Raw genomic sequence first — 111,319 nt, forward strand, 5'->3', positions numbered from 1 at the left:
TGCATCGCAGCAAGGTCCAGCCCGTCGCTGTCGAGCACCACGGCCAGCGGATTGCCCGCCAGCCGGTTGGTGGTGAATACGTCGTAAAGTAAGTAATTCCGCGGCTGCATCTCAGTAAGTCCTCTGCCTCATTCCCAACATGGGCGAAATTTAATTTGAATTTCGAACCATAAGGCCTGATTTGTGCACTGATGGGAAATCACTGAACATAGGGGGCCGGCGTGGACCAGATTGTCAATCTGCCAAAGACGGAATCCGCTTCCGCCATCGAGACGGCGCTCGGGCTCGACCACCAGGGCCTGAAGACAAAACGCCGTCGCGGTTGGTTTTACGCGCTGCTTGCGCTACTCGCAGTGGCCGCGGGTGTCGTCGGCTACCCCTGGTATGCGGGCTCGCCCGCCAAGATCGAGTATACCACGACACTGGCCGCCATGACCGACCTTACCGTCGCGGTTTCGGCTACCGGCACGCTGCAGCCCCTCACCCAGGTCGATATTTCCAGCGAACTCTCCGGCGTCGTCCGCTCGGTTTCGGTCAACGAGAACCAGCTGGTGAAGAAGGGCGATGTGCTGGCTGCGCTCGACACCGCAAAGCTGGAGGTGCAGATCGAGCGCGCCCAGGCCTCCGCCAAGGCAGCGGCGGCGAGCGTCGAGGACGCCACTGTGACCCTGGCCGAAAACGAAAAGGCGCTGGTGCGCGCGGCACAACTGACCAAGCGCGGCATGGCGACGGACCAGTCGCTCGAAGCGGCAACCGCCACGCGCGACCGCTCGAAGGCGGCGCTCGATATTGCCAAAGCCAACCTCGCCATGGCCAGTGCCGATCTCAAGGCGCAGCAGACGGATCTTGCCAAGAGCACCATCTACGCTCCGATCGACGGCATCATACTGACGCGCTCGGTCGATCCCGGCCAGACGGTCGCCTCTTCGCTGCAGGCGCCAGTCCTGTTCGTCATCGCCGCCGATCTGAAGAACATGGAGTTGAAGGCGGCGGTCGACGAGGCCGATATCGGCGCCGTCAAACCCGGCCAGCATGCGCGCTTCACCGTCGATGCCTTCCCGGAACGGCCGTTCGACGCCGAAATCCGAGACATCTCCTATGCCTCGGTCACCACCGACGGCGTCGTCACTTACGATGCAAGGCTGGATGTCGACAACAGCGAACTTCTGTTGCGGCCCGGCATGACAGCCACCGTCTCGGTCGTCACCAAGCAGGCCAGGAACGTGCTCACCGTGCCGTCGATCGCCTTCCGCTACCGGCCGGCCCAGACGGCGGAGCGCGGCTGGAGCCTCACCGACCTGTTCACCGGCCGCATGGGACGCCCCGGCGGCAACCGCCGGCACCAGGCGGCGACGAAGCCCACCGACGGCTCGCGCACGCTCTACGTGCTGGAGAATGGGCGGCCGCATCCGGTCAACGTCAGGGTCGGCTCGACCGACGGCGAACTGACCGAGATCGTCTCCGGCCTGGAGGAAGGCGCACAAGTCATTACCGCCTCGCAGCAGCGGAGTTGATCGTGGCATCGGTCGCGACCACGCTCATAGGCTTCGACAAGGTCTGGAAAAGCTATGGCCAGGGCGAAGCCCGGGTGCATGCGCTGGCCGGCGTCGACCTCGCAATCAGACGCGGCGAATTCGTCGCCATCATGGGCCCATCCGGTTCCGGCAAATCGACGGCCATGAACATCATTGGCTGCCTCGACACGCCGACCGCTGGGACTTACAGCTTCGAAGGCATCGACGCCGGCCGTCTCGACCGCAACCGCCGTGCTCAGCTGCGCAATCTCTATGTGGCTTCGTCTTCCAGGGCTATAATCTCTTGCCGCGCACTACGGCGGCGGAGAATGTCGAACTGCCGCTGATCTACCGCGGCGTAGGTGCCCGCGAGCGCCGCGGCCTTGCCATGCAGGCACTTGCCGAGGTCGGCCTTGTCGGCCGCGAGCATCATACGCCAGCCGAGCTGTCCGGCGGCCAGCAGCAGCGCGTGGCGATCGCCCGCGCCATCGTCACCAGGCCGACGCTGCTCGTTGCCGACGAGCCGACCGGCAATCTCGACACCGCCCGCACGCACGAGATCATGGAGCTCCTGACGCAGCTGAACAGCGAGCTCGGCCTGACCATCGCCATGGTCACGCACGAAGCCGATGTTGCCGGCTATGCCCAGCGCACGATCCGTTTCCTCGATGGCCATGTCGCCTCGGATACCGCCAATCTCGAGATGGCCTAGCCATGATCTGGGAAACCGTCCGCCTCTCGCTCCGCTCCATCCGCCGCAACGTGCTGCGCTCGTTCTTGACGCTGCTCGGCATCGTCATCGGCGTTGCCGCCGTCATCGCCATGCTGACCATCGGCTCGGGCACCACCGAGAAGGTCAAGTCCGATATTTCCAAGCTTGGTAGCAACCTGCTCGTCATTCGTTCCGGCCGTCCGGCGGGGCCTGGCGGACCTGGAGGGCTCGATCAGGTCGTCCGACCGCTGAGCGACAGAGATCTTGCAGCGCTTGTCGCGCACCTGGACGGCGCGCGCGCCATCTCACCGGCGTCGCAAAAGCAGGTGCGCGTCATTTTCGGCACCGAAAGCCTGACCTCGGGCGTTACCGGCACCGACAGCGCCTATCTCGAGGCTCGCGACTGGAAGCTGGTTTCGGGCCGCCCGTTCAGCGATTCGGAAACCCGCTCGGGGACCGGCGTCTGCCTCATCGGCGAGACGGTGCGCCAGCAGTTCTTCGGCGCCGGTGACCCCGAAGGCGAGATCATCCGCGTCAACCGCACCTCCTGCAAGATCATCGGCTTGCTCGAACCGAAGGGCTATACCGGCTTCGGCCAGGACCAGGACAATGTCGTGCTGATGCCGCTCGCCGCCTATCAGCGTCGCATTGCCGGCAATCGCGACATCGAATCGGTCTATGTCGCCGCCGACGACCGTACGCCAACCACGGTGCTGCAGCAGCGCGTCGAGGACATCTTGCGCGACACACGCCGCATCACGCCCGACCGAGACGATGATTTCTCGATCCGCGACATGACCCAGATCGCCGATGCCATGGCCAGCGCCACCACCACCATGACTGGCATGCTCGGCGCCGTCGCCGGCGTCAGCCTGCTCGTCGGCGGCATCGGCATTATGAATATCATGCTGGTGTCGGTAACCGAGCGCACGCGCGAGATCGGCATCAGGCTCGCCATCGGCGCCCACGAAAAGCACATCCTCATCCAGTTCCTGGTCGAGGCGACGGTGCTGTCGCTGCTTGGCGGCATCATCGGCATCCTGATCGGCCTGGCATTGGCCGGCCTCGCCTCGCTGACGCTGACGATCCCGTTTGCGCCAAGCCCGGCGGTCATCCTGCTTGCGGTCGGCTTTTCCGCGCTGATCGGCATGGTGTTCGGCTTCTTCCCGGCGCTGCGCGGCGCACGGCTCAACCCCATCGACGCGCTGAGGCATGAATAGAGCGTTGCAGCAAATGTCGCCTCGCGACGCTGCCAATTTTATAAGCAACCTGCCCTTGTCGCAGCACAATCTGCAATGATAACAATGCTGTTGGGGACTAAGGGGGAACAATGGATGAGCAAGAGAGGGCGACTGGCTCTGGCGATGGTGATCGTCGAAGCCGCATTGGCAGGGCTTTGGTGGAATTTGATCCGTTATGGAATGGATAATCCCGATCGCGTCACAGCTGACTTCCAGCAGGTAATTGGGCAGACGATGGGAACGGCCATGGGGGCACTCCTGGGTCTCGGCGTGCTGCTGTATTTTGTCGCTGCCCGCAGCGACCGCAAGGCTATTGAAGGCAGGTCGCGACGTTAGAGTCGGAATCCTTGCGCGAAGTGCCATTCGATCAGCGGTCTCATATGCGGCATCAATCCGTCCGGCAGGTCGGCTGCATTGCGGATGATCACAGGACCTTCGATTTCAGGCTCTGACTCGGCCGCGACGAAAGCGCGGATCCGCTGTGCCAGGTCGTCGGCGGAGGCCGTCTCGCGGTAGCGGCGAAAGATCACCGTGCCGCTTGCCGTCGACAGGGCGTAGTGGCGCCTGCCGCGTGTCGCGCCTGATAGGTCGAGGCCGGTTTCCTCCCGTACCTCGCGGATCATGTTGAAGTCGACGTCGACAAGGCCGTCGCGGAAATCGGTGGGCTCGAACGAACCGGCGGCGAAGTAGATGCGGCCGGCATTGACCGTATGCGGCGCCATGCGGATCGCCACCAGCGCATTGTCGCCAGCGACCAGCATGGCGTGCGCGTAGGCATGTTCGGCGCCAGGCACCTGTCTATTGCTGCGCCAAAGCATGAAGGTCGAATACCGCACCGCATGGCAGCGGCCGACGAGGCGATTGTCGCGGTAGCTGAGTGCGGAAAGCAGCACCACGGTGCCGTCGAAAAGCGCCGGCTTCGATGCGGTCTCACGCCGCCAGTTCGCCGCGATCGCCTCGGCATTATCGCGCTCGAACGGATGCAGGCCAGGATCGAGCCTGACGTCGATGGCATCGACCGGCAGGATGATATTGCGCGGCAGGTCGAAACTCACGCCTGTCTCACGCCATGTCGAGGGCAATTGCTACCGGGCAATGGTCGGATGCCTTCGGCCGGTCCCACCCGGCGCGTGGGAAGCGCTCGACCTCCTGGCCTGCCGGAAATATGGTGCGCCAAGGCTGCCCGTTACGGATGATATCGGGAACGGCGGTGGCGTTCTGCCTGGCTAGCGCCCTCGACAAAAGGATGTAGTCGAGTTGGCAGAGATGCCGCTCTTCCGGTCCGCGCGTGTGATAGAAAGTCCAGCGGTCCATTTCCGGCCGCCGCTCGACCGCGTTTTCGCAAAAACCGCCGGCAGTGAGCACGTCGATGCAGGACCGGGTCTCGTCGATCACCTCGAAGCGATAGCCGTCGAAAACATCGCCAGTGATCTTCACGCGCTGCCGGTAGTCGTTCATGTCGCCGCAGATTGCCCAGCGCTTGTCGGCGGCATGGTCCTTGCCGAAGCGCTCCTCGATGATCCGGCGCACCGCCTGCGCCTCGGCGGTGCGCAGCGGCATTGTCGCCTCGCGGCCGTCGAGGCCGTTACGGGGCGAGCCCATCGACTTGAAATGCACGAGATAGAGCGTCAACGGCGCGCCAGCCACGGTCAGATCGATTTCCAGGCAGTCGCGCCGGAAGATGCGCTCATTGGCCTGATGTCCAAGTGCTGCCAATTCCGCCGTGTGCAGCCCGAATTGCTCGAACGTGACATAGGCGTAGCTGGTCATGCGCACGAATTCGATCGGCTGGCCCTGCGCGGTCTCGTTGCGCATCATCACGGCGACGTCGATGCCGCGCGAATCATTGCCGGCGGTGGTGTATTTCTGCCGGTAGCCTTGCCCCACCATCTTGAACAGATAGCCATATTCGAAGGCCCTCAGCGCCTCGATATTGTCGACCTCCTGCATGCAGATGATGTCGGCGCGGGTGGCCGCGATCGCCAGCGCCGTCAACTGCCGCGTGTCGTCGGACTGCGCGATGGCCCGCGCCTGCTCGAGCATCTTGTATTCGGCCTCGCTCTGAATGTCGAAAAGCGCCAGCGTGCGATCTTCGTTGAGCTGATTGCGGTATCCGGAATAATCAAACCTGTTCATCAGGTTTTCGACGTTGAAAGTGGCAAGGCGCAGCGACATGGCTTTGACCTTTGCCCGCAAGCGCGCCCGAAAACAAGGGCGCAGAAATCAGGCGGCTCTGCTTGATCGCGCGCTCGCTATGGCTGACGGAACCTTTTTGTTCATCTTCCGTTCAGATGGAAAGTTCCATCAATAGGCCCTTCCCCGGGGTATTCTGGGCGTGGGGCCTGAATCTTCGGAGAGTGCGATGAAACCGCTCTTTTTATCTTCTGTCAGATCCGGGCTGATGGCCCTCGGTCTGATCACCGGCCTCTCGTCCCCCTCGCTTGCCGGGCCAATACCCAAACCTCTGCTGCCGGTGGCGGGCAATGCTGCCGACATCGTGCAAATTCGTGAAGATTGGGCAGGCGGCAATGACAGGCAGATCTGGCGTTGGCGCAATCGCGGCTTTCGGCAATGGCACGGCGGCGACGATTGGAGATGGCGGTCCCACAATTTCCGCGGCCGTCATTTTTCGAGACACTGGGATAATGGCGGCTGGGACGACAGCTGGCGCTGGCGCCACCATCGCCGCCATTACCGCGGCGGCTACTATGATGATGGTGCGGGTGCCGCGATTCTTGGCTTGGGCCTGGGGCTCGGCCTTGGCAGCCTGTACAACAGCTACAACTACTACGACGCGCCGCCACCGCGCCGCTATTATCGCGCAGGGCGGCTTTCCAGTGCACATGTCCAATGGTGTTACAATCGCTACCGGTCGTACCGCGCCTGGGACAATACCTTCCAGCCCTATTACGGGCCGCGCCAGCAATGCTACTCGCCCTATAGGTAAGCAGGCCGACAACAAGCATCGTTCGGCGCCGTGCTTCGCGGCGCCTTTTTCTTCCAGCCAGGAACCGCGAACATCTCCCAGTCCCGACTGCTGATAACGCTATTTTTATCAGGCAGGTCTAATAATCCTCCCGATCAGAACGCCCGAGACGCGAAAAATGGCTGGATTGCGTGCGATGGCCGAGGACGAACAGAGGGACAAACGCCGGCAGCGCGTCTTGAAGGGCGCAACGATCCTGACCGGCATGACCAATTCCGAGGTCACATGCACGCTGCGCAACATGCATGCCGGCGGCGCCGAATTGAAGGTCTCGATCGACGCGCGCGTGCCCGATGAGTTCCTGCTCTATGTTCCGACCGACGGCATCGCCTACAAGGCCGTGGTCCGCTGGCGCCGCGAGGACCGCATCGGCGTGATGTTCACCGGCACCGAACCAAAGCCCAGTTGGCACTACGGCTGATATCTACCGGCGCTATCCGGGTGGCAGGACTTGCAGTGTCTGCTCGTCAAACAGCGGCTCATCCTGGCCGACGCGAACGAATAGAAGCTTTCGCAGTTCGGGTGATTGCACCTCGAAATACTGAATGCCGTCCGGGGCTTCGCCCCATTCGCCGCAAGGCGGTTCGCCGACCTCGTCAGGGTTGGCGACGGTCTTCAATTCCTCACGATAGGCGGCATCGGGACTGAAAACATACCGGAGGATGCGCGCGGGCGTCGCCGCGTCGGTGTAAGGCGTGAGCACGCAACGTGTGCTGATGGCTTTCTCGGTCTTCTGCGTAAAAATGCGCTGCAACGCAGCATCGGCGGCCTCGCCCGGCAGCATATCGAAGACTTCGACGACGGGATCGGCCGAACCGCCATCGCTGTATTTGATGGCAAGAGCATTGCCGCCAAGCTCGAAATGAATCCGGCGAAAACCGAAATCGCAGCGCTGTACCCAGGCAGCCAGCCCGACATCCCTGTCCGCCAAGCGTTCCCAGCTGCATTTATCGATAGGTGGACGCGACGGCTTGCTTTGGTCGGCACCAGCCCCCGTGGCCATGGCCACAAGGACCGACAGGGTGCAGATACAGGCCGGCAGACTCTTGTTATTCATCGCTGCAACCCGTCAACGTAAAGGCATCCCAAGCCACGCCGTCGGGATTGGCTTTGGCGAAATCGGGCCATTCGATAAAAATCGCGCCGAAGTCAGGCAACAGCAACCCTGCCGGTGCCGGCGAGGCTTCGCGGGAACTCAGCTGCTCGGCACCGCCTGCATTGAACGCATAGACCTGCCCATCCCACACTCTGCACAGTCCGGTGCCGTCCTCGAGACCCGCCTCGCGATCGTCGTCGGTGCAGGTGTGCCGGATCGTACCCACAGGAAATGAGTACTTGCCATTGGTCCAGGTGATGTCCGACGGCAGACGAAGGTCGGTGTTGGGTACGATCAGCGAAAAGACCTCGGTCGTCAGCGCAGCCGGCTCGTTGTCTGTGGGCCGGAACTGTATCGTCGCTCCCGAGCGCGGCTCGCGATAGGTCGCATGGCTGAGCGAACATTCTGTTGCGTTCGCTGCTTGCGACAGGCTCAGCATGCCCAGAAAAATAGCTGCTGCTTTGCGGATGATCATTTAAGTCCCTGGAGCAGCATCATTGTGAAGTCTAAGCATCGATGCTTTAGCATGGCCGATGTCATGGTCGAAAGAAAGAATCGATGATCCGAAATCTCTTGATGCTCATTTCGATCTCAACATTTTCGTGCGGGAGCGCCTTTGCCACGGAACCCTATGTCGGCACATGGTCCCGGGACAGATCGAACTGCACCGCCGTTGCGGATGTTCAACGCCAGACTGTCTACACATTGTACCGCGATGCGCTGTCGGTCCCTGCTCTCGGCTGTGAACACGCAATGTTTCTCAAGACACCCACGGGTTGGGTGGCGCGGGCCAGCCAATGCTACGGATCCGACCCGTCGGCGGAAGAGCCGTTCTCCCGTGTCATCCATATTGTGGTCGACGGGGCGACGGTGAGATTGACATGGCCTGGCTTCGACAGCGGAGTTCTTGTCAGGTGCTGAAGACAAGTGCCCTTCCTCTGGATCTACAGCGTCGAGGACGGCAGCTTCAGCCTTAGATCACCCCCACAAGCAGCGCGGCTCCACCTATGAAGCCAACTGCGCAGACCCACAGAAGCCAAAGCCCACTCACCCTGCATTCGAGAACCGCGGCAGCCGGATTGGCGGGATCGTAGTGGACTTCGACCTTGTCGCCCTCGAGGTAGCGCCGTGATTGGCCGCTGACGAGGCTCGGCAGCGAAGCCGTCACGTTTGCGCCGAAAGCGATGCGATCGGCGGCGTAGCGCTGGCCGGCGACGCTATAGCTGTAGACGATGCGGGATTTGAAGACTGTTCGCCAGGGCCGATAGCCGCCTCCGGACCTGTCGCGGGTCTCAAATTTCTGCAAGCCCGAAGCATCGATGTGTCCTGCCGTGATGGGCCATTTCGCCGCCTGTTCCGCTAGTGACTTCTGGGCGAAGCCCATGCGCAGGACAAACAATCCCATGAACAGCAGCAGGGCCGCGGCGCCGAGGTTCTGCGGCTTGGGCAAAAACGGCCGGATCGCTTCCAGGGCGCCGCCGACGGAGAAGACCAATACCAGCGCGCCAACCACCAGCCCAGCCGAAAGCTGGACCATGAATTTGAAGGAACCTTCGGGCATGGTGCGTTCGATCACGGCCTTGGCTGGATCGGCCGGATTGTAGAAGACGGTTACGCCAGAGCCGTTTGGAAATTTCGCAAGGGTTTCCGCCACGGCAAAGTTTCCAAGGTTCTCCTGCACGCTGTAGTGCGAACTGCGAAATGTCTTGCCGTTCACCTTGTATTCGAAGGTGATCGCCGGGAAGTTGCGCATTTCGGTCGACCCTCTGCTGTCCGAACCGGATCCCGAACTGGTCACCTCGCGAGCCTCGACCCGCGACGAGACGATCTTTCCCAGCGTCGGAGACCAGCGGCTGACCGCCCTCACCTCCCACCACTTCAGGAACGTGACGAGGGAGAGCATGCCGGCAACCGCGCAGGCAAACCCGACCAACAGAAATTTGAGTTCCAAGTCTCAGCCCCCTTTGGCACTTCTGTGCCATGCCCCGCACAGGCATACCACGGTGATGAGGATAATGCGCCTGTCCACAAGCGTGGGAACCACACAATCTTTATGCGAAAAGGCCGGCGGATCGCTCCGCCGGCCTTTCTTGATCGGCAATGAAATTGCGATAGTTCTTGGCCTTGTCGACCAGCTTGTTTTTGGAAATCCCCCGCGCGCCCGCAGCGCGAAGCCTGAGGACGCGCAACGAAACGAATGTGGATTCCTTCAGTTCTTGGCCTTGTCGACCAGCTTGTTTTGGAAATCCCCCGCGCGCCCGCAGCGCGAAGCCTGAGGACGCGCAACGAAACGAATGTGGATTTCCTTCAGTTCTTGGCCTTGTCGACCAGCTTGTTTTGGAAATCCCCCGCGCGCCCGCAGCGCGAAGCCTGAGGACGCGCAACGAAACGAATGTGAATTTCCTTCAGTTCTTGGCCTTGTCGACCAGCTTGTTCTTGGAAATCCACGGCATCATCGCGCGCAGCTTGGCGCCGACTTCCTCGATCTGGTGGCTGTCATTGTTGCGGCGGATGCCCTTGAAGCGCGACATGCCGGCGCGGTATTCCTGCATCCATTCCGAGGTGAACTTGCCGGTCTGGATATCCTTCAGAACGCGCTTCATCTCGGCCTTGGTCTCGGCGGTGATGATGCGCGGGCCCGAGACGTATTCGCCCCATTCGGCGGTGTTCGAGATCGAGTAGTTCATGTTGGCGATGCCGCCTTCGTAGATCAGGTCGACGATCAATTTGACCTCGTGCAGGCACTCGAAATAGGCCATTTCCGGCGCGTAGCCGGCTTCCACCAGTGTCTCGAAGCCGGCGCGGATCAATTCGACCAGACCGCCGCACAGCACGACCTGCTCGCCGAACAGGTCGGTCTCGCACTCCTCGCGGAAATTGGTCTCGATAATGCCCGAACGGCCGCCGCCAACGCCGCAGGCGTAGGAGAGCGCCAGATCGAGCGCATTGCCCGAAGCATCCTGGTTGACCGCGACCAGGCACGGCACGCCGCCGCCCTTCTGGTATTCGCCGCGCACCGTATGGCCGGGCCCCTTCGGCGCGATCATCACGACGTCGACCGAGGCTTTAGGCTCGATCAGGCCAAAATGAACGTTGAGGCCGTGGGCAAAGGCGATCGCTGCGCCATCGCGGATGTTCGGCGCGATCTCGGATTTGTAGATGTCGGCCTGCAGCTCGTCGGGCGTGGCCATCATCATCAGGTCGGCCCACTTGGCGGCATCGGCCACGCTCATCACCTTGAGCCCGTCGGCCTCGACCTTCTTGGCGGTCGCCGAGCCGGCCTTGAGGCCGATGGCGATGTCCTTGACGCCGGAATCCTTGAGGTTGAGCGCATGCGCCCTGCCCTGGCTGCCATAGCCGATGATGGCGACCTTCTTGCCCTTGATCAGGTTGAGATCGGCATCGCGATCGTAATAGACACGCATTTTTCTTCCTTCCCGTTTTGAATTCAGAGGCCTTGCGGCCCGGTTTTTGCCCTGTAAAGAGCGAGAAACTGCTGCGTCGCCCGGACGGCATCGCCGCCGATCGCCGCATCAGTCAATTCCAGCCGGTCGCCAAGCAGCAGGCGGATCTGCACGTCACGGGCGACCAGCCCGAAAAAGGTGCGGAACGCCGTCTCAGCATCGGAAAACTCGAGGAAACCAGCTTCCTTGCCTGCCTCGAGCACCGGCTTAAGGCGCCTGGCCAGTGCGAAGCGGCCGTTCTCCAGCACGATGGCGCCGAGATCCTCTTTCCCCGAACTAGCCTGGCCGACCGCCACCCGGTTCAGCGCGATCGAGGTGTCGCTCGAAATTACCTTGAGCCAGTCCGAAGCGAAGCGTTCGAGGCTCCCCGTCAGCGAAGCAAAGTCGAGCCCCTTGCGATCAACCGGCACTACCCGCACCTTGGACGCCTGCCATTGCACCGTTGCCGTCAACAGCCCGTCGCGATCGCCGAACCATTTGTAGAGCGTCTCCTTCGAGCAGCTCGCCCGCCGCGCCACGGCGGTCATGGTCAACTGATCGCCCTCTTCGACCAGCAGGCGAAGGGCAGCGTCGAGCACGGCTTTCTGCCGCTCCGTCAGCGTCTCGCTGGTGTCTATATCGGTCACAGCGTGCAACACGGTCTTTCCTCAGGAAGCGAACTCACCGCAGTTTAGGTACGAACTCGACGGCGTACCGTACGTTACGGTTCGGCTTTATGGCGTATTGCCCGACCCGGCGCAAGCCTTTATTTCTATAGCTTGCTCCATGCGGGGCATCACGGGAGACGGATCATGCTCGCCGGATTGCTTGCCTTGACCGTTACCGCAGTGTTCGCGGGCGCGGCTATCTACGTCAGCGTCGCCGAGCAGCCGGCGCGGCTTCGCCTCGATGACAAGGCATTGCTGCAGGAATGGCAGCCTTCCTACAAGCGCGGCGCGGCCATGCAGGCTTCGATCGCCGTCATCGCCTGTATTCTGGGCCTCGTCGCGTGGTGGCTGACCGGCAGTCTCGCTTACCTGGCCGGCGCCGTGCTGATCATCCTGCCCTGGCCATGGACGCTGCTGGTGATGATGCCGGCAAATAGGTTGCTGGAGGCGATGGACGCGAACACCATCAATCCTGAATCTCGGACATTGATCGTCAAATGGGGCAATCTGCATATGGTCCGCGTCGGGCTTGGCGTTCTGGCGACATTGGCATTCCTCTGGGGCAGTGCCTGACCTCGCCAATCGGCGCATCTTCGCCATGAAGGCGTGTCACTCCAGGGCGGGCGGAACTCGCAGGCGCCCAAGCAGAGCTGACAGCGCATCGAGCTCATCATTGGAAAGCCGGGAGCCGACCAACTCCGCGATCGAGCGGCCGTAGACAGCCCACATGCGGCGACGCGTCTCGCGCCCCTTGTCGGTGACACGAACGGTTTGCCCGCGGCCGTCATCGGCAACGGGAAGCTTCTCGACCAGCCCGTCGGCTTCCAGCCGCGCCAGCAGCCGGGAGATGTTGTACTGCGCAAACAGGGTGCGCTCGGTGAGTTGGAATGGCCGCAATCCACCCTCGCCCGCCTCGGCAAGCTCATGCAGGACGTCGTACCAGGCAAGCGGCGGCAGGCCACTGTCCTTCAGCGCGTCCTCGGCTCTTTCCAACAACTGGCGCGAAACCCGCATCAGGCGGGCCCAGGCTTTGATTGCTGGAGGTGTAGGAATCCCGGTCATGATTGCATCGTAGGGGATAGATGCAATTGCATCAAGCTTGACGATCGATGCAAATGCATCTATATAGATGCAGTCGCATCAATCACGAGAGGCAAATTCCGATGAAAGTATGAAATCTGCAGGATCGCCGACGTTCCGGAAACAGGCAGCCTGATCGCTCCGTTCTTCGGCCGCGAGGTCCATGTCTACCGCAGCGGCGAGCGTATCCGCGCTGCCGCCAACGTCTGCCTGCATTTCGGTGGTCCGCTCGACTGCAAGGACGGCAAGCTCGTCTGCCAGTGGCACGGCGCCTCGTTCGACATGGCGAACGGTGATCGCCTCGAAGGCCCGGCGTCGAAGGGCTCCCGCCTGATGTTCCTCTCCACCCGCATCGAGGACGGCGCCTTGAACTATGTCTGGGGAGAGTGAGATGACCGGTAAGCTCATCCTCGTCAGCCACCATCTTTGTCCCTATGTGCAGCGCGCGGCGATTTCACTTCGCGAAAAGGGCGTGCCGTTCGAACGCATCACGGTCGATCTCGCCAACAAGCCTGCCTGGTTCAAGGCGATATCACCGCTCGGCAAGGTGCCGCTGCTTCGCGTTGAGCATGACGGCCAGGAAACGGTGATCTTCGAATCGGCGGTCATCCTCGAATTCCTCGAGGAAACCCAGCCCAATCCACTGCATCCCACCGACCCCTATGCCCGTGCCCGGCATCGCGCCTGGATCGAGTTCGGCTCGGCAATCCTCAATGCCGTCGCCCGCTTCTATTCAGCGCCTACGGAAGCCGCGCTGCTCGCTGAAAGCGAGACGCTATCGGCAATGTTCGATCGCCTGGAAGTGGAACGGGCCAATGGCGCGGCTGGGCCAGGCTTCGACGGCGAGCGCTTTTCACTGGTCGACGCGGTCTACGGCCCGATTTTCCGCTATTTCGACGTCTTCGACCGGATCGGCGATTTCGGCATCCTGGACGGAAAGCCGCATGTCCAGGTATGGCGCGAGGCGTTGCGCATACGCCCATCCGTGAAGGGCGCGGTCGCTCCCGACTATCCGCAACGCCTCCATGCATTCTTGCAGGCTAAGGGTTCGCACCTTTCGGAAATCATCCGCCAAGGCGATCCGGCCATAGCGCTTCCGCAAGCCCTATCGGCTTGAATGGATTGATCACCGTTCCTGTAACCATGGAAGCAAGAAACTGCGGCGCCGGCGGGACTTTTGCCAGCGTCGCCACCAGCCTGTCGCGGACGAACGGCATCACAATCGAATCCGACTGATAAAACGGCGTCAGCACCAGCGACAGCGCCTGGAACACCCGCACATGCCATCGCCGCGTCCGGACATAGGCCTCCAGTGCAGTATCGACACGGTCCGTTCCCATGAGTGCGTAGTTGAGCGCGGCTGCATCGAGCAGCGCCATGTTCGCGCCCTGGCCGAGCTGCGGGCTGGTTGAATGGGCCGCATCGCCGATGACAGCCAATAGCCGTCCGGCTGGCGTCTTCATCGTGTGATGGCCATAGCGCGCCAGCGACAGCTGCTCGAAACTGTCGATCTGGTCGATGAAGGCCGCGCATTCAGGCCACAGCCCGACCAATCTCGCCTTCCATGCCTCGAGACCTGCCCCCCAGACGTACTCGGCATCCGCCGGCTTGAGGCTCCAGAAGAATGCCGCCATCTTCTGGGCATCCGGCTCGGGCCGGCCGATTGGCAGCACGCCGATCATCACGCTTGCGCTGTCGTAGCGCTGCAGCAGCGCGTGCTCGTCGAAACCCTCGCCGCGCCAGCCAAGCGATGCCCAGAAAGCGCCATAGGCGAGCGATCGCGGTTCGCCCGGATTGTTCACGCACCGCCGCAGTTTGGAGCGTGAACCGCTGGCGTCCACTACCAGGTCGAACGACCCCATCCGTCGTCCGTTGCGGCAGATCAATGTTGCCCATTCGCCGGCTTCCAGCGTCTCAAGCTCGATGCCTGTCTCAATGTGGATCGCTTGGCGCCGGGCGGCGCGGAAAAGCACGCCGAACAGAGCCGCGCGATGTACCGCCAGCCCGAAACGGCCGCCACGCCGGGCATCGTAGCGGACGTCGAGCACTGTGCGGCCGGTCTTGGCATCTGCAACATGCAGGCGGTCTATGCGGCAGCCCAGCGCCAGAATGTCTTCAAGCAGGCCGAGATCGGCAAGCACCGTCAGCCCGGTCGGCTGCAGGATCAGCCCGGACCCGACCGGTTTTGGCCGGTCGAAGCGCTCGAAGATCGTGACCCTATGTCCGGCGCGCTCGAGATAGAGCGCGGCGGCAAGTCCAGCCGGCCCGGCGCCGGCAATCGCGATGTCCAGAGAATTGGCCATCTGCCCGCCCCAACCCAGGCCGGACAATCCTTCAGCGCTGTCGCTAAATCTAGGCGCCGTCTCGGCCTGGAGGCTCAGCCTTCGGCAGCATCGAAAACCTTCCGCGCCTCGCGTACAGCGCCGTGATTGAGCTCGGCCCATTGGATCAGCTGATGCAAGGGTCCAAACATCGAGCGCCCGAGATCGGTGAGGCTATATTCGACGCTCGGCGGCTTGGTCGGGAAGACCTGGCGATGGACATAGCCGTCGCGCTGCAGATCGTGCAACGTCTGGGTGAGCATGCGCTGTGAAATATCGGGCACGAGGCGCCGCAACTCGCCGAAGCGGTACGGCTTCTCGGCCAAGGCCTCCATCAGCAGCGAACTCCATTTGTTGCTGATCCCCTGGATCACGTCGCGAACCGGGCAATCCGCAAGGTTTCCGCCCCCGCTGCCTGCCTTGTATATCTCGAGCTTCGATCTCAGATTAACGATCTTGCCGTCCATGGCTGGTTCCCTGGGTGTGCCTACCTCCCGCAAAACTGCCTTCTTTACGAGGATGGGTCAATTCCTATTTTAGTGCTGGTCTCTTTTTGAGACTAACATATGCACCCGCCGCTCCGGCGCAACGTCAGGACCCTTCATGACCGACACCCTTCTTGTCACCGGCGCCTCCGGCCAGCTTGGCCGCGGCGTCATCAATCATCTGCTTGACACGCTCATCTCCCCTCAGCGCATCATCGCCGCCACCCGCAATCCGGAAAATCTGGCCGATCTGGCAGCGCGCGGCGTCACTGTCAGGGCGGCCGACTTCGACGACACCGCATCGTTGGCCAGTGCATTTACCGGCGCCGACAGAGTTCTGATCATTTCGACAAACGAGCTTGCCCTTCCGGGCAAGCGCCTGAAGCAACATGAGACTGCGGTCGCCGCCGCAAAAAGCGCCGGCGTTTCGCATCTGCTCTACACATCGATGCCCAATCCGGAGCCAGGATCGCCGGTGCTGTTTGCGCCCGATCACCACGGCACCGAGCAGGCGATCAAGGCGAGCGGCATTTCCTACACCATCTTCCGCAACGGCTGGTACCAGGAGAACCTGTTCATGGCGCTGCCGCACGCCATCGCCTCGGGGCAGTGGTACACATCCGCCGGAGACGGCCGTATTGCCCATGGCGCGCGCGACGATATGGCCGCGGCGATCGCCGCCGGTCTCGCATCGGGGGCAACCGAAAGCACGACACACACGCTGACGGGTCCGCAGGCCTATACGGTCGCTGAAATCGCGGCCCTCGTCACCGAAGTTACCGGCAAGCCAATCGAGGTCGTCCAGCTTTCCGACGAAGCGCTGACCGGGGGATTGAAGGCAGCCGGCGTCCCCGAAGGTTTCGCCCCGGTCATCGTTTCCTTCGACACCAATACCCGCTCCGGCCGCATCAGCATGGTGACGGACGCGATCGAGACGCTGTCTGGCAGGAGGCCGCGGCCGCTGAAGCAATTTCTTGAAGTAAATAAGGCGGCTCTGGTGAGCTGAGCCTGACAAATGGCCGTGCCCTTCGAAGGGCACGGCCATTTGTTCAGATAGCCACCTGCGTCCCGATCTCGACCACCCGTCCGGTCGGGATCTGGAAATATTCCGTTGCATCGGCCGCCGAGCGCGCCAGCCCGATGAACAGCTTGTCCTGCCAGACCGGCATGCCGGAATTGGGCGAGGCCTTGAGCGAGCGCCGCGACAGGAAGAAGGAGGTCGTCATGATGTCGAACTTCCAGCCCTGCTTGCGGCAGATCGCCAGCGCACGCGGGATGTTGGGCTGCTCCATGTAGCCGAAGGTCAGCGTCACCCGCATGAACAGCTCGTTGACGGTCTCCATCTTCACCCGCTCGCTGTCGGGCACGACCGGCTGCGGCGCCGTCACAACCGAAAGGATGACGTTCTGCTCGTGCAGCACCTTGTAGTGCTTGAGGCTGTGCATCAGTGCCGTCGGCGCGCTCAGCGGATCGCTGGTCAGGAACACCGCGGTGCCCGACACCAGATGCGGCTTCTTCTTCAGCAGATTGCCGGCGAGGAAATCGAGCGGGATCTCGTTCCGGCGGGTCTTGTCGAACAAATAGCGGCTACCGCGGATCCAGGTCCACATAGTCATCACGATAACTGCGGCGATGGCAAGCGATGCCCAGCCACCTTCAAACACCTTGACTATGTTGGCAGCAAAGAAGCCGGTATCGACGAAGGCGAACACGGCCATCAAGGCGATCGCGACGCCAAGCGGCCATTTCCAGATGCGCGTCATCACAACAAAAAGCAGCACATTCGTCACCAGCATGTTGCCGGTCACCGAAATACCGTAGGCCGAGGCCAGGCGGCTGGATTCGCCGAAGCCGACCACCAGCAACATCACGACCAGCGCCAGCATCAGGTTGATGCGCGGCAGATAGATCTGGCCCGACTGTTTTTCCGACGTGTGCTGGATGACGAAACGCGGCAGCATGTTGAGCTGCACCGCCTGCCTGGTCAGCGAGAAAGCGCCGGAGATCACCGCCTGGCTGGCGATGACGGTCGCCGCCGTCGCCAGCACGACCATCGGAATAAGCGTCCAGCCCTGGTTCATCTCAAAGAAGGGATGGCCGACAACGCCGCCATTTGCCAGCACGAAGGCGCCTTGCCCGACATAGTTGAGCAATAGACAAGGGAACACGATTGCCAGCCAGGCGAGCACGATCGGCTTGCGGCCGAAATGGCCGAGATCGGCATAGAGCGCCTCGGCGCCGGTGACGGCGAGGAAGACCGCACCAACCGTGACGAAGGCCACGTCGGGCGAGTTGACCAGGAACGACACGATGTAATGCGGGCTGATCGCCAGCAGGATTTCCGGATCGGCGATGATGTGGTTAATGCCGGAAAGGCCGATGGCCAGGAACCATAGCGCCGTGACTGGCCCGAACACCAATCCTACGCCGCCGGTGCCGAACCGCTGTACCGCAAACAGGATCGCCAGGATGGCCAATGTCAGCGGCACCACATAGGGCTGAAATGTCGGCGTGACGACATTCATACCTTCGACCGCTGATAGCACCGAGATCGCCGGCGTAATGACCGCGTCGCCGAAAAAAAGCGCCGCGCCGACGATGCCGATGCCGAGGATCACCGCCGAGCGCGTCGGAAAACTGTTGCGCGCCAGCGCCATCAGCGACAGCACCCCGCCTTCGCCTCGATTGTCGGCACGGAGCACGAACATGATGTATTTGATGGTGACGGTGATCGTCAGCGACCAGATGATCAGCGAGAGTACGCCCAGGATGTCGCCACGGTTGGCGACATTGCCACCGGCTGATGCATGCAACGCCTCTCGGAATGCATAGATCGGGCTGGTCCCGATATCGCCGTAAACCACGCCGAGCGCGCCCAGCATCAGCACCTTGGTGCTGTGCTGCTCGACCTCAGAATGGCTGGATTGTTCGACAGGTTCTGCCTCGTTACCAGCATTGGTAAGGGCCATGGACGACACTCCAATAAGCGCGCGGTGCTCTACGCTTGCTGCGCTGCAATATCAAGTGCCGTCACGTAATGGCTCCGTCCCGATATTGCGAGTCCTCCACGACTTGGCAGACTCAGTCCCATCGGCAGACTACCTGGAATGTCGCAACGGAAACGTTTTTAAATAGCCACCTGCGTCCCGATCTCGACGACGCGTCCGGTCGGTATCTGGAAATATTCCGTTGCATCGGCCGCCGAGCGCGCCAGCCCGATGAACAGCTTGTCCTGCCAGACCGGCATGCCGGAATTGGGCGAGGCCTTGAGCGAGCGCCGCGATAGGAAGAAGGAGGTCGTCATGATGTCGAACTTCCAGCCTTGCTTGCGGCAGATCGCCAGCGCACGCGGGATGTTGGGCTGCTCCATGTAGCCGAAGGTCAGCGTCACCCGCATGAACAGCTCGTTGACCGTTTCCATCTTCACCCGCTCGCTGTCGGGCACGACCGGCTGCGGCGCCGTCACAACCGAAAGGATGACGTTCTGCTCATGCAGCACCTTGTAGTGCTTCAGGCTGTGCATCAGCGCCGTCGGTGCGCTCAACGGATCGCTGGTCAGGAACACCGCGGTGCCCGACACCAGATGTGGCTTCTTCTTCAGCAGATTGCCGGCAAGGAAATCCAGCGGGATCTCGTTCCGGCGGGTCTTGTCGAACAAATAGCGGGTGCCGCGGATCCATGTGGACATGATCAGCCCCATGCCGCAGGCGACCGTGATCGACACCCACCCGCCTTCGAGGATCTTGACGACGTTTGCGAGGAAAAATCCGGTATCGATCGTGCCGAACAGCAGTGTGAGCGCGGCCGCCAGTGCAAGCTGCCATTTCCACCGGAACCGCATCACCACGAACAGCAGGATGGTCGTCATAAGCATTTCGCCAGTCACCGAAATGCCATAGGCGGAAGCCAGCGAACTCGAACTGCCAAAGCCGACCACCAGCAACATCACGCCCAGCGCGACCACCAGATTGACCCGCGGCATGTAGATCTGGCCGGACTGCATCTCGGAAGTGTGCTGCACCTCGATACGTGGCAGCAGATTGAGCTGCACCGCCTGACGGGTCAGTGAGAAAGCGCCGGAGATCACCGCCTGACTGGCGATCACCGTCGCTGCCGTGGCCAGCCCAACCATGGGCATTAGCGCCCAATCCGGCAGCATCTGGAAGAATGGATTGGTGGGTTTGCCGCCGTTGGCAAGAACGAACGCGCCTTGTCCGAAATAGTTGAGGAGCAAACAAGGAAACACGACAGCAAACCATGCCAGCACGATCGGCCTGCGCCCGAAATGGCCGAGATCGACATAGAGGGCTTCGGCCCCGGTGACCGCCAGGAACACCGCCCCGACCGTGACGAAAGCGCCGGTGGGCGTATTGGCCAGATAAGCGACTGCGTAATAGGGATTGACCGCCAGCAGGACCGACGGATCGTCAAGCAGATGGTAGACCCCGGCGGCGCCGATGGCCAGGAACCACGCTGCCGTCACCGGCCCGAACACGGCCGCCACCCTGCCGGTGCCGAACCGTTGCACGGCAAAGAGCATTGCCAGGATGACAAGAGTGATCGGAACGACAAAGGTTTCGAGCGTCGGAGCCATCACTTCCAGGCCCTCGACAGCCGAAAGCACGGAGATGGCGGGCGTTATTATCGCGTCGCCGAAAAAAAGCGCCGCGCCGCAGAGTCCGATCCCCAGAATGAACGGGGCTCCCTTTGGATAAGCACTACGCGCAAGCGACATCAGCGACAGCGTGCCGCCCTCGCCCTTGTTGTCGGCTCTGAGGACGAAAGCGACGTACTTTATCGTGACGATGATCGTCAGCGCCCAGACGATAAGCGACAGTACGCCGAGGACGTCGTTGCGCGCGACCGGTCCCGACGACGCGTGCAGTGCTTCCCGAAATGCGTAAATTGGGCTGGTGCCGATATCGCCGTAAACCACGCCCAACGCGCCCAGCATCAGCACCTTGGTGCTGTGCTGCTCGACGGTGGAGTGGCTGGATTGCTCGATGGGTTCTGCCTCGCTACCAGCGTTGGCAAGGGCCATGGACGACACTCCCATAGACGTTCGGTGCTCTATGCCGCGGGGATGGAAAGGGCGCGCTGCCATGCCGGGGACGCAGGGCTATCGGCTCGCCTCTCTCTACCAGCCACAAGCCTTCAGAAACCGCCTGACCGTTCCAGCCATGCCATACTCCAACGCATCGGCTGTCAACCCATGCCCGATCGACACTTCGGCCAATGCCGGGATGCGCCTGGCCAGTGCCGGCAAATTGCTCACCACAAGGTCGTGCCCGGCATTGACCTGGAGCCCTGCGGCCAGTGCGGCATCCGCCGTCTTTCCCAATTTCTCCAATTCCTTCGCCGCTTTTGCCGAATCGGAATGATAGCTGCCGTACGGACCCGTATAGAGTTCGATCCGGTCGGCGCCGGTGTCGCGAGCGGCTTTCACGCCATCGGGGTCAGGATCGGAAAACAGCGACACGCGAAAGCCTCCCTTCTTCAGGCGCTTGACAACCGGTGTCAGGAACGCAGCCTCGGCGGCGAAGTTCCAGCCATGATCGGAAGTCGCTTGCGCCGGGTCGTCGGGCACCAGCGTCACCTGCTCGGGCTGATGCTTTTCCACAAGCGCCAGGAACTCCGCGGTCGGATAGCCCTCGATGTTGAATTCCGCATTCGGGAACTCGTCGTCGATCAGCGCCCTGATCTCAGGCAGGTCGGAATGCCTGGTGTGCCGCTCGTCGGGTCGCGGGTGCACCGTCAGCCCGTGCGCGCCGGCGGCAAGGGCAATGCGTCCAAGCCCGGTCACGCTTGGCCACGGCAGGTCCCGCCGGTTGCGCAGCATGGCGATGGCGTTGAGGTTGACGGAAAGCTTTGCAGGCATTTGCACGGTTCCAGGCTGATCTCGGCGCGCATCTATACCGCCTTTAAGCGGAACAGACAGAGGGTTTCAGGTGTTCCAAGGTGAACGAAGAAAATCGAGCGCAAGGAGTTCCCTGTTGAATTTTCTCGATGCCGTGCCGGCGATCCGCCGCATCGATACCGATCGCGAAGACCTCCTCGCCATCGATGTCGTCGGCCATGTCGCAGCGGCCGACGCCGAAAACCTGTTCGGATTGCTGGAAGCGGCCTACGCGCTGCACTCGAAAATCGACGTGCTGGTGCGCCTGATCGATCATGAGGGTGTCGACTGGACCGACGTATCGGACGAGACGATCGAACAGGGCATAGCTCATGCAGTGGAGCATATCGGCCGCTGCGCCGCGGTCGGTGAGCCGAACTGGATAGCCGAGGCAAGAGCCTTTCTGCCTGCCTCTGTGCCTATCGAACTCCGGCATTTCGAGGCCAAGGACGAGGCCGCCGCTTGGGAATGGCTTGGCGCCAACCCGATCACCCAGCGCTGATGCGGCCTATCGGACGATCGTCAGCCGTTCGGCCGCGCGCGTGATAGCGGTGTAGAGCCAACGCTGCCGGGTTTCCTTGAACGCCCAGCTTTCGTCGAAAAGCACGATCTCGTTCCACTGCGACCCTTGCGCCTTGTGCACGGTCAGCGCGTAGCCATAGTCGAAATCGTCGAAACGCTTCTTCTGCTGCCAGGGAATGTCGGCGTCCGGATCTTCGAACGCCGCCTTGAGCAGCTTGATCTTGGCGACGCCGCGATCCGGGTCGTCTTCCTCCGGCGAAACCAGCAGATTGATGCCGGGCTTGACCGTCTCGCGCGACGAGGTCATCACCTTCCACAGCGAGCCGTTGAGCAGTCCCTTGGCCGGATCGTTGCGCAGGCAGACCAGCTTGTCGCCGGCTTGCGGATAATCGGCGTTGAACCCCTTCAGCTCGCGCAGCCGCTGGTTATAGCGGCGGCGCGTGCGGTTGGTACCGACCAGCACCTGGTCCGACTTCAGCACCAGTTCCTGGGTGACGTCTTCCTTGCCGATCACTTGCGCCGCGCCATAGTCGCCGCGCATGAACTCGCGGCCCTCGCGCACGTCCAGCGCCAGCCTGATGATCGGGTTGTCGCGCGCCTGGCGGTGGATTTCGGTGAGCAAAATGTCCGGCTCGTGGTCGGTGAAGAAGCCGCCGCCGGAGATCGGCGGCAACTGGCCGGGATCGCCAAGCACCAGGATCGGCGTGCCGAAGCTCATCAGGTCACGGCCAAGCTGCTCGTCGACCATCGAGCATTCGTCGATGACGACGAGCTTGGCTCGCGAGATCGGGCTCTGCCGGTTGAGCGAAAAGGTCGGCGACATCGAGGTTTTGCCGGTCACCTCGTCCGCTACCGATTCCTCGCCTTTCGGCCGGTAGATCAGCGAATGGATGGTACGGGCATTGACCGCGCCCTTGGAACGCAGCACCTGCGCCGCCTTGCCGGTAAACGCGGCGAACTGCACCTGGCCGTCGACATGCTCGGCGAAATAGCGCGCCAGCGTCGTCTTGCCGGTGCCGGCATAGCCGAACAGCCGGAACAGCTGCGGCTTGCCGGCTTTCAGCCAGCCGGCCACTGCCTTCAGCGCCTCGTCCTGTTGAGGAGAGAATTCCATCAGCGCGACAGACCGGATTCGCGAGGGAAAGACAAGGTGAGTGCCATCACCATCAATTTCACCGCCGGCAACTGCGCCGCTGCGACAGGATTATCAGTGCCGAACAGGAACGTAAAGAGAACAAACCAGGCGACCGCAGCTTACCGAGCCCGCTGTGGATCGTTCTCCAGCAGGATCGGCTTGCCATGCGGCGTTGCGTGCGCGGCGCGTTCCCAGGCAGCGGCAATGGTGTCCACGTCTTTCTTGCCGGCAATGCCTTTGGCCGACAGCAGCTTTTCCAGCGCCGCCAGCCAGTGCTCGTAGTAATCGCGACCGTCGCGCGCGGCGCCCGGCCGCTTCACCTCTGCCGACAAAGCATCCGCCCATTCGCTCCACGAAAACAACCCGTTATCGTGCAGTGCTACCGTCATGGCAAAGGCCTCTGCCTGCCACGGCTCGGCAAACACAGGCGCCTCGACACCGGCTGGCGACATAGCGGCGATTGAGCTCGTCTCACGCCGACTCAAGGTAGTTCTCCCACGCATCGATCGAAACGACAAGTGTCGGGTCGGCGCCCTCGCCCCAGATTTCGCTGCCGGTGAAGGCCACCGTATAGACCCATTGCGGGTTTTCACCCTGGCCGTGCGCGTTTGTGTCGGGAAAAACAAAGCCGCCGCGCACAGCCTCGACGACACCTTGCTTGCCGCGTGCATAGCGCGGGAGCCTGGTGTGGCCCGTCGGATGGAAATTCTTCGTACGCACAGTGTCGCCCGCCTTGAACCGCGCCGGCGTAGCGACCGGCCGGTCGCAAGGCCCGCCCTTGGCCAGCACCGCCGGAACATCTTTAGCCTTCAGCACCCGTTTGGGTGTCGCTGCAGGGTCGACTGCGTCGCCCGTGGCCAGGTCGCGGTCGCCGACGAAACCATGGCGCTTGAGCAGCACCTCCAGCGCCTTGATCCATATCTGGTAGTAGCTGGAGGCATAATAATCCGCTGGATGCAGCGATTCCCGCGCGTGCCGGCTCTCGTCGATGTTCCAAGCGCCCATGGCGCCGGCGCACAACGTCACGCCCAGCGCCCGCCTTTCCCAATCGGTATGGAAATAGGGTTCGTCCGGTTCTGGCGCGACCGGCCCGAAACCCATCTGGCCGCCGAGATCCTGCGGCCCGTTCATGCCGGCTCCCGCGCCAACGCGGTGCCGATCATGGCATTGCGCGTCACAAGATCGGCGAGCCGTGCCTCATCCCAGCCCTCGGTGCCCCTTGGCTGCATAGGCACCACCAGATAGCGAAGCTCGGCGGTCGAATCCCACACCCGGATTGTTGTCGTCGCCGGCAAGATCAGCCCGAATTCCTCGAGCACGCCGCGCGGATCGATCACTGCGCGCGAACGGTAGGGCGGCGCCTTGTACCAGACCGGCGGCAGGCCGAGCACCGACCACGGATAGCAGGAGCATAGCGTGCAGACGACGAGGTTGTGCGTGTCGGCCGTGTTGAAGACCGCCTGCATGTGCTCGCCTTGCCGGCCGGTGTAGCCGAGCGATTCGATTGCTGCCGTCGCGTCACACTTCAGCCATGCGGCAAACGCGGGATCAACCCAGGCTTTCGCCACCACCTTTGCGCCGTTGCGCGGCCCGATCTTGGTCTCGTAGGTGTCGACAATGACATCGATCGCCGCCGGATCGATCAGGCCTTTGCGGGTGAGAATCGTCTCCAGCGCGCGCACGCGCGCCGCAAAAGGATCAAGCTCGTTGTCATGGTGGTGATTATGCGGCATGGCGTCAAATTACGATCGCGGACCCCCGGCCGCAAGCACCACGGCTTGGGCCAGCGCTATTCGGCTGCCGCCTTTTGCGGCACTGGTTCTTCCTCCTCGTCGAACAGTGACGGCTGGTCGACCGCTTCGACCGGCCTCGGCTCGCCCCGGCGCCGCGCCCACAGCCTGACCAGCCAGCCGGAAAAATGCTCCATGTAGACGTAGATGACGGGCGTGACGAACAGCGTCAGTGCCTGCGAGGCGACCAGACCGCCGACCACCGCCACGCCGAGAGGCTGGCGCAGTTCCGCACTGGCACCGGTGCCGAGCGCGATCGGGATGGTACCCATCAGCGCCGCAAGCGTGGTCATCATGATCGGTCGGAAGCGCATCAGGCAGGCCTTGTGGATGGATTCGACAGGCGACATCCCCTCGCGCCTAAGCTCGAGCGCCACGTCGATCATCATGATGCCGTTCTTCTTGACGATGCCGATCAGCATCAGGATGCCGATCACCGCGATCACCGACAAATCCATCCCCGCCAGCCGCAGTGCCACCAGCGCGCCAAGCACCGCCGACGGAAGCCCGGTCAGGATGGTAAGCGGATGAATGAAGCTCTCATAGAGCATGCCGAGAACGATATAGATGGTGAGGATCGCGCCACCGATCAGCAGTCCCTGGTTGGAAAGCGAATCCTGGAAGGTCTTCGCCGTGCCCGAGAAAGTGGTCGAGATCGTCGGCGGCATGCCGATCTTTTCCTTCAGGGCATTGATGTGGCTCACGCTGTCACCGAGGGCTACGCCTTGCGGCAGATTGTAGGAGATGGTCACAGCCGGAAGCTGGCCGAGTTGGTTGACGGTCAAAGCACCGGCGGTCCGATCGACGCGGGCGAACGCGCCGAGCGGCACCAGGCTGCCGCTCGCCGTTCTCACCTTGATGGCCAGCATCCGCTCGGGCGACCACTCGATCTTCGGATCGAGTTCCATGATCACGTCGTAGCTGTCGGCCGAGCCGAAGATGGTCGACACCTGCTGGGTGCCGAAACCGCCATAGAGACTGGAGCGCAACGTATCGGTATCGACGCCGAGCGTCGCCGCCTTGTCGCGGTCGATCACCAGCGTCGCCTGAAGCGCATTGTTCTGCAGGTCATTTGTGACGTCGGTGAAGGCGGCATGGTCGGCAGCCATCGCGTCCGTCAGCTTCTGCGCCCAGACGTTCGTCAGGCGGGTATCCAGGCCCTGCACGGCAAGCTGGTAGGCACTCGCCGAAGAACGCGCGCCGAGCCGCAGGTTCTGCACCGGCTGCATGTAGGTTTCGATGCCGGGCACGTTGGCAAGTTGGCGCCGCAGATCCGAAAGCACCTTGTCGATGTTCGGTCGCTGGTCCTTGTCTTTCAGCTGCACAAACAGCTGGCCCTGGTTGAGCGCATTGCTTCCACTGCCCGCCGACCAGCCGACATGCGCGACGTAGGGCGAATGGGTGAAGACATCCGCCACTTGCCCCTGCAGCTTCACCATGGCGTCAAACGAAATATCCTGGCGCGCAATGGTCGTCACTGAGACCTGGCCGATATCCTCCTGCGGGAAAAAGCCCTTCGGCGAGATCTGGATCAGCCACACCGACAGCCCGGCGGTCACGAGGAAGACAAGGAAGACAAGGAAATTGTGGTGCAGGCAGAATGTCAGCAGCCTGTCATAGCCCCGTATGAAGACGTTTTGTCTGTGGTCCCCGCCATGCGCTGGTTTCTGCTCGGCTTTCGATAATGACAGCAGCCGCGAGCACAGCATCGGTGTCAGCGTCAGCGAGACGAACATCGACGCCAGGATGGCGACCGTCACCACCACCGCGAATTCGTTGAAGATGCGCCCGATCACGCCGCCCATCAAAAGCACTGGAATGAACACGGCGACCAGCGAGATCGAGATCGAGATGATGGTGAAGCCGATCTCGCGCGCCCCCTTGAGCGACGCCTCGAGGGCCGAGAGCCCGTCCTCCTCCATATGGCGGAAAATATTTTCCAGCATGACGATGGCATCGTCGACGACAAGGCCGACCGCCAGCGTCAGCCCCATCAATGAGACGTTGTCGATGGAAAAGCCGAACAGGTACATCACACCCAGCGTGGCAATGAGCGAAATTGGCACCGCCACGGCGGGGATGACCGTCGCCGTCACCCGGCGCAGGAACAGGAAGATCACCATCACTACCAGCGCGATGGTGAGCAGCAGCGTGAACTGCACGTCATCCACCGCCTCGCGGATCGACGTCGAGCGGTCGTTGAGCAACTGGATGCTCGCCGCCGCCGGCATCTGACCCTCGAAGGAAGGCAGCATCGCCTTGACGCGGTCGACGACATCGACGGTATTGGCGTCCGGCTGACGCTGCACCGCCATGATGATGGCGCGGGTGCCGTCGTACCAGCTTGCCGTCGTCGTGGTCTCGACCGAATCGATGACGCGGGTCACCTCGCCGAGCCGCACCGGATGGCCGTTCTTTGTTGCGATGATGATGTTGGAGAATCCCGCCGCGTTGGTCAGCTGCGTGTTCGCGGTGATCGTCAGCTGCTGTTTGTTGTTCTTGAGCACGCCGAGCGGCGTGTTGCTGTTGGCCGAGGCAATGGCCGCCTGCAGCTGGTCGATCGAGATGCCGCGAGCGGCGAGCGCCGTCGGATCGATCTGGACGCGTACGGCATATTTTTGCTGGCCGTAAATCGAAACCTGCGCAACGCCATCGATCGTCGACAGCGATGGCGAAATCACATTCTCGGCAAAGGCATCGAGATCGGTCAGCGGAATGGTGTCGCTGACCAGCGACATCAGCAGGATCGGCGCGTCGGCTGGATTGACCTTGCGATAGCTCGGCGGGCTGGTCATCTCCGGCGGCAATTGTCGCTGCGTGCGTGCGATCGCCGCCTGCACGTCGGCGGCGGCGTCGTCTATGTCGCGGTTGAGCACGAACTGAATGGCGATCGAGGTCGAGCCGAGCGAGTTGGTCGTCGAAATCGAATCGATGCCGGCGATGGTGGCAAACTGCTTGATCAGCGGCGTTGCCACCGAGGTCGCCATGGTTTCCGGCGAGGCCCCGGGCAGCGAGGCCGAGACGTTGACCACCGGAAATTCCGCGCTTGGCAGTGCCGCTACCGGCAGGAATTTGTAAGCAAATAGCCCGCCCAGAACCAGAGCGAACGACATGAGCAGCGTTGCGACCGGCCTGCGGATGCAGAATTCGGAAATCATGGCTGTGTTCCGCCCGTCCGGTCAGCCTCGGCGACCTTCGGAGCCGCCTGGTCGCCGGTGCCGGTCGAAGCCTTGCCTTCGCGCACCGCCGCACCGTTCTTCAGCTTGGTCTGGCCTTCGACGACGACACGCTCGCCGCTTTTCAATCCTTGGCTGATCGCAGTGTTGGCGCCTTCTGTCAGCGCGACCTGCACCGGCCGCATTTCAACGGTGTTGTCCGGCTTGATCACATAGACGAACGGCCCCTTCTGGCTAGGCTGGACGGCAACCGTCGGAACCGACGTCATTTGCGGCATAATGCCGGCATCGAGCACGACGTTGACATATTGGCCCGGCCACAGCGAAAGATCGGCGTTGGGCACGCTGGCCCGCGTTGCGATCGTGCCGGACGCGGTATCGACGGAGGAATCGACGAAATCCAGGGTTCCCCTGCCGATCGGCTTCGGGTCGCCATCCTTGGTCAGCGTCACCGCGCCTTGCTGCGGCGCCGCCAGCGCTTTGTGCAGTAACCCAAGATCGCTTTCGGGGAGATTGAAATTCACCTGCAACGGGTCGACCTGCGTGATCGTCACCAGCGGGGTCGACGTGCTGCTGCTGTTGCTGGTGGTGACGAGATCGCCGACGGCGACGCTGACCGCGCCAAGCCTGCCGGAGATCGGCGCCCTGATCGTGGCGAAGCCAAGCTGGATTTGGTCGGCATCGATCGTTGCCTTGTCGGCGTCGACGGTGGCCGCTGCGGATTTCTGCGCCGCGACAGCCTGATCGTAGGTCTGCTGTGTGCCGGCTTGCCTGGCGACAAGATTTTTGGCCCGCAGAAGATCGGCCGTGGCGCTGGCAAGCAGCGCCTGATCTTTTGCGAGCGTCGCCTGATCGCGTGCCAATTGCGCCTTCAACGAGCGATCGTCCAGCGAGAACAGAAGATCGCCTGCCTTCACCATCTGTCCGTCCTTGACCGCGATTGCGACGATCTGGCTCGAGACCCTTGCGTTGATGCTGACCACGGCAGGAGAGGACACGAAGCCGATGGCATAGCGCCGGACCGGAAAATCGGCCGTCGAGGCGGTGGCGGCAACCACCGAAGTCGAACGCGCGGCACTTGCCGCTGCAGCGGGTTTGTCCGCCGCCGTCTGCTTCGCCGACAGGAGATGCTGAAGATCGCTCATTGCGCTGGGCGAAAGATACAGCCACGCCGCGGCAACGCAGGCTGCAGCGATCACCGCAAATACGATCTTTCCGCGCATCGACAAAAGGCCTCTCGATCCGACACGCCGCTATCCGGTGGCCGTAGTCTAGCTCAACTCGCAGCCGATTGCCGCGCTTTTGCCAGATAATAGAGGATGCCGAAGGCGAAAAAGGGCCAAAACCCGTCATTACGAAGATTTAATGTGCAGTGCACAATAAAACGGCAGCTAACGCAGCATCGGCCACAGCGTCGCCGCCAGCATCACGCCCATGGCGATGTTGAACCATTTGAGCCGCACCGCATCTGCCAGAAAACCGCGCAGCGCCATGCCGAAACCGGCCCAGGTCGAAATGCTCGGCAGCATGACGACGGCGAACGCAGCCGCGATCAGTACCACGGACACAAACGGGCGTTCCGGGTTGGTATAGACGGCCATGGCGGTAATCGCCATCACCCAGGCCTTGGGATTGACCCACTGGAAAGCCGCAGCCTCGATGAAGCGCATTGGCTGGCCCTTCGCCTCGCCTTCGCCGCCGAGCGACCGCGACATGGCGATCTTCCAGGCGAGATAAAGCAGGTAAAGGCCGCCGGCGATCTTCAACCCGGTATGCAGCACCGGAAAGGCCGTCAACACGGCGCCAAGCCCGAAGCCTACGGCAAGCAACAGCACGAGGAAGCCGATGCCGATGCCGAGCATGTGTGGCACGGTCTTGACCAAGCCGAAATTCACACCCGAGGCCAGAAGCATGAAATTGTTAGGACCCGGCGTGACCGAGGTCACGAAGGCATAAACCAGCAAGGCGAAAAATGCGTCGAATGTCATGCCGTTTCCCTAATCAATGCGATCGATGGCAAAGCGACGAGATAGAGCCAAGCTGGATGACTACATCCCTTGCGGGCCGCGGTTCATCGCCGCCACCCCGGTGCGGCAGATCTCGACGAGCCCGAGCGGTTTCATGATGGCGATGAACTGATCGAGCTTGGACCCCTTGCCGGTGATCTCGAAGATGAAATGCTCGGTGTTGGCATCGATGACGCTGGCGCGGAATGCATCGGCGAGCCGGAGCGCCTCGACGCGGGCTTCGCCGGTGCCGGCGACCTTGACCAGCGCGAGTTCCCGCTCCAGTGGCCGCTCCTGTCCGAATTCCTGCGACCGCACGGTGAGATCGACGACGCGGTGCACCGGCACGATGCGCTCGAGCTGGTGCTTGATCTGCTCCAGCACGTGCGGCGTGCCGCACGTCACGATGGTGATGCGCGACAGGTGCTTTTCGTGCTCGGTTTCCGAGACCGTCAGGCTCTCGATGTTGTAGCCACGTCCGGAAAACAGGCCGATGACCCGGGCAAGCACGCCCGGCTCATTGTCAACCAGGACCGAAAGCGTGTGGTTCTCTGGTTTTTCCGTCTCCTTGGCGATGAAATAGGCGGAGCCGGTCGGTTGAAGCTGTGCGTTCATGACATGAATCTCGATTTCAAACTTTTGCGCTAATCTGCTGTTTCCGCACAGCTTCCTCGAATCAGGCTACACCAGTTCCCTGCCTTTGGCGTCGATCGCGTTGGCCACAGCTTCGTCGGTCGCCTCGTCAGGCAACAGCATCTCGTTATGCGCCTTGCCGGACGGAATCATCGGGAAGCAGTTGGCGAGCGTCGCCACGCGACAGTCGAAGAGGACGGGCTTCTTAACCGCGATCATCTCCTTGATGGCGTCATCGAGCTCGTCCGGCTTGTCGCAGCGAATGCCGTGGCCGCCATAGGCTTCGGCGAGCTTGACGAAATCCGGCATCGCCTCGGTGTAGGAGTGCGACAGCCGGTTGCCGTGCAGCAGCTGCTGCCATTGCCGCACCATGCCCATATACTGGTTGTTGAGGATGAAGATCTTGATGGGCGCCTCGTGCTGCACCGCCGCGCTCATCTCCTGCATCGTCATCTGCACCGAGGCGTCGCCGGCGATATCAATGACCAGCGCATCCGGATGCGCGATCTGCACACCGAGCGCCGCCGGCAGGCCGTAGCCCATGGTGCCCAATCCGCCGGAGGTCATCCAGCGGTTCGGTTTCTCGAAATGATAGTGCTGCGCCGCCCACATCTGGTGCTGGCCGACCTCGGTGGTGATGTAGGTGTCGAGGTCCTTGGTCAGCGCATAGAGCCGCTGGACGGCATATTGCGGCATGATCACCTCGTGGTTCATCTTGTAGGCGAGCGAATCGCGGGCGCGCCATTTGGCAATCTGCTCCCACCACGGGTGAAGCGCTTTCTTGTCGGCCTTGGCGGTTGCCCGCCACAGCCGCACCAGATCCTCCAGCACACGCCCGACATCGCCGATGATCGGCACGTCGGTGTGGACGTTCTTGTTGATCGACGACGGGTCGATGTCGATGTGGATCTTCTTCGAATTCGGCGAAAACGCCGTCAGCCGCCCGGTGATGCGGTCGTCGAAGCGCGCGCCGATGCAGAGCATGACGTCGCAATCGTGCATCGCCATGTTCGCCTCATACGTGCCGTGCATGCCGAGCATGCCCATCCAGTTCTTGCCCGACGCCGGATAGGCGCCGAGGCCCATCAGCGTCGAGGTGATGGGAAAGCCGGTCAGGTCGACCAGCTCGCGCAGCAGATGGCTCGCCTCCGGGCCGGAATTGATGACGCCGCCGCCCGAATAGATGATCGGCTTCCTGGCGCCGGCCATCAGCTCGACCGCCGCCTTGATCTTTTCCAGGTCGCCCTGGACCTTCGGCTGGTAGCTGGTGCGCGGCGCCGTCTGCGGCGGGACATAGATACCCTTGGCGAACTGAACGTCCTTCGGAATGTCGACGACGACCGGACCGGGGCGCCCTGTCGTTGCCACATGGAAGGCCTCGTGGATCGTTGCCGCGAGCTCGTTGACGTCCTTCACCAGCCAGTTGTGCTTGGTGCAGGGCCGCGTGATGCCGACCGTGTCGCACTCCTGGAACGCATCCGAGCCGATCAGCGAAGTCGGCACCTGGCCGGTCAGGCAGACCAGCGGGATCGAGTCCATCAGCGCGTCCTGCAATGGCGTCACCGCGTTGGTGGCGCCCGGCCCTGAGGTCACCAGCATGACGCCGGCCTTGCCGGTCGAGCGCGCATAGCCTTCCGCCGCATGGCCCGCGCCCTGCTCGTGGCGGACAAGGATGTGCTCGACCTCGTCCTGCTGGAAGATTTCATCGTAGATTGGCAGAACCGCGCCGCCCGGATAGCCGAAAACATGCTTGACGCCATTGTCCTTCAGCGCCTGCACCACCATTTCGGCGCCAGTCATTTCAGTTCTTGGCATTTCAGTTCTTGGCATGTCGCGCCGCTCATTCTGTCCACTGCTCATCGGTCTGGTCCCGTACTGTTCGCCATCAGGCGATTGCTCGTCGTTTAGTCGTGTTTCGGGCAATAAAAAAGGCCCCCGAGGGAGCCTGTGTCTTGCGCATGGGAGGTCATCGCCCGGCGGTTACACCGCCTCGCCCACGCGCTTTCCTACGAGAATGAGTGCCTTTTTCATGGTGGCGGACAATAGAATTGGTTTGACGCCGCTGTCAACGGCGAATGTGCACGGGCCGGATCAGGCTGAACCAATGCGTTTCCAGTAGATGAGGGTGGCTGTGAGCCCGCCATGCGGCTTCAGCGCATAATCCGGTATTTCGCCGGCCAGCGTGAAGCCGAGCTTTTCATAGAGGCCGGAAGCCCCCTCCTCTTTTGCCGTGTCGAGGACCAACAGCGTGCGGCCTTTCTCCACGGCAACGACTTCCGCCGCCTCCATAAGGCGGGTTGCTATGCCCTTGCCGCGGCAATCGAGGCGGGTCATCAGCTTGGCGATCTCGGCCCGGTGCGGCTGGTTGGGAGGGCAGTCGAGCAGCAAGGTGACTGTACCGACCAGAGCCTCGCCGTTCCAAGCCCCAAGCACCGCCCTTTCGCCTTTGGCGGCCGCCTGAAGCGACTTGCTCCAGAAGGCCGCGGCCATCTCCGGCGCTAGCGGATGCATGAAGCTGACCGAGCCGCCGGCAGCGACTGTCCCGATCAGCAGATCCGCCAGCATTTTTTGCGTTCCGTCAGTATTGCTGAGTGGCCTGATTTCGATCGAACTCATGTGGTTTCCCCTTCGCCGCCCGTCAGTCGAAATGACTGGTCCGCTTCCGCTTCCTGGCCCGGCGGATTTCCGCGATGCGATCGGCGTCTTCCTCTTGCAGATGTCGCCCGCGTTCCAGCAGTTCGAGCGTGTATTCCTCATAGGTCAGGCCCAGCCGCTCGGCCTTGTCCAGCCGCATCAGCATGATCTCGCGGCTCGGCGCTTTCCATGCCTGGGCATGGGCGGTCCGCCAGGCAAGAAAGACATAGGGATCGCCCTTGCCCCAGGGCGGACCGTCATAGTCGTCGAGCGGCGGCCCACCATTGTCGGAGCGTTTCGGACGGCGTGCCTTCACCTCAGCGCCTGGCCAACGCAACCAGATAGTCGGCGGCGTCCGGCCCCGGAGCGTGGAAGACGCAATCTGATGGCGCGCCGAGCGCCAGGCAGTCGCCGGTTTCGAGCTTGTGAACGATGTCGCCCTCGGTGAATTCGAGGCGCCCGGAGATCAGCCATATCTGTTGCCTGATGAAGGCATAGGACGCCGCCGGGAAACTTACCTTGGCGCCGGCCGGCAACTGGACCCGGATCAGTTCGAGCGGCATGTCGGAGACCGGCGAAAGATGCCGCCGCACATAACCCGTAGCCGGATCGCGCCAGACCGGCTGGTCACCTTCGCGAAGCAGGCCACCGCCCTGCAATTCCGCCCTTGCGATCAATGTGGACAGCGTCATGCCGAAGGCGGCCGCAATGCGCACGAGGAGTGCCGCCGTCGGGCTGGTCATGCCGCGCTCGATCGTGCTCAGCATGGCTTTCGAGACATCGGACCGCTCCGCCAATTCAGCCAGGGACCAGCTGCGAGCCACCCTTTCGGTGTGTATCCTTCTGCCGATAGTCGAGGATATATCGTTCGCTATATCATCCATTAATCCAATATATCGAAATTTTTTTGCGAGGCAACGACCGTTTCGTCCAGTTTTCGCAAACTCCTTAATGTCCGCTAAACCATCCGGCCTCATCCCACCTTAACCCCGTTCGCCTAGGCTCATCGCTTGGGAAAAAGGGACCGGCCTGTCCATGCTCGTTGAACGCGAAGCCTCCATTGGGGAACCGACTTTGCTGGAGCGGCGCAGGGCGGAGCAGAACGACAAGCGCATTCTGGGCAATGTCGTGCAATGCGACGGCGCGCGCGCCACCATCAGCGCCTATGCCGACGACATCGAAGGCACGGTCACCGGCCTGTGGAGCGTCGGCAAGATGATCTCGATCAATCTCGGCACATCACGAACCGTCGGCCTTGTCTATGAAATCGGCAAGTCGGATCGTGCCTGGAGCAGCGAGGGCCAGAATCCGATCGAGGTCAGCATCGAATTGATCGGCGAGGTGCGCGACGGTGCCGAACCCGGCGCGAAGCCGATCTTCGACCGTGGTATCACAACCTACCCGCATATCGGCGCCATTGCCCATCGTATCCGCAGCCGCGACCTGCAGGCCGTCTACGATCTCGCCGGTCGTCATTCGATCACCATCGGCACGCTGTCGCAGGACGAGGCCATCGACGCCAATATCGCCATCGACGATACGCTGGCGCGCCATTTCGCCATTGTCGGCACCACCGGGGTCGGCAAATCGACCGCCGTGTCGCTGCTCTTGCGCAAGTCGATCGCCGCCCGGCCCGATCTACGCGTGCTCATCCTCGATCCACACAACGAGTTCGCCGCGTCGTTGCCCGAACATTGCGTCAGGGTCGATTCGACGACGCTCGACCTGCCCTTCTGGATGTTCAAGCTCGAGGAATTTGCCGAGGTGCTGTTTCGCGGCCGCGAGACGGTCCCGGAAGAGGTCGACGCCTTGCGCGATCTCATCCCCGCGGCCAAGAACCTCTACCGCAATCCGAACTCCGGCAACTATCTACGGCGCAGCACCGACGCGCTGACCGCCGACGCGCCGGTGCCCTATCGCATTGCCGACCTCATCAAGCTGGTCGATGAGCGCATGGGATTGCTGGAAAGCAAGAACGATCGCCCGACCCTCAAGTCACTGAAGGCACGTATCGAATCGGCGGCATCCGATCCGCGCTACCGTTTCATGTTTAACTCGCGCCTGATCGAGGACACCATCCACGAGACGATCGGCAACATTTTCCGCGTGCCGCATCACGGCCGCCCGGTAACCTGCTTCGAAATGGCCGGCATGCCGTCCGAGGTGGTCAATTCCGTTTGCTCGGTGCTGGCGCGGCTGGCCTTCGACCTGGCATTGTGGAGCGAAGGCCGCTTGCGGCTGCTCTTCCTGTGCGAGGAAGCGCATCGCTATATGCCGGCCGATCCGCGCCTCGGTTTCGCGCCTACGCGGCACGCGCTGTCGCGCATCGCCAAGGAAGGCCGCAAATATGGCTGTTATCTCGGCGTCGTCACCCAGCGCCCGGGCGAACTCGACCCGACCATCCTGTCGCAGTGCTCGACGTTCTTTGCCATGCGGCTCGCCAACGAGCAGGACCAGGCGATCATCCGCTCGGCGATCGCCGATTCCTCGGCCTCGACGCTGGCGTTCCTGTCTTCCATGGGCCAGCGCGAGGCCATCGCCTTCGGAGAAGGCGTGGCAACGACGATGCGGATGAAGTTCGAAAAACTCTCCGAGGATTTGATCCCAGGCACCGCCAAACGCGAGAATGCCTTGCCGTCCGAAACCGGCGACGAGGTCGACCTAGTGGCGATCGTCGAACGGCTGCGCAACATGCCGAAATCACAGCAGGCAATGCCTTTCGCGGAAGTCGTCGATCCGGGCCGGCAGGCCGGCGATTCGGACTATCGCAAGCCGTCGGCCGCACGCACCCAGCGGAACGACGATTTCGACTTGCGATACGGCCTCAAGCCGGCGACCTTCGGGCTGCGTCCGCCAGAATGATCGAGCCGAGCGACTTTTAGGCAGCGCTCGCAGATATCACAGCTGAGCTTCGATGGCTGTCTTGTCTATAATTGACCACACCTGGCCAATTTTCCCTCTGTGAAACTCATAGAATACGTTCTCGGCAAACGAAATTCTTTTCTCGCTCACATCGAGCCCAAGGAACGTTCCCCTTGGCGCGCAGTCGAAGCTTAGCCGGCTCGCTACATAAGGCGGATCGGCAACCAATAGCTGAATGTCGAAGTAAAGGTCCGGAATTTGGTCGAAGTCTCTCACCAACATTTCGAGATAGCCGGACAATCCGAGCTTGCGACCGTTGTGGGTCACTTCATCATGGACAAACCGCCCCAAGTTTGGCCAATCCTGCTTGTTTAGACATGCAATATAGCCCCGATAACGATCTGAGAGGTAGGATTTAGTCACGGCAACACCTCTATTTCCGGCAAGCCCCACAAAGGCAGCATCTCAGCTTGACTGGGTGACATCGGTCTGCGTGCACCGGAAACGCAGAAAATGATACAGACGGCCAGCATCACGAATTTGACGACGGAATTTCAGGCGCAGACGCGGTTGCGCCCTTGCCTCTTCGCCTCATAGAGCTGGCGATCGGCGCGGCGATAGAACTCCTCGGCGGTTTCCTTGCGATCCCAGACAGCAAGCCCGACGCTGGTGGTGATTTTCAGTCGGACATTGCCTGTCAGCACCGACATGTTGGCGATCGCCTTGCGGATGCGCTCGGCGAATTTGGATAGCAGCTCGGCATCCATATTGGGCGTGACCACCGCGAACTCCTCGCCGCCGAGGCGCGCCACCACGTCGTGATAGCGTGTCATGTCCTTGAGACAGTTTGCGACCGCCCGCAACACCTCGTCGCCGACATCGTGGCCGTGGCTGTCGTTGACCTGCTTGAAATGGTCGAGGTCGAGGATCATCAGCCCGACTGGTTTCTCGATGCGGCGGAACTCTTCGAGATATTCCTTCAGCGCATCATCGAAGTAGCGCCGGTTCTGCATGCCGGTGAGGCTGTCGGTGAGCGCCGCGTGCTCCAGCGTCTCTGAACGCGCGCTGAGCGAAACGGTCATGGCACGCAGCTTGCCTTCTTCCGTCGCCTGCTTTCGGATCAGTGGGTAGATGAAGAAAATGCCGAAGAACAGCGCAGTCGCCAGCAGCACGCCGGTCGCAAACAGCAGCTTGTTGAGATAGATGATTTCATCGAGTTCCGAAGGCGTATTGCTAATGTCGGCGGCCAGGGTTTGCAGGAGCCCATAGGCGTAAAGCGTCACCAGGCCGGCGGCCAGGATCACAAAAATAAACACAAAAAAGGCTGATTCCGCCTTGTGGAAACGCATCTGCTCCCCGTTGGAAAGTTCCTATCGATCTTATGGCATGCGGGAACTTACGGACAGTTAACCTGGACAACTTCAACGCGAAATGGCCCCTCGGTGTCGACTTTTCAGGTTGCGCTCGAAGGAGGGGGTGAGGGCATCGAGTCCATCCCCTCACCCGGACGCAATCTCTGCCATTCCGGGCCCAATTGGTGCCTGAACCAGGTCGTCTGCCGTTTGGCATATTGCCGCGTCGCGATCTTCGCGCGCTCGATGGCCTCGGGAAAACTGATGGCGCCGGCCAGCGCGGCCTGGAGCTCGCGAACACCGATCGCCTTCATCGCCGGCAGGTCGGGATCGAGGCCGGGCGCCGAAAGCTGCTTCACCTCGTCCAGTGCCCCCTTGTCCAGCATGCGGTCGAAGCGGGCATCGATCCGCTCCACCAGCGCCGCTCGCTCCGGCTCGATGACGAAAAAGCGCGCGCTGCTCCTGTCGATCAACGGCCGGCCACGCGCGGCCTGCCATTCCAGGATGGAACGGCCCGATGCGTCGAGCACCTCCAGCGCCCGCACGATGCGCTGGCCATCCGTCGGCTTCAGCATCATGCCGGCCGCAGAATCCTCCCGCAACAGGATGCGGTGCAATCTCACTGCGCCCTGTTCCTGGAGCTCGTAGCGCCAGCGATCGCGGATCGACTTCGGAATGTCGGGCATCTCCGAGATACCTTCCGTGAGCGCCCGGAAATAAAGCCCGGTACCTCCGACGAAAATCACTGGCCGCTCGGAGAGCGTGCCGTCGTCGATCAGCTTCGTGACATCACGCAACCAGGCGCCGGTGGAATAGGCGGTGGACGGATCGACGTGTCCATAAAGAAAGTGGGGGACGCGGGCGAGTTCGGCAGGACCAGGCCGCGCCGTCAGCACGTCGAGCACCGAATAGCCTTGCATGGAATCGGTGTTGACGATGACACCGCCATTGCGCTCGGCGAGGTCGAGTGCAAGCGCCGACTTGCCGCTGGCGGTCGGCCCGGCTATCAGGATCGCGTTCTTCACGCGGCCTTCGCCCGCCTGTCCGCTGGAATTTTCGATGCCGCTGATCGCCACGCTTCTATCCCATCCCGCCGGCCGCGCATTGACGCCGACGCTAGCGAATATGGCCTCGCGGTCGGTCGGCGCAAGCGCTGTTCGCTGGCTGGCCGAAGACATCGCCTGCGAGCTCGACTTGCCGGAGACCGCCGACGCTTCCGAAATAACGGCACGCCTGCATGCCGCGCTTGCTTCCGAACCGATCGACGTGGCCGTCCAGCCGGCTGAGAACAGGCGCAAGAAGATCCTGATCGCCGACATGGATTCGACGATGATCGACCAGGAATGCATCGACGAGCTTGCCGACGAGATCGGCGTCAAGGATCGTGTCGCCGCCATCACCGCGCGATCGATGAACGGCGAGATCGCATTCGAGCCGGCCTTGCGCGAGCGCGTGGCGCTGCTCAAGGGTCTCGATGCCGCAATCATCGACCGCATCATCGACAATCGCCTGACGCTTGCCTCCGGCGGCCGCACGCTCGTCCAGACGATGGCGGCCAGCGGCGCCTGGACGGCGCTGATCTCCGGTGGTTTCGACATCTTCACCACCCGCATCGCAGGATTGCTCGGCTTTCACGAAAATCGCGCCAACCGCCTGATCGAGCAGGATCGCCGCTTCACCGGCTTGGTCGCCGAACCGATCCTCGGCCGCGCCGCCAAGGCCGAAGCCCTTATCGAGATTTCCGCCCGCCTCGGCCTGACACCTGCCGATGCCATTGCCGTCGGCGATGGCGCCAACGATCTCGACATGATCCGTCTTGCCGGCATCGGCGTCGCCTTGCATGCCAAGCCGGCCGTGGCATCCGAGGCAAAGATCCGCATCGACCACGGCGACCTCACCGCCTTGCTTTATCTGCAGGGTTATCGCCGGGAGGAATTTGTCGAATGACGCCGATCCGCACCGAGCGCCTAATCCTGCGCAACTGGGAAGATGGTGACCGCGAGCTCTTCCATCGCATCAATTCCGACGAGTTGGTCATGGAATTCTTTCCGTTTCGCCGCGACCGCGCCCAGGCTGACGCCAAGATGGAGGAATTGCGCGCGGCTATCGATCGCGACGGCTTCGGCTTCGCGGCCGCTGAGATCGCAGCCACAGGTGAATGCATCGGCTTTGTCGGCATAACCCGAACCGATCATTTGCCCTTCCTGCCGCCCGGCACGATCGAGATCGGCTGGCGGCTGGCACCCGAATTCTGGGGCCGCTTCTATGTCACCGAAGCAGCCGAAGCCTGGCTCACCTACGGCTTTGAAAGACTTGGCCTCGACGAAATCGTGTCCTTCGCAGTCAAGGATAACAGCCGGTCCACTGCCGTCATGGGGCGCCTGGGCATGATCGCCGACCCCGCCTCCGACTTCAACTATCCAGGTGTTCCGGACAACCACACCGCACTCAGGCGACATGTCTTCTACAGGCTGTCACGCACAGACTGGCAGGCAAGAAAAAGAGCGGCCCGCTAGCCGCCCTTTTCCTTTCAACATCAGAGTGTTGCAGGCTCTTCCGGACTCAATCCATCCGGATTGTCACAAACCTCAGCTCGCCGGTCTTCGACGCCAGCATCAAAAGCGCGTTCTTGCGCCCCTGCTCCTTCAGCGCGCCGATCCGGTCCATGACGTCCTTGGGCGTTGCGACCGATTCCTGCGCGATCTCGGTGATCACCTCGCCCGGCTGGATGCCGCGTTCGGCCGCCGCCGAATCCTTTGAGACGTCGGTCACGACGACGCCGGAGATGTCGGCGGCGATGCCGAATTTCGTGCGCGTCTCGTCGTTGAGCTCGCCGATCGTCATGCCGAGCACGGAAGCCGTCGAAACCGCAGGCGCCTTGTCGGCGTCGTCCTGGTCGGTGTTGCCGTTTTCACCGCCGCTGGCGAGCTTTTCGCCGTCTTCGAGCCGGCCGAGCGTCACCTTGACCATCTGCTCGACCCCTTTGCGCACGATGATTACGTCGACCGCCTTGCCGACTGGGCTCTCCGCCACGACGCGAGGCAGGTCGCGCATTTCATGGATGTCCTTGCCGTCGAACTTGATGATGACGTCGCCGGCCTGGATGGTGCCGTTGTCGACCGGCCCGCCCTTGATGACGCCGGCGACCAGCGCGCCCTTGGCGGTCGCCATGCCCAGGCTCTCGGCAATGTCGTCGGTCACCGGCTGGATGCGCACGCCAAGCCAGCCGCGCCGCGTCTCGCCGAACTGGCGAAGCTGGTCGACGACGCCCGAGGCAAGCTGCGACGGGATCGAGAAGCCGATGCCGATCGAGCCGCCCGACGGCGAGATGATTGCCGTGTTGATGCCGATGACCTCGCCGCTGCTGTTGAACAGCGGTCCACCTGAATTGCCGCGGTTGATCGCGGCATCGGTCTGGATGAAGTCGTCATACGGGCCCGAATTGATGTCGCGATTGCGCGCCGAGACGATGCCGACCGTCACCGTGCCGCCGAGACCGAACGGATTGCCGATCGCCATTACCCAGTCGCCGACACGCATCTTGTTGGAATCGCCAAACTTCACAGCCGTCAGCTTGTGCCCTTTCGGATCGACCTTCAGCACCGCGACGTCGGTCTTGGTGTCGGTGCCGACCAGCGTCGCCTTGAGCGTCACCCCATCGGAGAAATTCACCTCGATGTCGTCGGCATCGGCAATGACGTGGTTGTTGGTCACCACGATGCCCTGCTCGGCGTCGACCACGAAGCCGGAGCCCAGCGACTGCACCTTTTGCCCGCCGCCGCCCTTCTCGCCGCCACGGTTCTTGAAGAAATCGTCGAAGAAGTCCTGGAAGGGCGAGCCTTCCGGCAGCTGCGGCATCGGCACTGCGCCCGGCCCCTCAGTGCCTTTAACAGTCTGCGACGTCGAGATGTTGACCACGGCGCCAAGCAGGCCGGCGGCGAGATCGGCAACCGAGGGCGGCCCGTCGGCTGCCATCGTCGGCGCCACGAACGAGGGAACGGCAACGGCGCCGACCAGAAGCGCGGCGGCCCCGGCGATGAACGTCCGCCTCGCTGCACGCAGAAGGGTGGTGGATGTCATCGAAAGGCCTCCGGGCGTTCTGAAAAAACCGCTTCGGCAAAAATGCCGGTCCGCGTCATGTTGGCAAGAAATAAGGCACGTTTGCGGCTATGGCTACGGCCAGAGGATAAATCCTCCGTTACGCCGCCGCCCCTGCACCGGCCCTACTGGCCGGTGCTTGGCTGTGCCGCCGGTGCGGCGGGAGCGGCAGGCGGTGGTGCCGCCGGTGCCGCAGGCGTTTCCTTGCTGTTCGGGTCGCGGAAAAAGCGGAAGAACTCGGAATTCGGCGACAGCACCATCGTCGTTCCGGTACTGTTCAGCGCCGTGCCATAGGCATTCATCGACCGATAGAAATCGAAGAAGGCCGGATCGCGCTGATAGGCACCGGCAAACGTGGCACTGCGCTGGGCTTCACCTTCACCACGCAGGATTTCAGACTCTTTTTGCGCTTCGGCGACGATTTCCACCACTTCGCGGTCGGCGCGAGCCCTGATCCGCTGCGCTGCCTCGTTGCCGCGCGCTCTCAGCCGCTCGGCTTCAGCGAGACGTTCGGCCTTCATGCGGTCGAAGGTCTGCTGCGAAACTTCGGCCGTGAGATCGGTGCGGCGGATGCGGACATCCTCGATCTGCAGGCCAAGCGAGGTGGCATCGGGCCTCAGCTGATCGCGCACCTCGCGCATCATCACGGCGCGCTCTTCCGAGAGCGCCGCCTCGAAGTCTCGCAGGCCATAGACGCGGCGCAAGGCGGCGTCGAGACGCGTCCTCAGCCGGGCCTCGGCCAGTTCGATCTGGCCGGAGACCGCGGCGCGGAACACACGCGGGTCCGAGATACGATAGGCGATAAAGGCATCGACCTCATAGAACTTGCCGCCCGAAACCTGGACACGGATGTTGTCGAGGTCGAAGCGCAGCACCCTGTTTTCGATCAGCTGCACGGTGTCGGCATCGAAGAAGGAGAATGGCGCCTTGAAATAGATGCCCGGCTGGTTCTTGACGTCGACGATTTCGCCGAACCTGAGCACCAGCGCCTGCTGGCGCGCATTGACGACGAAGACCGACGAATAGAGCAGGAACAGGATGACCGCGGCGATGACCGCAATGACGGGAAGACGGTTGGCCATCACTGGTTTCCTCCGGTGGCCGGTGCCGGCGCCTTCTGCTGCAATGCCGGCAGCGGCAGGTAGGGAACCACCCCTTGCCCATTGCCCTGCTCGACGATGACCTTGCTCGAATCCTTCAGCACCCTCTCCATCGTCTCCAGGTAGAGCCGCTTGCGCGTCACTTCCGGCGCCTTTGCATATTCGTCATAGACCGAGATGAAGCGCTGCGCCTCGCCTTCGGCCTCCTGCACGACCCGGTTCTTGTAGGCGGCCGCGTCTTCCCGGATCTGCGCGGCCGCACCGCGCGCCTGCCCGAGCTTCTGATTGGAATACTGATTGGCCTGCTCGACGAACTTGTCCTCGTCCTGTTCGGCCCGCTGCACCTCGTCGAACGCGTCTGCCACCTCGCGCGGCGGCGCGGCGTCCTCGATCGAAATTGCGTTGACGTTGAGGCCGGCCTTGTAGCCGTCCAGCGTCGTCTGGATGATCTCACGCACCGACGCCGCAATGCCTTGCCGGTCGTCGCGGAAAATGTCCTGCGCCGGGCGCCGGCCGACCGCTTCGCGCATCGCGCTTTCGGCGACCTGCTGCAGCATGCCGTCCGGGTCGGACACGTCGAACAGATAGGCCTTAGGGTCGGAGACCTGATAGGCCACAGAGAACTGCACATTGACGATGTTCTGGTCGCCGGAAAGCATCAGGCCATTGCCGCTGGAACTGCCGCCGCCGATGCTGACAAGCTGCTCGGCGATGTTGGCGGTCTCGACCGTTTCAATGGGCCACCAATGGAAATGCAGGCCAGGCTGCGAGAGCTCCGCCTTCGGCTTGCCGAACCTGAGCTCGACCGCAACTTCGTCGGGCTGCACGGTGTAGACCGCCTTGAACGCCCATAGCACCACCAGCGCCGCGGCAATCAGCCCGAACACGGCCGGGCTCGCGCCACCGCCGCCCGGCAGCGCGCGCCGCAACCTGTCCTGCCCGCGCCGAATGATATCCTCGAGATCGGGAGGCGAGCCCTGCGGGCCGCTGGGTCCCTTGGGTCCCTGACCCCAAGGCCCCTGATTGTTGCCGCCGCCCCACGGGCCGCCGCCGCCGCTCTTGTCGTTCCAGGGCATGAATGTCCTTTCGCTTGGAATTCCCTCAAGCGCCGGCTCACCGGCGCAAAATCCAATATTATTCTTCTATAGGGATGCGACGGCACGCTTTCAACGCGATCGGCTGCCGCCACTGTCCGCCTTTTGGGTCCATTTAAACCTGTCGCGACGCTTTGTCGTCTTCAATGCACGTCGCGGCGCCGCCCGTAAACCGAATAGCGTGTCGCATGGCTGTCCTTTTCGCCAGCCGCCACGTCTTGCGAGCGGACGATCCGCCACAGCGCCGGATCGATCGGCGGGAAATGGGCATCGCCGTCGACCGCGGCTAGAACATGGGTCACGTGCAGCCGATCAGCCAACGGCAGCGCCTGAGCGTAGATCTCCCCGCCGCCGATGACGCAGATCTCGTCGGCGCCGGCCATGCAGCGCCCGCGCACCGTCGCCAGCGCGATCGCGTCCTCGATCGAATGCGCGACTTCGACGCCCTCGGCGCGCCATGCCCTGTCTCGTGTCACCACGATGTTGAGCCTGCCCGGCAATGGCCGGCCGATGCCTTCATAGGTCTTGCGACCCATGATGATGGGCTTGCCCATCGTATCGGCCTTGAACCGCTTGAGATCGGTGGAAAGCCGCCACGGCAACCCACCCTCGCGCCCGATCACGCCGTTCTCGGCGATGGCGACATAAATCGCGAGATCCATCAGCCGCCGTTCCCGCCATCGGATGGCTCCAGCAGCAATATGTCGATGTCGTGCTCGGGGTAGAAGTTCTGCGCCTTCATCTCGAACGTCGTCGGTCCGATCTTCCTGACGTTTTCGCCGCAAAACGAGACCAGGTTCTTCGGATCGCCCTTGTCGACGGTCAGCTTGAACGTACCGATGTTTCCCGAGGCCCAGTTGCCGCCCGTGGTCAGGATATAGGCGATGCGGTTCTCGAAATATTTGGGATAGCCGTCGGGATCGTCCTTGGCTGCCTTGCGCACGGCATTCTCGAAGGCATCGTCCATGCAGTAGCGTGTCTTGTAGGCGGCATACTGGCCCTGGAACTGGCCGTCATAGAAGAAGCTGACCGAGGAGGTGCCGCCGACGCTCGGCTTGTAGCGATGCGAGACATGGACCGCCCTGTTGGCCGGAAAGGTCGAGCGCCACCAATAGGTCGAGCGCAATTGCCAGAACGGCGTATAGACGGTCTTCATGCCCGAACCGTCGTCGGCGGTGTCCTCGATGATGATGCCGCGATTGACCCAGTCGTCGGTGACCGCTTGCGGCAGCTTTGCCAGCGCTGCCTTGGCCGCATCGCCGAACGGATAGAACGGCACGCCCTGCGCCTTCAGGTCAGCGCCGATGTCGATGCCGAGCGCGAACACCTTCTGCTCGAGCTGCGGCTTTGCCGGCACCCCGTCGATCGTCACTTCGAAGCCGAGGAAATTGTCGCTCTGCGCCTCCGGAATTGCCGGTATTTCTTCGGGGTCGCCTTCGATGTCGGGCATCGGAAAGGCGACGATCGCATTGACATCCTTGTCGGTGTTGTTGCGGAAGACGTAGTCGACCGTCACCTTTTCCGGCGAGATGTAGAGATCCTCGCTTTCCATCGCCACCGCATCGCTGCGCGAAAGGATCAGCCCACCAGTGCCGAGTTCGGCGACCGAATCATTGGCGAGCGCAGGCGTAGCCGAGAGCGCCAAGGCTGCGGTCAAGACGTAACGGAACATGGAAACTCCCCCGGCGAGAATGCCAACAGGACTCTAGCTGTTCAATGTGGCGTTTCAAAGCCTTTCGGCAAATGCGCCGGCGCCTGCCGGCATGTCGTGTCGGTCTAGACACGCCGGTTCCGATCGGGCAGGAGTTCGCCCATGCGCAAGCTTCTCGTCATCGGCATCGGCGCCGGCAATCCGGAGCACATGACGGTCCAGGCCATCAACGGCCTCAATCGGGCCGACGTGCTGTTCATTCCCGACAAGGGCGCCAAGAAGAGCGACCTCGCCGAATTGCGCCACCAGATCTGCGACCGCTTCGTCACTAATCCGAACTCCCGCCGTGTCGAATTCGAGTTGCCGGTGCGCGCCGAACCGGCGCCTTCCTACCGCTCGACCGTCGACGACTGGCACGAAGCGATCGCCGTGATCTACGAAGGCCTGATCCGCGACGAACTCCCCGAAGATGGCTGCGGCGCCTTCCTGATCTGGGGCGATCCATCGCTCTACGACAGCGCGCTGCGCATCCTGGATCGCGTGCGCCTCAGAGGCAATATCGCGTTCGAGCTGGAGGTCATCCCTGGCATCACCGCCATCCAGGCACTCGCCGCCAGTCACAAAATGGCATTGAACCGAATCGGCGACGCCATTTTGATCACCACCGGCCGCCGGCTCACCGAGGAAGGTCTGCCCGAAAACGCCGGCAGCACCATCGTCATGCTGGACGGCAAATGCGCCTTCAACACGCTGGACGACAAGGACGTCACCGTCCACTGGGGCGCCTACCTCGGCACCCCCGACGAGATCGTCATCTCGGGCCGGATTGGCGACGTCGGCGACAAGATCGTGAGCACCTGTGAGGAGGCCCGCCGGAAAAAAGGCTGGATCATGGACACCTATCTGCTGCGCAAGCCGGGCGAGCCGGAGGAGTAGCAGGGATCGAGCGCGGCATGAATTCCGCCGAGTTCACGCTGCGTCGATCTCGGCCTGCAGCGCCTCCATATGCGCCGCCGCTGCTGAAGACGCAGCCCGCTCGATGGCGCGGAAGCGGCTGACCACAGCAAGCCCGACCGACGTCAACTGGGCGCCACCGCCTTTTTTGCCGCCCGTCTGTGCCGCAACCAGCGGCTTACCGAACACCCGGTTCATGTCTTCGACCAGATCCCATGCGTGCTTGTAGGACATCTCCATGCCGCGCGCCGCGGCGGAAATCGAGCCGAAGGCGGCGATCTGTTCCAGAAGCTCGATCTTGCCCGGCCCGATGCGGCCATCCGGATCGAGATTTATCCGCAAACTCAGCGACGGCATTTGCTCCTCCGCGGTCACGCTATTCTACAAGTTCTGCGGCGATACCGCTATTCCCAAACGATATAGCGAATCATCGGCCGTTCACCCATCCGCCTCGGCCGGCAAGCCGGCGCCGGTATTCGCCCGGTCGAAGCTCACCGTCTTGACCACGGCGAAGACCTGTCGACCAAGCCGAAGCCCCAGCGTCTGCCGCGACTGTTCGGTGATGCGGGCAAGCACAGTTGCGCCATTGCAGTCGAGGCCAATCTCGACCGTAGGCCCTTCGCCCGGCTCTATCGCCACGATCGTGCCCGGCAGTATGTTGAGCGCGCTGAGGCCAACCGGCTGCTCGGTGGCGATCATCACGTCGCGGGCTCGGATGCGGACGCGCACCGGCGCACCGACTGGCGTTGCCAGAAGCGGCACCCGGATCTCGCCCGCCAATGAGCCTAGCACCGTCATGCCAAAGGCTTCGTCGTGGCGCAGAACCGCGGTATCCAGCACGGCACCGCCCTCGCCGCGCTCTTCGGCCGGCAATAGATCCAGACGCTGCATGATCGCTCCGGTCGGACCGGAAGCAGCGACCTTGCCTTGCATCAGCACCACGACGTCACTCGCCAACCGCGCCACTTCGGCGATCGAGTGGCTGACATAGACGATCGGAATTTTCGTCTCGTCGCGTAGCCGCTCGATATAAGGCAAGATCTCGGCCTTGCGCGCCTCGTCGAGCGACGCCAGCGGCTCGTCCATCAGCAGCAATTTCGGACTGGCAAGCAGCGCCCGGCCGATTGCCACGCGCTGCTTCTCGCCACCGGAGAGTTTTGCCGGCCGCCGGTCGAGCAGATGACCGATGCCGAGCAGTTCGACCACGCCATCGATATCCGCGTAGCGCTCGGCAGCCGGCGTGAACCAACGGCCATAGCGCAGATTGCTCCCCACGCTCATATGCGGAAACAGCCGCGCATCCTGGAACACCATGCCGATCCGCCGTTTGTGTTTCGGCACGAACACGCCGGCGTCGCTATCGACCAGCACGCGACCCTCGGCCGCGACACGGCCTTTGTCGGGGCGGATCAGCCCGGCAATCAAATTGATGAGCGTCGTCTTTCCGGAACCGGAAGGCCCGAACAGCGCAGTCAGCCGCCCGGCGCTCTCGAAGCGGGCATTGACGGCGAAATCGCCAAGCCGGTGGCTGATGTCGACCTGAACCGTCATTCGATGTCCATCCGCCGGCCGACACGCCGCGCCAGCACTTCCGAGGCCACGAGTGCCGCCATCGATATGACGATCGAGATCAGTGTCAGCCTGAGCGCGCCGGCGTCGCCGCCGGGAACCTGCGTGAAAGTGTAGATCGCCGACGGCAGCGTCTGCGTCTCGTTCGGGATGTTGGAGACGAAGGTGATCGTCGCGCCGAATTCGCCCATCGCCTTGGCGAAGGAGAGAATCGCACCGGCGATCAGGCCGGGCAGGATAAGCGGCAGGGTGATCGTGCCGAATACCCATAGCGGATTAGCGCCGAGCGTGCCGGCGGCCGCCTCGATTTTGCGGTCGACGGCCTCGATCGACAGCCGGATCGCCCTCACCATCAGCGGAAAACCCATCACGCCGCAGGCGAGCGCGGCGCCCGTCCAGCGAAAGGAAAAAACGATGCCGAAATGCTCGGCCAGGAAAGCCCCGGCCGGACCGCTCTTGCCGAAAGTCAAAAGCAGCAAATAGCCGGTCACCACCGGCGGCAGGATCAGCGGCAGATGCACCAGACCATTGAGCAGCGTCTTGCCCCAGAACTGGCCGCGGGCGAGCACAAGGGCGATTGCTACGCCCGGCGGCAGGCTGGCGATCATCGCCACGGTCGCCACCTTGATCGACAGCCGGACCGCGTTCCATTCGTCGGGAGTAAGATCCAGCAGCCAGTTCATGCGTCAGCGCGTTGCCCTAATTGCTCGGCGCGAGCACGGTAAAACCTTGCGCCTTAAAGAGTTCGCCAGCCTTGGCGGATTGCAGGCATTTTAGGAATGCCGGGGCATCCTTGCCCTTCGAATCCGCAAGCTGGGCGACTGGATAGATGATCGGCGGATGGGTACCCGCGGGGAACGTGCCGACCACCTTCACGCCAGGCTCCGCATGCGCATCCGTGGCGTAGACGATGCCGAGTGCTGCCTCGCCGGTCGACACCAGTTTTAGAGCGGCGCGGACATTCTCGGCCTGCGCCACCTTGCCTTTGACGGAAGACCAGACACCGAGCGATTCGAGGGCTGCCTTGCCGTATTTGCCGGCAGGCACCGCCTTGACATCGCCCATGGCAAGTTTGCCGTCACCGACGAGCCCGGCAAGAGCGAACCCCTTTTCAATCCTGGTCTCGACCTTGGAATCCCGCGGCGCGACCAGCACAATCTGGTTACCGAGCAGTTTCACTTCGGTTTCGGGCTTGGTCAGCTTCCTGTCGGAAAGATATTTCATCCAGTCGAGATCGGCCGAGATGAACACGTCTGCCGGCGCGCCGCTTTCGATCTGCCTGGCCAGCGCCGAGCTCGCCGCGTAGGAAATGGTTGCCACCTCGCCGACGTCGGCCTCGCAGGCCTTGTTGACGGCGTCGAGCCCTTCCTTGAGGCTCGCCGCGGCAAACACGACCACCTTGTCATCGGCATAGGCCGCCGGCACCACGACCATCAGCATGGCGGCGAGACCGACTTTGGCAATCGTCGTCGAACCCTTGCGCGTCAGCATGAAACTCTCCTCGTCCCGGATCGCCCGAAGCCGTCTATCGATATATCCATGTGAACATAACAAGGAAAGGTTCTTTACCGGCCGCGGTCTTCTGGGCTGAGGTTTTCCTGGCCTGCGATAATCTTCGTCGGATACAGCGGTATCGAGGCCGAAGGAAATATTGCATAAAACAGCGACCAGGGATTGCGTCAGGTCGACGTCGGCGAGCAAGTCGAATGCTGACAACGCCCAAGGGCGTAGCCGCAGTAGGCAATTTCGATATGGACGGTCAGCTATAGTGCTAGACCGCGATCGGCGCCTTGATCGTCGCGTCGGCGAAATAGTTGTCGAGCCGGAAATCCTCGAAGCGGAAAGCAAAGAGATCCTTCACCTCGGGGTTTATCCATAGCGTCGGCAACGCCTTGGGCGTGCGCCGCAATTGCTCGCGCGCCTGCTCGAAATGGTTCGAGTAAAGATGCGCATCGCCGAGCGTGTGGATGAAATCGCCGGGTTTCAATCCGGTCACCTGCGCCACCATCAGCGTCAGCAACGCATAGGAAGCGATGTTGAACGGCACACCGAGAAAAATATCGCCCGAACGCTGGTAGAGCTGGCAGGAAAGCTTGCCTTCCGAAACATAGAACTGGAACAGGCAGTGGCAGGGCGGCAACGCCATGGCCTCCACCTCGGCCGGGTTCCACGCCGAAACGATCAGCCGCCGCGAATTAGGATTTTTGCGTATCTCCTTCAGAAGATTCGCAATCTGGTCGATGGCGCCGCCATGGCCGTCCGGCCACGACCGCCACTGTTTGCCATAGACCGGGCCAAGATCGCCGTTCTCGTCGGCCCACTCATCCCAGATCGAGACGCCGTGATCGTTGAGATATTTGATGTTGGTGTCGCCGGCCAGGAACCACAAAAGCTCGTGGATAATCGACTTCAGGTGCAGCTTCTTGGTGGTGGTGACCGGAAAGCCGCGGGCCAGGTCGAAGCGCATCTGGTAGCCGAATACCGAGCGCGTTCCGGTGCCGGTACGGTCGCCGCGATCAGCGCCGTTTTCCAGCACATGCTTCAGAAGATCGAGATACTGGCGCATCGGCTCCGGTCCGATTCGGGTTGTCAGCCACCATAGCCGAATGACCGTCGGCCGAACACAGCAAAGCGAGACGATTCCAGCAGAAGCCTCACCAGCATCAGCGGCGAGGTTGCTCAGAGCGAGCCGAGCATGCCCAGATCCCTGGCGACAAGGTAATAGAACGTCACCCGGCTCTTGCTGTTGTCGGCCGCCATCGCCTTGCAGGCCTTTTCGATAGCCGCATCTGCCTTGGCGCCGTCGGTGACGCCGAGCTTGCCGGCGACCCAGCTGTTCCTGACGCGCTTCAGTTCCTCCGGGTCGGTGCAGGACACCAGCGAGGAATCGCGGTTCCTGAGCGCGATGCCCAGATGTTTGACGATCTTGGCGACCGCGTCGGCATCCGCCGCCGCATCATATTTCTTTACGTCTGCAAGATAATCGGCCATCGAATTTCCCCTCGTCGGCGCCACGGGATCCGGTTGATGAGGATTGTGGCGCGCTGCCGCAAGTATGCGCTAGGTCTCCTCACCGCCACAAAGCTTCGGTTGAGACCGGCTGCAAGTCAACCCTTCATGATCCACTTTGGCACCGACGAAAGTGGCATTCCGGCCTTTCATTTTCCACCGCCAGTCCCTATATTCGCTTCGTCGGCTCGACCGACTATGGCGATAAACAGGCGATGAAATAAGCCGTTCGGACCCGGGGGCGGTACCCGGCGCCTCCACCAAAAACCGCTGCTCAGGAGCGGCTTTTGCTGGGGGCGAAATAGGATCGACGAAGGTGTAAAGATCGTACTTTTGCCCGGCATTGTACCACCGTTATCGGGCTAAACTTATAGTTGCCAACGACAACTATGCGGAAGCACGTCTCGCCGCGTAAGCGGTGCGATAGCTTCAATTCAAGCCCTAGTGGTTCGCACTTCTAGGCGGGGTTCGGAGGTACCTGGCAACAGAAACCTCCATTTCTCCCTTTTTTGATATGCGCAGCTGCAGGTTGGCCGGCGGCTTTTTTATGCGCCCTGACAGACCCAAGGCGCCGCGGCGTTTATACCAATCCCTGGCTGACCGCATCGATCGCACCGGCGAATGTTTCATCAACGTCTCAGGCTGAGGCGTCTCAGGCTGAGGCGAAAGCCCAAGGGCTTGCCATTATCGGAATCTCCGATGGCAGCATTCGTATCTTCCCGTTTCCCTTCTCTCATGCCTTTGCGGGACAAGGCCTCAGGTTCTCGCCGCGTGTGGTCATGCCCGGCGAGCTACCTGATGGAGACAAGATGAACCAGGAAACCACACCAAAACACGAACGCATCCTGATCGTTGGCGGCAGTTCCGGCATGGGGCTTTCGCTGGCCGAACAGCGGCTTGCCGCCGGCGCTGAGGTTACGATCGTCGGCCGCTCCCAGGACCGGTTGTCGGCCGCACGGCAGCGCTTGCCTCACCCGGAAAGGCTGAGGACGATCGCAGCCGACGTCACAAGCGAGGACGAGGTCCGACGCCTGTTCCAGGATGTCGGTACGCTCGACCACATCGTCTCGACCGCCGCCGACGTCACCGGCGTCTATGTATTGCTTCCCGAGATGGACATCTCGTTGGCGCGGAAAGTGATGGATTCCAAGGTCGTCGGACCGCTTCTTCTTGCCAAACATGGCGCGCCTCGTCTGACGCCCAGGGGATCGATCACGCTGACCTCGGGCATCGCAGCCTATCGTCCGGCGGCGAAAGGTTCGGTGGTGGCAGCCGTTAATGGGGCCCTTGGCTCACTCGCCTACGCGCTTGCCGTCGAACTGGCGCCGATCCGCGTCAACGTCGTCTCGCCGGGCTGGGTCGACACGCCGATTTGGGATGCCGTCGCCGGCAGCGGAAAGACGGCTGCGCTGGACGGCATGGCAAAGCGCCTGCTCGTCGGCCGGATCGGGCAGGCAGCCGACATTGCCCACGCCATCACGTCCCTGATGCATAACGGCTTCATCACCGCAACGGTGCTTCATGTCGATGGTGGCCAGCGGCTGGTCTAGCAATGGCCAAATTTCGCGAACCATTGCGAGGAACAGCCGCAACACCGGCGCTTGAATGCGCCGGTGGCGCCATACCATGGTGACCGGCGTCACCGGGCTGCTTCCGACCCAAGGCAACACGACGATATTGGCATCGGCCGCGGAAGCCACGAGACGAGGAACCAGCGCGCATCCAAGGCCGGCTGCAACAAGGCCCCGTATCGCACCCATGCTGGCGAACTCGCCGACGAGTTTTGGACGGTCAGGCAATGTTGCCGCAAACGTTTCGTCGAACACCCGCCTATAGACGCAACCGGGCTGGGTGACGAGGAAGGCTTCGTCAGCCAGGTCGTCGGACCTTATGGCAGTATATCCGGCCAACCGGTGATTTGCCGGCATTATGACGACGAGCTCTTCCTCGGCTATCTGCTCGCTTCGCAGCTCCGGCGCCGCCGCCGGGACGGCTCCGAAATGGAACGATACGTTCAGCGCCCCGCTTGTCACGCCGGCACGCAACCCACTGCTATCGTTCGCCCTGAGGTCCAGTTCCACATCGGGATGGCGCCGATGGAATTCCCCCAGCAAAGCCGGCAAGCGTGTCGAGCAAAGCGTCTCCAGGCCGCCGACCGTCAGGCGACCGGCAACCGTACCGCTCGCGTCGGCGACAGCGGAACGGGCTTCGTCCGCAAGGTCGAGGAGATCGTTTGCGTAGTCCAGCAGGCGCTGTCCTGCCGTCGTCAGCTTCAAGCCACGCCGTGACCTGTCGAACAGCGACGTGCCCAGATCGGCTTCCAGCGCCTGGATCTGTTCGGTCACGCTCGATTGGGCAAGATGAACCCGCTCGGAGGCGCGCGTGATGTTCAAGGTGGTGGCGACCGCCACGAAGGTCTTGAGATGTCTAAGCTGCATGTCTTGAACCCGTCGTATAGGCATAGGCTGCTTTGAACCGGGACCGCAAACGTGAGGAAGGCCGGGAACATCGCCCGGCCTTTTTGTCTCGATAGGTGAAGCTTACTCCGCCGGCGCTTCCGCAACGTCCCGGCTGCGGCCGAGTGTTATCTTGGCCAGTGTGAAGGAGATCGCCGCGCACAGCGTGATGCCCGCCACCATCGGCAGCGGCGTGCCGTCGAAAAACACGCCGGCGACGCCCATTGCGACCGCGCCGATGGCGAAGTGCAGCGTGCCCATCAGCGCCGAAGCGGTGCCGGCGATCTCGCCATGCTCTTCCATGGCCAGCACCGACGTTGTCGGGATGACCAGGCCGAGAAAGCCGTAGCCGATGAACAGCAGCGCCGCCATTACGTCGAGCCCGGTCGACACCCGATGCCATCACCGCGAACAGCACCACCATCGTTGTCGCATAGCCGGTCACCGCGACGCGCACCACGCGCTGCAGCCCGAACCGCTCCGATAGCAACCCGGTCAGCTGCGACATGCCGATGAAGGCAACCGCATTGATCGAGAAGAACACGCTGTAAACCGAAGGCGACAGGCCATAATGGTCGATCAGGATGAAGGACGAGCTCGACAGATAGACGAAGAAGCTCGCAATGCCGAAGCCGGCGATGGCCGTCAGGCCAAGGAAGTTGCGGTCGCCCATCAGGAAGCGGTAGCCGGAAAGTGCCGTCCCGAAGGACGAACCGGCGCGCTCTTCGACCGGCCGCGTCTCCTTGAGAGAGGTCGCCAGCAGGATGGTGGCGAGCACGGCCGCGCCCGTCACCGTCCAGAACACGGCGCGCCAGCCGAAGTTCTCGATGATCTGGCTACCGGTCAGCGGCGCCAGGATCGGCGACACCGAAAACACCAGCATCAGCAGCGACATCAACTTGGCGGCCTCGGTGCCGGTATGCAGGTCGCGCACGATCGCGCGCGGCACGGCCATGCCGGCGCTGGCCCCGAGCCCTTGCAGGAAGCGGAAGGCGATCAGCCATTCGATCGAGGGAGCCAGCGCCGAGCCGACGCCGCCGACCATGAACAGCGCCAGGCCGCCGTAGAGCGGCAGCTTGCGGCCGACCATGTCGGAGATCGGTCCGACGACGATCTGGCCGAAGCCCATGGAAAGAAAGAAGATCAGCAGGCTCATCTGCACCGCGGCAGTGCCGGCATGCAGATCCTCGCCTATTGACGGCAGGGCCGGAAGATACATGTCGATGGCAAACGGACCGATCGCGGACAATAGGCCGAGCACGACCGCAATGCGGAGGAATTTGGCGTTCATGATAGCAGGCTCTTTCGAATTCTGGTTGCCGCCGAGGACCGGCGCGTAACCCTAGGACGTTCCATCCCGTGGAGTTCCGACTCTTCTGCGGAACGAAACTCCCTTCGTGCAGTCCACAAATTTAGACAGGCTTGTCTAATTCGTCAACCACCTCTATATAGTTTTGCATGAAGGCCAACGTTTCTCCTGACATTTTCCCGCCGCGGGGCCATGAGGCCAAGCGGATGTCGATTGTCGATGCCGCCACCTCGGTCTTCTGCCGCGAAAGCTTCGCCGGTGCCAATATCGACATGATTGCCGCCGAGGCCGGCGTCTCCCGCCAGACCATCTACAATCATCACGGCGACAAGGAAAAACTCTTCGTTGCCATCGTCCGCGACCTCACCGAACGTTGCAACGCCGGCATCTTTGCCACGGTTTCCACTTTTCCCGATCAGCCGAAGGATCTCGAGGCCGACCTCATCGCCTTTGCTGTGCGCATGAATCACAACTGCATCTGCAATCGCGACGGCAAATTCCTGCGCAAGCTGATCCAGACCGAGGGCGGGCGCTATCCCGAGTTGTTCGCCGAATGGCGCGAAGAAGGACCGGGCAGGACATGGCCGGCGATCGCCGCCCGCTTCGCCCGCCTCGCTCATGCCGGCTTCCTTGATATCGACGATCCCGACGTCGCAGCGCGCCAGTTCATGGCGCTTGCCAATGCCGAGTTGCAGACGACGTTCATGCTCGGCGGCACACCGACCGAGGACGAGGTGGTGCAGTCGGCGACAAATGGCGTGCGCACCTTCCTGCGCGCCTTCCGCAAGCGGCAGCCTGTGGCTCGTAAACAGGGCGCGCTCGCCAGCGCTTGACGATCAAAGCCGTTTGACGATCAAATCGTCGCCGATGGGCTTCGCTTCCGCACGCAGGCGATCTATATCCGGTTTACGCCGCGCTCAAGCTTGATTACAGCTATCAGGACGATTCAACGGAACCCGACAGCCACATGGCCGACGACCACATCCGCTACGACATTCTGGCCCAGGAGGCGTTGCGCGGCGTCATGCGCAAAGTCCTGGCCGAGGTCGCGCGCACCGGTCTCCCGGGCAACCATCACTTCTTCATCACCTTTCTCACCGGCGCGCCGGGCGTGCGCGTGTCGTCGCGGCTGCGCGAGCGCTATCCCGAACAGATGACCATCGTCATCCAGTTCCAGTATTGGGACCTGAAGGTGAGCGACACGGGCTTCGAAGTCGGGTTGTCGTTTTCCGACGTGCCGGAGAAACTGGAAATCCCGTTCTCGGCAGTGCGCGGCTTTTACGATCCATCCGTCAACTTCGAGCTCGAATTCGACGTCAAGACCGATACCCCGGCGGAACAGGAGACAAAGGCCAAGCCTGCTCCCGAGCCGCTGGCCATCGTCGCCGAGAAAAAGCCTGAGACGAAGAAGAAAAACGCTGAGGTGGAAAAGAAGCCTGCCGCGGCCGACGCCGGTGCCAAGGGCGCCGACGTGGTGTCGCTCGACGCCTTCCGCAAGAAATGACCCGACGGGCGGCGTGACATGGCCGAGATCGTCAATCTCCGTCAGGCACGCAAGCAGAAGGCGCGAACCGAGAAGGAGCGCCTGGCCGAGCAGAACCGGGCGCTGCATGGCCGTTCCAAAACCAGCCGGGATCGCGACCGCCTGATCGCCGACAAGGCCGATAAGTTCGTCGCCGGCCATCGCCGCGAAAAATCGGGCGATTCGGACAAATCCGATGCTTGAATGTGAATAGGATCGTCGCGTGAGCCCGGTCGAAAAGCGCTCGGTCACGATTCGCGGCCACCGCACCAGCTATTCGCTCGAAAAGCCTTTTTACGACGACCTGATCGCTATTGCGGCCGTGCGAAAACTGACGCTCGCCGCGCTTGTCGCCGAAATCGACGAGAGCCGCCCGCGCGATGCGAACCTCTCCTCGGCGCTCAGGCTCTATGTGCTGGATTGGGCCAAGCGCGGCAAGTTTTAGCCTTCAGGCAACGCTATCCTGTTTCCTGCGCCGGATACGGAAGCCCAGCAAAGCCGAGCGGTCGCGTTCTTCGGCCTGTTTCTTCGATCTGACGCGCATCAGGTCCTTCCAGCCGACATAGCCCACCAGCCGGGCATTTTCTCGTGTGACGACCGGCAAATGGGACACGTTCGCCATCAGCAGCTTGTCGGAGAGACCCTCGAGATACTCATCCGGATAGGCCAGCGTGACCTTGCTGCCGGCCAGCAGTTCGCCAAGCGTCGTCGTGCGGTGCTTGCCGGTGCGTCTCCAGCGCAGGATCGCCGGCGGGTCGATGACGCCAAGCACGTGGCGCTCTTCATCGACGACCGGAAAGCTCGGATGTCGTGTCTCCGGCGCCGTCAGGAACGCTGCCGCGCCGTGCAGCGTCATTGTCGCCGGCACACTCTCGACGTCGCTGGTCATCACCTCGCGCACCCTGGTCAGGGCGAACGGATCGACACGGTATTCGCGAACCATGTGATGCCCTCGCCGTGCGATTTTTTCGGTGAGGATCGAACGCTTCATCAACAGCACGGTCACCGCGTGCGCAGTGGCAGTTGCCGCGATCAGCGGCACCAGGACATGGGTGTTGCCGGTCAGTTCGACCGCAAAGAAGGTGGCGGTCAGCGGCGCACGCATGGTGCCGCCCATCGTCGCCGCCATCGCCAGCAGCGCCCAGAAGCCCGGATCGGCGGCCGGTAGGAAGCCGGCGAGGACCGCGCCCATCGCCCCGCCCATGATCAGCAGCGGCGCCAGCACACCTCCCGACGTTCCCGAGCCGAGTGCGACCGACCAGATGATCGCCTTCACCACCAACAGGGTGAGCGCAGCGGTCGCTATGGTGCGGCCATCCAGCATGTCGGCGATATTGTCATAGCCGACGCCGAGCGCCTGCGGCTCGATCAGCCCGCCAATGCCGACCACCAGGCCGCCGAGCATCGGCCACCACATCCAGTGGATGGGCAGCTTCTGGAAACCGTCCTCGCAGGCATAGACCATCTGGGTCAGCAACCCCGATAGCAGCCCGGCTGCCATGCCGACCAGCACCCAGCCGGCAAGGGCTGGAAATGAAACCTCCATGCCGCCCTGAAACGGGAAGATCGGCCCCGGCAGGTGCAGCATGGTGCGCTCGACCTCGGCAATAACCGCGGCGACCGCTACGGGAATGAAGCTGCGCGGCGTCCATTCGAAGAGCAGCAATTCCACCGCAAGCATGATGGCAGCGATCGGTGTTCCGAACACGGTGGTCATGCCGGCCGCCGCACCCGCCACCAGCAGCGTCTTGCGTTCATTGTCGCCGACCGGCAGCATCTGCGCGATTAGCGAGCCGATGGCGCCGCCGGTCATGATGATAGGCCCTTCCGCGCCGAATGGCCCACCGGTGCCGATCGAGACTGCCGACGACAACGGCTTCAGGATTGCCACCTTGGCGTCGAGCCGCGAGCGTCCGAGCAGGATCGCCTCGATGGCTTCGGGAATGCCATGGCCGCGAATCTTGTCGCTTCCGAAGCGAGCCATCACACCGATGATCAATGCCCCGATGACCGGAACAAATACCGAGGCATAGCCAAACGGCGTATCCTGCAGTTTCAGGTCGGCGAGCGTGAACTGGCCAAAATAGGCGATGTTCGTGGCAAGCCGGATCAGCTTCAAAAGGGCAATGCCGGCAAACAGCCCCACCGTCGCCACCACCACCGCTATGCCGGCAATGAGCAGCACCCGGGCATCGGTGGTAAAATCCCGCAGATGGCCCGGGTTGGCGTGATCGGACTTCATTTGCAAACCTTGCTTTCTGACGGCGTGCCGACTTGCGGATGGGTCGCCGGCCGTGCCACCGATGATGGCGGGCACGAGCCATGTTGGTGCGTTCTGTATCGTAACACGATATAAATGTTCAAGGCCCGTTTGCGGCTTTGTCGGAAAGGATTCGATGGCAGACACTTCGAAGCCACAAAAGCGCGGCGCAACGATCGGGCCGGCCGATTACCAGAGGCTGTCCGAATTTCGTTACCTGATCCGCCGCTTTCTCGAATTCAGCCAAATCCAGGCGCAGGAAGCCGGCCTGACACCACGCCAGCATCAGGCCCTGCTTGCGATCAAAGGGTTTCCCGGCGGAGGGCCGGTGACCATTGGCGACCTCGCGGAGCGCCTGCGCATCCGCCATCACAGCGCAGTGGAATTGGTCAACCGTCTTTGCGAAGCCGGGCTCGTCGCGAGGGAGCACGACGAGGAGGACCACCGCCGCGTGCTGCTGCGGCTGACCGAGCGCGCCGACGACAGTCTCGCCGATCTGTCAGCCGCTCATCTCGACGAACTCGGGCGGATCGAGCCGATGCTGAAGCGCTTGCTTGCTGGACCCGATATATAAAGGATACGCCGTCACCCGCCATTCAGCGATTTTAGCAGATCGTCGATCGACGAGGGATCGAACTTGAGCTTTGGCGGGGGCTGCACTGGCGGTGGCACGTTATTTGCGGCCGGTGGCGCCCGTTCCGCTCGCTCCGCCGCGGCCTTGCGTTCGGCGTCGAGCCTTGCCTTCTCTTCCGAGGCGATCCGCAACGCCTCTTCCGCCCTTTGGCGTTGCTGTTCTTCGGCCTGCGCGGCTTCCTCGGCAGCCTGTTGCGCCGCCTTGGCTTTGGCTTCAGCATCCGCTTTGGCCTTTGCAGCCGCCTCGGCTTTCGCCCTCGCCTCGGCTTCGGCCTTCGCTGCTGCATCCGCCTTCGCCTTGGCTTCGGCCTGCGCCCTGGCCTCCGCTTCGGCTTGGGCCTGCGCCTCGGCTTCGGCCTTTGCCCTGGCGTCCGCTTCAGCCTTCGCCTTGGCTTCAGCCTGCGCCCTCGCCTCCGCTTCGGCTTGGGCCTGAGCCTCGGCTTCGGCCTTTGCCCTGGCGTCGGCCTCAGCCTTCAGCCGCGCCGCTTCCTCCTCCTGCTTGCGCCGTTCCGCCGCCGCTCTTTCACGCTCGGTTTGCAAGGCAGCGTAGTAGCGCACCTCACGCCGCAGCCTTTGTTTCTCGAGCAGTGCGGCTTGCATGGCTTCGACTCGCTGCTGCTCCTTTTCCAGCGCACGCTGGGTCAGGAACTGGGCCAGCGGCTCGCTGTCGAACTGCCGTTTGGTGGCGCCGAACGGACCGTCGACGCTGAAATTCAAAATCGGTTCGGAGCCGACCAGCGCCTCATCGCCGGGTCGATAGGCGATCTCGCCCTTGGCATCGACGGTGCTGGTGTTCAGATCGGCGGTGATGTCGGCGGACAGCGTCGCGCCCGGGCTTTCCAATTTGACCGGCGGTGCTCTCAGCGTGCCGCCGGCGATGGTGAAGGCAATATCGGTGTCCTGCGCCGGAAAACTGCCCGCCGCGGCGATCTGCGGCACAAAACCGGCAGTCTTCGATGCGTCGATATCGCGCCCGATCGGGTCGGCCTTGGCAATAAGTGCGCCAAAGGCATCGGGATTAAAGCCGGCAATGGTCATACCCTTCAGCGTCGCCGTGCCGGAACCGGACAGCGCCGCGACCATCGCGTCGACCGATTTGCCGCTGGTCGAAAGCGCCGTCGAGAAATCGCCGCTTCCGCTGATGCCGGCCTCCGGCAGCACAGCTGTCAAATCGGAGCCGGCGAGTTTCATCTGACCGGAGAAAAGCCCGGTGCCGTCATTGTTCTTGAGCTCGAACAGGCCACTCAACTCGCCCCCGAGGAATTTTGCCTTGAGGTCGGAAACACGGATGCCCTCCTGGTCGAGCTGCAGCGAAAGCGCAGCGTCATAGGCGGTGGCAAGCGGGCCGGCGGCAAGCGACGCCGCCGTCAGATCGAGATCGGCGGTAAATGGCAGACTGGATTTCTGGCTGAACGGTGCCGTCGGCCAGGTCCTGTCATTGACAAGGAAAGCCTGGTCGCCGAACAGCATCACCGCCATCGGATCGAGGTCCAGTTCGTCCAGCGACAGCGCGCCGGCAAGATGCGGCAGCCCCTCTTTGATGTCGATATTTACGTCACCGGAAACCGCCGCTTCGTTGACGGCGCCGCTGAGTCCGCTCAGCACCAGGAGACCATTGCCGTAGTCGGCATCGGCAGCAAGCGACGTCGACATGCCGGTCTCCATGCCGGGCAGGCCGACGCCGGTCGTCATCAGCCATGGCGAGATGTCGGCCGTTTCAAGGCTGACCTTGCCCTTGGCGGCCGCGCCCTGAGGCGTGTCGGCAATTGTCCCGTCGAAACCAGCTTTGAAGTCATTGCCGGCCAGGCTGAATCGTGTCGCCAGGCCGCCGCCAAGCGTGCCTTTGGCCGAGACGTCGGTGGTCGCCTCGCCGAGCATGCCGAGCGGCAGTGCCGGCAGACCGTAAAGCGCCAGAAGCGCGGTGGCGTCGGCGTTCCTTGCGTTGAAGGTCAGCGTCACCGGCGCTTCGAGAGGCCGGTCGAGCGCCCCTTTGCCGGACAACGACGCCGAAAAGGCCGAGCCACCGGCCTTGCCCTGTGCGCTCATGGCCAGTCCGGTCGTACCATCGCCATTGTCTGCGGCACTCGTGACCGCGTCGATACGCGCATCCTGGAACAGCTCGGGATAGGCAGCAGCGCGCTCCGCCAGCCACTTCAGCACCGCATTGTCTGGATAATGCTGGACGGCGACGTCGATCAGCGGCTTGAGGTCGACGGCGACCACCGAGGCGTCGAGCTTGCCGGTCGGGCTCGCCGGGAAATCCTTGATCCGGCCGGTGGCGCTGATCGAGGCGCCGGCAAGTCCGCCGACCGACAGGCGGTCGATCTCAAGCAGCCCCTCACGCAATCTAAGTGAAGTATCGACGCTATCGGCGGTCAAGCCGCCGGCGCTGACCGGCCCGGCCTTGATTTGGAAATCGAGGTCGCGATCGGAAAAGCGGTTGGCGCCCTTGTCGCTGACGAAGATCGAGGCGAAGGCAGCGAGCCCATCGACGTCGAGTTCGCCACCTTCGAGTTGCATCAGCACCGATGGACGGGTTTCGTCGGGCTGGTTGGAATCGATGCGGCCGGAGAACTTCGCCTTGCCGAGGATGAGTTCGAGATCGCTGAAGGCCTGGTGTTTTTCGCTCAAATCCACCTTGGCCTTGAAGCCGGCGGCCGGCAAACGGCGGATCGCCTCGTCGACGTCCTTCGACAGCCAGGCGGCAAAGCCGGAGGGCTGCGCCACCGCCAGAAGCAGCGATCCGGTGAAACCGAAATGGTCCTCGACGCTGACCATGCCATTGGCTTCCAGCTTGGCGCGACCGGGCAGCGTGGCGGCCAGCGATTTTACCGCCCAGCCGCCTTCGGCCGGCTCGGCGGACAGATGCACGTCGCGAACCGTGGTGTCGCCTGCGACCACCGCCGGCAGTTTCACCTCGACCGTGCCCGGTATGGTCGGCTTCGGCAGATCGAGCAGCGCCTCCTCGAGCGCCGCCACCCGTTCGGACAGCGTCAATCCGGCCCCGGCCGCCGCCCCGACGGCCTCGTCGAACTGCACCTGCGCGCCATTGGCCTCGATAGAGAAATGCGGCTTCAGCCCAAGGTCGACCGCAGCCTTGCCGTCGGCGGTGTAGGGATTGTCGAGCGGCCCGGTCTCGAAGCGGAATTCGTCGACGCCGAGCTTCTGGTGGTCGAGCGAAAACTTGCCGTTCAGCCTGAAGCCCGGGTCCGGTTTGCCGGCGCTGACCTTCAGCGCCTCGCCGCCGGTGCCGCGCGGCCGCGCCGCGGTTCGGTCTGCGCCCGATATCTTGAACTGGCCCGAATAGACGGCGGCGCCCTCAACGAGGCCCACATTGCCGTCGGTCTCGATGACCAGCGGATAGGCATCCGGATCGGCCTTGAGCCTGAGCCGCATTTGCCCGTCCGGTTCGGCCTTGCCGGTGGAAGCGGCGATCGTGGTCCGCAACCCGTCCAGCAACAGTGAGCCGTCCAGCCTCCAGGGGCCGGCCAGCGACTTGGCCGAGATCGTTGAGTTGATCTCGGAAATAAGATGGCTGCGCCCGCCGGCGGCGTGGCTGAGCGCGATCTGTCCTTCCGTCACCGTCAGCTTCTCGATGGAAATCTGACCGGGATCGAAGGGCGAGGATGGCCGTATAGTCCAGTCGACCGTGCCGTCGGCGGCGATGTCGATCGTCGCCTTCGGCCGCACCAGCCGCATGTCGAAGATTAGCACTTCACCGCGCAGGAATGGCGCGAGTTCTGCATCCATCGAAAAGGTTTCGACGGTCATCGCCGGCTGGCCGTTGGGGCCACCGGCAACGGCGACATTCGAGAACGTCACCGAGGGGAACGGCAGCAGCCTCGCCGTCGCATCGCCTTGCACGGTCACCTTGCGACCGAGGACGGCACTGGCCTCGCGCTCGAAATCGGCACGGTAACCCGTCCAGTCGACAAAGTACGGCACCACCAGCGCCGCACACAGCACCAGCACAAGAAGCCCACCGAAGATCACGAACAGGCGTGCGAGCATCAGCTCCTGGATAGTTTTGGTTGAAAGTCAGTGGCACTCTACCCGCATCAGCGTGTCGATAAAGAGGCAAATGGGGGCACGGCAGCGGCCTGAAGGTCAGTCCTTTCCAGGCAATATCTTGCCGGGGTTCATTATATTCAGCGGGTCGAGCGCCTTCTTGATCGTGCGCATGATGTCGACGCCATGGCCAAGCTCGTGCCGCAGGAAGCCGATCTTGCCTTGCCCTATGCCATGCTCGCCGGTGCAGGTGCCGTCCATGGCGATGGCGCGCATGTTGAGCCGCGCCACGAATTTTTCCGCCAGCGCGATCTCCTTCGGATCGTTCACGTCCATCAGCACCAGCACATGGAAATTGCCGTCGCCGGCATGGCCGACGATCGGCGCGATCAGGCCCATCTCGGCGATATCCACCTCGGTCTCGGTGACACATTCGGCAAAGCGCGAGATCGGCACGCAGACATCGGTCGACAGGCCCTTGGCACCCGGCCGCAGCGTCAGCGACGACCAGTAGGCATCGTGCCTGGCCTTCCACAATTTCGTCCGCTCTTCGGCGACGCTGGTCCACAGGAACGGACCGCCGCCATTTTCCTCGGCGATCACGCCGAAGGTTTCGGCCTGCTCGGCGACGCCGGCATCGCTGCCGTGGAACTCGACGAACAGGCACGGGCTCTCCGGATAATCAAGCTTCGAATAGGTCTTCATCGCCCGCATCTGCAGCGCGTTGACCAATTCGATGCGCGCCACCGGAATGCCCATCTGGATGGTCGCGATCACCGCATTGCACGCCGCCTCGACACTGGCGAACGGGCAGACGCCGCCCGAAATCGCCTGCGGAATGCCCTGCAGCTTCAACGTCAGCTGGGTGATGATGCCGAGCGTGCCTTCCGAGCCGATCAGCAGCCGTGTCAGATCGTAGCCGGCCGAGCTTTTCTTGGCGCGCTTGCCGGTCGTCACTGCTTCACCGTCGGCCATCACCGCGGTCAGCGACAGGACGTTTTCGCGCATCGTGCCGTAGCGCACGGCGTTGGTGCCCGAGGCCCGCGTCGCCGCCATGCCGCCGAGCGAGGCGTTGGCGCCCGGATCGATCGGAAAGAACAGGCCGGTGTCGCGCAGGTGCCGGTTGAGGTCCTCGCGCGTCACGCCGGGCTCGACGGTGCAATCGAGGTCCTGGGGATTGACTGCAATGATGCGGCTCATGCGTGACGTATCGAGCGAGATGCCGCCGCCCGGCGCGTTGGTGTGACCTTCCAGCGAAGAGCCGACGCCGAAGGCGATCACCGGCACGCGATGCGCCGCGCATGCGCGCACGATCTCCTGCACCTCCTGCGTGGTCTCGGCAAAGGCGACGCCGTCCGGCGCCTGCGTCGGAATATAGGTCGTGGTGTGCGCGTGCTGGGCGCGGATCGCCTGGCCGGTCTGGAATCGCTCGCCGAGCCGCTGCTTGAGGATGCCGAGCACGGCGGCAATGCCTTCTTCGTTGCGCTCGACCGGATTGAGGTCGCTTAGAGCCATCGATTCCTCCGCGAATGGACCAGCGTCCACCCTTGTTCTGCTTCTACGGATGCGTAGTCTCACCAAGCACGCTCTGTCCAGTCCACGCTCACCCCGGCATGACGAGAAGGAAGTTTCCGATGCCCATCCCCGCCCCTTTCGTCTCTCGCGCCATGGACATCGAGGAGGCCTGGATCGACTACAACGGCCATCTCAACATGGCCTATTACAACGTGCTGTTCGATCGTTGCTCCGACGAAGCATTCGAGATGATGGGGATGGGGCCGGATTATGTGAAAGAACGACGGCTGACCATCTACACCGCGGAAGTGCATGTCTGCTACGTCCAGGAGTTGCATCTCGACCACAAGGTCACGGTCTCGTTCCAACTCCTCGACCATGACGAGAAGCGGCTGAGGGCCTATCAGGAAATCCGGCATCGCGACGGCTGGCTTGCCGCCACATCCGAAACGCTGTCGCTGCATGTCGACATGGCTGGCCCGAAGGTAGCGCCCTTCCCCGCCGACGTCCTGGCCAGGGTGGAAGCGATGCGCGCCGCCCATGCCGCCCTGCCGATGCCGGAGCGCGCCGGCCGCTCGATCGGTATTCGTCGTAAGCCGGCTTGAACCAAGAGAGCGCTTGAACCACTGGCCAACCGCCGTTAACCTTACCGAGGTTTTAACGTGAACAAGCCGAATTGAGACGTTGAACGACTCAGCGCGGCGTTGGAAAACCATCCGCATCGAATTGCGATACGGGCGGCGGAGCAGCAGCGGTTCGGGGAACGTGCATGAAAACCGATATCAAGGTCGAAGCGGACAGGCTGGCGGCTGACCCACGCATCACCGACTATGATTTCTGGCGCTCGCTGAAGAACCTCAACAACGAGATCTTCCACATCGCCAACAACAACGAGCCGATCCCCTTCGCCATGATCCGCTGGCGCGCCATCCTGAAGCAGGCGCGGATGAAACGCGGCCACGCCTGAACGGTGCGGGAAGAAACAGACCGGTCGTCCGGTTTGCATTTCTGATGATGTGCTGACGAACGATCCCAAGCGTCAAGGCTGGCGCTTCACGCCCCCAGCGGCGATCGCGGCACCACCGGCGACGACTGGATGATCGCCGTGTTGGTCATCGCAAATGGGATGATGCGGTCGATCACCCGTTCGAGCTCGGCCACCGAGCCGACATGCGCCAAAGCGATGAAACAGTCCTCGCCGGTCACCCTGTCGCATTGGGCGATTTCCGGCAGCTCGCGGATGATCTCGGCCACGACGGCCAATTGGCCCGGCACCGGCCTGATGCGCAGCCATGCCGACAGCTTCATGCCGAGCGCGGCCGGATTGATACGCACCGTATAGGCCTCGATCACACCGCTTTCCTGCAGCCGCTTGATGCGCTCGGCAACGCTCGGCGCCGACAGGCCGACCGACCGCGCCAGTTCGGCGGTGCTGGTGCGCGCGTCCTTTTCCAGCAGGCGCAGGATTTTCAGGTCCGCCGGATCCAGATCGCTATTTTCATTTCGAAGGCGTTTCAGCGGAATACTCCTTGATTTCGGAAAGCAAATAGCCGCAATGACCGGCCATCATCCATATCAATGGCAAAAATCGCCTGCGATACTGATCCCATGCAAGATCGGACGCAAGCCCCAGCAGCAAGTCCGGCACTCGCCGGCCCCGCCTTTACCTTGGCAAACGCGGTCCCGCCGCATCTCTGGTTCGGCGTCAGCGCCGTGTTCCACTATCTCGGACCGGCCTTCGCGGTGCTGCTGTTCCCGCATGTCGGCGTGCTCGGCATGGCTTGGCTGCGCATCGCCACCGCGGCACTCGTCTTTGCCCCGTTGACCCGGCCATGGGCGGTCTTCGCCCGCGCCGATCGCTCGACGCGGTTGTTGCTTCTGGCCTTCGGCGTCTGCCTTGGGGTGATGAATTGCTCGTTTTACCTGGCGCTCGACCGGCTGCCGATCTCGCTGGTGGCGGCGATCGAATTCGTCGGCACCATCGCCGTTGCGCTTGTTGGCCTCAGAAGCCCGCGCAATCTCGCCGCCCTCGCGATCGCTGTCGCCGGCACCCTGTTGCTGATAGACGTCAAATGGTCGAGCGATCCCGTCGGCCTGTTCTGGGCCTTCCTCAACGGCATGCTGTTCGTTGGCTACATCGTGCTCGGCCACCGCGTCGCGCGCGGCGGCGCCGGCGATGGCATCGTCGGGCTGGGTGCCGCCATGGCGGTCGCCCTTCTCGTCGTTCTGCCGATCGGTTTCGCCGATGCTCTGCCGGCTTTCTCGGCGCCGCCGCTGCTGCTTGCGGCGGTCGGCGTCGGCATCTGCTCGTCGGTCATTCCCTATATATGCGACCAGCTTGCCATGTCGCGGCTGCCGCGCTCCAGCTTCGCGCTGATGCTGTCTTTGCTGCCGGTCACCGCGACGTTGATCGGCGTCATCGTGCTGCGGCAGGTGCCGAGCCTCACCGACTGCGTTGGCATCGCGCTGGTGGTGGCCGGCGTCGCCCTTCACAAACCGGCGCCGGCGCCCACCTGATCAGTTCAGCTTCTCCTTGAGGAAAGCGATCGTCCGGCCCCAGGCGAGGTCAGCCGCCTTCTTGTCGTAGCGGGCCGCCGACGTATCGTTGTTGAAGGCATGGTTGGCGCCTTCATAGACATAGACCGAGTATTCGACATGAGCCGCGTCGAGTGCCTTCTTGAAGGCATCGATGCCGGCATTGGTGCGGGTGTCGAGGCCGGCATAATGCAGCATGAGCGCGGCCTTGATCTTCGGCACGTCCTCGGCCTTTGGCTGCATGCCGTAATAGGCGACGGCGGCGGCGAGGTCCGGCGCGTTGACGGCCAGCATGTTCACCGTGCCGCCGCCCCAGCAGAAGCCGACGGCGCCGACCTTGCCGTTGCCGTCCTTGTAGCCTTTGAGGTAGGCGACCGTTGCCACGGCATTGGCGGCGACCTGTGCTGGATCGAGCTGGGAAAACAGGTCACGTGCCCTGTTTTCATCGTCCGGCGTGCCGCCGAGCGGTGTCATGAAGTCCGGCGCGAGCGCCACGAACCCTTCCAGCGCAACGCGCCGCGCCACGTCGCGAATATGCGGGTTGAGACCCCTGTTCTCATGCACGACGATGACGGTACCAAGCTTGCCGGTCTGGTCTCCCGGCCTGACCAGATAGCCCTTCATCTCGCCGCCGCTGCCGGGATAGCTGATGTCCTCGCCTTTCACACGCGGATCGTCTTCCGCCACGATTGCCGCCTGGGCCGAGTTCGCCGCCAGCAGCGGCGCGATCGCGGCAGCTGCCGCACCCGATCCGGCAAGCCTGGTCAATTGCTCCATGAAGCGCCGCCGGTCGAGCGTCAGATGCGTGTATTCGTCATAGGCATCGATCATCGCCTGGGTAATGACAGGCTTGGCGGCAGTGGGTCCGGCAGGTGTTGTCATGGCGCGCTCCTCGTGGGCCCCCGCGGCAACATAGAGCCGAAGCTTGCCTGGTCCAGTCACGGCTGAGTGAGGCTGCCAAAAGTCCCTGCACGACGACCGTGATGCTCGGCGCCGCACTGTCGTTAAATTTTGGTCCTTTGTGGCAATGCTAAATGCACGCACCACGATGTAAAAAGAAGTTACCGGGCTATGCCTCATTCGGGCCATCTGGCGAACGAGAATGGCCATTTGGCGGGAAAAGAATGCGTGATTGACGACGAAGGAATACGCCCATGACCTTTCTCTCCCCGCTTCTGGCAAGTGGGTTCGCCCTCGCCGCCATGGCTTTGCTGGCGCTGCGGTTCACTGCCTTCCCCGCCTTCAAACGATCGTTGATCAAGATCCGCGTCAACCGGCACCCGCCCGCAAACACCAAGGCCTGAGGAAAGATCATGGACGTTCAGGACATCATCAACACCGTCTCCCAGAAATCCGGTCTCAACCAGGCTTTGACGGAAAAGATCGCCGGCACGATTTTCTCGGTGCTTGAACACGAGGCGGAAGGCACGACCCTGTCCAGCTTCTTTGCCAGAATCCCGGGAGCCGACGCCCTGGCCAAGCAATATGATGTCATGGCTCCCGGCGCGGCTTCCGGTGGTGGCCTCCTGTCCTCGCTGGAGGGCGCGCTCGGCGGCGCTCTCGGCGAAAAGACCGGCGCGCTGATCAACGGCGTCGCCATACTCAAGGCATCAGGCCTTACGCTGACACAAATCAGCCAGGCCGGCACGATGCTGGTCCAGCAGGCCGAGGCAGCAGCCGGCCCGCAGCTGACCAATGAGGTCCTTGCATCGGTACCCGACCTGAAAGGGCATCTCGGGCTCTGAAGGAACTTCTCTATTTCGGCAGCGTATAGGCCATCACATAATCGCCCGGCTTGGTGCCGACCGAGCCGTGGCCGCCGGCAACGATGACGACGAACTGGCGTCCGTCGGCTACCGTGTAGGTCATGGGTGTCGACTGCCCGCCGGCAGGCAGCCGCGCCTGCCAGAGCTGTTTGCCGGTCGACAGGTCATAGGCGCGCACATAGTCGTCGACCGCCGCACTAAGGAAGGCGACGCCGCCGGCAGTGATCATCGGCCCGCCAATGCCGGGCACGCCGACCTTGAACGGCAGCGGCAGCGGCGTCATGTCGTAGACGGTGCCATTGCGATGCTTGTAGACGATCTTGCCGGTCCGAAGGTCGGCACCCGCCACATAGCCCCAGGGCGGCGCCTGGCAGGGAATGCCGAGCGGCGACAGGAACGGCTTCAATATCACTGCGTAAGGCGCACCCTCATTGCGGTTCAGGCCTTGTTCGCTGCCCTTGGTGTCACCGGGCGGCGGCACGTCGGCGCGCGGCACCAGTTTGGAGATGAACGCCAGGTATGTCGGCATGCCGAACATCACCTGCCGGACCGGATCGACTGCCACACCGCCCCAGTTGAAGGTGCCGAAATTTCCGGGGTAGATCAGCGAGCCCTGCAGCGATGGCGGGGTATAGCGGCCCTCATAACGCAGCTTCCGGAGCTCGATCCGGCAGGCCAGCTGGTCGAACATGGTGATGCCCCACATGTCGGCGCCGGTCAGCGGTTTCGGACTGAAGCTCAGGTCCGAGATCGGCTGTGTCGGCGAGGTATGATCGCCCTCGATCGCGCCGCCCGGCGCCGGCACTTCCTTGACCGGAACGATCGGCTCGCCACTGCGCCGGTCGAGAACATAGAGGTCGCCCTGCTTGGTCGGCCCGACCAGCGCCGGCACCACGCCACTTTCCGTGGTGATGTCGACCAGCGTCGGCTGCGCCGGCACGTCCATGTCCCAGAGATCGTGATGCACGGTCTGCCGCACCCAGCGCAATTGTCCGCTGTTGAGATCGAGCGCGGTGATCGACGAGGAGAATTTCTCGTCATTGGCGCTGCGCCCGGCGCCGAGCTGGTCCGGCGTCTTGTTGCCGAGCGGCACATAAAGCAGGCCGAGCTTTTCGTCGGCGCTTGCCGTCGACCACATGTTGGGCGAGTTGTTGGTGTAGGTCTGGCCCGGCGGCAGCGGCGTCGTCTGGTCTGGATTGCCGGAATCCCAGTTCCACAACAGCGCGCCTGTGTCGGCATCGTAGGCACGGATGACCCCGGACGGCTCCTGCGTCGAATAATTGTCGTTGACCGCGCCGCCGACGATGATCTTGTTGGCGACGATCAGCGGCGCCGACGTCGAATAATAATAGCCCGGCTTCGGATATGGCATGTTGGCGAGCAGGTTCAGCGTGCCGCCTTCGGCAAATGTAGGACAGACCTGGCCATTCGCCGCGTCGAGCGCGATCAGCCGGGCGTCGGATGTAGGCAGGTAGATGCGCGTGGCGCAGGGCTGGCCGGCAGCGATCTTGGCGTCGGCATAATAGGACACGCCGCGGCAGGTCTGGTGCTGGCGGTCCTTGTTGAGCTTGACCTGCGGATCGAAGCGCCACTTCTCCTTACCGCTCGCGGCGTCGATGGCGATGGCGAAATTATGCGGCGTGCAGATGTAGAGCGTGTCGGCGATTTTCAGCGGCGTCACCTGATAGGTCGTCTCGCCGATGTCGTGGGGCCCTTTCACGTCGCCGGTGCGATAGGTCCAGGCCGGCTGCAGATTGGCGACGTTTTCGGGGGTGATCTGGTCGAGCGGCGAATAGCGCTGGCCATAGGGCGTACGGCCGTAATAGTGCCATTCGCCGGGCGGCACGTTGCCGCCGAGATCGGCCGTCGGCGTCACCTTGTCGGTGTTGAGTTCACCCGTAATATCCTTTGGATCGACCGTCATCGAATAACCGGCGACGGCAAGCGATGCCAGCACGGCGAGGATAAGTGGTGCGCGTCCGTCGGGACCGGTAAGCCCGCGCCGCGCCCATGGCGTCAACAGCCATAGCGCGACAAGCACGATGATGCCGCCGCGCGGACCGAGTTCCCACCAGTCGAAGCCGATCTCCCAGACCGCCCAGGCGAGCGTGCCGAGCACGATCGCCGCGTAGAGCCACAGCGCCGTGGTTCTGCGCCTGTAGAGCAGCCAGGCCGCGACAAGGAAAGCTAGACCGGCGATGACGTAATACCAGCTGCCGCCCAGCGTCACGAGCCAGATGCCGCCGCCGCCAAGCGCCAGGCCGATGAGGAAAAGGATCAGGGAGGTGATGACCACAGCCAAGACGGTGCTCCTTCGACTGGTGCGCTCCGCGACGCGTCCATGGGCAACCCGGCATTGCGCTCCTGCCCCGAGCACAACTTTCTCCGGCCCGCCTCCCCTGTCAAGCAAGCTCGGCGTTTTGCGGCGCCGGCCCATCGCAAGCCCGGCGTTTTGGTTAGCAGACCCATTCAGATTGTGAGTTCTACCGACTGGACAGAGAACAAAACGGAGACGCTTCTGGCCTTTCGCTGCCGAATCACTACATTCGGGGAGAGATGTCCGGCTTTTCGGAAGACATGCCCTTTTTTGACGAACCGAACGCGCGGCCCGTGGCCCCGTCGGGCATTGCCGCGCGCGCCATGGCTGCCCGCAGCAACCAGAACAACGCGCCCGATTATCTCAACGGCCTCAACCCCGAGCAGCGGCTGGCGGTGGAAACCACCGAAGGCCCGGTGCTGGTGCTGGCCGGCGCCGGCACCGGCAAGACGCGGGTGCTCACCACCCGCATCGCCCACATCCTTGCCACCGGCAAAGCCTTCCCTTCGCAGATCCTCGCCGTCACCTTCACCAACAAGGCGGCGCGCGAGATGAAGCAGCGCATCGGCCTGTTGATCGGCGAAGGCAATGTCGAGGGCATGCCGTGGCTCGGCACCTTCCATTCGATCGGCGTCAAACTGCTGCGCCGGCACGCCGAGCTGGCCGGGCTCAAATCCGACTTCACCATTCTCGACACCGACGACGTGGTGCGCCTGATCAAGCAGCTGATCCAGGCCGAAGGGCTGGACGACAAGCGCTGGCCGGCCAAGCAGTTCGCTCAGATGATCGACGGCTGGAAGAACAAGGGCCTCGGTCCCGCCGACATCCCCGAGGGCGATGCCCGTGCCTTCGCCAACGGCAAGGGCCGCGAGCTCTACAAAGCCTATCAGGAGCGGCTGCAAACGCTGAACGCTTGCGACTTCGGCGATCTATTGTGCCACCCGATCCGCATCTTCCGCGCCAATCCGGACGTGCTGAAGGAATACCACAAGCGCTTCCGCTACATCCTCGTTGACGAGTATCAGGACACCAACACCGCGCAATACATGTGGCTGCGGCTGCTGGCGCAGCGGCCGCAATCCTCCCCCCTTGAGGGGGAGGTGCCCGCGAAGCGGGCGGAGGGGGTTGCCGCAGAAGGCACCGCTAGAGCGTCGAGCACTGCCGCCGGTAGGTCGAGCACTGCCGCACGGACCCCACCCGACCGGGCTTCGCCCGGCCACCCTCCCCTCGAGGGGGAGGGAAGCCCGCGCCTGTCCACCGTAAATATCTGCTGCGTCGGCGACGACGACCAGTCGATCTATGGCTGGCGCGGCGCCGAGGTCGACAATATCCTGCGCTTCGACAAGGATTTTCCTGGCGCCACCATCATCAGGCTGGAGCGCAACTACCGCTCGACCGCGCACATCCTCGGCACCGCCTCCCACCTCATCGCCCACAATGAGGGCCGTTTCGGCAAGACGCTGTTCACCGAAAAGATCGCCGAGGACGACGAGAAGGTGCATGTCCACGCCGCCTGGGATTCCGAGGAGGAGGCCCGCGCCGTCGGCGAGACGATCGAGGCCTACCAGCGCCAGAAGCACAATTTGAACGATATGGCGATTCTCGTCCGCGCCTCCTTCCAGATGCGCGAATTCGAGGACCGCTTCGTCACGCTCGGCCTCAACTACCGCGTCATCGGCGGCCCGCGCTTTTATGAGCGGCTCGAGATACGCGATGCGCTGGCCTTCTTCCGCGTCGTCGCGCAAGGCGCCGACGACCTCGCTTTCGAGCGCATCGTCAACGTGCCGAAACGCGGCTTGGGCGAGGCCACCATCCGCCAGATCCACGACACCGCACGTGCGCTGCGCATCCCGATGCTGGAGGCGGCGGCAAAACTTGCCGAGAGCGACGAGCTGAAGCCGAAGCCGCGCGCGGCACTGCGCGAGGTGTCGGCCAATTTCGAGCGCTGGCAGAAGGCGCTGGAAACCACGCCGCACACCGAGCTCGCCGAGACCATACTGGAGGAGAGCGGCTACACCGACATGTGGAAGAACGACCGCTCGGTTGAAGCGCCCGGTCGGCTCGAGAACTTAAAAGAACTGATCCGCTCCATGGAGGAGTATGAATCGCTGCGCTCCTTCCTCGAACATGTCGCCTTGGTGATGGACGCCGAGCAGAACGCCGAGCTCGATGCCGTCAACATCATGACGCTGCATTCGGCCAAGGGCCTCGAATTCGAAACCGTGTTCCTGCCCGGCTGGGAGGAAGGCCTGTTCCCGCATCAGCGTTCCCTCGACGAGGGTGGCCGCTCCGGCCTGGAGGAGGAACGCCGCCTCGCCTATGTCGGCCTGACCCGCGCCAAGAAGAACCTGCACATCTGGTTCGTCTCCAACCGCCGCATCCACGGCCTCTGGCAGTCGACCATCCCGTCGCGCTTCCTGGAAGAACTGCCGGAAGCCCATGTCGAAGTTTCCGAGAGCGGCAACTCCTATGGCGGCTACGGCAATGCCTATGGTGGCGGCTCGTTCGCCTCCGGTCGTGGCGGCCAAGGGGCGGGCAGGCAGAACCCCTATGGAGCATCGCGCTTCGACAACATCGGCGGCAATAACGGCGCCGAGAAATCCGGCGCTTTCTCCAGCACCTATGCGACGCCGGGCTGGCAGCGCGCTCAAGCCAACCGCACCGAAGCCACCGACCGCAATTGGGGCACGCGCTCCGGCCATCAAGTCGAGCGCATCGGCTATGGCGAAACCGACTCCGGCTACGGCGCCGGCCGCACCTCGGTCAAGGGCCGCACCATCGACGGCGAGCTGGTCGCCAAATCCGTCGCCGACACGCCGTCCCCCTTCAGCGTCGGCGACCGCGTCTTCCACCAGAAATTCGGCAACGGCAACATCTCGGCCATCGAAGGCAACAAGCTGACCATCGACTTCGACAAGGCCGGCCAGAAACGCGTGCTGGACGGGTTTGTCGCTGCGGTGTGAAGTTCAAGTTGGGAAAGCAAATCGTTCCACAATTTTATTTGCCAGGAAACGAACAACATCCTCTCGTTCGATATTATACTCAAATGAACTGTTTCCAAACCCGCTGACATCAATCGCTTGCAATTCCTCGTTGGATGACAAGAAATATCTCCAGTTGAGCGCATACCAATCTATTTTATTCTTCCTTTTATCTGGTTCATCTGAGAACCGATAGAGATTCTTGACATCTCGATACGTCAGGGTTCCATTTTTGGCCTTCGAAAACAACACCGGCGACGAAAGCTTCAAATCACAAAGTATATGTATCAATGCTGGATGGCGGATGGTTCTTTTGTTTGTAAAAGCCAGACACAACCCAAACAGTGTGCAAAGGCGCTCAAGTCGACGGAGAGAATACTCTCCTCTTTCCCAGACAAGTGAAATAAATTCCGCGAATCCGTCCTTCAAACGGCCAGATTCGTCGTCGTCTGGCATCTCTTTAAGGACATTCAAGACAAACTTCTTTAGAAGCCGATCATTCTCTCTTTTTTCGAATTGCGGAAATGTAACTCTAAAATGAATGAATTTCTCGAGATACAAACTCGAATCTATCTCGGATCCGTACATTTTTCTGGTCGCTGCCGAGAGCTGATCAAGCTGGCAAACAAGGAGAAAGTGAACGTTCTTGACAGAAAATAGATGTTTTATCGTCTCCAAAACCGACAAAGCATATGTTGGTCTACGTCTATCAAGCTCGTCTACGATAAATATAAGAGGCTTTTGACTGTCGTCTGCCGACATAAGGTCCGAAAGGGTTTGGCGAAAAGTCTCGAATGCTTTCTTCTCCGCTTTCGCGCTTTCCAATCGGTTGTCAATAATTTTGTCGAGTTCGGCTTCGATCTCTTTGCCCACCTCATTGGCTATATCTTCATTTGCATCTTCGAAATCAGAAGCCCGAACCACACCGGCTGTTAGCCCGCGAATTGCACCTTTTATAGCAACCCGCCCGACAATCTTCGCTACGTCTTTTGCTTTTGCCTTAAGTGCCTTTTTTTCTTTCGGTTTTATTCCCGTCTCTTCAATAATCTCTGCAGCAAGCGAAACAAAAACGTCGGAATCATAGTCGCGTTTAAATGCATCGAAATAGACAACTTTGAATTTCTGATCCCTTGCCCTACGAGCCAAACGTCTTGCAAAGACCGTTTTTCCTGATCCCCATGGCTCGTCAAGCGCGACAACCAATGCATCATCGCTGAGATCAAAAACCTTTAAAAGCCCATCGCCAAACAAGTCGCGGCCGAAAATATCTTCACTGGCTCCAACTGCTTGCTCAATATCCGGCGCAAGTATCTTCATCTAACGCTCCCTCAAAGCAGGAGCCGTTTCTAGCACATCAAATCGCTTATTTAAGCTTGACCCAACGCCTATTCACTAGTTCTTTTTGCCAGCCCTGCGGCGAGGCAGACCGATGAGGCGCCCTCACCGATACCTTGCCTGGTTCCATTTGTGGCCGAGCAGCGACAGGATGATGATCAGCCCGTTGAAGAACTGCACGTAAAAGCCGCTCAACCCCGCCGCCACCACGCCGGTCTGAATGAACGACACTGTGACCGCACCGATCGCGCCGCCGACAACAGTGCCGATGCCGCCCCAGGTCGGGGTGCCGCCGACGAACACCGATGCCAGCACCGGCAGCAGGTATCCGTCGCCCGCCGTCGGCCACCAGGTGAAGTTGATCATCACCGAGAACGTGCCGGCGATCGCCGCGCCGATGCCGACGAAGACGAACACTTTTACGCGCACGCGCTTGACGTCGATACCCATCTGCTGGGCGCTGTCTGGATTGTCGCCGACCACCTTGACCTGGGCACCGAAGCGATGGCGGTTGTAAAGCAGCGCCGACAGCACGACGAAGCCGATGGCCCAGAAGATCTGCACCGGAATGCCGTAAAGCTGGCTGGAGAAGATCTTGTGGGCCCAGCTGTCGGCAAGGCCGGTCAGCGCCGTCGACCTGCCCTCGTTGATGATCTGGATCAGGCCGCGCAGCAGGAAATTCATGCCGAGCGTGGCGATCAGCGACGACAGCCCGCCATAGACGACCAGCGAGCCGACCAGGAAGCCGAGCAGCATGCCGGTGACCATTGCGGCGGCGATGCCGAGGAACGGGTCGTAGCCGGCCTGCACGACCAGCGCGAAGACCCATGAGGCAAAGCCCATCGTCGCCGGAAACGACAGGTCGATCTCGCCGCAGGTGACGACGAAGACCAGCGGCACCACCACGAACAGCGCCACCGGCAGCGTGGTCAGCACGGAGCTGTAAAGATACCAGGTGGTGAACACGATCGGATTGGCGATCATGAACACCGCCATCATGACGATGAACACGGCAAGCGTGCCGAGCGCGGCGCGGTTGTCGAGGATGAACCCGCGCAGCCAATTGTCGGACGGGTGTCTCCACTCTTTCCCGGCGGTTTCGCCATGCGTGCCGCCGAGGGGGCTCTGCAGATCGGGTTCCATGGTCTTGCTCATCGTGCCGCCCTCCCCGCATCGCCCGCGTCGTGCAACCCCGGCAATCCGCTGGGGTGGGCGACGTCCTCCATGAAATTGATCAGGTCTTCGGCCGATTTGACCTCGCTGCGGTCGGCGGTGAGCGCGACCTTGCCGCGGTCCAACACCACGAAGCGATCGGCGATATCGAAGACGTGGTGGATGTTGTGGCCGATGAACAGGATCGAGCGCCCGCTCGCCCGCACCTGGCGCACGAAGTGGAAGACCTTGGCGGTCTCGGTCAGCGATAGCGCGGTCGTCGGTTCGTCGAGGACTATCAGCTCCGCCTTCTTATAGATGGCCCGCGCGATCGCCACGCCCTGGCGTTCGCCGCCCGAGAGCTGACCGACGATCGACTGTGGCGTGAATACTTTCGAGGTGAAGCCGATCTCGCGCATCAGCCGGCTCGCCTCCGCGATCTCCTTGTTGACCTTCAGCCAGCCAAGCCAGCCGGTGAGCTCGCGGCCCATGAAGATGTTGCGCACGATCGTCTGCTGCACGGCGAGCGCCCGGTCCTGGAACACCGTCTCGATGCCGGCGTCGCGCGAGCGCGCAGGGCTCCATCCGGTCACCGGCTTGCCGCGGACGAGAATCTCGCCGCTGGTCGGTTTGACCACGCCGGACAGGATCTTGATCAGCGTCGACTTGCCGGCGCCATTATCGCCGATCAGGCCGACCACCTCGCCTCGATCGACGCTGAGATTGACCCCGCCAAGCGCATAGACCTGGCCATAGGACTTGCTGATGTCGCGCAGTTCGATGATGCGTTCGGCCATGGCGATCCTCGCTTGATTGTCGCGTGCCGGCCTTTTCGCCGGCGGTCCCGCCGGCCGGGCTCAATCCCGGCCGGCGGCTTGGGAGGTCAGCGCAGCGCCTGCTTGGCGAGCTCGGCGACAATCTCGTAATTCTGCGGCGTGACGAAGCCGGCGCCGGTATCGACATTCATCGGTGCGAGACCCAGCACAACCTGCTGGCAGAGGCTGAGGATCGGCAGATAGCCCTGCAGGAACGGCTGCTGGTCGGCCGTCAGCTGCACCCAGCCGCCCTTGAAGCCCTCGACGATCTGCGGGCTGGTGTCGAAGCCGAAGTTGAAGATATCGCCCGGCTTCCTGCCCGCCGCCTGCATGTAAGTCGGGACGTTGCCCAGCATCTGTCCGCCGGGATAGCCAACCGCCTTGACGTCGGGATTGTTGAGCAGTGCCGCGGTGATCACCGGAAGGGCCAGATTGGGGTCGGAAGCCCATTCGCCGCTCGGTGGCGAGGAGAGCTGTATGACCTCGACGCCCGCTTCCTTGAGGGCAGCGACAGTGCCGCGTTCTCGCGCGCCGCGGCTCTCGTTCTCGAACGGGCCGATCATGATTGCCTTGTCGCCGGCCTTGAGCCCGGCCAGCTTGACCGCCTCGGCGCCAAGCGCGCGGCCCTGCTGCTCCTGCTGGGCACCGACATAGCCGCCGCCGAACGCCGCCGTGACCGTCGGCACCGGCACGTTCTGGTACATCATCTTGATGCCGTCCTTGTGCGCCTGTTCGGCCAGCGGCATGATCGCGGCGTCGCCGGGGTGGCCCATCATGGCGATGCCTTGGGGCTTGACCGCGACAGCCTCGCGCAATTGCTGCACCATCTTCTCGACATCCCACTGGGAAAAGATGTAGTCGACCTTCGGCCCGAGATCGGCCGCCGCCTGCTTTGCGCCATTATAGACGATCGTGCCGAAGGCATCGCCCTCGGCGCCGCCGACGAAGAAGCGGATATGGACGTCCTTGCACCACTGGGCATCGAGCGCCTGCGCCGGCAAGGTCGAGAGTGCGGCGGCGAGCGCCATCGCGGCCGCCGCGACGGTCGAGCGCAGAACTGTCCTTCTCATCGTAATGCTCATGCACTTATCCTCCCTTTGTTCCCTCGCTAGCCGAGGGGTTTTGACGATCGCTTCGGCAAGGCGCCGCAATCTTTCCCTGGCCGGCACCTCCCGCCGGCTTGTCCTGTTTTTATGCATGTCGTTATCGCAAAACCGCTGGGCACTTTTGCGCGACATGCATTAGCCTCACACCGGGTTCGGCAGGTAGCTCGCGCCTCCCCGGCATTGTTGGAGATAGTCCAGCGCACGCGCCTGGCCGGTGATCTCGAGATCGCCGCGATAGACCGGGTCGTGCCAGCCCTCAATGTCGATGGCGCCCTTGTAGCCGGCCAGCCGCAGCTCACTGATCACCCGCGTCCAGTCGCTATCGCCGAAGCCAGGGGTGCGCATCTGCACGAACGGCAGGCGGCCGAACACGCCATGTTCGCGGATCACGTCCCAGCGCACCGTCGCGTCCTTGCCGTGGACGTGGAAGATACGCGGCGCCCATTTGCGGATCTGCGGGATCGGATCGATCAGATAGACCAGTTGATGGCAGGGCTCCCACTCCAGGCCGAGATTGCCGTCCGGCAACTCGTTGAACATCAACTCCCAGGCGTCCGGATTGTGGGCGATGTTCCAGTCACCGCTGGCCCAGTTGCCGTCCATGGCGCAGTTCTCGAACGCGATGCGCACGCCCTTGTCGGCGGCACGCCTGGCCAACGGTCCCCAGACCTCGCGGAAACGCGGCAGGCTGTCGGGCAGCGGCTTGCCGCGAATGCGGCCGGTAAAGCCGCTGACCATATTGGTGCCGAACAGATGCGCGTTGTCGATGATCGTTTCCCACGCCTGGAGCACGCCGCGATCGATCTCGCCGCTCTCCAGCGGATTGCCGAAAACGCCGATCGATGAGACGATGACATCGGCATCGCCGATCGCCTCGCGGATCTCGCCCGCTAGCCGCGGAATGTCCTTGCCGCCCAGCGTCTGCCAGAAGAACGGCTGGATGCTCTCGAAGCCGAGCGGCAGGATCTGCCTGACATAGGCGGCCGGGTCGTCGAGATTGGCCCGCACCATTGTGCCGATCCTGATGTCGAGCAGCGGGTTTGGCATCATGATCCTTCCTGTGCAGCGATGGCGACCCGGCGCCCGGTCTCGGCGCTCTCGATCGCAGCGAAAACCATGGCCAGGCTCTTGATGTTGTCGGCGCCGCGCGTCTCCGGCTCGGTGCCGGTTTCGACGGCGCGGACGAAATCCTGGATGATGCCGAGATGGCCGCCGACGCGATCGGCCGGGTCGAGCGGCGGCACGGCTATCGGTTCGGTGCGGTCGAACAGGCCTTCACGGACCGGCTGCACGATTTCCGCCTTCAGCCCGTCCTCGCCGTCCCACACAATGCTGCCGCGCTCTGCGACGATCCGCCATGTACTGTCCCAGCTGGTGCGGAAGCCGGCCGCGCACCAGCTGCCGGCATAGGTGAACAGCTTGCCGCCGCCGAGGTCGAAGCTTGCGGTCGCCGACGACCCTTGCCGATACCAGGAATTGGCCGGCTCCCACTCCTGGCAATAGACACCGGTCGGCTCGCCGGCCGCCATGTAGCGGGCGGCATCGAATGTGTGGATCGCCATGTCGAGCAGCAGCACATGACGCATCTCCTCGCGAAAGCCGCCGAAATGCGGCGCGACGAAGAACTCGGCATGGATGCTGGTTGGCGCACCAATGGCGCCGGAATCGAGAAAGCGCCGGATGCGCCTGACATTGGCGACATAGCGGCGGTTCTGGACGACGGCATGGATACGCCCGGCGCTGCGGGCGGCCTCGACGATGGCACGCGCATTGTCCGGGCTGTCGGCGAGTGGCTTTTCGGTCAGCAGGTGGCAATTATGGGCAAAGGCGGAAAGCGCGACCTCGCGGCGGGCGGCGGGAACCACCACGTCGAATACCGCGTCGGGCCTGGTCTGGTCGAGCACGGCGTCGAGGTCGGTTCCAATGATGGCGCTCGAAAGCTCGTATTCGCGCGCCCTCGCCCGCGCCCGTTCGACATCGATATCGACCAGGCCGACAATGGCGAGCCCGTCGATCTGCCTGGCTGCATCGAGCCATGCCTTGCTCATGGCGCCGCAGCCGACCAGGACGACATTGATCATCCAGTGCTCCTCCCTCTCGGCCCCTCCAGACCGATCGTCACGGCGTTCACGGCAGGGCCGTGAATGTTTTCCGTAAACGTTTACGAGAACACACCCGATGGCGTAGAATGTCAATCGGCCGATAGCGAAAAACGTGATGCCGGCTTGGCCTGAACAGCAGCCGGTGCTAGCCAACCAAGGGGGAGAACTGTCCTTTGGCGTCCAGCATTCACGACCTTGCGCGTCACCTGAACATTTCGATCGGCACGGTGTCGCGCGCGCTCAACGGCCGCGCCGACGTCAACGCCGACACACGCCAGCGCGTGCTCGATGCGGCCAAGAAGCTGAATTATTCGCCGAACCAGTCCGGCCGCAGTTTGCGGCGCGGCGCCACCCATTCGATCGCCTTCATGCTGCAGCCGCATCCGGGCGATCAGGAATATGGCGAGCCGTTCTTCATTCCGTTCCTGACCGGGTTGCAGGCCAAGCTCGCCGAAAGCGGACTCGACCTGATCGTGGTGATGGGCGCGCCGGGCGACTATCAGCAGGAGCGCCTGCGCCGTGTCGTCGAGACCCGGCGGGCCGATGCGGTGGTGCTGGCCTGGACGCGGCGCGAGGACGAGCGCATCGACTATCTGACCCAGGCCGGTTTCCCGTTCGCGACGCTCGGCCGCAGCCGCTCCGGCGGCGATGCCTACCCCTCGCTCGACCTCGACTTCGAAAAAGCCGGTGCTGACGCGGTCGATCGTCTTGTCGCGCGCGGTCACCGCCGCATCGCGGCCATCCGCCCGTCGCTCGATCTCAATTTCGGCTATCTGTTCCTCGCCGGCTATCGCAAGGCGTTGCGGCGGCACGGCATCGAATTCGACCCCGAGTTGATCGCCGACGGCTTCATCAACGAGGCAGGCGGCTACGCGGTGACGCCGAAGGTCATGCGCTCCAAGGACCCGCCGACCGCCATCATCTTCAACAATGACGCGATGGCGCTTGGCGGCTGCAAGGCTTTGGCCGAGGCGGGCATCAAGCCCGGCCACGACATCGCGGTGATCGTCATCGTCGACACCCCGCTCTGCCGCTATTTTTCGCCGGCGCTGACCGGCTTCCGCCCGGCGCTTGAGCCGATGGGCGAGCGGCTGGCCGAAATGCTGCTGGCATCGATCCCGGCTTACGCCGGCGCCGAAGGCGCACGCATCATCCGTGAAGTCTGGCCGCTGCAGCTGATCGCGCGCGACAGCGATTGAGCGCGGCACTTCCCTTCTCCCCTTGGGGAGAAGGTGGCCGAGCCCACGGGTCTTGCCTTCGGCAAGCCAGAGGACAGGCTCAGCTCGGTCGGATGAGGGTGCTCCAGCTCGGCACCGAGGCACTCCGTCCAGCACCCCTCTTCCGTCTCGGCGCTGCGCGCCGATCCACCTGCTCCCACAAGGGACGAAGGAACAAGCGCCCTCTGTCACGCAAGTATCATGTTCGCGTCCTAGACCTTTTTCGGAAAGCGCTGGCGGCATGTCGATGCGACGCCCGCTTCGGCTGTTTTGTCACAAAGAGGATTTCCATGAAAAACCTGCACCGAAACGCGTCCCTCGCGGTCGCGCTGGCGATGTTCACCGCCTTGACTCCGGCCTTGGCTGAAAACGCAGCGACCGTCGGCGGCGTCAGCTTCGTCAACAAGGGCCTGGTCGGTGTCGGTCGCATCCCGGCCAGCCAAAGGGACAAGTTCGGCGAGACGTTTGGCTCCGGCTCGGGCATGGCGATCGACGCTGCCGGCTGGACGCATGGCGCCGATGGCTATAAGGGCTCGCTGTGGCTGCTGCCGGATCGTGGCTACAATGTCGTCGGCACCACCGATTACCGTCCGCGCATCAACACGATTGCCATCGAATTCGCCCCGATCGCACCGGGTGCGGCACCAGCCGCCGGCCAGGAACAGTCGGGCCTCAAGGCAACCCTTGCCGACACCATGCTTTTGACCGACGACAAGGGCGCCGACGCAACCGGCCTCGATCCGCTCAACGGCGTGCGCGCCGCGACCGACGACATGCCGATCCTGCCCGAAGCCAACGGCAAGCTCGCGCTCGATAACGAGGCGATCGTGCGGCTGCCCGACGGCACCATGTTCATCTCGGACGAATATGGTCCGAACATCTACCACTTCTCCGCCGATGGGCGTCTGATGTCGGCAACGCAGTCGCCGGCGGCGCTTGTCCCGATGCGTCATGGAACGCCGAACTTCGCGTCCAACAATCCGGGACCGGGCGCGGCAGACCCAGATCCGACGGATCCCGAAACCGGCCGTCAGAACAACCAGGGCCTCGAAGGCATGGCACTGACGCCGGACGGGAAGTTCCTGATCGCTGTGCTGCAATCGGCCCCCAGACAGGATGGCGGCGATTCCGCTTCGACGCGCCAGAACACGCGCGCGCTGGTCTACGATGCCTCGGATCCGGCCCAACTCAAGCTTGCGCATGAATATGTTGTGGCGCTGCCGGTGTTCACCGATGCCAAGGGCAAGACCAAGATTGCCGCGCAGAGCGAAATCGTGGCTCTGTCGGACAAGACCTTCCTGATGCTGGCGCGCGACAGCGGCAACGGCCAAGGGGTGAAGGGCGACACCTCGCTCTATCGCGAGATCAGCGTCGTCGATGTGTCGGCGGCAACCGACATCGCCGGCACCGAGTTCGACAAGGACAAGCCGGTTGCGCCCAAAGGTGAGCTCGATCCCTCGGTGACGCCGGCCAAGCTGACGCCGTTCATCGACATCAACGACAAGACCGAGCTCGGCCGCTTCGGGCTGCACAATGGCGCGCCCAATGACCGCAACAACCTTTCGGAGAAGTGGGAGGCGATGTCGGTGGTGAGCGTCCTCGATCCAACACGGCCCGACGACTATTTCCTGTTCGTCGCCAACGACAATGACTTTCTCACCCAGGACGGCTTCCAGGTCGGCGCGGCCTACAAGGCCGACGATGGCGCCGATGTCGACACGATGTTCCTGGTCTATCAGGTCACGCTTCCAGGCCTCGCCGGGAAGTAGCGACACCCCCAGGCAGGCGGACGCGCCGAACGCGTCCGCCTGCCTGGCACGATCGAAAGGTCGGGCCCTTCAGTTGCGGCTCGCCGGCACAAGGATTGTGTTCTAGTGGGTTTGCAAAACCTAAGACTGATGATCCGTCGAAGGCACTTACCTCAACATCTCCGCGTCCTTTGGCACGCCCGCATCGATCGGCTCGGCCGTCCTGTCCGACACGGCGGCGATCTTCCCGGCGGCCGACAGGTTCGGGCGCACGAAGACCGGCGCGACGCCGTCGACGCGGCTGTAGAGGTCGATAATGTCCTGATTCATGAAGCGCACACAGCCGGAGGAAGCGTTCTTCCCGATGGAATCCCACTCCGGCGTGCCGTGCAGCCGGTACATCGTGTCCTTGCCGTCGCGGAAGAGATATAGCGCGCGTGCGCCCAGCGGGCTGTGCGGGCCGGGCGGCATGCCGTCCTTGTATTTCGCCAGTTCCGGCCGGCGCTGGATCATCTCCGGCGGCGGCGTCCAGACCGGCCACTTCTTCCTCGCCTGAACCACGGCGCTGCCGGTCCATCCGAAACCGGCCTTGCCGAGGCTGACGCCATAGCGAATTGCCTTGCCGCCGTCGTGCACCAGATAGAGGAAGTGCTCGGAGGTATCGACGACGATCGTGCCGGGTTTTTCTCCGGTCGGATCGGACACGATTTGGCGCACGAATTTCGGATCGACCTTGGCTACCGGGATTGCCGGCAGTTGATAGCCCTCGTCGACGCGCGCCGCATACATACTTGCGGCATCGCCGAAAGCCGGATCGCTTGGCGCCGCGGTCACTGGCGGCGCCGCTACGTCCGTCGTGGTGCACGCCGAAAGAGCCACGGAGGCCGCGCCCAAAGCGGATGCACCAAGAAACGCACGCCGGTTCAGGCGCTCAAAAAACAGCGGAATATCGGACATGAACCCCCGGCTTGCCCATGAGATCTAGGAAAGATGCGGCCCCACGCGTGCAGGATCAATATACGATTCCGGAAGCTTTGAGAACATGATTGGATCAAGGCACGCCAGGCGGAATTCGCAACGCTGCGTCGACCTGTCTCGTTAAATCGGCAATCATTGCGGACCGGACTCAAGATAAGCCTTCGCCGAGTTGCCTGCCATGGACGACAAGATGCCCGCACGCCGGCGGACCAGCGACCTCACCAGTGGACCTATCCCGCGTACATTGCTGCTGTTCGCCCTGCCGGTGCTCGGCTCCAATGTTCTGCAGTCGCTCAACGGCTCAATCAATGCCGTCTGGGTCGGTCGTTTCCTCGGCGAAGCGGCGCTGACCGCCACGTCCAATGCCAACCTCGTGCTGTTTCTCATCCTCGGCACCGTCTTCGGCATCGGCATGGCGGCGACCATCCTGGTCGCGCAATCGGTCGGCGCCCGCGATCTGCCCGAAGCCCGCCGCATCGTCGGCACCAGTGCCACCTTCTTCTTCCTTGTCTCGGTGGTGTTCGCGGTCTGCGGCTGGATCTGGGTCGATACAATCCTCAATGCGCTCGGCACGCCGGCCGATGCGTTGCCGCTGGCGCGTTCCTATCTGCGTATCATTTTTCTCGCCGTACCGATGATGAACCTGCTGTCCTTCGTCATGACGGTGCTGCGCGGCGCCGGCGATTCGCGCACGCCTTTCCTATTCATGGCGCTGGCCGTCGTGCTCGACGTCATTTTGAACCCGTTGCTTATTCTCGGCATCGGCCCGTTCCCCGAACTCGGCATCGCCGGCTCGGCCACCTCGACGCTGATCGGCCAGACGGTAAGCGTGCTTGCCATCCTGATCGTGCTTTATGCGCGCAAGCACCCGCTGCGGCTGGCCGGCGCCAATCTTGCTCTGCTGCGGCCGGACCCGGCGCTGCTGCGCATTGTCGTCTTCAAGGGCGTGCCGATGGGCCTGCAGATGATCGTCGTCTCGTCCGCGGCGCTGACTGTGATGGGCATGGTCAATGCCTACGGCTCGCAGGTCGCGGCTGCCTACGGCATAGCCGCCCAGCTCTGGACCTATATCCAGATGCCGGCGCTCGCCATCGGCGCCGCGGTCTCGTCCATGGCGGCGCAAAATGTCGGCGCCGGGCGCTGGGACCGGATCGGCCGCATCGCCGCGTCCGGCGTCGGCTTCAACCTTGTGCTTACCGGCGTGCTTGTCGCGCTGCTGTTCGTATTCGATCGCGCGGTGCTCAGCCTCTTCCTCAGCAGCGACAGTGCAGCGATCGACATCGCCACTCACATCAACAAGGTCGCATCCTGGTCCTTCATCCTGTTCGGCATCACCATCGTGCTCTTCGCCACTGTGCGTGCCACGGGCGCGGTGATGCCGCCGCTGATCATCCTGGTGATCTCGGTACTTCTGGTGCGCACCAGCTTCGCCTATTTCTTTCGAAGTGCGATCGGTGAGGAAGCGTTGTGGTGGAGCTTTCCGGCCGGCTCGATAACCTCGCTCGTGCTGGCCACGGCCTATTATCGCTTCGGCCGTTGGCGCAGCGTGCACATGATCGAAAGCCGGCCGGCTGCCGGCGAACCGCCGGATACCGGCCTCGGCGTACCACGCCAGCGCGCGCACCTTTCGCCCGAGACACCGACCGGCTGAAAGATCGGTTCAGTGCCCGTATTTCGCGCCGAACCCGAGCGCCACCAGGGAAAAGATAACGATCATGCCGGCAAAGGCCCCGCTTGCCACGGTCGCGCTTGTCATGGTCGACAGGACGCCGATGCCGATCACCGGCAGCGCGTTGCCGCAAAAACAGCAGATGAAGAAGGCCGAGACGACTTCGGCGCGCCGGTCCGCCGGCGCGATCTCGTTCACCACTTGCAAGCCGCCGCGATAACCGAGCGCTGCCGCCACGCCGCACAAGGCGGTCCCGGCAATCATTATGGCCATCGATGCGAAGACCTGCGCCGCAACAATCAGCGCGACGGTTGGAATCATCAGCGCAAGCGCCGCGAACATCGCGGCTCGGCTCGAAAGACGTGCCGTCACTACAATGGTGGCGGCCGTCACGATCGCCAATTCAAAGAACAGAGCGCCCGCTTCGGCATGGTTGGTTACCTGCAGCTGCTGCGCCAAAATGCTCGGTGCGAGTGCTGCATAAAAGCCGACCAGTGCCATTGCGCCAAAGCCGGTCACCGCCGGCGCAACGAAATTTGGGCGGATGGCATCGGGCACGGAAAGGCGCGGCCGCGTCGAAACGTCAGCCAGTTTCCCCGGCCGCGAAACGGTTTCCGGCGTGCGCCAGACCAGCAGGGTTACAGTCGCGAGCATCGCCAGGTAGACGACGAATGTCAGCCTGAGCGGCCAAGGCGCGTATTCGGCGAGCAACCCGGCCCCCAGCGCACCAAGGCCGAGACCGAGGAAATTGGTGCTGGTGGCAATCGTCGCCGCCTGTGACTTGTCGTCGGTCGGGAGCAATTCGGCAAGCCAGGCGGTGCCGGTACCCGCGCCGACGCCGATTCCCAATCCGCTCAGAATTCGGGCGACGTCGAGCCAGGCGACATTTTCGGCGAACAGGAAAACCACCGCGCTGACGACGGCCACCGCCATTCCGGCCAACGCCATCGGACGGCGCCCGATGACATCTGACACACGCCCCAACATCAGCAGCGCCGCCAGATTGCCGATGACATAGACGGCGTAGACCAGCGTCAAAGTGATCTGCGAGAAGCCGAAGACCTGCTTGTAGATGATGTAAAGCGGCGTCAGCGCGGTGCTGCCGGCGAAAAGAGCCGCGATCATGGCGGCCACGGCGGCCGCTGCAGCGCGCCCGCCGAGTTCGTAATCGCGCGTCATGACTTGAGCGTGAGCAGTCATTTTTCGGACCTTCTTGCTGTTCGGGATCTGACACCCTAACGCCTTTTTTTCGTCAGCCGTTCCCCCCTCCCCGACTTGCTCCTGACAATTTTGGCAGCTTTGCGATGGCGCTGAGCGAGATCCTCTTTTAACTTCAGCGGATTGTCAGGGGAGATTGATGGGCAAGGGACGAGTCGAGGCATTCACCGATGGCGTGGTCGCCATCATCATCACCATCATGGTGCTGGAATTGAAGGTGCCGCATGGCGAGGATTTTTCCGCGCTGGCGCCACTCTGGCCGGTATTCCTCAGCTATGTGCTGTCCTTCATCAATGTCGGCATCTACTGGAACAATTTGCACAACATGTTCCATACCGTGCAGCGGGTCGACGGCCGCGTGCTGTGGGCGAATCTCAACCTGCTGTTCTGGCTATCGCTGATGCCGGCGACGACAGCCTTCATGGGTGAGAACCATTTCGCGCCGGTGCCGGTCGCCGTTTATGGCGTCGACCTGGCGCTCTGCGCCATCGGCTTCAACATCCTCACCATAGCCCTGCATCGGCTGCACGGCAGCGAAACCCTCTTCGCCAGGGCTTTGGGCAATGACCTCAAGGGAAAAATCTCGCTGGCCCTCTATATCGCCGCCGTCGCGCTGACCTTCGTCAATCACTGGATCGGTGTCTCGATCTATGTCCTGGTGGCGATGGTCTGGCTAGTGCCGGACAGGCGCTTCGAGCGGCTAATCGAGAAATAGGCAGACCAAGATCCCGAACCGAAGGACCGCGTCAACGAAAAGTGGATGCCGGTTTTCGGAAAAGATCATGAGAAGATAGAGCCCATACCGAATCTTATCGAATGGAACAGGCTCTAGCCTCGCATTTCTTTGAGCTTTTCCGCTACCGAAGCGGCAAGGTCGGCGTAGCGCTCCTCCAGCCGCTCGGCCGCTTTGATCACTGAAAAATCATGGCCGAATTTTTCCAGCGCCATGCGCAGCTTTTCGACGAATTCGGCCTGTTTTTCGAGCGCCGAAAACAGCGTTTTCACTTGCGCTTCGCTGATGTCGGGGTTGGCAAGCATTTGCGGCACTTCGCGGCTCATCTGGTCGCCGGTTGCGGTCTGTTCTTTCAGGATCTCGATCCAGTCGGTCAATCGTCAGTCTCCTTTTCGATATCAGCATGCGCAGCGCCCGCCGACGCGGTCAACCCGAAGATGTCGCACCGGCTTGCGCGAGCCTCTTTCCGCGCTAAGTTCGCCGCGGCCAGAACAGGAGAAAATCATGACCACCGACGCCGAGATCCAGACCGCCCTGCCCGCACTTGCCTCCGGTAATGTCGCCGTCATCACCGGCGCGGCCAGCGGCATCGGCCTCGCCGCGGCCAAACGGCTGGCGGCGATGGGCATGAAGATCGTGCTGGCCGATATCGGCGGCGCACGCCTCGATGAGGCCCGACATGCCGTCGCTACCTTCGCCGGCGAGAGCGCCGTGCTTGCTGTCGCCACTGACGTCTCGAAAGCCGACGACCTCGAACGGCTGGCCGAAAGGACATTCGGCACCTTCGGCGACGTCTCGCTTCTGATGAACAATGCCGGCGTCGGCAACAACCCCGGCAAGCCGTGGGAGAACCGTGACGCCTGGAAGCGACTGCTGGACATCAATTTCTGGGGTGTCGTGCATGGCGTCGAGGCCTTCGCGCCGCGCATGCTGGCGGCTGGAAAGCCCGGCCTGATCGTCAATACCGGCTCCAAGCAAGGCATTACCACGCCGCCCGGAAACCTCGCCTACAACGTCTCCAAGGCCGGCGTGAAGACCTATACCGAGGGCCTTGCACACGCGCTGCGCAATGAGCCCGGCGCAAACGTCGCGGCGCATCTGCTCATTCCGGGGTTCACTTTTACCGGCCTGACCGAAGGCGCCACCGAAAAGCCGGCCGGCGCCTGGACCGGCGAGCAGGTCATCGACTTCATGCTGGCCTCGCTGCTGCGTGGCGACTTCTACATCCTGTGTCCCGATAACGAGGCGACCCGGTCGATGGACGAAAAACGCATGGCGTGGGCGATTGGCGACATCATCGAGAATCGTCCTGCTCTGTCGCGCTGGCACCCGGAATACAAGGAAGCCTTTGCAGCATTCATGGAATGATCCCGCGACCGTTCGGGCAGGAACCCGGACAACAAGCTCGCTCACGCCGCCGCGTGCTTCTTCGCGTTGCGCTTTTTAGCCACCGCCTTGGATGCGGCCATGTCGGCGATCTGTTCGTCGTGCCGCTTCGCCGCGCGTTCACATTTGGCGCGGATTTCCTCGAGCTCGGATTCGGTCAGGTGCTCGATGCCGATAAAGGTATTTTTGGCTTTGCTGACGCGGATCAGCTCGTCAAGCTTGGCCTGGATCGCCGCGCTGTCGCGGTTCTGGGTGTTCTGGATGAGAAACACCATCAGGAAGGTGACGATCGTGGTGCCGGTATTGATGACGAGTTGCCAGGTATCGGAAAAGCCGAAGACCGGACCGCTTACCGCCCAGACCACAATGATCAGGAAACAGACGGCAAACGTCGGCGGCAGACCGGCAAGATGGGCGATATAGTTGGCGATCCTGGTGAACAGCTTTTCGATCATGGCAGGGAGAAACAATCGGCAACTGCTTCGAGTTCCCTGCGAGGAGGAATTCACTGTCAAACCGTGCACGCGCCGCGCTCGCAACGATCAGGTAGCGTCGTTTTCCCAGCGGTCGAGGAAAGCCTCGATGGGCAAGGCCTGCATGTCGGGGACTGCCCTGGCCAGTTTCTCGACCGGCCAGTCCCACCAGCCAAGACGTTCGATCCGGGCCGCAGTTCCCGCGCTGAAGCGCTGCCGCAATGGCCTGGCCGGAACGCCGGCGACGATTGCATAGGCCGGCACGTCTCGCGTCACAACCGCATTGGCACCGACGATCGCGCCGTTGCCGATCACCATGCCAGGCATGATCACGGCGCCATGGCCAATCCAGACATCATGGCCGATGCTGACGGGTCTCGCCCGCCGCCGGTCGCGGAATGCCTGATCGACACCCAGCCAGCGGAAGTACTCGTTGGGCCGATAGCTGACTTTGTGCTGCGTCAGCCGCTCGACCGGATGCTCCAGCGCATTGATGCGGCTGTTGGCGGCAATCGAGCAGAATTTGCCGATCGTCGTATAGATCGCCTCGGCATGCCGCTCGAAGTAGGAAAAGTCGCCGACCATCACCTCGCGCAGGATGACCCGCTCGCCGATCGATGCGTAGCGTCCAAGCTTGCAGGCCTTCAGTTCCGCCGTCGGATGGATGCGCGGCTCGGGATCTTTCAGGACAAGGTGTTCGGGACGGTCCATGCGGGCGCTTTACGCCCGCGCGCATAGTCTCGCAAGCCGAGTGCAGCGCCGCGCATCCGTTTGGACGCGCCAAGGACCCCGGAGCACCTTCAGTCTCTATTTCGGCTTGCCGCTGGTCCACACCACATTCTGGCCGTAGAGCGGCACGGTGGTGACCGACATTTTTGCCGAGCCATCCTGCACCTGGCGCGAATGCGAGAGGTAGATCAGCGTCTCGTTGGCCTTGTCGTAGATGCGGTTCACCACCTGCTTTTTCCAGATCAGGCTGATGCCTTGCTTGAACACCTCCTCGCCGGCCTCGCTCATGTCGATGTCCCCAATGGTGATCGGCCCGGTCTGGCGGCAGGAGATCGAGGAATCGGACGGGTCCTCGAACCAGTTGCCTTTCTGCAGGCGGTCGATCATGCCACGGTCGAAATAGGAGACGTGGCAGGTTACCCCCTCGACCTTCGGATCCTTGATCGCCTCGACGATGATGTCGTTGCCGAGCCAATCGACGCCGACCTTGCCGACTTCCTCGGCGGCGGCGGCGCCAGCGCCAATGACAAGGCATGCGGCCAACGCGCCGCCAATCAGTTTTCGCAAAGAGGCCTCCTGCGGTTCGAATTTTGCCGACCTCAGGTGGGACGAACGGCCGCGCTTTGCAAGCAGATCTCCTCCCACAGCATTGCCGGTTGCGGCAACGCGACATCTTTGCGTCGGCGCGACCGAACCGCTAAGAGTGTTCGCCAAGCCAGGGCTTCATGGCGCCAATCCGGCGCCCGATGGAAATGACGACGGACTTCACTGATGATGCGTTCAATTCTGGTCGGTATTCTCGTCCTGATGGCCGCTGGCATCGGCTGGCTAACGTTCGACTGGTACCGCGGACATTATGGCGGCGAGCCGTTCGGCGCGCCGTTCACGCTGGTCGACCAGAAGGGCGCACCGGTCACCGAAGCCGCCTTTCGTGGCCACCCCAGTGTCGTCTTTTTTGGCTTCACGCATTGCCCGGAAGTCTGCCCGACCACGCTTTTCGAGTTGGCCGGCTGGCTGAAGACGATGGGCGACGACGGCAAGAACCTGCATGCATATTTCGTTTCGGTCGACCCGGAGCGCGATACGCCCGAAATCATGAACACGTATGTCAGCAATTTCTCCGATCGCATCCTCGGCATCACCGGCGATCCCGATAAGGTCCACGCCATGGCCAAGTCCTTCGGCATCTACTGGAAGAAAGTCGACACGAACGACGGCGACTACACGATGGACCACACCGCTTCGGTGCTGCTGCTCAACGGCAAGGGCGATTTCGCCGGCACCATTGCCTATGGCGAAAGCCCGGACGCCGCCATCGCCAAGCTCAAGCGGCTGGCGGCGGAAGGTTGACGTATCCGGGAATGACGCAGACGCGTTTGTATTTCACCGCGGGCAAGATCGAGGCTGATCGCATCTTCACGGCGCTCGGTGCGGCGTTCGACGAAGAGGGCCTGCCGGTTGCGGTGCTCGAGGTCGACGAGGACCGCGATATCCACGAAGTATCGCTCTATGCCGACGACGACGTCGATGCGGTCGAGGCGCGGCTTAGGGACATCCTGGCCGGACTGTCGCTGTCGAAACCGATAGAGCGAGAAGCGCTGCCCGACATCGACTGGGTGGCGCGCTCGCTGGAGGGATTGAAGCCGGTACGGGCCGGGCGCTTCTTCGTCCACGGCGCGCATGACCGCAGGAAGCGCCACAGCGGCGAACTCGCCATCGAGATCGAGGCCGGCCTTGCCTTCGGCACCGGCCATCACGGCACCACCGCCGGCTGCCTCGAAATGCTGGAGCAGGTCATACAGCGCGAGCATCCGCGCAACGCGCTCGACCTTGGCACTGGCAGCGCGGTGCTCGCCATCGCGGTGGCCAAGCTCGCGCATGTTCCGGTGCTGGCAACGGACATCGACCCGGTCGCCGTCAAGGTGGCCGCTGCCAATGCGCGGCTGAACCACGTCAAGGGGCTCATTGAAGCGGTAGCGGCGCCCGGTTTTCATCATCCGATCTTTGCCGCGCGTGCGCCCTTCGACCTGATTGTCGCCAACATATTGGCGCGGCCGCTGATGCGTCTGGCGCCGCAAATGGCTGGGCGTATCGCGCTCGGTCGCTCGATTGTTTTGTCGGGCATCCTCGAGCGCCAGCGCGATGCGGTAATCGCGGCCTATGTCGGCCAGAAATTCCGGCACGTCCGCACCTTGCACCGCGAGGGCTGGGTGACGATTCACCTCAAGCGCTGAGGCGCGACGCTTTCAACGCAAGCCGGAACCTGCTCGGACCTAGCGCGAGTTCGCCGCTTTCTTCAGCTGTTCGCGATCGTAGCCGTGAGCTTTCAGCGTTTCGTCATCAAAGCCAAGCAGAACGCCGCTCACATACCGGCTCGCTTCGCGCTGGCGAGCTTCGATCAGCGCTTTCACAGCGTTTCTGAAAAATCCACGTCTGGCTGAAATCGAGGACATGACGGTCTCCTTTGCAGGGCAACAGGACTTTTCCTCCACGTTAAGAAGGTAAGCTCTGCTGACGCTTTTTGAAATCGCCGATTCTGCATGGCCTCCATGCACAAAAAGACACTGCGGCGACCGCGGATGATCGTTCCGAAAATCGATTCCGATTTTCGAAGTCATGCGCTACGGTCGCGCCAGCATTCGAGGAGAGCCGACATGTTCCAGACCTTCGATTCCGCCGGCGATCCGGCCGTTGGCAAGCCGCGCGTGGCAATGCTGCGCCAATGGTTGGCGTCGAACGGGCTGGATGGCTTCATCGTGCCCCGTGCCGACGAGCACCAGGGCGAATATGTCGCCGACCGCTCGGCACGGCTGAAATGGCTGACCGGCTTCAGCGGCTCGGCCGGTGTCGCCATTGTACTTGGCGAGCGCGCCGTCATGTTTGTCGACGGGCGCTACACGCTGCAGGTGCGCCAGGAGGTCGATCTCGACATCTTTTCGATCGAGAGCCTTGTCGACAACCCGCCGGCCAACTGGATCAAGGACAATCTCGGCAAGGGCGTGCGATTGGGCTTCGATCCGTGGCTGCATACGATCAGCGACGTCAAGGCGCTGAAAGCCTCGGCCGAGAAATCCGGCGCGACACTGGTGCCGCTCGAAGAGAATCCGATCGACGCGATCTGGCAGGACCAGCCCGGGCCGCCACTGGCGCCGGTCGAGATCCACCCGATCGGCTTTGCCGGCGAACTGGCTAAGGACAAGCTGGTGCGGCTGGCAGCGGCCATCGAGAAGGACGGCGCCACCCATGCGGTGCTGACCGACCCCTCCTCCATTGCCTGGGCCTTCGACATCCGTGGCGGCGACGTACCGCACACACCGCTGGCGCTCGGCTTTGCCGTGCTGGCCGCCGACGGCTCGCATCTGCTTTTCATGGACCAGCGCAAGTTTTCGCGCACCGTTGCGGCCTGCCTGACGCAGCTCGCCGAATTGCACGAACCAGGTGAATTCGAATCGGCAATCGTCACCCGGGCCAAGGGCGGCGCAAAAATCGCGCTGGACCCGGTTCTCGCGGCGGACAAGCTCAGAATGCTGGTCGAGGATAATGGCGGCACCGTCATTGCCACGGCCGATCCGGCCCGCATTCCACGCGCAACAAAGAACAAAGCCGAGATCGCCGGCGCCCGCGCCGCACATCGCCGCGACGGCGCCGCGGTCGCCAAGCTGCTGTGCTGGCTCGACCGCCAGAAGCCCGGCACGCTCGACGAAATCGCCGTTGTCACCAGGCTTGAGGAGATGCGCCGTCAGACCGGCGAAGAAACGCAGATGCCGCTGCGCGACGTATCGTTCGACACCATCTCCGGCGCCGGCCCTAACGGCGCCATCATGCACTACCGCGTCTCCCGCGCCACCAATCGCAAGCTGGGGGATGGCGAGCTGTTCCTGCTCGATTCCGGCGGGCAGTACCAGGACGGCACCACCGACATCACCCGCACGGTGCCGATCGGCGCGCCGACCGAAGAGATGCGCGAACGCTTCACGCTGGTGCTGAAAGGCATGATCGGCATCTCCATGCTGCGCTTTCCCCAAGGCACGCGCGGTTCCGAAATCGATGCGGTGGCGCGCCTGGCGCTATGGAGACACGGCTGCGATTTCGCCCATGGCACCGGGCACGGTGTCGGGTCCTATCTTGCCGTGCATGAGGGCCCGCAGCGTATCGCCAAGACCGGCACCGAAAAGCTGCTAGCCGGCATGATCGTCTCCAACGAGCCCGGCTATTACAAGGAAGGTTCCTACGGCATCCGCATCGAGAACTTGATTCTGGTGACACCGGCCGAGGCAATCGAGGGCGGCGACATCGCCATGCACGGTTTCGAGACACTGACGCTGGCGCCGATCGACAAGCGGCTGGTCCGGTCGGACCTTTTAACCCGCGACGAGTTGCATTGGCTTGACGAATACCATGCGCGCGTACTGGCCGAGATTGGACCGATGCTCGACGGCGAAACGCTGGCCTGGCTGGAAAAAGCAACCGCCCCTCTGCCGCACGACTTCAAGCAATAGTCGCGGCAGCAACGCCGAGTGACAGACTTTGCTCCGCAAGCAGTCCCTGCAAAGCCGTGACGTTGGGAGAACCGGCTCCCTTGCGCCAAAACAACACCGTGACGGCGTTGTCTTCCTCAGCGGGCAGTTCGTGCAGCTTTAGCCAGCGGCTCTCTGGGAAACCCGAAAGCACACTTTTTGGCATCAGCGCTATGCCCATGCCAGCCACCACGCAACCGAGGATGGCATGGTATGAACCAAGCTCGATGGTCTTCTCGGCCATGAACCCTCTTCGCGCATACCATTGTTCCAGCCGCCGGCGGTGCGGGCAGCCGTGCTCGAAGGCTATCATTGTTTTGGGCATGTCCAGGCGGTCGTCGATCGAAACGCGCGATGCCGCCGAGACAATGACCAGCTGCTCGTTAAATGCGGGCAGCTTTTCGAACGGAGCGTCGGCGATCGGCTCGGCGGCGAACGCTGCATCGAGGTCGCCGGCAAGCATGGCGGTCGCGAGAACCTGCGGATTGCCGGTGCGCAACTGGATCTCCACGTCGGGATGACGTGCGTGATATTCGGCGAGCAGACTTGGAAGCCGTGCCGCGGCGGTGCTCTCCATGGCACCTAGGCGAAGCGTGCCGCGCGGGCGTGGATCAAGCATCGCCGTTCGCGCCTCCTCTGCAAGCGCCAGCAACCGATCCGCATACCCGACCAATTTGTGACCGGCGGGCGATACGTGCAGGCGCTTGCCCTCCCGGATAAACAGCTGCACGCCGAGATCCTCTTCGAGCTGCCGGATGCGTGTGGTCACGTTCGATTGCACGCGAAACAGTTTTTCCGCCGCCCTGGTGATTCCGCCCTCGCGCACCACCGTGCGGAAGATGCGCAGATCAGCCAAGTCCATACATCTCTCCTGGAGAACATAACGATCTTAATTATTCATTTTAACTGATTATGCCCTTCCCGTAAATCGCCGGTGTAGCTGCCGATCAACACGGCAAACCAGGGGAGATGGAAATGTCGCGTGAGCCCTTCCGCATCCAGCCGATCGATCTAAGCGCATTGACGCCGAAGCAGCGCGAAGCACTCTATAGCGACGCCGTGCGTTGCGCCCACCAGGAGAGAGCGGAGACCATCCGCCTGAGCCTGTCGCGGGTCGGCGCGGCAATAGTCGCTGCGGTAAAGCGCATGTGTGCTCTCGCCGCCAAGATAAAAATCGATCAGCCGACGACCTGCCGCGCGAGGATCAGCACAGCAGCACCCGCCAGGAACATCGCCATAAGGCCGCCGCGCAGCGAGACCAGGCCGGCGACGACCAAGGCCCCCCATTCCGCCGGTCCGGCGCCCAGCGCTGCCGGCGCCACCAGCGTGGTCAGCACCGCCGCCGGCACGGCGTTCAGCCCGGCCTCAACACGCGGATGGATATGGTCGAAGCGTGAGATCACCAGATGACCGCCAATGCGTGTCAAATAGGTCGCGATCGAAGCGGCGACGATGATCCACAAGGTCGTGCTCATGGCCGTGCCTCCACGCCGCTGTGGCGGGGCGGCAGGATGACGGCGAGCAGCACGCCGGCCAGCGCGCCGATGGAGACATGCCAGGGCGAGCCGACCGTCTTGTAGGCAATGATGGAGGCGGCAGCGCTGGCGACGACCACCGGCAGCCACAGCGGCCGCTTGCGGAAGCTCATGACCAGGCCGAGAAAATAGATCGGCAGCAGGAAGTCGATGCCCAGCGTGTGGGTGTCGGGAATAAGTTTGCCGAACACCGCCCCGAGCGCGCTTTCGATGACCCAGAACACGTAGACCGGCAGCCCGAGCCCCATATACCAGGCAAAGCCGACGGTCTCGCCGGCCTCCGCCTTGCGCTCGGCCACCGCGAACTGCGGATCGGTCAGCACGAAGTAGCCTATCGCCTGCTGCACCAGCGGCCAATGCGCGATTCGCCGGCCGATACCGGCCGAATAGAGCACATGGCGAAAATTCACGGCGAAGATCGACAGCACGATCAGCCACGGCGCGACATGCTGGCCGAACAGCTCGATGCCGACCATCTGGCTGGCGCCGCCGAACACCGTCGCGCTCATCAAGAACGCCTCGATCACGGAAAAGCCGTTGTCGACGGCGAGCGCCCCGAACAGCAACGCAAACGGCGCCGACGCCACCACGACGGGCATGCTCAGCCGCACGCCGTCCCAGAAATCGCTTCTCGCACCGTTTTCGGAGATTGCTTCCGCCGACATCGACCGCTCCTTGGGAAGGGCCGTATGTAGAGAGGGCGGTCCGGCTTGTCACACCAATTCGCTTGAGGCAAACGATCAGCGGAAATGATAGCTGAAGCGTCGCGGCAAGCTCGCTTCCAGACTGTGGGACAAAATCAGAGGCTTGGTACCTGAGCGCATATCCGTTGGCGACGATCGGTCCTTGCCGAAGCGACGGCCATAGACCAACCTGCTGGGCCGGACAGGTGGTTCCAATGAGCGAATTTTCCATCGATCCAAAATTCGGCCGCCTGGCCTTCGGCGCCGATCCCGGCAGCTATCACGCGACGCGACCTGGCTATCCTGATTGGGTATTCGAAATTCTATGTGAGCGGTGCCGTCTCGCGCATGGCACGGCGACGTTCGAGATTGGCGCAGGTACAGGAACTGCAACGCGCCGCTTACTCGAACTGGGCGCGAGCCCGTTGCTCGCCATTGAGCCGGATTCCCGCCTCGCGACTTTCCTTTGCGAGACTATTCAGGACAAGGCGCTCTCGGTGAGCGTCTCTGCGTTTGAAGATGCCGTCCTTGAGAAGGCCGGTTTTGATCTCGGTGTCAGCGCCACTGCCTTTCATTGGCTGGATGAGGACACGGCGCTGATCAAGGTCGCAGAGCTGCTTCGGCCGGGCGGCTGGTGGGCAATGGTCTGGAATGTATTCGGCGACGACAGTGGCCCCGATCCCTTTCATGATGCGACCAAGGCGCTGCTTGACGGGCCTTCGAGCCCGTCGGCGGGCTCAAATGGTATTCCGTTCGCCCTTGATGCCGAGGCCCGCGTGGCGGCACTGGAGCGAACCGGCGCGTTCGATGCCATCGAACATCGGACAAGTGTCTGGTCGCTCGTCCTCGATCCTGACCAGACGGTCGCCCTCTATGCCACTTTTTCCAATATCAACATCCGCAGTGACCGCGAAGCAATCCTGGCGGAGCTGGGTCGCATCGTCCGCGACGAGTTCCAAGGCTCCATAACCCGCAACATGACCACCAGCCTCTACACTGCGCGGCGCAGCTGACCGTCTGACTTTTCCGCTAGCGCTGCGAAGCCTTGCCTTCGATCGCCCTGCCCCAGTCGAGCAGCGGTTTTGCCCGCATGACGAAGTCGACGAGTTCGTCGACCAATCCAGCTCCGTAGATATCCGCCGGCTCGATTGCGTGCCGGACGGCGAAATGCCGGTTGCGGATGGCGGCCACGAGATCGGGCTCGATAACGTGCTCAAAGCCGCGCGGCGTGCGCTTCATACAGCCGTCGGGGTCGAGCTCGAGACCATTCTTCTTCAGCGCCGCGACGAGCGTGCGGAACTCAGCGGGCCGCTTTGCGATGGCGTTGCGCAGCGCCAGCAATAGCTCCGGTCCGGGCTGCCACCAGGCAACAGCGGCAAAGCAGCGCTCGAGCCCGATGTGGATGTAAAACACGCCCTGTTCCATCTTGGTGCCGTCGGGCGAAAGGATCGCCGACAGATGCCGGTTGTAAGGCCGTTTGTCCTTGGCGAAACGCACATCGCGATTAATCCGGAACAGCGACTTCTTGCGGTCGCCGCGCAGGCCGAGCCCCAATGCCGTGAAGCGCTCGGAGAGCGCCTCGACCAGATCGCCGAAGGGATTGCGCAGGTCCCGCTCGAAAAGATCGCGGTTTTCCAAAAACCACTCCCGGCTCTGATGAAAATCCAGTGCCTTGAGGAAGGGAATGGCCTTGTCACCAAAACCATTGAATTCAGCCGGCATCACGCGCCCTTGCCGATCCGCTCGAGCCAGGCATCCTCATCGATGACTTCGATACCGTGTTCGGCAGCCAGCTTGAGCTTGGAGCCGGCACCGGGCCCGGCGACGACGAGGTCGGTCTTCGCGGAAACCGAGCCGGCGACCTTCGCGCCGAGACGTTCAGCCATCGCCTTCGCCTCGGGGCGCGTCATCTTTTCGAGCGTGCCTGTAAACACGATCGTCTTGCCGGCGACCGCACTATCGGCTGAGACGTTCACTATGTACGGCTTCGGGTGGACCTGTGTGAGCAGCGCTTCAAGCACGGCGTCGTTGCGTTCATTGCCGAAGAAATCGCGAAGAGCGCCTATCACGCTATCGCCGATGCCGTTGATCGAAGGAAAAACGCTGTGTGGATCGGCTGCCGCTGCTGTCTCCTTGCCAATGCGGATCAACTCCTCGACCGTCGAGAAGGTTCGGGCGAGCACAGCGGCCGTCGTTTCGCCGATATGGCGGATGCCCAGCGCAAAGATGAAGCGATCGAGTTCCGGTTCGCGGCGAGCGTCGATGGCAGCGAAGAGCTTGTCGAGACCTTCATAGTTGCGTTCTTCGACACCGCGTACATTCTTCCGCGTTTTGCCCGATGCGGCCTCACGCTGTCTGGCCTGCTCCTCCCGCCGCTCCGCCAATGCCTTGATGACGGCGGGACGGCGATCCCGGAGAGTGAAGATATCGGCTGCTGTCTTGACCAACCCGGCATTGAAGAACAGGTCAATGTTTTCAGCGCCCAGGCCTTCGATATCCATGGCGCCGCGTGACACGAAGTGACGCAATCCTTCCACGGCCTGGGCGGGGCAGATCAGCTCGCCGGTGCAACGTCGGCGGGAATCTTCCTTGCCGGTCTTCTCGTTGATCTCGCGCGTTGCCGGCGAGCCGCAGATCGGGCATTTGTGCGGGAATTCGTAGGGCACGGCGTCTGGCGGACGCTTGTCGACGACGACGCTGACGATCTGCGGAATGACGTCCCCCGCCCGCTGGATGACCACCGTGTCGCCGATACGTATGTCGTTGCCGTCGCGGATCGGCTGGCCGTTGCTGTCCAGACCCTTGATGTAGTCTTCGTTGTGAAGCGTGACATTTTCGACCACGACGCCGCCGACCGTGATGGGGGCAAGCCGGGCAACCGGCGCCAGCGTACCGGTACGGCCGACCTGAATGTCGATCCTGCGCACGGTCGTCATCGCCTGTTCGGCCGGAAATTTGTGAGCGATGGCCCAGCGTGGTTCGCCGGTGACGAAGCCCCATCTGCGCTGCAGCTCCAATTGATCGACCTTGTAGACCACGCCGTCGATGTCATAGCCAAGCGAGGAGCGCTGGGCCTCGATGAGGTGATAATGCGCGATCAGTTCGTCGACCGACTTTGCCCGGACCATCAGTGGACTGACCTTGAACCCCCATTCCGCGAATTTTTGCACGGAATCGTATTGGGTCGGAGCTGGATCCTTCGAAGTATAGCCCCAGGCGTAGGCAAAGAATTTGAGGTTGCGGCTGGCGGTAACGGACGGGTCCTTCTGACGGAGCGACCCGGCCGCCGTATTTCGCGGATTGACGTAATCCTGGCCGCCGATCGCCGCCGAGCGTTGCTTCAGCGCCTCGAATTCCGCGTAGGTCATATAGACCTCACCGCGTATTTCGATGACCTCGGGCCAGCCCGATCCCTTCAAGGTCTTGGGAATGTCGGCGATGGTCTTGAGATTGGCGGTGATGTCCTCGCCGACGACGCCGTCGCCGCGCGTTGCCCCCTGCACGAACACACCGCCTTCATACCGCAGGGAAGCCGATAGCCCGTCGATCTTCGGCTCTGCCGTGAAGGCGATGTTCAGATCCTTGTCGCGATCAAAGAATCGCCGGCCCCGTTCTATGAAGTCCGCGACGTCCTGGTCGGTATAGGCCTTGGCCAGGCTGAGCATCGGTACCGCGTGCCGCACCTTGGCAAAACCTTCCGCCGGCGGCGCGCCGACCCTGCGCGAGGGCGAATCCTCGCGCACAAGATGCGGGAACCGCTGTTCGATGGCGAGATTGCGCCGGGTCAGCGCGTCATATTCCGCATCCGTGATTATCGGCGCGTCCTCGCCATGGTAGCGCCGGTCGTGCTCGGCGATCTCCTGCGCCAACCGCATCAACTCGCTTGCCGCCTCGCTTTCGCTGAGCGAACCGACTGGTTTTTCGTCCATGCACTGCTCCCTCCACGGTGGCGCGACACAATAGAACAGGATTCTCTCGTCAGGGAGAGACCAGACGCCGAAAATCATTCCTGAACAGCAGGATGGCGCCATACCCTGACTCAGGTCGCGAGCGCCGGAAACGAACTCGTCTGGAGCAATTCCAGGAAAACTGTGAAACGGTTTTCCGTCCGGAATTGCGCAAAACAAAGAGGTAGAGCGGTTCGGCGTTTCCGGAAGGATGAACCGCTCTAGGCTGCCGCGGTGTTCTCCCGCAGCAGCCGCTCGGCCGCCGCGCGCGCCTCGTCTGTAATGGTGGCGCCGGCGAGCATGCGTGCGATCTCTTCCTGCCGTGCCGCCCGGTCCATCTCGGCGATGCCGGTCGAGACCCGGTCGGCACCGCCTGATTTGGAGATGAGGAAATGCGTCGCCGCGCGCGCGGCCACTTGCGGTGCATGCGTGACCGAAAGGACCTGCACGCGTTTTGCCAGCCGCGCCAGCCGCTGGCCGATGGCGTCGGCAACCGCGCCGCCGACGCCGGTGTCAATCTCATCAAAGACCAAAGTCGGCGCCGACCCGCGATCGGCCAGCGCGACTTTCAACGCCAGCAGGAAGCGCGAAAGCTCGCCGCCGGAAGCGACCTTCATCATTGGGCCGGGCCTGGTGCCGGGATTGGTGCGCACCCAGAACTCGACCTGGTCGATGCCTTCTTCCATGCGGCTCTCGGCATCGCTTGCGATCTCGACGATGAACTCGGCCCGTTCGAGCTTCAGCGCCGGCAGTTCGGCCATTACCGCCTTGGTCAGCCCGACGGCCGCCGCATGGCGAAACGACGACAGCTGGGCCGCCGTAATGTCGTAGGCCTGGCGCGCCGCTGCAGCCTGTTTCTCCAGCGCATGCAGGCGCTCCTCGCCGGCGTCGAGATCGGCAAGGTCGGCAGCCATGGTGTCACGCAATTGCGCCAGGTCATCCACGGCGACGCTGTGCTTGCGCGAGGCGGCACGCAGCGAAAACAGCCGCTCCTCAGCCTTCTCCAGCCGCTGCGGATCATATTCGGTCGCGCGAAGTGCTGCTTCGACGCCCGACTGCGCCGCGTCGAGCGACAGCATCGCTTCGTCGAGCGATTTGACGACGTCCTCGAGCAGCCCCGGCGCTTCGGTCGCCTTTCGCTGCAGCCGCCTGAGCAGGCTGGCCAGTTGCGGCAAGGGCGAGGACGGGCCCGAGAGCACATCCTGCGCATCGTGGATTTCCGAGGCGATCTTTTCGGCACGCATCATCGAGGCGCGCAGTTCGGCCAGTTCGGTCTCTTCGCCCGGTTGCGGATCGAGCCTGGTCAATTCGGCGACCGCAGCACGCAGATAATCGGCCTCACGGGCAGCTGCCTCGACTTTGGCCCGGTGCCGTGAAAATTCCTGCTCGCAGGTACGCCAATGCCGCCACGCCTCGCCGGTTGCCCGAGCAGCGCCGAGATGGCCGCCGAAACTGTCGAGCAACTCGCGATGGGCGCCGGGATCGACCAAAGCGCGCTCGTCATGCTGGCCGTGGATCTCGACCAGCGCACGGCCGATGTCGCGCATCAGCGTCACGCTGGACGGCTGGTCATTGACGAACACGCGCGTGCGGCCGTCAGCCGTCTGGACGCGGCGCAGGATGATGTCGCCGTCGTCCTCGATGGCATTCTCGGCAAGCAGCATGCGAGCCGCGTGGTTGCGCGGTACGTCGAACACGGCGATGATCTGGCCTTGTGCCGCGCCATGCCGCACCAGCGAAGCGTCGCCGCGGGCGCCAAGCGCCAGCGACAAAGCGTCGAGCAGGATAGATTTTCCGGCGCCGGTTTCGCCGGTAAGGACCGAAAGGCCGGACGAGAAGTCGATGTCCAGCTTTTCGATCAGAACGATATCGCGGATCGACAGTCTGGAGAGCATGGTGACGCGCCGCTCAGGCGCCGGTGATCAGCTTCCCGGCCTTGGAGATCCACGATCCGGCATTCTCGCGCGGCTCGAGCCCACCACTCTGCAGGAGCTTGTAGGAGTCCTTGTACCACTGGCTGTCGGGATAGTTGGTGCCGAGCACGGCCGCAGCGGTCTGTGCTTCCGACGTCAGCCCCATCGCATAGTAGCTCTCGGTAAGACGCGCCAGCGCTTCCTCGACATGGCGTGTGTTGGAATAGTTCTCCACGACGTTGCGGAACCGTTTGACGGCCGCGATGTATTCGCGGCGCTCGAGATAGTAGCGGCCGATCTGCATCTCCTTGCCTGCGAGCTGATCGTTGGCGAAGCGGATCTTCTCCTTGGCATCATCGACATATTCGGAAGTCGGCCAGCGCGTCACCAGGTCCTGCATCGTCTGCGCGGTAAGACGCGCTTCCTTCTGGTCCTGGGTGACGTCCTTGATCTGGCGGTAGTAGCTCAGCCCGATAATATATTGGGCATAGGCTGCATCGTCGGTCGACGGGTAGAGGGTCAGGTAGCGCTTGGCCGAACCGATCGCCTCATCGTAATTGCCCTGACGGTAGTCGGCAAAGGCACCCATCACCATCGATTTGCGGGCGAATTCGGAATATGGATGCTGGCGGTCGACGGCATCGAACTTGCGGCTTGCCTCCTGCAGTCGCCCGGCATTCAGATTGGCGAGACCCTGATTGTAGAGCACGTCGGCCGGCTCGGTCTGATCGACATAGGTCGACAGGTCGACGTCCTTCTCGGACGACATGCAGGCCGACAGAAACAGCGATGGAACGACCACCGAAAGCGCCAGGAAAACAGCCCGCCGCAGCGCCTTCGATTGACCAACTCGCTTGAAAAACATGTTTGGATTCCGCCCTTTCGGCGTCATTTCAGTCGACGGCAGCAGCCATAAACCATAATTGCCTTGCCCGGCAACGCTATCCCCGGCCAATCGCACATTTTTGTGGCGGTTTGGCGCCACCTGGAAAGCCGTGTAATTTGGCCGGCCAGTGATGCATCCATGCAACACAGCTTGACCGCAACGTGGGCCGTAAGACCTTAAGAATCAGATCATCCAGGGCGCATAGAGGGGTGCGTTGACGGCGCTCATCTCCGCGGTACGCCCGCGCTCGCGGCGCGTCGTCTCGACGATCTCGAAAGCCGAACGGTCCGACAATAGACGGCGCAGCGCAGCGGCGTTCAGCCTGTGGCCACCACGATAGGAGCGGAAGCAGCCGATGAACCGGGCGCCGGCGAGCGCCAGATCGCCCATCGCATCCATGGTCTTGTGGCGCGCGAACTCGTTCGGATAGCGCAGGCCTCCGATGTTGATCACGCGGTTGTCGTCGCCGATCACCAGGGAGTTTTCCAACGAGGAGCCGAGCGCATAGCCGGCCGCCCACAGCCGCTCGACGTCCTTCATGAAACCGAAAGTGCGGGCCCGCGCGACGTCACGCCGGAAAATGTCGGCGTTCATGTCGGATGCAAAAAGCTGGCGCCCGATCGCCGGGCTTTCGAAATCGATCTCGATCTCGAAGCGCGTGCCGTCATAGGGCCGGAACTCCGCCCAGCAGGCGCCGTTCTCGATACGAACCGGCTTGACCACCCTGATGTAGCGACGCTTGACCGGCAGCGTTTCGATGCCTGCCTGGTCAATGGCCTCGACGAACATCACTGCGCTGCCGTCGAGGATAGGCACCTCATGGCCATCGATTTCGATGACGAGATTGTCGATCCCAAGCCCGAAAAGCGTCGCCATCAGGTGCTCGACGGTGGCGATGTGCTCGCCTTGCGGATCGCCGAGCATGGTGCAGAGGTCGGTGGCACCGACCTCGGAAACGAGCGCGCGAAATTCGTGGCTTCCGTTTGCATTCGAAAGCTGGAAGACGACACCCGTATCGGCGTCTGCCGGCAGGAAATGGACAGTGACCGGATTGCCACTGTGAACGCCGATGCCGGTCAGCGTCGCACGCGATTTAAGTGTCGTCTGATAGTCGTGCAAAACAATCCCCATAGCCCGTACTGCCTAGGTCCGCTTCATCTGCCCTGAGGGCGCGGCTCTTAATTGATCGGCAGGCAGGGCCACTTCCCCGAGACTCCCAGCAAACCGACTTTGGTCGGTGGCGAAGATAATGGTCCCGCGGGGAGACTCCAAATCACGGTTTCTTACTCGTTGTAACCGCGGCCCAGCGCGGGATTGCCGCATAAGTCTTTGTTTTAAAAGTATTTTTAATATTAACAGGCGAACAGTTTCCTGCTCGCCTGTTAACAACTGTTACGAACCGTTAACAGATCAATTGGCCTGTCGGCGCAGGAAGGCGGGAATCTCCAACTGATCGTCTTCCTGGACAGCCCGGCTCTGCGGCGTCAGGCGGCCCTGCTCATCCAGCTGGCCGCGACGCGGTGCGTAAAGCTGCGGATCCTGGCTGGCTAGGCGGCGCACTTCCGCCGGCGCCTGGCGCAGTTTCGGTTCGCGAGGCTGCGCCGGCTGCAGTCTTGCAGGTTCCTCTTCGCGGCGGGTCAAGCCGTTGGTCAGGCGCTTGAGCAAGCCCATCGGGCCGCTGTTCTCGTGGTCGGCCGGGCGGGCCTTGGCTTCCACTTCGGCCTTCACCTGCGGCGGGAAATCCTCGACCCGCGGCATGCGCTGGGGTGCCGCGGCAACCGGCTGCGGCATTTCACGATGCGGAGCGGGCTGCATCGCTTGCTGAACCGCCGGCTGCATCATTGGCTGCGGCTGAGCGGGAGGCGCCTGGAAGATCTTGCTCTGCGGACGGAAGTCTTCCGCATGGGCGACCGGTGCCGGGCGGGCCTGCGCCATCGCTGCCGCATTCGCCTCGGCGAGCTGAATGGCCTCGGCGACCGGATCGGCAGCACGTGGTTCATAGATCGGTTGCTGGACAGGCGCCGGGCGCATTTCCGTGACCTGGGCCGCCGGGCGGCTGACCGGCTTCGGCGGAGCCGCGCGGATGGCGATCGGCGCGGCAGCGATTTCGGCCGCCGATTTGTCGATGCCGGTGGCGACCACCGACACGCGGATAACGCCTTCGAGTTCCTCGTCGAAGGTGGCGCCCAGAATGATGTTGGCGTCCTGATCGACCTCTTCGCGAATGCGGGTTGCGGCCTCATCGACTTCGAACAGGGTCAGGTCGCGGCCGCCGGTGATCGAGATCAGCAGGCCCTTGGCGCCCTTCATCGAGGTCTCGTCGAGCAGCGGGTTGGCGATGGCGGCTTCAGCCGCGGCCATTGCGCGGCCCTCGCCCGAAGCCTCGCCGGTTCCCATCATCGCCTTGCCCATTTCGCGCATGACCGAGCGGACGTCGGCGAAGTCGAGATTGATCAGGCCTTCCTTGACCATCAGGTCGGTAATGCAGGCAACGCCCGAATAGAGCACCTGGTCGGCCATGGCGAAGGCATCGGCGAAGGTGGTCTTGTCATTGGCCAGCCGGAACAGGTTCTGGTTGGGAATGACGATCAGGGTGTCGACGCATTTCTGTAGTTCCTCGATACCCATGTCGGCCGTCTTCATGCGGCGCTGGCCTTCGAAGTGGAACGGCTTGGTGACGACGCCGACGGTAAGGATACCCTTTTCGCGGGCAGCGCGGGCAACGACGGGAGCCGCCCCGGTGCCGGTGCCGCCGCCCATGCCGGCAGTGACGAAGCACATATGCGTGTTGGAGAGATGATCGATGATCTCGTCGATGCACTCTTCCGCCGCCGCGCGCCCGACTTCAGGCTGCGATCCGGCGCCGAGACCCTCGGTGACATGCGCGCCGAGCTGGATCAGCCGCTCGGCCTTCGACATCGTCAGTGCCTGTGCGTCGGTGTTGGCCACCACGAATTCGACGCCGCGCAAGCCGGCGGTGATCATGTTGTTGACGGCATTGCCGCCGCCGCCGCCGACACCGAACACGGTGATGCGCGGCTTGAGCTCGGTGATGTCCGGCTTCTGCAGATTGATGGTCATTGTCTTCGTCCTTTGCCTTTCCCGCCGCTTCGCCGCCGCGGCCGCCTATGGGGCTGTCCCCGTCAAATTAAAAACTGTCTCTCAACCACTGACTCATTCGATGCAGTTTTCCGCCTGTTCCGGTCATCCGAAGACCGGAAATTCCCTTCGCCGGGCGGCTCTCGAAGCTCGCCATCTGCGGGTAGATCAGAAGCCCGACGGGCGTCGAAAAAGCCGGCCCCTTGGCCGCCTCGGGCAGGCCTGCCACGCCAAGCGGGCGGCCAATGCGCACATTGCGGCCGAGAATGCGGCGTGCTGCTTCGGGCAGGCCGGCAAGCTGGCTGGCGCCGCCGGTCAGCACCACACGCTTGCCGACGGCATTGCCGTAGCCGGACTTGTTCAGGCGGTCGCGCAGCAATTCCAGCGTCTCGTCGATGCGGGCGCGGACGATGCGCGTCATCACCGAGCGCGGGATCTGCAACGGCACCTCGCCGTCCTCGCCGATCGGATGGATGGAAACCAGGTCGCGGTCGTCGGCACTGCCAGGCAGCGCCGAGCCATGCATCACTTTCAGCCTTTCGGCGGCATCGAGCGAGGTCGACAGGCCCTTGGCCATATCCAGCGTGACGTGGTTGCCGCCGATCGCGATGGCGTCGCCGTGGACGAACTTGCCTTCCGAAAATACCGAGATCGTCGTCGTGCCGCCGCCCATGTCGATGCAGGCCGCGCCCATTTCGAGCTCGTCGTCGACCAGCGCGGCAAGCCCGCTGGCATAAGGCGTCGCCACCATGCGCTCGACCGACAGATGCGAGCGGTTGATGCAGAGCTCAAGATTGCGCAAAGGCGCCGCGTCGCCCGTCAGCACGTGCATGTCGACGCCAAGCTGGTCGCCAACCATGCCGCGCGGATCGCGCACACCGCGCTCGGCATCCAGAGAAAAGGCTACGGGAAGCGAATGGATCACCTCGCGCTCGGCCCGCAGCGCCTGCTTGGCGCCGGCGGCAAGCACGCGCTTGATGTCGGCCTCGTCGGCCTCATGGCCGCCGAGATTGATAGTCGCCGAAAAAGCCTCGCTCTTCAGCCGGCCGGCAGTCATGTTGACGATCAGCGAATCGACCGTCAGTCCCGCCATGCGTTCGGCGGCGTCGACGGCAAGACGGATGGCGTGCTCGGCGCGGTCGAGATCGATGACGACGCCCGATTTCACGCCTTGCGATTTCTGGTGGCCGATGCCGATGACCTGGACGCGATGCGAGCGTCCGCGCAGCAGCTTGCCATCGTCGCGCGGCTTGAGCTTGGCCACCACGCAGCAGACCTTGCTGGAGCCGACATCCAGCACCGTCAAGATGCCGGACCGGCGCGCCGAAGCATCGCTATTGCCGCCAAGCCAGCTCATATCTTCGTCTCCGGCTTGCGCTTCAGCATCTTGGGCTTTTCGTTGAGCGCGGCCTGGCGCTGTATCGCCGCCTCCGGCGTCAGCTGGACGACCAGACGATCGGAAAGGCGCATGTCGACGGCGGCGATGTCGCGCGTCAAAAGCCCGTTCTCGTGGTCCATCCTGACCAGGTCGGCAATCGCCTGGTCCTCGCCGTCTTCGGGAAGTTTGATCGTGATGCCGTTTTCAAGCTTGAGATCCCAGCGCCGTTCGCCGATGCGGATATAGCCCTTGATCCGCGCGGCGAGCTCCGGATAGTTCTTGATCTTCGCCAGGAAATCCGGCGCTTTGGCCGGTGCGCCGGTGCCGATGATCAGCGGCAGCAATATCTGCTTGCCGCCGGAGAACGGCGCAATGACGGCGCCGGATTTCTCGATGACCGAAAGCGCGCTGCCTTGCTGCCACAGCGCGAACGGCTCGCGCTCCTCGACGCGCACTTCCAGCGTATGCGGGTAGACCTTGCGCACTGCCGCGGCTTCGACCCAGGGTAGCGTGGTGATGCGTTCGCGCGCGGCTTCGGCATCGAAGCCGATCAGCGAGGTCCAGCCGTCGAGTTCCAGCCTGTCGAGAATATCGATCTCGGAAGTTTCGCGGTTGCCGACGACCTTGACCTGGTCGACGGCAAAGCCGGTGCGGGCGGTGACACTCTGGACGATGGCGTCGGCATGTCCGCCGAGATAGGCGCCATAGGCACTACTCGAAACAAGCAGTGCCGCCGACAGCATGGCAGCGCAATAGGGCGGCGCCTCGAAGTCGCCTTCGCCGAGGCGCGCCAGCACGCGCACCGGCCGGCGGAGCAGGCGCGGCAGCACGAAATGGTCGAACGACAACGGCATGCCGAACAGCGCCGGCCCGGCCGCGCCCTTCCCCCTGCCCTGTCCCCACTTCAACGCAGACACGAAGCGTCCTCCACCATCCAACTCAACAAATCGCCGAACGAGTGTCCCGCTTGCGCGGCGATTTCCGGCACCAAAGACGTCGGCGTCATGCCCGGCTGGGTGTTGACCTCGAGCCAGACAATTTCGCCGTTTTCGGAGTGACGATCGTCATAACGGAAGTCCGATCGGGAAACGCCCCGACAGCCGATAGCTTGATGAGCCTTGAGTGCCAGTGTCTGTATTTTTTGGTAAATATTCGGTGAAAGTTTTGCCGGGCATTCGTGTTTTGATCCTCCCGCGACGTATTTTGAATCATAGTCGTAGAAGGAATGGCCGGTCGGGATGATCTCGCAGACACCGAGCGCCACATCGCCCATCACCGCGCAGGTCAATTCCCGCCCGTGCACATAACGCTCGACCATGACCGTATCGCCGTATCTCCACTCGGACGAGCCGATGATCTGCGGCGGATGCGACTGACCTTCATGCACGATGACGACACCGAAGCTCGACCCTTCGTTGACCGGCTTGACCACATAGGGCGGCTTCATCGGGTGCTTGTTCTGGATGGCGAAGCGATTGGCCACCTTCGATTCCGCCACCGGAATGCCGGCCGCCTTGGCGACCTTCTTGGCCTGTTCCTTGTTCATCGCGAGCGCCGAGGCAAGCACGCCCGAATGGGTGTACGGAATGGCGAGGTACTCGAGGATGCCCTGGATGGTGCCGTCCTCGCCGAAAGGGCCGTGCAGTGCGTTGAAGACGACGTCAGGCTTGAGCGCGCTGAGCACCGAGCCGATGTCGCGCGAGACGTCGACGCGGGTGACCTGGTAGCCCTCTCCCTCGAGCGCATCGGCACAGGCTTTGCCCGACGACAGGGACACGGGCCGCTCGGACGAGAATCCTCCCAGAAGGACGGCCACGTGCTTGCTTGTCATTCCCCGTTATTTCCTCTCACAGCAGGCCCGCACTATCGTGCATGACCCGAAAAACATCGCGCACACTCACACTCCGAGCAACTTCGCTCCGTGTTTCCGCAACATTGAGTCCGAGTCTCCCGGCAGGTTGCCCCCCAGACGGAAACGCGAGCAACGCGTCGAAACGACTCAAATCAGGAAACGCTTCAGGGCAGAGAATCAGAGAGTTGATTCGCTGGCAAGTGCTTACGATTCCGATGGATTCACTTTCCGCAAAAACGGCAGCAAAATGTGAATTCATGAGTCCGAAAAGCAACGGCGGTCGACTTGCCTAAAGCAACTGCCCAAGAAATTCCTGGACCGCATGGCCCGGCCGAAAATTACCGATGCGCTTGATCTCCCACTGCAGCCGGATGCCCGATTTTTCGAGCACGCGCGCACGCACCGTCTCACCGAGATATTCAAGCTCGTACCCGGTGGCGGTTCCGGTGTTGATCATGAAGTTGCAATGCATCGGCGACATCTGCGCCCCGCCGACCATCAGGCCGCGGCAGCCGGCCT

At 62.6% G+C, this 111,319-nt stretch carries 107 protein-coding genes, 1 other RNA gene and 4 pseudogenes (2 of these 112 only partly in view); 38 read left to right on the forward strand and 74 right to left on the reverse strand.

Annotation, left to right across the window (positions count from 1 at the left end):
* Positions 1-110: the start of a PhzF family phenazine biosynthesis protein gene (locus tag NKJ13_RS08435; RefSeq protein WP_352703610.1), read on the reverse strand. It extends 796 nt beyond the left edge of the window; the window shows 110 of its 906 coding nt (coding positions 1-110); its start codon is at positions 108-110; the stop codon falls past the left edge of the window.
* A gap of 111 nt (positions 111-221) precedes the next feature.
* Here NKJ13_RS08435 and NKJ13_RS08440 point away from each other — a divergent pair, with 111 nt between their 5' ends.
* The 4 genes and pseudogenes from NKJ13_RS08440 to NKJ13_RS08455 all read left to right on the forward strand — a co-directional run bounded on the left by NKJ13_RS08440 (position 222) and on the right by NKJ13_RS08455 (position 3,803).
* Positions 222-1,514, forward strand: a complete 1,293-nt coding sequence (locus tag NKJ13_RS08440) for an efflux RND transporter periplasmic adaptor subunit (RefSeq protein ID WP_352738743.1) — start codon at positions 222-224, stop codon at positions 1,512-1,514.
* 2 nt (positions 1,515-1,516) lie between these two features.
* A pseudogene (locus NKJ13_RS08445) lies at positions 1,517-2,226 on the forward strand (ABC transporter ATP-binding protein).
* A 2-nt stretch (positions 2,227-2,228) separates the two neighbouring features.
* Entirely contained in the window at positions 2,229-3,446 is a 1,218-nt protein-coding gene (locus NKJ13_RS08450; protein WP_352738745.1) for an ABC transporter permease, read from the forward strand.
* Positions 3,447-3,560: 114 nt separating this feature from the next.
* Positions 3,561-3,803: a hypothetical protein gene (locus NKJ13_RS08455; RefSeq protein ID WP_352477528.1), complete on the forward strand. Its 243-nt coding sequence runs from the start codon at positions 3,561-3,563 to the stop codon at positions 3,801-3,803.
* Here NKJ13_RS08455 and NKJ13_RS08460 read toward each other — a convergent pair.
* Positions 3,800-4,522, reverse strand: coding sequence for a hypothetical protein (locus NKJ13_RS08460; protein ID WP_352509643.1), 723 nt, complete (start codon positions 4,520-4,522; stop codon positions 3,800-3,802). The two genes, NKJ13_RS08455 and NKJ13_RS08460, sit on opposite strands and share 4 nt — an antisense overlap.
* A 7-nt stretch (positions 4,523-4,529) precedes the next feature.
* Entirely contained in the window at positions 4,530-5,642 is a 1,113-nt protein-coding gene (locus NKJ13_RS08465) for an endonuclease/exonuclease/phosphatase family protein (protein ID WP_352738748.1), read from the reverse strand.
* Here NKJ13_RS08465 and NKJ13_RS08470 point away from each other — a divergent pair.
* From NKJ13_RS08470 to NKJ13_RS08480, 3 genes are all read left to right on the forward strand, one after another.
* Entirely contained in the window at positions 5,641-5,778 is a 138-nt protein-coding gene (locus tag NKJ13_RS08470; protein ID WP_254820699.1) for a hypothetical protein, read from the forward strand. The genes NKJ13_RS08465 and NKJ13_RS08470 overlap by 2 nt on opposite strands.
* Before the next feature lie 51 nt (positions 5,779-5,829).
* A complete protein-coding gene (locus NKJ13_RS08475) occupies positions 5,830-6,414 on the forward strand; it encodes a BA14K family protein (protein ID WP_352509639.1) in 585 nt (194 codons plus the stop codon).
* A 175-nt stretch (positions 6,415-6,589) separates the two neighbouring features.
* Positions 6,590-6,874, forward strand: a complete 285-nt coding sequence (locus NKJ13_RS08480) for a PilZ domain-containing protein (RefSeq protein ID WP_352509657.1) — start codon at positions 6,590-6,592, stop codon at positions 6,872-6,874.
* 12 nt (positions 6,875-6,886) lie between these two features.
* Here NKJ13_RS08480 and NKJ13_RS08485 read toward each other — a convergent pair whose 3' ends face one another.
* The 5 genes from NKJ13_RS08485 to NKJ13_RS08505 form a co-directional block, all read right to left on the reverse strand.
* Complete coding sequence (locus NKJ13_RS08485; protein WP_352509637.1) at positions 6,887-7,384, reverse strand: hypothetical protein; 498 nt, start codon at positions 7,382-7,384, stop codon at positions 6,887-6,889.
* 118 nt (positions 7,385-7,502) lie between these two features.
* The gene (locus NKJ13_RS08490) at positions 7,503-8,024 is read right to left on the reverse strand and encodes a hypothetical protein (RefSeq protein WP_352738750.1); all 522 of its coding nucleotides are present in this window, start codon (positions 8,022-8,024) and stop codon (positions 7,503-7,505) included.
* Between the two features lie 498 nt (positions 8,025-8,522).
* A complete protein-coding gene (locus NKJ13_RS08495; protein WP_352738753.1) occupies positions 8,523-9,500 on the reverse strand; it encodes a DUF3592 domain-containing protein in 978 nt (325 codons plus the stop codon).
* A 454-nt stretch (positions 9,501-9,954) separates the two neighbouring features.
* On the reverse strand, positions 9,955-10,974 hold the full coding sequence (gene ilvC, locus NKJ13_RS08500; protein ID WP_023676662.1) for a ketol-acid reductoisomerase: 1,020 nt from the start codon (positions 10,972-10,974) through the stop codon (positions 9,955-9,957).
* A gap of 23 nt (positions 10,975-10,997) precedes the next feature.
* On the reverse strand, positions 10,998-11,651 hold the full coding sequence (locus tag NKJ13_RS08505) for a TetR/AcrR family transcriptional regulator (RefSeq protein ID WP_352739919.1): 654 nt from the start codon (positions 11,649-11,651) through the stop codon (positions 10,998-11,000).
* Between the two features lie 153 nt (positions 11,652-11,804).
* Here NKJ13_RS08505 and NKJ13_RS08510 point away from each other — a divergent pair, with 153 nt between their 5' ends.
* Positions 11,805-12,233 carry an anthrone oxygenase family protein gene (locus NKJ13_RS08510; RefSeq protein ID WP_352739921.1) on the forward strand — a complete coding sequence of 143 codons (429 nt, stop codon included), beginning with the start codon at positions 11,805-11,807 and terminating at the stop codon, positions 12,231-12,233.
* 36 nt (positions 12,234-12,269) lie between these two features.
* Here NKJ13_RS08510 and NKJ13_RS08515 read toward each other — a convergent pair whose 3' ends face one another.
* On the reverse strand, positions 12,270-12,722 hold the full coding sequence (locus NKJ13_RS08515; protein ID WP_352509627.1) for a MarR family winged helix-turn-helix transcriptional regulator: 453 nt from the start codon (positions 12,720-12,722) through the stop codon (positions 12,270-12,272).
* A gap of 153 nt (positions 12,723-12,875) precedes the next feature.
* Between NKJ13_RS08515 and NKJ13_RS08520 the strand changes: the two are divergent.
* Positions 12,876-13,001, forward strand: a pseudogene (locus NKJ13_RS08520) (Rieske 2Fe-2S domain-containing protein); the annotation flags it as partial.
* A 130-nt stretch (positions 13,002-13,131) separates the two neighbouring features.
* Entirely contained in the window at positions 13,132-13,857 is a 726-nt protein-coding gene (locus NKJ13_RS08525; protein WP_352739923.1) for a glutathione S-transferase family protein, read from the forward strand.
* Here the strand turns inward: NKJ13_RS08525 and NKJ13_RS08530 are convergent.
* Together NKJ13_RS08530 and NKJ13_RS08535 are read right to left on the reverse strand one after the other, a co-directional pair.
* Positions 13,805-15,043, reverse strand: coding sequence for an FAD-dependent oxidoreductase (locus NKJ13_RS08530; RefSeq protein WP_352739925.1), 1,239 nt, complete (start codon positions 15,041-15,043; stop codon positions 13,805-13,807). The genes NKJ13_RS08525 and NKJ13_RS08530 overlap by 53 nt on opposite strands.
* Positions 15,044-15,117: 74 nt before the next feature.
* On the reverse strand, positions 15,118-15,528 hold the full coding sequence (locus NKJ13_RS08535; RefSeq protein ID WP_352466906.1) for a winged helix-turn-helix transcriptional regulator: 411 nt from the start codon (positions 15,526-15,528) through the stop codon (positions 15,118-15,120).
* Positions 15,529-15,664: 136 nt separating this feature from the next.
* Between NKJ13_RS08535 and NKJ13_RS08540 the strand changes: the two genes are divergently transcribed.
* On the forward strand, positions 15,665-16,552 hold the full coding sequence (locus tag NKJ13_RS08540; protein WP_352777653.1) for an SDR family oxidoreductase: 888 nt from the start codon (positions 15,665-15,667) through the stop codon (positions 16,550-16,552).
* 43 nt (positions 16,553-16,595) lie between these two features.
* Here the strand turns inward: NKJ13_RS08540 and NKJ13_RS08545 are convergent, their stop codons facing one another.
* The 3 genes from NKJ13_RS08545 to NKJ13_RS08555 form a co-directional block, all read right to left on the reverse strand.
* The gene (locus tag NKJ13_RS08545) at positions 16,596-18,515 is read right to left on the reverse strand and encodes a potassium transporter Kup (RefSeq protein WP_352620193.1); all 1,920 of its coding nucleotides are present in this window, start codon (positions 18,513-18,515) and stop codon (positions 16,596-16,598) included.
* A 158-nt stretch (positions 18,516-18,673) separates the two neighbouring features.
* Positions 18,674-20,587 carry a potassium transporter Kup gene (locus NKJ13_RS08550; protein WP_352505658.1) on the reverse strand — a complete coding sequence of 638 codons (1,914 nt, stop codon included), beginning with the start codon at positions 20,585-20,587 and terminating at the stop codon, positions 18,674-18,676.
* A 96-nt stretch (positions 20,588-20,683) separates the two neighbouring features.
* Entirely contained in the window at positions 20,684-21,424 is a 741-nt protein-coding gene (locus NKJ13_RS08555; protein ID WP_254818915.1) for a pyridoxine 5'-phosphate synthase, read from the reverse strand.
* Positions 21,425-21,539: 115 nt separating this feature from the next.
* On the opposite strand from NKJ13_RS08555, the gene NKJ13_RS08560 reads away from it, so the two are divergent.
* On the forward strand, positions 21,540-21,944 hold the full coding sequence (locus NKJ13_RS08560; protein ID WP_352739927.1) for a SpoIIAA family protein: 405 nt from the start codon (positions 21,540-21,542) through the stop codon (positions 21,942-21,944).
* Between the two features lie 6 nt (positions 21,945-21,950).
* Here the strand turns inward: NKJ13_RS08560 and NKJ13_RS08565 are convergent, their stop codons facing one another.
* The 12 genes from NKJ13_RS08565 to NKJ13_RS08620 all read right to left on the reverse strand — a co-directional run bounded on the left by NKJ13_RS08565 (position 21,951) and on the right by NKJ13_RS08620 (position 34,222).
* A complete protein-coding gene (locus NKJ13_RS08565; RefSeq protein ID WP_352703591.1) occupies positions 21,951-23,078 on the reverse strand; it encodes an ATP-dependent DNA helicase in 1,128 nt (375 codons plus the stop codon).
* 140 nt (positions 23,079-23,218) lie between these two features.
* Positions 23,219-23,551, reverse strand: coding sequence for a nitrile hydratase accessory protein (locus tag NKJ13_RS08570; protein ID WP_352739964.1), 333 nt, complete (start codon positions 23,549-23,551; stop codon positions 23,219-23,221).
* A 19-nt stretch (positions 23,552-23,570) separates the two neighbouring features.
* On the reverse strand, positions 23,571-24,230 hold the full coding sequence (gene nthB / locus NKJ13_RS08575; protein WP_352505655.1) for a nitrile hydratase subunit beta: 660 nt from the start codon (positions 24,228-24,230) through the stop codon (positions 23,571-23,573).
* On the reverse strand, positions 24,227-24,832 hold the full coding sequence (gene nthA / locus NKJ13_RS08580) for a nitrile hydratase subunit alpha (protein ID WP_352505654.1): 606 nt from the start codon (positions 24,830-24,832) through the stop codon (positions 24,227-24,229). Before nthA ends, nthB begins: the two co-directional genes overlap by 4 nt.
* A 56-nt stretch (positions 24,833-24,888) precedes the next feature.
* Positions 24,889-28,047, reverse strand: a complete 3,159-nt coding sequence (locus NKJ13_RS08585) for an efflux RND transporter permease subunit (RefSeq protein WP_352739928.1) — start codon at positions 28,045-28,047, stop codon at positions 24,889-24,891.
* Complete coding sequence (locus NKJ13_RS08590; RefSeq protein WP_352739930.1) at positions 28,044-29,288, reverse strand: efflux RND transporter periplasmic adaptor subunit; 1,245 nt, start codon at positions 29,286-29,288, stop codon at positions 28,044-28,046. The genes NKJ13_RS08585 and NKJ13_RS08590 overlap by 4 nt, the downstream gene beginning before the upstream one ends.
* 168 nt (positions 29,289-29,456) lie before the next feature.
* Positions 29,457-30,053, reverse strand: a complete 597-nt coding sequence (locus NKJ13_RS08595) for a LysE family translocator (protein ID WP_352739932.1) — start codon at positions 30,051-30,053, stop codon at positions 29,457-29,459.
* A gap of 60 nt (positions 30,054-30,113) precedes the next feature.
* Positions 30,114-30,686 carry an acetolactate synthase small subunit gene (gene ilvN / locus NKJ13_RS08600; protein WP_352739933.1) on the reverse strand — a complete coding sequence of 191 codons (573 nt, stop codon included), beginning with the start codon at positions 30,684-30,686 and terminating at the stop codon, positions 30,114-30,116.
* A gap of 66 nt (positions 30,687-30,752) precedes the next feature.
* The gene (locus NKJ13_RS08605; RefSeq protein ID WP_352644617.1) at positions 30,753-32,504 is read right to left on the reverse strand and encodes an acetolactate synthase 3 large subunit; all 1,752 of its coding nucleotides are present in this window, start codon (positions 32,502-32,504) and stop codon (positions 30,753-30,755) included.
* A 291-nt stretch (positions 32,505-32,795) separates the two neighbouring features.
* On the reverse strand, positions 32,796-33,320 hold the full coding sequence (locus NKJ13_RS08610) for a GNAT family N-acetyltransferase (RefSeq protein ID WP_352505650.1): 525 nt from the start codon (positions 33,318-33,320) through the stop codon (positions 32,796-32,798).
* 22 nt (positions 33,321-33,342) lie between these two features.
* Positions 33,343-33,654: a hypothetical protein gene (locus NKJ13_RS08615; protein ID WP_254818924.1), complete on the reverse strand. Its 312-nt coding sequence runs from the start codon at positions 33,652-33,654 to the stop codon at positions 33,343-33,345.
* Between the two features lies 1 nt (position 33,655).
* The gene (locus NKJ13_RS08620) at positions 33,656-34,222 is read right to left on the reverse strand and encodes a helix-turn-helix domain-containing protein (protein ID WP_352739934.1); all 567 of its coding nucleotides are present in this window, start codon (positions 34,220-34,222) and stop codon (positions 33,656-33,658) included.
* Positions 34,223-34,373: 151 nt separating this feature from the next.
* Between NKJ13_RS08620 and NKJ13_RS08625 the strand changes: the two genes are divergently transcribed.
* Positions 34,374-36,200, forward strand: coding sequence for an ATP-binding protein (locus tag NKJ13_RS08625; RefSeq protein WP_352644622.1), 1,827 nt, complete (start codon positions 34,374-34,376; stop codon positions 36,198-36,200).
* A gap of 36 nt (positions 36,201-36,236) precedes the next feature.
* On the opposite strand, the gene NKJ13_RS08630 is transcribed toward NKJ13_RS08625, so the two are convergent.
* The 3 genes from NKJ13_RS08630 to miaA form a co-directional block, all read right to left on the reverse strand.
* Positions 36,237-36,623, reverse strand: a complete 387-nt coding sequence (locus NKJ13_RS08630) for an ester cyclase (RefSeq protein ID WP_352739936.1) — start codon at positions 36,621-36,623, stop codon at positions 36,237-36,239.
* A gap of 131 nt (positions 36,624-36,754) precedes the next feature.
* A complete protein-coding gene (locus NKJ13_RS08635) occupies positions 36,755-37,549 on the reverse strand; it encodes a GGDEF domain-containing protein (RefSeq protein WP_254818928.1) in 795 nt (264 codons plus the stop codon).
* Positions 37,550-37,653: 104 nt separating this feature from the next.
* Positions 37,654-38,622: a tRNA (adenosine(37)-N6)-dimethylallyltransferase MiaA gene (gene miaA, locus NKJ13_RS08640; protein WP_352739966.1), complete on the reverse strand. Its 969-nt coding sequence runs from the start codon at positions 38,620-38,622 to the stop codon at positions 37,654-37,656.
* Between miaA and serB the strand changes: the two genes are divergently transcribed.
* Both serB and NKJ13_RS08650 read left to right on the forward strand, forming a co-directional pair.
* The gene (serB, locus tag NKJ13_RS08645) at positions 38,612-39,499 is read left to right on the forward strand and encodes a phosphoserine phosphatase SerB (RefSeq protein WP_352739937.1); all 888 of its coding nucleotides are present in this window, start codon (positions 38,612-38,614) and stop codon (positions 39,497-39,499) included. The genes miaA and serB overlap by 11 nt on opposite strands.
* Positions 39,496-40,068 (forward strand): GNAT family N-acetyltransferase, encoded by a 573-nt coding sequence (locus tag NKJ13_RS08650; protein WP_352739938.1) that lies wholly within the window; start codon positions 39,496-39,498, stop codon positions 40,066-40,068. Before serB ends, NKJ13_RS08650 begins: the two co-directional genes overlap by 4 nt.
* A gap of 46 nt (positions 40,069-40,114) precedes the next feature.
* Here NKJ13_RS08650 and NKJ13_RS08655 read toward each other — a convergent pair whose 3' ends face one another.
* The 5 genes from NKJ13_RS08655 to NKJ13_RS08675 all read right to left on the reverse strand — a co-directional run bounded on the left by NKJ13_RS08655 (position 40,115) and on the right by NKJ13_RS08675 (position 45,516).
* A complete protein-coding gene (locus tag NKJ13_RS08655) occupies positions 40,115-41,632 on the reverse strand; it encodes a DegQ family serine endoprotease (RefSeq protein WP_352739940.1) in 1,518 nt (505 codons plus the stop codon).
* 143 nt (positions 41,633-41,775) lie between these two features.
* On the reverse strand, positions 41,776-42,732 hold the full coding sequence (gene hflC, locus NKJ13_RS08660; protein ID WP_254818932.1) for a protease modulator HflC: 957 nt from the start codon (positions 42,730-42,732) through the stop codon (positions 41,776-41,778).
* Positions 42,732-43,826, reverse strand: a complete 1,095-nt coding sequence (gene hflK / locus NKJ13_RS08665) for an FtsH protease activity modulator HflK (RefSeq protein WP_023676693.1) — start codon at positions 43,824-43,826, stop codon at positions 42,732-42,734. Before hflK ends, hflC begins: the two co-directional genes overlap by 1 nt.
* Positions 43,827-43,987: 161 nt before the next feature.
* On the reverse strand, positions 43,988-44,506 hold the full coding sequence (locus NKJ13_RS08670) for a dihydrofolate reductase (protein ID WP_352739942.1): 519 nt from the start codon (positions 44,504-44,506) through the stop codon (positions 43,988-43,990).
* Positions 44,506-45,516 carry a DUF4424 domain-containing protein gene (locus NKJ13_RS08675; RefSeq protein WP_352703561.1) on the reverse strand — a complete coding sequence of 337 codons (1,011 nt, stop codon included), beginning with the start codon at positions 45,514-45,516 and terminating at the stop codon, positions 44,506-44,508. The genes NKJ13_RS08670 and NKJ13_RS08675 overlap by 1 nt, the downstream gene beginning before the upstream one ends.
* 141 nt (positions 45,517-45,657) lie before the next feature.
* On the opposite strand from NKJ13_RS08675, the gene cobF reads away from it, so the two are divergent.
* Positions 45,658-46,431, forward strand: coding sequence for a precorrin-6A synthase (deacetylating) (gene cobF / locus NKJ13_RS08680; RefSeq protein ID WP_352703559.1), 774 nt, complete (start codon positions 45,658-45,660; stop codon positions 46,429-46,431).
* Between the two features lie 33 nt (positions 46,432-46,464).
* On the opposite strand, the gene NKJ13_RS08685 is transcribed toward cobF, so the two are convergent.
* The 6 genes from NKJ13_RS08685 to NKJ13_RS08710 all read right to left on the reverse strand — a co-directional run bounded on the left by NKJ13_RS08685 (position 46,465) and on the right by NKJ13_RS08710 (position 51,009).
* Complete coding sequence (locus NKJ13_RS08685; protein WP_023676697.1) at positions 46,465-46,806, reverse strand: winged helix-turn-helix domain-containing protein; 342 nt, start codon at positions 46,804-46,806, stop codon at positions 46,465-46,467.
* Between the two features lie 81 nt (positions 46,807-46,887).
* Positions 46,888-48,000 carry a molybdenum ABC transporter ATP-binding protein gene (gene modC / locus NKJ13_RS08690; protein WP_352739945.1) on the reverse strand — a complete coding sequence of 371 codons (1,113 nt, stop codon included), beginning with the start codon at positions 47,998-48,000 and terminating at the stop codon, positions 46,888-46,890.
* Complete coding sequence (gene modB, locus NKJ13_RS08695) at positions 47,997-48,701, reverse strand: molybdate ABC transporter permease subunit (RefSeq protein WP_352739947.1); 705 nt, start codon at positions 48,699-48,701, stop codon at positions 47,997-47,999. The genes modC and modB overlap by 4 nt, the downstream gene beginning before the upstream one ends.
* 16 nt (positions 48,702-48,717) lie before the next feature.
* Positions 48,718-49,509, reverse strand: a complete 792-nt coding sequence (gene modA / locus NKJ13_RS08700) for a molybdate ABC transporter substrate-binding protein (RefSeq protein ID WP_502899800.1) — start codon at positions 49,507-49,509, stop codon at positions 48,718-48,720.
* A 280-nt stretch (positions 49,510-49,789) separates the two neighbouring features.
* Entirely contained in the window at positions 49,790-50,584 is a 795-nt protein-coding gene (locus tag NKJ13_RS08705) for a thymidylate synthase (RefSeq protein WP_352739949.1), read from the reverse strand.
* Positions 50,585-50,697: 113 nt separating this feature from the next.
* On the reverse strand, positions 50,698-51,009 hold the full coding sequence (locus NKJ13_RS08710; RefSeq protein ID WP_254818940.1) for a DUF2853 family protein: 312 nt from the start codon (positions 51,007-51,009) through the stop codon (positions 50,698-50,700).
* Positions 51,010-51,170: 161 nt separating this feature from the next.
* On the opposite strand from NKJ13_RS08710, the gene ssrA reads away from it, so the two are divergent.
* Positions 51,171-51,526: a transfer-messenger RNA gene (gene ssrA / locus NKJ13_RS08715) on the forward strand.
* A 310-nt stretch (positions 51,527-51,836) separates the two neighbouring features.
* Positions 51,837-52,577 carry an SDR family oxidoreductase gene (locus NKJ13_RS08720; protein WP_352703547.1) on the forward strand — a complete coding sequence of 247 codons (741 nt, stop codon included), beginning with the start codon at positions 51,837-51,839 and terminating at the stop codon, positions 52,575-52,577.
* Positions 52,578-52,649: 72 nt separating this feature from the next.
* Here the strand turns inward: NKJ13_RS08720 and NKJ13_RS08725 are convergent.
* Together NKJ13_RS08725 and NKJ13_RS08730 are read right to left on the reverse strand one after the other, a co-directional pair.
* Positions 52,650-53,489 (reverse strand): annotated as a pseudogene (locus NKJ13_RS08725) (LysR family transcriptional regulator); the annotation flags it as partial.
* A 78-nt stretch (positions 53,490-53,567) separates the two neighbouring features.
* Positions 53,568-54,774, reverse strand: a pseudogene (locus tag NKJ13_RS08730) (multidrug effflux MFS transporter).
* 167 nt (positions 54,775-54,941) lie between these two features.
* On the opposite strand from NKJ13_RS08730, the gene NKJ13_RS08735 reads away from it, so the two are divergent.
* From NKJ13_RS08735 to NKJ13_RS08750, 4 genes are all read left to right on the forward strand, one after another.
* A complete protein-coding gene (locus tag NKJ13_RS08735) occupies positions 54,942-55,625 on the forward strand; it encodes a TetR/AcrR family transcriptional regulator (RefSeq protein WP_352739951.1) in 684 nt (227 codons plus the stop codon).
* A 134-nt stretch (positions 55,626-55,759) separates the two neighbouring features.
* The gene (locus NKJ13_RS08740) at positions 55,760-56,296 is read left to right on the forward strand and encodes an SspB family protein (RefSeq protein ID WP_254818944.1); all 537 of its coding nucleotides are present in this window, start codon (positions 55,760-55,762) and stop codon (positions 56,294-56,296) included.
* Positions 56,297-56,314: 18 nt separating this feature from the next.
* Entirely contained in the window at positions 56,315-56,518 is a 204-nt protein-coding gene (locus NKJ13_RS08745) for a DUF4169 family protein (RefSeq protein WP_352739953.1), read from the forward strand.
* A gap of 19 nt (positions 56,519-56,537) precedes the next feature.
* The gene (locus NKJ13_RS08750) at positions 56,538-56,759 is read left to right on the forward strand and encodes a ribbon-helix-helix domain-containing protein (protein ID WP_254818946.1); all 222 of its coding nucleotides are present in this window, start codon (positions 56,538-56,540) and stop codon (positions 56,757-56,759) included.
* A 3-nt stretch (positions 56,760-56,762) separates the two neighbouring features.
* Here the strand turns inward: NKJ13_RS08750 and NKJ13_RS08755 are convergent, their stop codons facing one another.
* Positions 56,763-58,556 (reverse strand): chloride channel protein, encoded by a 1,794-nt coding sequence (locus tag NKJ13_RS08755; RefSeq protein ID WP_352739955.1) that lies wholly within the window; start codon positions 58,554-58,556, stop codon positions 56,763-56,765.
* 154 nt (positions 58,557-58,710) lie between these two features.
* On the opposite strand from NKJ13_RS08755, the gene NKJ13_RS08760 reads away from it, so the two are divergent.
* Positions 58,711-59,148, forward strand: coding sequence for a MarR family winged helix-turn-helix transcriptional regulator (locus NKJ13_RS08760; RefSeq protein WP_352687624.1), 438 nt, complete (start codon positions 58,711-58,713; stop codon positions 59,146-59,148).
* Positions 59,149-59,159: 11 nt separating this feature from the next.
* On the opposite strand, the gene NKJ13_RS08765 is transcribed toward NKJ13_RS08760, so the two are convergent.
* Together NKJ13_RS08765 and NKJ13_RS08770 are read right to left on the reverse strand one after the other, a co-directional pair.
* Entirely contained in the window at positions 59,160-63,218 is a 4,059-nt protein-coding gene (locus tag NKJ13_RS08765) for an AsmA family protein (protein WP_352739957.1), read from the reverse strand.
* Positions 63,219-63,314: 96 nt separating this feature from the next.
* Complete coding sequence (locus tag NKJ13_RS08770; RefSeq protein ID WP_352505631.1) at positions 63,315-64,730, reverse strand: FAD-binding oxidoreductase; 1,416 nt, start codon at positions 64,728-64,730, stop codon at positions 63,315-63,317.
* Between the two features lie 119 nt (positions 64,731-64,849).
* On the opposite strand from NKJ13_RS08770, the gene NKJ13_RS08775 reads away from it, so the two are divergent.
* Entirely contained in the window at positions 64,850-65,335 is a 486-nt protein-coding gene (locus tag NKJ13_RS08775; protein WP_352505630.1) for a thioesterase family protein, read from the forward strand.
* Between the two features lie 164 nt (positions 65,336-65,499).
* Positions 65,500-65,697 (forward strand): hypothetical protein, encoded by a 198-nt coding sequence (locus NKJ13_RS08780; RefSeq protein ID WP_023676715.1) that lies wholly within the window; start codon positions 65,500-65,502, stop codon positions 65,695-65,697.
* 86 nt (positions 65,698-65,783) lie between these two features.
* On the opposite strand, the gene NKJ13_RS08785 is transcribed toward NKJ13_RS08780, so the two are convergent.
* On the reverse strand, positions 65,784-66,248 hold the full coding sequence (locus NKJ13_RS08785; RefSeq protein WP_352505671.1) for an Lrp/AsnC family transcriptional regulator: 465 nt from the start codon (positions 66,246-66,248) through the stop codon (positions 65,784-65,786).
* 90 nt (positions 66,249-66,338) lie between these two features.
* On the opposite strand from NKJ13_RS08785, the gene NKJ13_RS08790 reads away from it, so the two are divergent.
* Positions 66,339-67,247, forward strand: a complete 909-nt coding sequence (locus NKJ13_RS08790; RefSeq protein ID WP_352739959.1) for an EamA family transporter — start codon at positions 66,339-66,341, stop codon at positions 67,245-67,247.
* On the opposite strand, the gene NKJ13_RS08795 is transcribed toward NKJ13_RS08790, so the two are convergent.
* Positions 67,248-68,147, reverse strand: coding sequence for a dienelactone hydrolase family protein (locus NKJ13_RS08795; protein ID WP_352739960.1), 900 nt, complete (start codon positions 68,145-68,147; stop codon positions 67,248-67,250). It lies immediately after the preceding gene.
* A 272-nt stretch (positions 68,148-68,419) separates the two neighbouring features.
* On the opposite strand from NKJ13_RS08795, the gene NKJ13_RS08800 reads away from it, so the two are divergent.
* Together NKJ13_RS08800 and NKJ13_RS08805 are read left to right on the forward strand one after the other, a co-directional pair.
* The gene (locus tag NKJ13_RS08800) at positions 68,420-68,569 is read left to right on the forward strand and encodes a hypothetical protein (RefSeq protein WP_352687615.1); all 150 of its coding nucleotides are present in this window, start codon (positions 68,420-68,422) and stop codon (positions 68,567-68,569) included.
* A gap of 9 nt (positions 68,570-68,578) precedes the next feature.
* On the forward strand, positions 68,579-69,010 hold the full coding sequence (locus NKJ13_RS08805; RefSeq protein ID WP_352687613.1) for a hypothetical protein: 432 nt from the start codon (positions 68,579-68,581) through the stop codon (positions 69,008-69,010).
* A gap of 10 nt (positions 69,011-69,020) precedes the next feature.
* Here NKJ13_RS08805 and NKJ13_RS08810 read toward each other — a convergent pair whose 3' ends face one another.
* Positions 69,021-71,333 carry a glucose/quinate/shikimate family membrane-bound PQQ-dependent dehydrogenase gene (locus NKJ13_RS08810; RefSeq protein ID WP_352777655.1) on the reverse strand — a complete coding sequence of 771 codons (2,313 nt, stop codon included), beginning with the start codon at positions 71,331-71,333 and terminating at the stop codon, positions 69,021-69,023.
* A gap of 254 nt (positions 71,334-71,587) precedes the next feature.
* On the opposite strand from NKJ13_RS08810, the gene NKJ13_RS08815 reads away from it, so the two are divergent.
* Entirely contained in the window at positions 71,588-74,311 is a 2,724-nt protein-coding gene (locus NKJ13_RS08815; RefSeq protein ID WP_352777656.1) for an ATP-dependent helicase, read from the forward strand.
* A 3-nt stretch (positions 74,312-74,314) separates the two neighbouring features.
* Here the strand turns inward: NKJ13_RS08815 and NKJ13_RS08820 are convergent, their stop codons facing one another.
* From NKJ13_RS08820 to NKJ13_RS08845, 6 genes are all read right to left on the reverse strand, one after another.
* Positions 74,315-75,646: a KAP family P-loop NTPase fold protein gene (locus tag NKJ13_RS08820; protein WP_352741134.1), complete on the reverse strand. Its 1,332-nt coding sequence runs from the start codon at positions 75,644-75,646 to the stop codon at positions 74,315-74,317.
* A gap of 123 nt (positions 75,647-75,769) precedes the next feature.
* Positions 75,770-76,819, reverse strand: a complete 1,050-nt coding sequence (locus tag NKJ13_RS08825; RefSeq protein WP_352741135.1) for an ABC transporter permease — start codon at positions 76,817-76,819, stop codon at positions 75,770-75,772.
* Positions 76,816-77,613, reverse strand: a complete 798-nt coding sequence (locus NKJ13_RS08830; RefSeq protein ID WP_352450092.1) for an ATP-binding cassette domain-containing protein — start codon at positions 77,611-77,613, stop codon at positions 76,816-76,818. Before NKJ13_RS08830 ends, NKJ13_RS08825 begins: the two co-directional genes overlap by 4 nt.
* 86 nt (positions 77,614-77,699) lie before the next feature.
* On the reverse strand, positions 77,700-78,713 hold the full coding sequence (locus NKJ13_RS08835; RefSeq protein ID WP_023676725.1) for a substrate-binding domain-containing protein: 1,014 nt from the start codon (positions 78,711-78,713) through the stop codon (positions 77,700-77,702).
* A gap of 165 nt (positions 78,714-78,878) precedes the next feature.
* Positions 78,879-79,787 (reverse strand): sugar phosphate isomerase/epimerase family protein, encoded by a 909-nt coding sequence (locus NKJ13_RS08840; RefSeq protein WP_352741137.1) that lies wholly within the window; start codon positions 79,785-79,787, stop codon positions 78,879-78,881.
* Positions 79,784-80,818 (reverse strand): Gfo/Idh/MocA family protein, encoded by a 1,035-nt coding sequence (locus tag NKJ13_RS08845; RefSeq protein WP_352475349.1) that lies wholly within the window; start codon positions 80,816-80,818, stop codon positions 79,784-79,786. Before NKJ13_RS08845 ends, NKJ13_RS08840 begins: the two co-directional genes overlap by 4 nt.
* Before the next feature lie 194 nt (positions 80,819-81,012).
* Between NKJ13_RS08845 and NKJ13_RS08850 the strand changes: the two genes are divergently transcribed.
* Complete coding sequence (locus tag NKJ13_RS08850; protein ID WP_352475350.1) at positions 81,013-82,038, forward strand: LacI family DNA-binding transcriptional regulator; 1,026 nt, start codon at positions 81,013-81,015, stop codon at positions 82,036-82,038.
* Between the two features lie 308 nt (positions 82,039-82,346).
* Positions 82,347-83,825, forward strand: a complete 1,479-nt coding sequence (locus tag NKJ13_RS08855) for an esterase-like activity of phytase family protein (protein WP_352777658.1) — start codon at positions 82,347-82,349, stop codon at positions 83,823-83,825.
* 147 nt (positions 83,826-83,972) lie between these two features.
* Here NKJ13_RS08855 and NKJ13_RS08860 read toward each other — a convergent pair whose 3' ends face one another.
* Positions 83,973-84,761, reverse strand: coding sequence for a L,D-transpeptidase (locus NKJ13_RS08860; RefSeq protein WP_352740974.1), 789 nt, complete (start codon positions 84,759-84,761; stop codon positions 83,973-83,975).
* A 199-nt stretch (positions 84,762-84,960) separates the two neighbouring features.
* On the opposite strand from NKJ13_RS08860, the gene NKJ13_RS08865 reads away from it, so the two are divergent.
* Entirely contained in the window at positions 84,961-86,433 is a 1,473-nt protein-coding gene (locus tag NKJ13_RS08865; protein ID WP_352740973.1) for an MATE family efflux transporter, read from the forward strand.
* Positions 86,434-86,442: 9 nt separating this feature from the next.
* On the opposite strand, the gene NKJ13_RS08870 is transcribed toward NKJ13_RS08865, so the two are convergent.
* Positions 86,443-87,651, reverse strand: a complete 1,209-nt coding sequence (locus NKJ13_RS08870) for an MFS transporter (protein ID WP_352777660.1) — start codon at positions 87,649-87,651, stop codon at positions 86,443-86,445.
* A 157-nt stretch (positions 87,652-87,808) separates the two neighbouring features.
* Between NKJ13_RS08870 and NKJ13_RS08875 the strand changes: the two genes are divergently transcribed.
* Entirely contained in the window at positions 87,809-88,384 is a 576-nt protein-coding gene (locus NKJ13_RS08875; protein WP_352475354.1) for a TMEM175 family protein, read from the forward strand.
* Positions 88,385-88,497: 113 nt separating this feature from the next.
* On the opposite strand, the gene NKJ13_RS08880 is transcribed toward NKJ13_RS08875, so the two are convergent.
* Positions 88,498-88,779, reverse strand: coding sequence for a hypothetical protein (locus NKJ13_RS08880; RefSeq protein ID WP_023721174.1), 282 nt, complete (start codon positions 88,777-88,779; stop codon positions 88,498-88,500).
* Positions 88,780-88,906: 127 nt separating this feature from the next.
* Between NKJ13_RS08880 and NKJ13_RS08885 the strand changes: the two genes are divergently transcribed.
* Positions 88,907-89,770, forward strand: coding sequence for an SDR family NAD(P)-dependent oxidoreductase (locus NKJ13_RS08885; protein ID WP_352703516.1), 864 nt, complete (start codon positions 88,907-88,909; stop codon positions 89,768-89,770).
* Between the two features lie 41 nt (positions 89,771-89,811).
* Here the strand turns inward: NKJ13_RS08885 and NKJ13_RS08890 are convergent, their stop codons facing one another.
* The 3 genes from NKJ13_RS08890 to NKJ13_RS08900 all read right to left on the reverse strand — a co-directional run bounded on the left by NKJ13_RS08890 (position 89,812) and on the right by NKJ13_RS08900 (position 91,557).
* Complete coding sequence (locus NKJ13_RS08890) at positions 89,812-90,243, reverse strand: low affinity iron permease family protein (protein ID WP_352703676.1); 432 nt, start codon at positions 90,241-90,243, stop codon at positions 89,812-89,814.
* An 87-nt stretch (positions 90,244-90,330) separates the two neighbouring features.
* On the reverse strand, positions 90,331-90,972 hold the full coding sequence (locus NKJ13_RS08895) for a DapH/DapD/GlmU-related protein (protein ID WP_352703514.1): 642 nt from the start codon (positions 90,970-90,972) through the stop codon (positions 90,331-90,333).
* Positions 90,973-91,068: 96 nt separating this feature from the next.
* Positions 91,069-91,557, reverse strand: coding sequence for a CreA family protein (locus tag NKJ13_RS08900; RefSeq protein ID WP_254818969.1), 489 nt, complete (start codon positions 91,555-91,557; stop codon positions 91,069-91,071).
* Positions 91,558-91,761: 204 nt separating this feature from the next.
* On the opposite strand from NKJ13_RS08900, the gene NKJ13_RS08905 reads away from it, so the two are divergent.
* Entirely contained in the window at positions 91,762-92,340 is a 579-nt protein-coding gene (locus NKJ13_RS08905; RefSeq protein ID WP_352703512.1) for an SCO family protein, read from the forward strand.
* An 11-nt stretch (positions 92,341-92,351) separates the two neighbouring features.
* Positions 92,352-93,224 (forward strand): 50S ribosomal protein L11 methyltransferase, encoded by an 873-nt coding sequence (locus NKJ13_RS08910; protein WP_352740969.1) that lies wholly within the window; start codon positions 92,352-92,354, stop codon positions 93,222-93,224.
* Positions 93,225-93,263: 39 nt separating this feature from the next.
* Here NKJ13_RS08910 and NKJ13_RS08915 read toward each other — a convergent pair whose 3' ends face one another.
* Positions 93,264-93,608 (reverse strand): hypothetical protein, encoded by a 345-nt coding sequence (locus NKJ13_RS08915; RefSeq protein WP_352777661.1) that lies wholly within the window; start codon positions 93,606-93,608, stop codon positions 93,264-93,266.
* A gap of 36 nt (positions 93,609-93,644) precedes the next feature.
* Between NKJ13_RS08915 and NKJ13_RS08920 the strand changes: the two genes are divergently transcribed.
* Positions 93,645-95,489, forward strand: coding sequence for an aminopeptidase P family protein (locus NKJ13_RS08920; RefSeq protein ID WP_352703506.1), 1,845 nt, complete (start codon positions 93,645-93,647; stop codon positions 95,487-95,489).
* On the opposite strand, the gene NKJ13_RS08925 is transcribed toward NKJ13_RS08920, so the two are convergent.
* The 3 genes from NKJ13_RS08925 to NKJ13_RS08935 form a co-directional block, all read right to left on the reverse strand.
* Positions 95,479-96,369 (reverse strand): LysR family transcriptional regulator, encoded by an 891-nt coding sequence (locus tag NKJ13_RS08925; protein ID WP_352777663.1) that lies wholly within the window; start codon positions 96,367-96,369, stop codon positions 95,479-95,481. The genes NKJ13_RS08920 and NKJ13_RS08925 overlap by 11 nt on opposite strands.
* Positions 96,370-96,685: 316 nt before the next feature.
* Positions 96,686-96,982, reverse strand: a complete 297-nt coding sequence (locus tag NKJ13_RS08930; protein ID WP_352703501.1) for an AzlD family protein — start codon at positions 96,980-96,982, stop codon at positions 96,686-96,688.
* Positions 96,979-97,707 (reverse strand): AzlC family ABC transporter permease, encoded by a 729-nt coding sequence (locus tag NKJ13_RS08935; protein WP_352703499.1) that lies wholly within the window; start codon positions 97,705-97,707, stop codon positions 96,979-96,981. The genes NKJ13_RS08930 and NKJ13_RS08935 overlap by 4 nt, the downstream gene beginning before the upstream one ends.
* A gap of 233 nt (positions 97,708-97,940) precedes the next feature.
* Between NKJ13_RS08935 and NKJ13_RS08940 the strand changes: the two genes are divergently transcribed.
* Positions 97,941-98,738, forward strand: a complete 798-nt coding sequence (locus NKJ13_RS08940) for a class I SAM-dependent methyltransferase (RefSeq protein ID WP_352777665.1) — start codon at positions 97,941-97,943, stop codon at positions 98,736-98,738.
* Between the two features lie 16 nt (positions 98,739-98,754).
* Here the strand turns inward: NKJ13_RS08940 and NKJ13_RS08945 are convergent, their stop codons facing one another.
* The 10 genes from NKJ13_RS08945 to murB form a co-directional block, all read right to left on the reverse strand.
* Positions 98,755-99,447, reverse strand: a complete 693-nt coding sequence (locus NKJ13_RS08945; protein ID WP_352703495.1) for a DUF2461 domain-containing protein — start codon at positions 99,445-99,447, stop codon at positions 98,755-98,757.
* Complete coding sequence (gene ligA, locus NKJ13_RS08950; RefSeq protein WP_352740966.1) at positions 99,447-101,654, reverse strand: NAD-dependent DNA ligase LigA; 2,208 nt, start codon at positions 101,652-101,654, stop codon at positions 99,447-99,449. The genes NKJ13_RS08945 and ligA overlap by 1 nt, the downstream gene beginning before the upstream one ends.
* 239 nt (positions 101,655-101,893) lie before the next feature.
* On the reverse strand, positions 101,894-103,567 hold the full coding sequence (gene recN / locus NKJ13_RS08955) for a DNA repair protein RecN (RefSeq protein WP_352505604.1): 1,674 nt from the start codon (positions 103,565-103,567) through the stop codon (positions 101,894-101,896).
* A gap of 13 nt (positions 103,568-103,580) precedes the next feature.
* A complete protein-coding gene (locus NKJ13_RS08960) occupies positions 103,581-104,450 on the reverse strand; it encodes an outer membrane protein assembly factor BamD (RefSeq protein ID WP_254818981.1) in 870 nt (289 codons plus the stop codon).
* A gap of 204 nt (positions 104,451-104,654) precedes the next feature.
* The gene (lpxC, locus tag NKJ13_RS08965; protein ID WP_352505603.1) at positions 104,655-105,602 is read right to left on the reverse strand and encodes a UDP-3-O-acyl-N-acetylglucosamine deacetylase; all 948 of its coding nucleotides are present in this window, start codon (positions 105,600-105,602) and stop codon (positions 104,655-104,657) included.
* 279 nt (positions 105,603-105,881) lie between these two features.
* Positions 105,882-107,552 carry a cell division protein FtsZ gene (gene ftsZ / locus NKJ13_RS08970; RefSeq protein WP_254818983.1) on the reverse strand — a complete coding sequence of 557 codons (1,671 nt, stop codon included), beginning with the start codon at positions 107,550-107,552 and terminating at the stop codon, positions 105,882-105,884.
* Between the two features lie 67 nt (positions 107,553-107,619).
* A complete protein-coding gene (gene ftsA, locus NKJ13_RS08975) occupies positions 107,620-108,927 on the reverse strand; it encodes a cell division protein FtsA (protein ID WP_352740798.1) in 1,308 nt (435 codons plus the stop codon).
* The gene (locus tag NKJ13_RS08980) at positions 108,924-109,865 is read right to left on the reverse strand and encodes a cell division protein FtsQ/DivIB (RefSeq protein ID WP_352703483.1); all 942 of its coding nucleotides are present in this window, start codon (positions 109,863-109,865) and stop codon (positions 108,924-108,926) included. Before NKJ13_RS08980 ends, ftsA begins: the two co-directional genes overlap by 4 nt.
* The gene (locus NKJ13_RS08985; protein ID WP_254818986.1) at positions 109,853-110,779 is read right to left on the reverse strand and encodes a D-alanine--D-alanine ligase; all 927 of its coding nucleotides are present in this window, start codon (positions 110,777-110,779) and stop codon (positions 109,853-109,855) included. The genes NKJ13_RS08980 and NKJ13_RS08985 overlap by 13 nt, the downstream gene beginning before the upstream one ends.
* A 310-nt stretch (positions 110,780-111,089) precedes the next feature.
* Positions 111,090-111,319, reverse strand: partial view of a UDP-N-acetylmuramate dehydrogenase gene (gene murB, locus NKJ13_RS08990; protein WP_352687580.1) — the final stretch only. Its footprint extends 736 nt past the window's final position; the window shows 230 of its 966 coding nt (coding positions 737-966); its start codon lies off the right edge, out of view; the stop codon is at positions 111,090-111,092.

Origin of the sequence: Mesorhizobium sp. M0174, assembly GCF_040322275.1 — a bacterium.
Lineage (GTDB): Bacteria > Pseudomonadota > Alphaproteobacteria > Rhizobiales > Rhizobiaceae > Mesorhizobium.

Excerpts from the sequence above, each read along its gene's own strand:
- NKJ13_RS08450 (WP_352738745.1), top strand. The coding sequence starts at position 2,229 with ATGATCTGGGAAACCGTCCGCCTCTCGCTCCGCTCCATCCGCCGCAAC.
- NKJ13_RS08455 (WP_352477528.1), top strand. The coding sequence starts at position 3,561 with ATGAGCAAGAGAGGGCGACTGGCTCTGGCGATGGTGATCGTCGAAGCC.
- NKJ13_RS08470 (WP_254820699.1), top strand. The coding sequence starts at position 5,641 with ATGGCTTTGACCTTTGCCCGCAAGCGCGCCCGAAAACAAGGGCGCAGA.
- NKJ13_RS08465 (WP_352738748.1), bottom strand. The coding sequence starts at position 5,642 with ATGTCGCTGCGCCTTGCCACTTTCAACGTCGAAAACCTGATGAACAGG.
- NKJ13_RS08475 (WP_352509639.1), top strand. The coding sequence starts at position 5,830 with ATGAAACCGCTCTTTTTATCTTCTGTCAGATCCGGGCTGATGGCCCTC.
- NKJ13_RS08480 (WP_352509657.1), top strand. The coding sequence starts at position 6,590 with ATGGCCGAGGACGAACAGAGGGACAAACGCCGGCAGCGCGTCTTGAAG.
- NKJ13_RS08490 (WP_352738750.1), bottom strand. The coding sequence starts at position 8,024 with ATGATCATCCGCAAAGCAGCAGCTATTTTTCTGGGCATGCTGAGCCTG.
- ilvC (WP_023676662.1), bottom strand. The coding sequence starts at position 10,974 with ATGCGTGTCTATTACGATCGCGATGCCGATCTCAACCTGATCAAGGGC.
- NKJ13_RS08510 (WP_352739921.1), top strand. The coding sequence starts at position 11,805 with ATGCTCGCCGGATTGCTTGCCTTGACCGTTACCGCAGTGTTCGCGGGC.
- NKJ13_RS08515 (WP_352509627.1), bottom strand. The coding sequence starts at position 12,722 with ATGACCGGGATTCCTACACCTCCAGCAATCAAAGCCTGGGCCCGCCTG.
- NKJ13_RS08525 (WP_352739923.1), top strand. The coding sequence starts at position 13,132 with ATGACCGGTAAGCTCATCCTCGTCAGCCACCATCTTTGTCCCTATGTG.
- NKJ13_RS08530 (WP_352739925.1), bottom strand. The coding sequence starts at position 15,043 with ATGGCCAATTCTCTGGACATCGCGATTGCCGGCGCCGGGCCGGCTGGA.
- NKJ13_RS08535 (WP_352466906.1), bottom strand. The coding sequence starts at position 15,528 with ATGGACGGCAAGATCGTTAATCTGAGATCGAAGCTCGAGATATACAAG.
- NKJ13_RS08540 (WP_352777653.1), top strand. The coding sequence starts at position 15,665 with ATGACCGACACCCTTCTTGTCACCGGCGCCTCCGGCCAGCTTGGCCGC.
- NKJ13_RS08545 (WP_352620193.1), bottom strand. The coding sequence starts at position 18,515 with ATGGCCCTTACCAATGCTGGTAACGAGGCAGAACCTGTCGAACAATCC.
- NKJ13_RS08550 (WP_352505658.1), bottom strand. The coding sequence starts at position 20,587 with ATGGCCCTTGCCAACGCTGGTAGCGAGGCAGAACCCATCGAGCAATCC.
- NKJ13_RS08555 (WP_254818915.1), bottom strand. The coding sequence starts at position 21,424 with ATGCCTGCAAAGCTTTCCGTCAACCTCAACGCCATCGCCATGCTGCGC.
- NKJ13_RS08565 (WP_352703591.1), bottom strand. The coding sequence starts at position 23,078 with ATGGAATTCTCTCCTCAACAGGACGAGGCGCTGAAGGCAGTGGCCGGC.
- NKJ13_RS08570 (WP_352739964.1), bottom strand. The coding sequence starts at position 23,551 with ATGTCGCCAGCCGGTGTCGAGGCGCCTGTGTTTGCCGAGCCGTGGCAG.
- nthB (WP_352505655.1), bottom strand. The coding sequence starts at position 24,230 with ATGAACGGGCCGCAGGATCTCGGCGGCCAGATGGGTTTCGGGCCGGTC.
- nthA (WP_352505654.1), bottom strand. The coding sequence starts at position 24,832 with ATGCCGCATAATCACCACCATGACAACGAGCTTGATCCTTTTGCGGCG.
- NKJ13_RS08585 (WP_352739928.1), bottom strand. The coding sequence starts at position 28,047 with ATGATTTCCGAATTCTGCATCCGCAGGCCGGTCGCAACGCTGCTCATG.
- NKJ13_RS08590 (WP_352739930.1), bottom strand. The coding sequence starts at position 29,288 with ATGCGCGGAAAGATCGTATTTGCGGTGATCGCTGCAGCCTGCGTTGCC.
- NKJ13_RS08595 (WP_352739932.1), bottom strand. The coding sequence starts at position 30,053 with ATGACATTCGACGCATTTTTCGCCTTGCTGGTTTATGCCTTCGTGACC.
- ilvN (WP_352739933.1), bottom strand. The coding sequence starts at position 30,686 with ATGAACGCACAGCTTCAACCGACCGGCTCCGCCTATTTCATCGCCAAG.
- NKJ13_RS08605 (WP_352644617.1), bottom strand. The coding sequence starts at position 32,504 with ATGACTGGCGCCGAAATGGTGGTGCAGGCGCTGAAGGACAATGGCGTC.
- NKJ13_RS08610 (WP_352505650.1), bottom strand. The coding sequence starts at position 33,320 with ATGAGTTCGATCGAAATCAGGCCACTCAGCAATACTGACGGAACGCAA.
- NKJ13_RS08620 (WP_352739934.1), bottom strand. The coding sequence starts at position 34,222 with ATGGATGATATAGCGAACGATATATCCTCGACTATCGGCAGAAGGATA.
- NKJ13_RS08625 (WP_352644622.1), top strand. The coding sequence starts at position 34,374 with ATGCTCGTTGAACGCGAAGCCTCCATTGGGGAACCGACTTTGCTGGAG.
- NKJ13_RS08635 (WP_254818928.1), bottom strand. The coding sequence starts at position 37,549 with ATGCGTTTCCACAAGGCGGAATCAGCCTTTTTTGTGTTTATTTTTGTG.
- serB (WP_352739937.1), top strand. The coding sequence starts at position 38,612 with ATGCCGCTGATCGCCACGCTTCTATCCCATCCCGCCGGCCGCGCATTG.
- NKJ13_RS08650 (WP_352739938.1), top strand. The coding sequence starts at position 39,496 with ATGACGCCGATCCGCACCGAGCGCCTAATCCTGCGCAACTGGGAAGAT.
- NKJ13_RS08655 (WP_352739940.1), bottom strand. The coding sequence starts at position 41,632 with ATGACATCCACCACCCTTCTGCGTGCAGCGAGGCGGACGTTCATCGCC.
- hflC (WP_254818932.1), bottom strand. The coding sequence starts at position 42,732 with ATGGCCAACCGTCTTCCCGTCATTGCGGTCATCGCCGCGGTCATCCTG.
- hflK (WP_023676693.1), bottom strand. The coding sequence starts at position 43,826 with ATGCCCTGGAACGACAAGAGCGGCGGCGGCGGCCCGTGGGGCGGCGGC.
- NKJ13_RS08670 (WP_352739942.1), bottom strand. The coding sequence starts at position 44,506 with ATGGATCTCGCGATTTATGTCGCCATCGCCGAGAACGGCGTGATCGGG.
- NKJ13_RS08675 (WP_352703561.1), bottom strand. The coding sequence starts at position 45,516 with ATGTTCCGTTACGTCTTGACCGCAGCCTTGGCGCTCTCGGCTACGCCT.
- cobF (WP_352703559.1), top strand. The coding sequence starts at position 45,658 with ATGCGCAAGCTTCTCGTCATCGGCATCGGCGCCGGCAATCCGGAGCAC.
- NKJ13_RS08685 (WP_023676697.1), bottom strand. The coding sequence starts at position 46,806 with ATGCCGTCGCTGAGTTTGCGGATAAATCTCGATCCGGATGGCCGCATC.
- modC (WP_352739945.1), bottom strand. The coding sequence starts at position 48,000 with ATGACGGTTCAGGTCGACATCAGCCACCGGCTTGGCGATTTCGCCGTC.
- modB (WP_352739947.1), bottom strand. The coding sequence starts at position 48,701 with ATGAACTGGCTGCTGGATCTTACTCCCGACGAATGGAACGCGGTCCGG.
- modA (WP_502899800.1), bottom strand. The coding sequence starts at position 49,509 with ATGCTGACGCGCAAGGGTTCGACGACGATTGCCAAAGTCGGTCTCGCC.
- NKJ13_RS08705 (WP_352739949.1), bottom strand. The coding sequence starts at position 50,584 with ATGCGCCAGTATCTCGATCTTCTGAAGCATGTGCTGGAAAACGGCGCT.
- NKJ13_RS08710 (WP_254818940.1), bottom strand. The coding sequence starts at position 51,009 with ATGGCCGATTATCTTGCAGACGTAAAGAAATATGATGCGGCGGCGGAT.
- NKJ13_RS08720 (WP_352703547.1), top strand. The coding sequence starts at position 51,837 with ATGAACCAGGAAACCACACCAAAACACGAACGCATCCTGATCGTTGGC.
- NKJ13_RS08735 (WP_352739951.1), top strand. The coding sequence starts at position 54,942 with ATGAAGGCCAACGTTTCTCCTGACATTTTCCCGCCGCGGGGCCATGAG.
- NKJ13_RS08740 (WP_254818944.1), top strand. The coding sequence starts at position 55,760 with ATGGCCGACGACCACATCCGCTACGACATTCTGGCCCAGGAGGCGTTG.
- NKJ13_RS08745 (WP_352739953.1), top strand. The coding sequence starts at position 56,315 with ATGGCCGAGATCGTCAATCTCCGTCAGGCACGCAAGCAGAAGGCGCGA.
- NKJ13_RS08755 (WP_352739955.1), bottom strand. The coding sequence starts at position 58,556 with ATGAAGTCCGATCACGCCAACCCGGGCCATCTGCGGGATTTTACCACC.
- NKJ13_RS08760 (WP_352687624.1), top strand. The coding sequence starts at position 58,711 with ATGGCAGACACTTCGAAGCCACAAAAGCGCGGCGCAACGATCGGGCCG.
- NKJ13_RS08765 (WP_352739957.1), bottom strand. The coding sequence starts at position 63,218 with ATGCTCGCACGCCTGTTCGTGATCTTCGGTGGGCTTCTTGTGCTGGTG.
- NKJ13_RS08770 (WP_352505631.1), bottom strand. The coding sequence starts at position 64,730 with ATGGCTCTAAGCGACCTCAATCCGGTCGAGCGCAACGAAGAAGGCATT.
- NKJ13_RS08775 (WP_352505630.1), top strand. The coding sequence starts at position 64,850 with ATGCCCATCCCCGCCCCTTTCGTCTCTCGCGCCATGGACATCGAGGAG.
- NKJ13_RS08780 (WP_023676715.1), top strand. The coding sequence starts at position 65,500 with ATGAAAACCGATATCAAGGTCGAAGCGGACAGGCTGGCGGCTGACCCA.
- NKJ13_RS08790 (WP_352739959.1), top strand. The coding sequence starts at position 66,339 with ATGCAAGATCGGACGCAAGCCCCAGCAGCAAGTCCGGCACTCGCCGGC.
- NKJ13_RS08795 (WP_352739960.1), bottom strand. The coding sequence starts at position 68,147 with ATGACAACACCTGCCGGACCCACTGCCGCCAAGCCTGTCATTACCCAG.
- NKJ13_RS08800 (WP_352687615.1), top strand. The coding sequence starts at position 68,420 with ATGACCTTTCTCTCCCCGCTTCTGGCAAGTGGGTTCGCCCTCGCCGCC.
- NKJ13_RS08805 (WP_352687613.1), top strand. The coding sequence starts at position 68,579 with ATGGACGTTCAGGACATCATCAACACCGTCTCCCAGAAATCCGGTCTC.
- NKJ13_RS08815 (WP_352777656.1), top strand. The coding sequence starts at position 71,588 with ATGTCCGGCTTTTCGGAAGACATGCCCTTTTTTGACGAACCGAACGCG.
- NKJ13_RS08820 (WP_352741134.1), bottom strand. The coding sequence starts at position 75,646 with ATGAAGATACTTGCGCCGGATATTGAGCAAGCAGTTGGAGCCAGTGAA.
- NKJ13_RS08825 (WP_352741135.1), bottom strand. The coding sequence starts at position 76,819 with ATGAGCAAGACCATGGAACCCGATCTGCAGAGCCCCCTCGGCGGCACG.
- NKJ13_RS08830 (WP_352450092.1), bottom strand. The coding sequence starts at position 77,613 with ATGGCCGAACGCATCATCGAACTGCGCGACATCAGCAAGTCCTATGGC.
- NKJ13_RS08835 (WP_023676725.1), bottom strand. The coding sequence starts at position 78,713 with ATGAGCATTACGATGAGAAGGACAGTTCTGCGCTCGACCGTCGCGGCG.
- NKJ13_RS08840 (WP_352741137.1), bottom strand. The coding sequence starts at position 79,787 with ATGATGCCAAACCCGCTGCTCGACATCAGGATCGGCACAATGGTGCGG.
- NKJ13_RS08845 (WP_352475349.1), bottom strand. The coding sequence starts at position 80,818 with ATGATCAATGTCGTCCTGGTCGGCTGCGGCGCCATGAGCAAGGCATGG.
- NKJ13_RS08855 (WP_352777658.1), top strand. The coding sequence starts at position 82,347 with ATGAAAAACCTGCACCGAAACGCGTCCCTCGCGGTCGCGCTGGCGATG.
- NKJ13_RS08860 (WP_352740974.1), bottom strand. The coding sequence starts at position 84,761 with ATGTCCGATATTCCGCTGTTTTTTGAGCGCCTGAACCGGCGTGCGTTT.
- NKJ13_RS08865 (WP_352740973.1), top strand. The coding sequence starts at position 84,961 with ATGGACGACAAGATGCCCGCACGCCGGCGGACCAGCGACCTCACCAGT.
- NKJ13_RS08870 (WP_352777660.1), bottom strand. The coding sequence starts at position 87,651 with ATGACTGCTCACGCTCAAGTCATGACGCGCGATTACGAACTCGGCGGG.
- NKJ13_RS08875 (WP_352475354.1), top strand. The coding sequence starts at position 87,809 with ATGGGCAAGGGACGAGTCGAGGCATTCACCGATGGCGTGGTCGCCATC.
- NKJ13_RS08885 (WP_352703516.1), top strand. The coding sequence starts at position 88,907 with ATGACCACCGACGCCGAGATCCAGACCGCCCTGCCCGCACTTGCCTCC.
- NKJ13_RS08890 (WP_352703676.1), bottom strand. The coding sequence starts at position 90,243 with ATGATCGAAAAGCTGTTCACCAGGATCGCCAACTATATCGCCCATCTT.
- NKJ13_RS08895 (WP_352703514.1), bottom strand. The coding sequence starts at position 90,972 with ATGGACCGTCCCGAACACCTTGTCCTGAAAGATCCCGAGCCGCGCATC.
- NKJ13_RS08905 (WP_352703512.1), top strand. The coding sequence starts at position 91,762 with ATGATGCGTTCAATTCTGGTCGGTATTCTCGTCCTGATGGCCGCTGGC.
- NKJ13_RS08910 (WP_352740969.1), top strand. The coding sequence starts at position 92,352 with ATGACGCAGACGCGTTTGTATTTCACCGCGGGCAAGATCGAGGCTGAT.
- NKJ13_RS08915 (WP_352777661.1), bottom strand. The coding sequence starts at position 93,608 with ATGACTTCGAAAATCGGAATCGATTTTCGGAACGATCATCCGCGGTCG.
- NKJ13_RS08920 (WP_352703506.1), top strand. The coding sequence starts at position 93,645 with ATGTTCCAGACCTTCGATTCCGCCGGCGATCCGGCCGTTGGCAAGCCG.
- NKJ13_RS08925 (WP_352777663.1), bottom strand. The coding sequence starts at position 96,369 with ATGGACTTGGCTGATCTGCGCATCTTCCGCACGGTGGTGCGCGAGGGC.
- NKJ13_RS08930 (WP_352703501.1), bottom strand. The coding sequence starts at position 96,982 with ATGAGCACGACCTTGTGGATCATCGTCGCCGCTTCGATCGCGACCTAT.
- NKJ13_RS08935 (WP_352703499.1), bottom strand. The coding sequence starts at position 97,707 with ATGTCGGCGGAAGCAATCTCCGAAAACGGTGCGAGAAGCGATTTCTGG.
- NKJ13_RS08940 (WP_352777665.1), top strand. The coding sequence starts at position 97,941 with ATGAGCGAATTTTCCATCGATCCAAAATTCGGCCGCCTGGCCTTCGGC.
- NKJ13_RS08945 (WP_352703495.1), bottom strand. The coding sequence starts at position 99,447 with ATGCCGGCTGAATTCAATGGTTTTGGTGACAAGGCCATTCCCTTCCTC.
- ligA (WP_352740966.1), bottom strand. The coding sequence starts at position 101,654 with ATGGACGAAAAACCAGTCGGTTCGCTCAGCGAAAGCGAGGCGGCAAGC.
- recN (WP_352505604.1), bottom strand. The coding sequence starts at position 103,567 with ATGCTCTCCAGACTGTCGATCCGCGATATCGTTCTGATCGAAAAGCTG.
- NKJ13_RS08960 (WP_254818981.1), bottom strand. The coding sequence starts at position 104,450 with ATGTTTTTCAAGCGAGTTGGTCAATCGAAGGCGCTGCGGCGGGCTGTT.
- lpxC (WP_352505603.1), bottom strand. The coding sequence starts at position 105,602 with ATGGGGATTGTTTTGCACGACTATCAGACGACACTTAAATCGCGTGCG.
- ftsZ (WP_254818983.1), bottom strand. The coding sequence starts at position 107,552 with ATGACCATCAATCTGCAGAAGCCGGACATCACCGAGCTCAAGCCGCGC.
- ftsA (WP_352740798.1), bottom strand. The coding sequence starts at position 108,927 with ATGAGCTGGCTTGGCGGCAATAGCGATGCTTCGGCGCGCCGGTCCGGC.
- NKJ13_RS08985 (WP_254818986.1), bottom strand. The coding sequence starts at position 110,779 with ATGACAAGCAAGCACGTGGCCGTCCTTCTGGGAGGATTCTCGTCCGAG.